This is a genomic window from Streptomyces sp. NPDC107471, assembly GCF_055582845.1.
In genome coordinates this window covers 395,223-506,651 of the sequence record NZ_JBVJPC010000002.1, presented here as the reverse complement: position 1 = coordinate 506,651, position 111,429 = coordinate 395,223, and the positions used below count along the sequence as shown (strand labels likewise).

Sequence of the window (111,429 nt, the reverse complement as noted above, 5' to 3'; positions counted from 1 at the left end):
TGAGGTCGACCATCGAGATGGCGAGGTCGATCGCGTACGCCTTCGCGGTCGTCTTGATGGAACGGGTGCCGAGGGAGGCGGCGCGCGCCTCCAGGCCGACCGCGTCGACGCCGGGCAGCCCGTGGAGGAACCGGCGCAGCGTGCTGTCGGACGCGGTCACGTCCGTGAGCGGGTGTGCGGCTGATGCAGTGGTGGGCATGGTCACCAGACGAGCATATCTACGCGCGTAGCGGCTGTACACCCCGGAGAGTGGGTTCTGAGAGCACCCACACACGGTCGCGAGCCGGGACGGCGCTTAGGATCGGCCTCATGACGACCGCACCCCCCGAGTCCAGGGACCGCATCTACCGCTCACCCATGGCACTGATCGGCGGCTTCCTCCTCCTCGTCATCATCGGCTGGCTGGGCATCGACGCGGTGCTCTCCGGCACCGGCCGCACTCCGTGGCTCGCCCTCGCCACCCTGATCCTCCTCGTGCCGTTGGTGATCGCGTTCACCCTGCGCCCGGCCGTCTTCGCCAACGACGACCGGCTGCGCATCCGCAACCCGTTCCGGGTGATCGCCGTGCCGTGGGGCGAGGTCGAGCTGTTCCGCTCCGGCTACTCGAACGAGGTGTTCGTGAAGTCCGGCGGCAAGTACCAGCTCTGGGCGATCCCGGTCTCCCTGCGCGGCCGCAAGAAGGCCGCCCGCCAGGCGGCTCAGCAGGCGGCCCGGCCGTCCGACGCCCGCCGTCCCGCCAGGGGGCTCGGCCTGTTCGGCGGCGGCATGCAGACGGACGGCTTCGGCGGCCGTACGCCCGTCCCCGAGGGGCCGACCCGCGCCGAGACCGACAAGGTCATGGACGACCTGAGGGAGCTCCTGGAGGCCCGGGGCAAGGCGAAGACCTCCCAGGGCGAGGTGTCCGTGCGGTGGGCGTACGAGATCGTGGGGCCGGCGGTGGCCGGGGCGGTGCTGCTGGTGATTCTGGTGGCGCTGGGGTAGGGGGTTCTCGGGGGCTGGTGGTGCCGTAGTCGCCGCCTCCGCGCTCGGGGGGCGACGAGGTCGTAGTACACCTGTGCCGTGCCGTGCCGTGGCCTCGGCGCGGGGTGTGGTGTGCGCTTCGGGGTGCCGAGGGGCTGGACGGTGACGTGGGCCCGTCCAGCACCTTCAGTGTCGTTCGGCTCGACGGCGTCCGCTTGTCATCCCGGGCAGGGGGAGAGAGCGGCGATTCCGCCTCTTCAGGCTCCGGAACCGCCGCCCCACTCGTCAGATGCCGGCCGCTGCCGACAGGTCGTGCTTGATCGCCGTCAGCAGGCCGGTCGCCTTGGTGCGGGCCGCCGGGAGGTCGGCGTGGGTGGCGACCGGGACGACCACCTCCAGGTAGCACTTCAGCTTGGGCTCGGTGCCGCTAGGGCGGACGATGACCCGGGCCCCGTCCAGCGTGTAGCGCAGGCCGTCGGTGGGCGGCAGCCTGTCCGTGCCGCGCGTGAGGTCCTCGGCCCTGGTGATGGCCAGGCCCGCGAGCTGCGTCGGCGGGTGCTCGCGGAGCTGCTCCATCGCCCGGGCGATGACCGACAGATCCTCCACGCGGACCGAGAGCTGGTCCGTGGCGTGCAGACCGTGTTCCACGGCGAGGTCGTCCAGGAGGTCGGGGAGCGTGCCATTCTGTTCCTTCAGCTCGGAGGCGAGCTCCGTGATGAGGAGGGCGGCCGTGATGCCGTCCTTGTCCCGTACGCCCTCGGGGTCCACGCAGTAGCCGAGGGCCTCCTCGTAGCCGTAGCGCAGGCCGTCCACGCGGGCGATCCACTTGAAGCCGGTGAGGGTCTCCTCGTAGGGCAGGCCCGCCTTCTCGGCGATCCTGCCGAGGAGGGAGGAGGAGACGATCGACTCCGCGAAGGTGCCCTGGGCCCCGCGGGCCACCAGGTGGGCGGCGAGGAGGGCGCCGACCTCGTCGCCCCGCAGCATGCGCCAGGAGCCGCCCTCCTTCACGGCCACCGCGCAGCGGTCCGCGTCCGGGTCGTTCGCGATGATCAGGTCCGGGTCCGTCTCCCCGGCCTTCGCGAAGGCCAGGTCCATCGCGCCGGGCTCCTCCGGGTTGGGGAAGGCGACGGTCGGGAAGTCCGGGTCGGGTTCGGCCTGCTCCGCGACCAGGTCCGGGGTGGGGAACCCGGCCCGGGCGAACGCGGCGAGGAGGGTGTCCTTGCCGACGCCGTGCATCGCCGTGTAGACGGTACGGGCCGTGCGGGCGGAGTTCTCGGCGAGCACGGCGTCCGTGCGGGCGAGGTAGGCGTCGAGGACGCTGTCGTCGAGGGTCTGCCAGCCGGTGTCGGGGCGGGGGACGTCGTTCAGGCTCACGATCGCGTCGATCTCCGCCGCGATCTCCGCGTCGGCGGGCGGGACGATCTGGGAGCCGTCGCCGAGGTAGACCTTGTAGCCGTTGTCGCGGGGCGGGTTGTGGCTGGCGGTGACCTCCACGCCGGCCACCGCGCCGAGATGCCTTATCGCGTACGCGAGGACGGGGGTGGGCAGGGGCCGGGGGAGCACCGCCGCCCGCAGGCCCGCGCCGGTCATCACGGCCGCGGTGTCGCGCGCGAAGTCCTCGGACTTGTGGCGGGCGTCGTAGCCGATGACCACGAGACCGTCGGTGCTGCCCTGCTTCCGCAGGTACGCGGCGAGGCCGGCGGCGGCCCGGATGACGACCGTGCGGTTCATGCGCATCGGGCCCGCGCCGATCTCGCCGCGCAGGCCCGCGGTGCCGAACTGGAGGGTGCCGCTGAAGCGGGCGGTGAGCTCGGTGACGTCGCCGGCATCGATGAGCTTGGCGAGCTCGTCGCGGGTGTCCGGGTCGGGGTCCTCGGCGAGCCAGGTCCTGGCGCGGGCGATGAGATCGTCGTGCACGGTTGCCTCCGGCGGTTGGGCTGATTCTTGTGCGGGTTGGTGGCGGCGGGCGTTTTGCGCAGTTCCCCGCGCCCCTGGATGCCTGCGGCGCAGCCGCCTGTTCGGTGGGGGTTCGTGTAGCGCGTGCGGTCCGGGAGGTGGGTCGGTGCCGGGGTGGGGGGTGTCCGTCCTCGGTCCGGCGGCTCGGTCCCTTGAGTCGTGCTCGGTAACGGACGCCGGCCGCTGCGGGCGGACACCCCCCACCCCGTCCCCTGCCCGCCGTAAGCGGCTGCACGAGCGTCCGCATGGCCCACCCAGGGGCGCGGGGAACTGCGCGACCAGCCACGACGCACCCGCGGCCGGTCTACGACACTCAGATGCGGCCGAGCACCTGCGCCAGCAGTGAGCCCATCCGCGTCGCCGAGTCGCGGCCCGCCTGGAGGACCTCCTCGTGGTTGAGGGGCTCGCCCGTCATGCCCGCGGCGAGGTTCGTCACCAGGGAGATGCCGAGGACCTCCGCACCCGCCTCGCGCGCGGCGATCGCCTCGAGGACCGTCGACATGCCCACCAGGTCCGCGCCGATTACGCGGGCCATGCGGATCTCGGCCGGGGTCTCGTAGTGCGGACCGGGGAACTGGGCGTAGACGCCCTCCTCCAGCGTGGGGTCGATCTCCTTGCACAGGGCGCGCAGGCGGGGCGAGTAGAGGTCGGTCAGGTCGACGAAGTTCGCGCCGATGATCGGGGAGGTCGCCGTGAGGTTGATGTGGTCGCTGATCAGGACCGGCTGGCCGGGGCGCATGCCCTCGCGGAGGCCGCCGCAGCCGTTGGTGAGGACGATCGTCTTGCAGCCGGCCGCGACCGCGGTGCGCACGCCGTGGGCCACGGCCGCGACGCCCCGGCCCTCGTAGTAGTGGGTGCGGCCGAGGAAGACCAGGGCCCGCTTCTCCCCGATCCTGTACGAGCGGATCTTGCCGCCGTGTCCCTCCACCACCGGCGGCGGGAAACCGGGCAGCTCGGTGACGAGGAACTCGGCCTCGGGGGCACCGAGGGCGTCCACGGCCGGTGCCCAGCCGGAGCCCATCACGAGGGCGACGTCGTGGGTCTCGGCGCCGGTCAGTTCGCGCAGGCGCGCGGCGGCGGCGTCGGCGGCGACCCTCGGCTCAGCGGGGGTGGCGCCCTGGATGTCGTCCGGAAGAAGAGATGCGTTCACGCGGATGAGGGTAGCCGGTCCGGGCCTACGCGCGTAGATGACAGAGCTGACGGGATGGCGATCGTTGTCTTGTCGTTTCCAACCAATCGTGTGACGTGGGTGACGTGTCCGGGTCAGCAGGGGCGCTTGCGGAGTTCCATCACGTAGTCGTGCGGCGCACCCGCGGACTCCGCCGCGTCCGCGATCTCGCCCAGGTAGCGGGCGGAGGGCAGGCCGCCCTCGTAGCCGTTGAGGACGTACGTCCAGGCCTGCTCCTCACCCTCCAGGGTGTGGACCCGCATACGTGTGCGGCGGTAGATGTCCAGGCCGACGCCTTCCCAGCGGTCCATGGACTCGTCGTCGGCGGGGGCGATCTCGTAGAGCGCCACGAACACCTGGGAGAGGGGGTCCTCGACGATCGTCGCGAGGGCGCCCTCCCAGCCCATGTGCTCACCCCCGAAGGTCAGCCGCCACCCGTTCAGCCACCCCGTGGCACGCATCGGCGAGTGCGGGGCACGGCGGGTCATCAGCCGCGCGTCGAGGTTGCCGGCATAGGCGGCGTAGAGCGACATGGGTCGAGGGTACGGCAGCCTTCCCCGGTGTCTCTCCCGTAACAGTGGCGTCTCGGGGCGCCCCCCAGGCCGTGGCACTCCCGCTCGTGCGGGACAATGGAGTACGTGACTCGGATCGTGATCATCGGTGGCGGACCCGGCGGATACGAGGCGGCCCTGGTGGCCGCCCAGCTCGGCGCGGAGGTGACCGTCGTCGACTCCGACGGTCTGGGCGGAGCGTCGGTGCTGACCGACTGCGTGCCGTCGAAGACTCTCATCGCCACGGCCGAGGTGATGACCACCTTCGACTCGTCGTACGAGGAGCTCGGCATCATCGTCGCCGACGACACGCCTCCGCTGGAGCAGGCCGCCCGGGTGGTGGGCGTCGACCTCGGCAAGGTCAACCGGCGTGTGAAGCGGCTCGCCCTCGCCCAGTCGCACGACATCACGGCGTCCGTGACGCGGGCCGGTGCCCGGGTGCTGCGCGGGCGCGGCCGTCTGGAGGGCATGCAGTCCCTCGACGGGTCCCGGAAGGTCGTCGTGCGGGCCGCCGACGGCACCGAGGAGACCCTCGTCGCCGACGCGGTGCTGATCGCCACCGGTGGGCATCCCCGTGAGCTGCCCGACGCCCAGCCCGACGGCGAGCGCATCCTCAACTGGACCCAGGTCTACGACCTCGACGAGCTGCCCGAGGAGCTCATCGTGGTCGGTTCCGGTGTCACCGGTGCCGAGTTCGCCGGTGCCTACCAGGCGCTCGGCTCCAAGGTCACCCTCGTGTCCTCGCGGGACCGCGTGCTGCCGGGTGAGGACCCGGATGCGGCGGCCGTGCTCGAGGACGTCTTCCGCCGCCGGGGCATGAACGTCATGGCCCGCTCCCGTGCCCAGTCCGCCAAGCGGGTCGGGGACCGGGTCGAGGTCACGCTGGCGGACGGACGGGTCATCACCGGCTCGCACTGCCTGATGGCCGTCGGCGCCATCCCGAACAGCGCCGGGATGGGGCTGGAGGAGGCCGGGGTCAAGCTGCGCGAGTCCGGGCACATCTGGACCGACAAGGTGTCCCGTACGACGGCTCCCGGTGTGTACGCCGCCGGTGACGTGACCGGGGTCTTCGCGCTCGCTTCGGTGGCGGCGATGCAGGGGCGTATCGCCATGTACCACTTCCTCGGGGACGCGGTGGCCCCGCTGAACCTCAAGACCGTCTCGTCGAACGTCTTCACCGACCCCGAGATCGCCACCGTCGGGTACTCGCAGGCCGACGTGGACGGCGGGAAGATCGACGCCCGGGTCGTGAAGCTGCCGCTGCTCAGGAATCCGCGCGCCAAGATGCAGGGCATCCGCGACGGCTTCGTCAAGATCTTCTGCCGGCCGGGCACCGGGATCGTCGTCGGCGGTGTCGTCGTCGCGCCCCGCGCCTCGGAACTGATCCACCCCATCTCGATCGCGGTCGACAACAATCTGACGGTCGAACAGATCGCGAACGCGTTCACCGTTTACCCCTCCCTTTCGGGGTCGATCGCCGAGGTGGCGCGGCAGTTGCACACACGCAAGGAGACCGGCGGGGCCTGACGGCCGAAAGCGATTCCTGCCTGGTCACAGGGAGTTGTCGACCATTCGTGCGGCATAGGCGGGGGGATTAGGCCCTATACCACCTCCCGTCCTACTGTGCGAACAACTTCTGTAATTCGGCGCAAACTGCTGAAACCAGACGGTCGTTGGGGTTACTGTCAGTTTCGTGTTCGCTGCAGAACGTCGCCAATTGATCCTCGAAATGGTGCGAGCCAATGGGGCCGTGTCGCTCCGTGAGCTCGCCCGCGTCGTCCAGACCTCCGAAGTGACCGTACGGCGGGACGTGCGCGCACTGGAGGCAGAAGGACTCCTCGACCGCCGGCACGGCGGTGCGGTATTGCCGGGCGGGTTCACGCGGGAGTCCGGCTTTCCGCAGAAATCGCATCTCGCGACCGCCGAGAAGACGGCCATCGCCGATCTCGCCGCGGGTCTCGTCGAAGAAGGCGAGGCCATTGTGGTGGGGGCGGGTACCACCACCCAGGAGCTGGCCCGCCGGCTCGCCCGGGTCCCCGGGCTGACCGTCGTGACCAATTCCCTCCTGGTGGCCCAGGCACTCGCCCATGCCAACCGGGTGGAGGTCGTGATGACCGGCGGCACCCTGCGCGGTTCCAATTACGCCCTGGTCGGCTCGGGGGCGGAACAGTCGCTCCAGGGGCTCAGAGTTTCGCGGGCCTTCCTCTCCGGGAGCGGGCTCACCGCCGAGCGGGGTCTTTCCACGTCCAACATGCTGTCGGCGTCCGTGGACCGGGCGCTGGTGCAGGCCGCCGCGGAGGTCGTGGTCCTCGCCGACCACACCAAGCTCGGCACCGACACGATGTTCCAGACCGTGCCGACCGACGTCATCACGCGGCTGGTCACCGACGAGCCCCCGGCCCACGACGACCGGGCCGCGACCGAACTCCAGGCGCTCGCCGACCAGGGGGTGCAGATCGCCGTGGCCGGCGCGTCGGGAGCGCCGGGGGGTGATCAGGTCCCGGCGCGCCGGCAAGAGCGCCGGGACGTGCCCGTGCCGGGCCCCCGCCGCGGCCAGCTCCCGTCGGCGGGCCCCTCCCTCCGCACGGCCACGGCCCTGGGCGAACCGACCCCGCAGGCGGAACGGGCCCGAGTAGCGGACCTGCGCCGCCGCTGACCCCTCCGGACCGGCCCACGGGGTGAGTGCTGTCTTCGACCGCCTCGGGGGAGTCACGGCCACGGCCCACCTCGGTACGGGGGCGCGCCGAGCGGGGTACCGGGTTGCGTGCGCTGCGGCGGGAGTGTCGTGCGGTGTGAGCGGCGGGTTCGGTTCTGCCGCATGCGTGAGACTCGTGAGGGCGGTGCGTGTGCACGGGCGCGGGGCTCCGGGAGCGTGGTCCTGCTCGCCGTGGCGCGGTCGGCCCGGCTGGGCCGTTCACCACGGCGAGTGCGTTGCCCCCGTCGGCCGTGCGCACCAGGGAGTCCTGGCTCACGCCCTTCCCGAAACCCCCGAGCATGACGATGTCGAGGTTCGGGGTGGAGTTCGATCCTCTACTTCGTCGCCGCCCATGTCCTCGGCGCGGTCCTGCTCGGCGTCGCCCTGCTGCGCGGCCGGCTGGTCCCGGCCTGGGGCGCCTGGCTGCTGATCGTGTCCATGCCGCTCAACGTCTGCGGATACGTGATCGGCGTCGCGCGACCGCGCTGTCCTTCTGCATGGGGGCCGTCACCTTAGCCAGCGCTGGCCTGGCCCTCGTCCGCCGGGGCACCGGCTGGGCGCGGGCCGTGCGAGACCACCGTCTCGGGGGACGGGGAAGCGAGACGCCCCGCGGACCGACTGCTCCGGTCCGCGGGGCGCCTCGGGATGCCGTCGCGGCATCGGGCGTACGAGGTGCGCTCAGTCCTTGATCTCGCAGATTGCCGCACCCGAGGTGATGGAGGCGCCGACGTCGGCGGACAGGCCCTTGATGGTGCCGGACTTGTGCGCGTTGAGCGGCTGCTCCATCTTCATCGCCTCCAGGACGACGACGAGGTCGCCCTCCTTGACCTCCTGGCCCTCCTCGACGGCGATCTTGACGATCGTGCCCTGCATCGGGGAGGCGAGGGTGTCGCCGGAGGCCACCGGGCCGGACTTCTTGGCCGCCCGGCGCTTGGGCTTGGCGCCCGCGGCGAGGCCGGTGCGGGCCAGCGACATGCCGAGCGAGGAGGGCAGCGAGACCTCCAGGCGCTTGCCGCCGACCTCGACGACGATCGTCTCGCGGTCCGTGTCGTCCTCGGCCTCGGTGTCGGCCGGGGCCGCGAAGGGCTTGATGTCGTTGACGAACTCGGTCTCGATCCAGCGGGTGTGGACCGTGAACGGGTCGCTGGAGCCGGTCAGTTCGGGGGCGAACGCCGGGTCCTTGACGACCACGCGGTGGAAGGGGATGGCGGTGGCCATGCCCTCGACCTGGAACTCCTCCAGGGCGCGGGCGGCGCGCTGGAGGGCCTGCTCGCGGGTGGCGCCGGTGACGACCAGCTTCGCGAGGAGGGAGTCCCAGGCGGGGCCGATGACGCTGCCGGACTCGACGCCGGCGTCCAGGCGCACGCCCGGGCCGGAGGGGGCCTCGAACCTGGTGACCGTGCCGGGGGCCGGGAGGAAGTTGCGGCCCGGGTCCTCGCCGTTGATGCGGAACTCGAAGGAGTGGCCGCGCAGCTCGGGATCGCCGTAGCCCAGTTCCTCGCCGTCGGCGATGCGGAACATCTCGCGCACCAGGTCGATGCCGGCGACCTCCTCGGTGACCGGGTGCTCGACCTGGAGGCGGGTGTTGACCTCCAGGAAGGAGATCGTGCCGTCCTGGCCGACCAGGAACTCGCAGGTGCCGGCGCCCTCGTAGGAGGCTTCCTTCAGGATCGCCTTGGAGGCGCGGTACAGCTCGGCGACCTGCTCGTCGGAGAGGAAGGGCGCGGGCGCCTCCTCGACCAGCTTCTGGTGGCGGCGCTGGAGGGAGCAGTCACGGGTGGAGACGACGACCACGTTGCCGTGCTTGTCGGCCAGGCACTGGGTCTCCACGTGCCGGGGGCGGTCCAGGTAGCGCTCGACGAAGCACTCGCCGCGACCGAAGGCGGCGACCGCCTCGCGGACCGCCGAGTCGTACAGCTCGGGGACCTCTTCGAGGGTGCGGGCGACCTTCAGACCGCGGCCGCCACCGCCGAAGGCGGCCTTGATGGCGATGGGCAGGCCGTGCTCCTCGGCGAAGGCCACGACCTCGTCGGCACCGGAGACCGGGTCGGAGGTGCCCGCCACCAGGGGGGCGCCGGCGCGCTGGGCGATGTGCCGGGCGGCGACCTTGTCACCCAGGTCGCGGATGGCCTGCGGGGGCGGGCCGATCCAGATCAGGCCCGCGTCCAGGACCGCCTGCGCGAACTCGGCGTTCTCGGAGAGGAAGCCGTAGCCCGGATGGATGGCGTCCGCGCCCGACTCACGCGCGGCGCCCAGGACCTTCTCGATGTCCAGGTAGCTGGTGGCCGGGGTGTCACCGCCCAGGGCGAACGCCTCATCCGCGGCGCGGACATGCAGAGCGTCCCGGTCCGGGTCGGCGTACACGGCCACGCTCGCGATACCGGCATCCCGGCAGGCCCGGGCAACGCGGACAGCGATTTCGCCACGGTTGGCGATGAGCACCTTGCGCACGATTGAGGCTCCCTCCTTGAAACAAGCCGAGTTTAGGGACTGCCGACACGGCTCTTCGACCCGTCCCCTGTGGTGAGCTTCCCCACACGGAGCGTGATGCGAGCTTGCACGACCCGCGAAATCCCTTGTCGCACCTCGGTACGCAGGACTCCTCCCGGAAACCCTAGCCCTCCTCTGTGGTCAAGGTCTCTGTGAGAGCGTGCTGCGGACCACTCCGATTCTTTGTGGAGTCCCTACGAATGGCCCAATGATTCTTTGCCCGCGGCCGAACCCTTGTCCCGCGGTTTACCCGTTAGTAGCGTTCGCGCTGTATCGAACGTACTTCGGGTAACAAGAGCACGGCTCGAAAGTGGGTGGGGACCGGTGATACGCAGGCCGGTGGCGTGGGTCGTGGCGGTCGTCCTGTTCGTCGAGGCGCTCGGCGTGGCGATGCTGAACTGGGTCATGGGCAATCTCGTCGACGCGCAGAACATGTCCCTGGCCGGACTGGACCCGGACGCGATGTCGATGTCCTCGAAGATCGGCGGGATCGTCTTCGGTCTCTACTTCGCGCTGTGCGCGCTGGTCGCCCTGCTGGTGGCGGTGCGCGACCGGCAGCCCGCCGGGTTCGGCCGGGTCCTGCTGATCAGCGCCGCCGTGGTGCACGGCCTGCTGGCCGCGGTCGCCTGGGCGCTGATCGGCCGCCCCCAGTTCCTCTTCATGATCGTGATGCTCGGCCTGATCGTGCTCGTGCTGGTCACCTACGACGGCCGGCGGGGCCCGGTCGCGGCGGAGCCGCACGACGCCCCGGGCCCCGGTGGTCCGGAGGGGCCGGAGGGCCCCCAGGGGGTCGGCGGCTCGCCGCTCACGCCTCCGCCGGCGCCCACAGCTCCGTGATGCCGACGCCCAGTTCGGCCAGCAGTCGGCGCAGCAGCGGCAGGCTGAGGCCGATCACATTGCCGTGGTCGCCGTCGATGCCCTCGATGAACGGGGCCGAGCGGCCGTCCAGGGTGAACGCCCCGGCGACGTAAAGGGGTTCGCCGGAGGCGACGTAGGCGGCGATCTCCTCGTCGGTCGGCTCGCCGAAGCGGACGACGGTGGAGGCGACCGCCGAGACGTACCGGCCGCTCGTGGTGTCGTAGACGCAGTGGCCGGTCTGCAGGGTGCCCGCGCGTCCGCGCATGGCCTTCCAGCGGGCCGTCGCCTCCTCGGCGTCGGCCGGCTTGCCCAGTGCCTCGCCGTCCAGGTCGAGCACCGAGTCGCAGCCGATCACCAGCGCGCCCTTGACCTCGGGCTTCGCGGACACGACGGAGGCCTTCGCCTCGGCGAGGGCGAGGGCCAGTTCGGCGGGGGTGGGGGCGGTGACGGCGTCCTCGTCGACCCCGCTCACGAGCACCTCGGGAGTGAGGCCGGCCTGTCGCAGCAGGCCCAGCCGGGCGGGGGACTGGGAGGCGAGCACGAGTCGGCGGCGCGGCTGATCGGTCATGCGGTCAGCGTAGTCCGGTCAGCGCAGCCCGATCACGATCATCGCGAGCACCATGGCGAGCGCCAGGAAGACGCTCAGCCGCCGAAGCATGTCCTGCATGTCGCGCAGTTCCTTCGGCGGTTCGTTCTCGGGGTCGGACCACAGCATGGTCTCCAGCGTGCGGCGATTTCACGGAAGGCGCCTGAGTACGCGTACTCAACTTCACTTAACGGTACTGTGGTTCCATTAACAGTCCGACAGAGGGGTACGTCCGTGTTCACCACCGCCTGGTCCACCTCGCCCCAGCTCCCCGCCGAGGGCTTCACCCCCAACTGGTCCCGCGAGGGCTTCTGGCGGCAGTCCGTGCGCCAGGTCGTCCGGCTGTCGGCGGGAGGGGGACGGGTGCGGGTCCGGCTGTCGCACGCGTACGGCACCTCACCGGTCCGGCTCGCGGGCGCGACGATCGGCCGTACGGCCACGGGCGCGGGCGTCGAGCCGGGATCCCTGCGCACCCTCACGCTCGCCGACGAGATCCCCGCCCGGGGTTCACTGGTGAGCGAGCCGGTCGAACTCGCCGTGGCGGCGGGGGAGTCGGTGACGGTCACCCTGCACTTCGACACCGCGACCGGACCCGCGACCTTCCACGCCCAGGCCTTCACGCCGAGCTACCGGGGGCAGGGCGACCTGCTGACCGACACCGGCGGGGAGGGCTTCGACGCGGTGAGCGAGTCCTGGTACTTCCTGACCGCCGTCGAGACGGACGCCGGGCGCACGGACGGGATCGCCCTCTTCGGGGACTCCCTCACCGACGGCTTCGGCTCCACGGTGGGCGCCAACCGCCGCTGGTCCGACGCGCTGGCCCGGGTGAGCGGGCGGCCGGTGCTCAACGCCGGGATCGGCGGCAACCTGCTGCTCAACGACTCCGCCTGGTACGGCGAGCGGGGCGTGCGACGGTTCCGGCGGGACGTGCTGGAACTCGCCGGGGTGGACACGGTGGCCGTGCTGCTGGGGCTCAACGACATCGGGTTCAGCGAGACCGACGAGCAGCCCACCTACAAGCCCGCACCGGTCGTGGAGGCGGCCGAACTCATCGCCGGGCACCGGGAGTTGCTACGGCAGGCGCGGGGGCTGCGGGTGATCGGGGCCACCCTGCTGCCGTTCGGGGGCTCGGACCACTGGGGCGAGCACGCGGCGAAGGTGTCGCACGAGGTGAACGAGTGGGTGCGCTGCTCCGGCGAGTACGACGCGGTGGTGGACCTCGCCCGCGTGACGGCCGATCCGGCTGACCCGGACCGGCTGCGTCCGTCGTACGACTTCGGCGATCACCTGCACCCGAACGATCTCGGATACGAGGTGATGGCCGAAGCGCTGTCGGCCGTCCTCTAGGCCGGCCAGTACGTGCGGGACCAGGCCGTCGGCCCCGGCTGGGGCAGGCGGCGGCCCGCGATGCGGGACGGGTCGGACCACGCGGCCTTCCGCTCCTCCGCGCCGGACGGCGACGAGGTCGCCGCCGCGGCGCGGGCCCGGACCACCGCCAGGGCGGCTGCGAGCTCCTCCGGGGTGGGGTTTCCCCGTACGACCTTGATGTTCATGACGGCTCCCGGCAGGGCTAGAGGGGGATGTTGCCGTGCTTCTTCGGAGGCAGGGACTCACGCTTGGTACGGAGCTGACGCAGGCCCCTGACCACATGGCGGCGGGTGTCCGACGGCATGATCACGGAGTCGATGTAACCGCGCTCGGCCGCGATGTAGGGGTTGAGGAGGGCGTCCTCGTACTCCTGGATCAGCCGGGCCCGGGTCGCCTCCGCGTCGCCGGCGGCCTCGGCCTCCGCGATCGTGCGGCGGTGCAGGATGTTGACCGCGCCCTGGGCGCCCATCACGGCGATCTGGGCGGTGGGCCAGGCGAGGTTGATGTCCGCGCCGAGGTGCTTGGAGCCCATGACGTCGTACGCGCCGCCGAAGGCCTTGCGGGTGATCACCGTGATCAGCGGGACCGTGGCCTCCGCGTAGGCGTAGATCAGCTTGGCGCCGCGGCGGATGATGCCGTCGTGCTCCTGGTCGACGCCCGGGAGGAAGCCGGGGACGTCCACGAAGGTGATCACCGGGATGTTGAAGGCGTCGCAGGTGCGGACGAAGCGGGCCGCCTTCTCCGACGCGGTGATGTCGAGACAACCGGCGAACTGCATGGGCTGGTTGGCGACGATGCCGACCGGGTGGCCCTCGACACGGCCGTAGCCGGTGAGGATGTTCGGCGCGAACAGCGGCTGCGTCTCGAAGAACTCGGCGTCGTCCAGGATGTGTTCGATCACCGTGTGCATGTCGTACGGCTGGTTCGCGCTGTCCGGGACGAGCGTGTCCAGCTCGCGGTCCTCGTCGGTGATCGAGAGGTCCGCCTCCTCCGGGTAGACCGGCGGCTCGGACAGGTTGTTGGAGGGCAGGTACGACAGCAACTGCTTGACGTACTCGACGGCGTCCTTCTCGTCCCCGGCCATGTGATGGGCCACGCCCGACACGGAGTTGTGGGTGCGGGCGCCGCCCAGCTCCTCGAAGCCGACGTCCTCGCCGGTGACCGTCTTGATGACGTCCGGGCCGGTGATGAACATGTGCGAGGTCTGGTCGACCATCACCGTGAAGTCGGTGATCGCCGGGGAGTACACGGCCCCGCCCGCGCAGGGGCCGACGACCAGGCTGATCTGCGGGATGACACCGCTGGCGTGGGTGTTGCGGCGGAAGATCTCGCCGTACGCGCCCAGCGAGGCCACGCCCTCCTGGATACGGGCGCCGCCGGAGTCGTTGATGCCGATGACCGGGCAGCCGGTCTTCAGCGCGAAGTCCATCACCTTGACGATCTTCTGGCCGTAGACCTCGCCCAGCGCACCGCCGAAGACGGTGAAGTCCTGGGAGAACACGGCGACGGGGCGGCCGTCCACCGTGCCGTACCCGGTGACGACCCCGTCGCCGTACGGCCGGTTCTGCTCGAGCCCGAAGTTGGTGGAGCGGTGCCGGGCGAACTCGTCCAACTCGACGAAAGAGCCCTCGTCGAGGAGCAGGTCGATGCGCTCACGGGCCGTCAACTTGCCCTTGGCGTGCTGCTTCTCGACGGCACGTTCGGAGCCGGCGTGCGTCGCCTCCTGGATGCGGCGCTGGAGATCCGCGAGCTTGCCCGCGGTGGTGTGGATGTCGATCTCTTCCGGCTCGGACATCGGGATGCGGCTCCCTGCCTGCTCAAAAGGGGGGACGGTTACTCATCCGTAGAGTAGTGGTGCCCCTACGAATCAGCAGTGCGGCGTTTCACACACCTAGGGTGGCTTGCATGACGCCGCGAGATGTTTCAGGAGACGACAGCCGTTGGTCGGACCTCGACCGGCCGCCCCTCAACGCCGCCGCGCTGCGCCGCGGGCTGGTGCGGGAGGGCGGGCTGTGGTCCGGGATCGAGGTGCTGGCCGGCACCGGCTCCACCAACTCCGACCTGGTCGGCCGCGCCGCCGCGGGCAAGGCGGCCGAGGGCGCGGTCCTCGTCGCCGAGGAACAGAGCGCCGGCCGCGGCCGCCTGGACCGCCGGTGGACGGCGCCGCCCCGCTCGGGCCTCTTCTTCTCCGTCCTGCTGGCGCCCCGCGAGGTGCCGGTCGCCCGCTGGGGCTGGCTGCCCCTGCTCACCGGGGTCGCGGTGGCCACGGGCCTGTCCCGGTCGGCCGGCGTGGACACGGCCCTCAAGTGGCCCAACGACCTCCTGGTCACCGTGGGCGGCGAGGAACGCAAGGCCGGCGGCATCCTCGCCGAACGGGCCGGCGAGGACGGGGTCGTCATCGGCGTCGGCATCAACGTCACCCTCAGGGAGGACGAGCTGCCCGTCCCCACCGCGGGTTCGCTGGCCCTGGCCGGAGCGGTGAGCACCGACCGGGACCCCCTGCTGCGGGCCGTCCTGCGCTCCCTGGAGGAGTGGTACGGCCGCTGGCGCGCGGCGGCCGGCGACCCGGCGGTGAGCGGTCTCCAGGAGACGTACGCGGCGGGGTGCGCGACGCTGGGAAGGACGGTACGGGCGGAGCTGCCGGGTGATCGCGCGGTGGTGGGGGAGGCGGTGGCCGTCGACGGTGACGGCCGGCTGGTGATCGCGACGGAGGAGGGCGTCCAGGAGCCGGTGGGGGCGGGGGACATCGTCCACCTGCGACCTGTGCAGGGGTGAGTGAGCTACCGCACACCTGCCGTACAGTTGAGGCCGGTCGATACCTGACCGTGACAGATCGGAAGGGCAGCAGGCGTGACCGCAGACGACACGGGCTCCGGCGCGGACGCGATCCCGCACCCGCTCGCCGTGCGTCTCGAGCAGCTCATCCTCGGCGCCGAGCGGCGCTACACCCCCTTTCAGGCGGCCCGCACCGCCGGCGTCTCCATGGAGCTGGCCACCCGCTTCTGGCGGGCGATGGGCTTCGCCGACGTCGGCCAGGCCAAGGCGTTCACCGAGGCGGACGTCCTCGCGCTGCGCCGGCTCGCCGGTCTCGTCGAGGCGGGGCTGCTGAGCGAGGCCATGGCCGTGCAGGTGGCGCGGTCCACCGGGCAGACCACCGCCCGGCTCGCCGAGTGGCAGATCGACTCCTTCCTGGAGGGCCTGACCGAGCCCCCGGAACCGGGCATGACCCGCACCGAGGTGACGTACCCGATCATCGAGCTGCTCCTGCCCGAGCTGGAGGAGTTCCTCGTCTACGTCTGGCGCCGCCAGCTCGCCGCCTCGGCCGGCCGGGTCGTGCAGGCCGCCGACGACGAGGAGATGGTCGACCGGCGGCTGTGCGTCGGCTTCGCCGACCTCGTCGGGTTCACGCGGCTGACCCGCCGGATGGAGGAGGAGGAACTCGGCGAGCTCGTCGAGGCCTTCGAGACCACCGCCGCGGACCTGGTGGCGGCCAGGGGCGGGCGGCTCATCAAGACCCTCGGTGACGAGGTGCTGTACGCGGCCGACGACGCCGCGGTGGCCGCCGAGATCGCCCTGCGGCTCATCGAGACCATGGCGAACGACGAGACCATGCCCGAGCTGCGCGTCGGCATCGCCTTCGGCACGGTGACCACCCGGATGGGTGATGTCTTCGGGACGACGGTGAACCTCGCCTCCCGGCTGACCTCGATAGCTCCCCGCGACGCCGTCCTCGTCGACAGCGCGTTCGCCGAGGAGCTGATCCGCACCGGCGAGGCGCCCGCCTCCGAGGCGGAGGCGGCCGAGGCCGCGGCCACCGCCGAGAAGGAGGGCGAGGACCCGCCGACGTACCGCTTCGCGCTCCAGCCGATGTGGCAGCGGCCGGTCCGTGGCCTCGGTGTCGTCGAGCCCTGGCTGCTGACCCGCAGGGACATGGCCCCCTCCTAGCTTCCCTGCCGCACGCACAGACCGATGACCGGCACGCACAGGCCCGGGTCGGGCCGGGTCGAGCGGGTGGGCTGAGGAGTGGGAGCCGCGGCCGGTGCGGACGTGGTCCGGGCCGGTTGCGGGGCGGCGGTCGTCGCCGGGGCGTGGGGTGCGCGGGGCGCGGTGCTGGTCGTGGGGGCCGGTGCCGGTGCCTGGGTGTTCGGTGCCTCCGGGATCGTCGTGGGAGCCGCCGCGAAGGGCAGGGGGACGGCGGTCGCGGACCCCGAGGGGGCGGGGGAGACGCCCGGTGTCGGGGTCGCGGAGACCCCGCCCATCACCGTGGTCGACGACGGGCTCGCCTCCGGGACGGCGTCCAGGGTCGCGGCGGCGTTCGTCGCCCGGTCCGTGCCGGGGCCGCTGCCGAGGTCCGTGCCCGTGCCCGGAGCGGCCTGGGGGTCGGGTTCCGCGGCGCCGAAGCCGCCCGCTCCCGTGTCGTGGGTCAGTCGTACGAGGCTCAACGCGCCCGCGGCCAGGGCGAGGCCCCCCGCGGCGAGCAGGACCTTGCGGGGGCGGGGCTTGCGATGGCGGCCGCGCGGTCCGAACAGGCGGGTGCCGCCGTCCTCCGCGATGGCTGTCGTGGTCGTCATCGTCGCCGTCATGGTTCCTCCCCTGGGTGCCCGCGCCCCCTGCACCGTGGCGGGGCGCACGTTATGCGCTGGCGTGGGCGGTCGAGGGGGAGTTGGGCGGGATGTCACTCGAACGGGGTGTCGGGTGGATCGGCGGGAACCTTTCGCGGCGGGGACGGGGCTGCGATGATCGGAGCGTTCTTGTTAACCCGCGTTAACCGGGAGGGTGTCATGGGTGAGGAGCGGTTCGGGGAGTTCGTGCTGGTGAGGCGGCACGAGGAGGGGAGCGTCGCCGAGCTGGTCCTCGACCGGCCCAAGGCGATGAACGCGGTCTCCACGGAGATGGCCCGGTCCGTCGCCGCCGCCTGTGCCGCGCTGGGGGGCGACCAGGGGGTGCGGGTGGTCGTGCTGACCTCCACGCACGAGCGGGCCTTCTGCGTGGGGGCCGACCTCAAGGAGCGGAACTCCTTCAGCGACGCGGATCTGGTACGGCAGCGGCCGGTGGCCCGGGGCGCGTACACGGGCGTGCTGGAGCTGCCCGTGCCGACGATCGCCGCGGTGCACGGGTTCGCGCTGGGCGGGGGGTTCGAGCTGGCGCTGTCGTGCGACCTGATCGTGGCCGACCGTACGGCGGTGGTGGGGCTGCCGGAGGTGTCGGTGGGAGTGATCCCCGGCGGCGGCGGGACGCAGTTGCTGCCCCGGCGGGTGGGGGCGGCCCGCGCCGCCGAGTTGATCTTCACCGCGCGCCGGGTGGAGGCGGCGGAGGCCCGTGAGCTGGGGCTCGTGGATCAGCTCGTGGACGCCGGGGAGGACCGGACGGAGGCGCTGGCGCTCGCGCGCCGGATCGCCGCGAACTCGCCCGTGGGGCTGCGGGCGGCGAAGCGTGCGCTGCGGCTCGGGCAGGGGCTGGATCTGCGGGCCGGGCTTGAGGTGGAGGACGCGGCGTGGCGGGCGGTGGCCTTCTCGGGGGACCGGGCGGAGGGGGTGGCGGCGTTCAACGAACGCCGGACACCGCGGTGGCCTCCGGCGGTTTGACGGGGGTACCTGCGGCGGCCTCTTGAGGTCCGGAGGGGGCGGGCGTTTTTCGCGCAGTTCCCCGCGCCCCTAGAGGTCTGCGGCGGTCTGCGCGTCTGTGCGAGGGTTCGCCTGGCCGACCCAGGGGCGCGGGGAACTGCGCGACCGGCCCCCACCGGACCCGCACCCTCCCGGCAACCGCACCTCTCGGCAACCGCACCCCCGGCAATCGCACCCTCCCGGCAACCGCACCCCCGGCAACCGCGCCCCCCGGCGACCGACCCCGGCATCTTCCGTGGCGTAAGTTCTCTAACGGCCCAACCGCATTCCGGCACCCGGTCAAATCATCCTTAACCTGGACTGATGGGTGAGGACATCCGGCTGGCCGCGGTCGTCGCGTTGGCGCAGGGCATGGCGGCAGCCCACGGCTCGCGGGAGGCGTGGCGGGCCGCCGCCGCCGGGGCGTGCCGTGCGCTGGGCGGGAGCTTCGCCGCGTTGTCCGTGTGGGAGCGGGAGCTGGGCCGGCTCAGGGTGCTGGTGAACGTGGGGGACCGGGCCGCCGGCGAGGAGGAGTTCCCCGAGGGCGAGGCCTACCCCGTGCACCAGTTCCCGGAGATCACCGAGTTCCTGCACGAGCGCTGGGCCGGGGGCGGCGAGCCCAATGCGTGGGTCGAGACGGCGGCGGGCCCGGCGGCCGGGGGCCGGCCCGGATACGTGCACCAGCGGGTCGCCGCGCTCCGCCGGAGGGGCCGCGGGAGCTGCGTGGTCGCCCCCATCGTGCTGAACGGACGGGCCTGGGGGGAGCTGTACGTCGCCCGGCCCACCGGTGCCCCCGTCTTCGGCCGGGAGGACGCCGACTTCGCGACCGTACTGGCGGCCGTCGTCGCCGCCGGGATCGCCCAGGCCGAGCGGCTGGAGGAGGCGAGACGGCTGGCCTTCACGGACGCGCTGACCGGGCTCGCCAACCGCCGGGCGGTGGACGCGCGGCTCGACGAGGCCGTCGACCGGCACAAGAGGGACGGGGTCGTCGTCAGTCTCGTCGTCTGTGACCTCAACGGGCTGAAGCGGGTCAACGACACCCAGGGGCACGCCGTGGGCGACCGGCTGCTGGAACGTTTCGGTTCGGTGCTGTCGCTGTGCGGGGCCATGCTGCCGGGCGCCCTGGCGGCGCGGCTGGGCGGGGACGAGTTCTGTCTGCTCGCCGTCGGACCGCCCGCCGACGACGTGGTCGGGGCCGCCGACGAGCTCTGCCGTCGGGCCGGGGAGCTGGAGCTGGGGGAGGGCGTGGCCTGCGGGGTCGCCTCCACCGCGGATCCGATCGGGCCCGTGCGGTCCGCCCGCCGGCTCTTCCGGCTCGCCGACGCGGCGCAGTACCGGGCCAAGGCCGAGCGTGCGGACCGGCCTGTCGTCGCGGGCCGCGGCGGCCCCGACGACCCCGTCGTACGGCTGGCCGACGCGGCCCCTTCCGGGCGGACGGCCGAGCGGCGGACGTTCCGCGGGCGCCCGGCCTGAGGGCCGCCGGTGGTAAGGGGCGCAACCCCGACCCAGTAGTGACATCCTGGAATTCAGTGCGTACGCTCCTGAATATGGATATGCACACTGTGGTGGTGGGGACGTCCGGGGTCACCGCGTCCGACGTCCTTGCCGTGGCGCGGGACGGTGCCCGTGTCGAGCTCTCCGAGGAGGCGGTCGCCGCCCTCGCCGCGGCCCGCGGGATCGTGGACGCCCTCGCGGCCAAGCCCGAGCCCGTCTACGGCGTCAGCACCGGCTTCGGCGCCCTCGCGACCCGGCACATCAGCCAGGAGCTCCGGGCCCAACTGCAGCGCAACATCGTCCGCTCGCACGCCGCGGGCATGGGGGCGCCGGTGGAGCGGGAGGTCGTACGGGCACTGATGTTCCTGCGGCTCAAGACCGTCTGCTCCGGACACACGGGAGTGCGGCCCGAGGTCGCGCAGACCATGGCCGACGTGCTCAACGCCGGGATCACCCCGGTCGTCCACGAGTACGGCTCCCTGGGGTGCTCCGGGGATCTCGCGCCCCTGTCGCACTGTGCTCTCACCCTGATGGGAGAAGGGGACGCCGAGGGGCCCGACGGTGTCGTACGGCCCGCCGGCGAGCTGCTCGCCGAGCACGGGATCGCGCCCGTCGAACTGCGGGAGAAGGAGGGCCTCGCCCTTCTCAACGGCACCGACGGCATGCTCGGCATGCTGGTCATGGCCCTCGCCGACCTCGACATGCTCTACAAGTCCGCCGACATCACCGCCGCCCTGTCGCTGGAGGCCCTGCTCGGCACCGACAAGGTGCTCGCTCCCGAACTGCACGCCATCCGGCCGCACCCGGGCCAGGGCGCCTCCGCCGCCAACATGCTGGCCGTGCTGAAGGGTTCGGAGCTCACCGGGCACCACCAGGACGACGCGCCCCGCGTCCAGGACGCCTACTCCGTGCGCTGCGCGCCGCAGGTCGCCGGTGCCGGGCGGGACACCCTGGCCCACGCCCGGCTGGTGGCGGAGCGGGAGTTGGCGTCCGCGGTCGACAACCCGGTGGTGCTGCCCGACGGTCGCGTCGAGTCCAACGGCAACTTCCATGGCGCGCCCGTCGCTTACGTGCTGGACTTCCTCGCCATCGCCGTCGCCGACCTCGCGTCGATCGCCGAGCGGCGCACCGACCGGCTGCTCGACAAGAACCGGTCCCACGGGCTGCCGCCGTTCCTCGCCGACGACGCCGGCGTGGACTCCGGGCTGATGATCGCCCAGTACACCCAGGCCGCGCTGGTCAGTGAGTTGAAGCGGCTGGCCGTTCCCGCGTCCGCGGACTCGATCCCCTCGTCCGCGATGCAGGAGGACCACGTATCGATGGGGTGGTCGGCCGCGCGCAAACTGCGCACCGCCGTCGACAACCTCACCCGGGTGCTCGCCGTGGAGCTCTACGCCGCCTCGCGCGCCGTCGAGCTGCGCGAGGGCCTGACTCCGGCACCGGCCACGCAGGCCGCCATCACCGCCGTACGCAAGGCGGGTGTCGAGGGGCCGGGGCCCGACCGGTTCCTGGCGCCGGACCTCGCGGCGGCCGACGTGTTCGTGCGGGAGGGGCGCCTGGTGTCGGCCGTGGAGGCCGTCACCGGCCCGCTGCGGTAGACAGGACGAAGGGCCCCTGCCGTACGACTGCGGCGGGGGCCCTCGGTGTCACCTGAGCTTGGCCACCTGAGCGTCGAGCACGGCGGTCGGCACGGTGGCCGCCTTGCCGCTGCCCAGCGAGGCGAAGTCGACCGTGTAGTACGTGGAGACGGTGCTGCCGACGCGGACCACGTCGACGCCGAAGGTGGCCGTGCCCTCGCCGTCCATGTCGGAGTTCACGGCGAAGGCCACCGACTGGTCGCCCTTGCCGGAGGCCTTGCCCGCGGCGACCTTGGTGATCTTGAGGTTCTCGCCCTCGGCCGCGATGCCGAAGCCGCCGGAGCAGGCGGCGATCCCGTCGGAGACGGCCTTGACCGCCTTCTCGGCGCCGTCGCCCTCGTAGGAGGACAGGCCCACGATGGTCATGTCGACGTCGAAGGCGTCCTCGATGTCGGCCTCGCCGGGGGACGGTGTGGAGGTCTGCGAGGTGACGGTGTTGTTCGCGCTCGCATCGGTGTCGGCCGGCGGGAGGCCGGACAGCGCGTAGGCGAGCGGCGCGCACGCGGACTTGTCGGCCTTCACGGCGTTCTTGGTCTTCGGCAGGGTGTCGTCACCCGGGTCGACGTCGTACCCGGCGACATCGCCCTTGGCGAGGAGCAGCTTCTCCAGTTCGGCCGCGCTGCGGGCCTTCGCGGCCGGGGCCGAGCTCGCGGAGGAGGAGGCGCCGGCCCCCTCGGACGTACCGGACCCCTTGGAGTCGTCGTCCGAACCTCCGCCGCATCCCGTGACGAGGGCGAGCGACAGCACGCTCACGGTCGCCGTGGCACCTATGCGCGCCCTCGATGATCTCTTCATGAGCGGACTATGAAGGTCTCGCCAAGAGATCGTCAAGCGCGTTTAAAACCCGAGGCGTTCCCGGCGTACGGAATAGACGACGAAGCCCGCACCCAGCGTGAGGAAGAGGGTGCCGCCGACGACGTACGGCGTGGTGTCGAAGCTGCCGGTGTCGGCGAGCCGGGGGGCGTCCGTGGACGTCTCCGCGCTCGTGGTCGTGGCCCGCGCCTGCGTGGTGGCCTGCACGGACGGCGCTGTTCTCGCCGGGGTGTCCTGGGACGCGTTGGCGGACGGGACGAACCACAGGGCACCCAGCAGGGTCCCCGCGGCGGTGGCGGTCAGCAACGGACGACGAACGGATGACACGGAATATCGATCCCCTTGTGGTGCTGGCGAATTGGCCGTGTGGGGCGATGTTAGTGAAAGGCGCGGGTCACGGGAAAGTCACGGGAGGCATGGGCTTTACGCTCCGGGCATGAGCACTGAAGAGACATCACGTTTTGTACGGCTTCGGGTGGAACTCGTCGTCGAGGTCGACGACCAGGACGCGGTGACCCGGGCCGCGCTGGCGCGGATCGCGGAGGATCCGGACATGCCGGACGACGAGCGGGCGCACGCCGAGGGCGCTGTGACGGAAGACACTGCGGAGGCCCTCGCGTATCTCGTGGACCCGTTCGACCTGGTCGGGGAGGTGCAGGGGGTCGAACTGGCCCAGGCTTCCTGGAGCAGCGAACGGATCGACTACGACCCGGATTCGCCGGACTGGGACCTCGACGAGGATGATGTCGAGGAGGACGAGGAAGAAGAGGTCGTCGGCTGAGCGCGCTGGGGAAAATCGTGACCCCGGGCGGCAACCGCCGCCCGGGGTTTCGTCGTCTCAGGGGTCGCACGGACCGACAGACGCACCTGCCGCAACGGCGGACGTGGTGTGCCCCACACCTCCTCGGACGGTGGAACGGGACGAACCGGTCGTAGCGTTTTGTTTTATTGGCGGGGACTCTCGGGATTTCTGGGATTCGGCAACGATGGAGAAGCGTGTGATGACGGTCAGTAAGCGGCGCAGGGGCCTGACGGTCGCGTCCGCTCTGCTCGGCGGAGTGCTGGTGCTCTCGGCCTGTTCCGGTGGAGACGACTCCGCGTCGAACGGCGGTGGCAGCGACACCTCACAGGCCAAGGCCGACGAGGCGGCGGCCAAGGAGAGCTCCAAGGCCGAGATCAGGATCACGCCCAAGGACGGCACCGACAACGCCTCCATCAACAACTCCGCCGCCGTCACCGTGAGCAAGGGCACGCTCACCGACGTGACGATGACGACCGCCGACGGCGCCAAGGTCGCCGGCGAGCTGTCCGCCGACCGGACGAGCTGGAAGCCCGAGACGCAACTCGAGCGCTCCACGACCTACAAGGTCGCCGCCGAGGCGAAGGACTCCGCGGGCCTGGTCGCCCACGAGAACGCCTCGTTCACGACGGTCTCCCCGAACAACAGCTTCATAGGCAACTTCACGCCGGAGGACGGTTCGACCGTCGGCGTGGGCATGCCGGTGTCGATCAACTTCGACAAGGCGATCACCAACAAGGCGGCCGTCCAGAAGGGCATCACCGTCTCCTCCAGCAGCGGTCAGGAGGTCGTCGGTCACTGGTTCAACGCCAACCGCATCGACTTCCGCCCCGAGGACTACTGGAAGGAGAACTCCACCGTCACGCTGAAGCTCGCGCTCGACGGTGTCGAGGGCGCCTCCGGTGTCTACGGCGTCCAGCAGAAGACGGTCACCTTCAAGATCGGCCGCAACCAGGTCTCGTACGTCGACGCGAAGACCAAGCAGATGAAGATCACGCACAACGGCGCGACGATCAAGACCATCCCGATCTCGGCCGGTTCCCCGGAGAACAAGACCTACGAGGGCATCATGGTGATGTCCGAGAAGTTCAAGGAAACCCGGATGAACGGCACGACCGTCGGCTTCACCGACAACGACGGCAAGGCCGAGTACGACATCAAGGACGTCCCGCACGCCATCCGGCTCACCAACTCCGGCACCTTCGTGCACGGCAACTACTGGGGCGCCAAGTCCATCTTCGGCAGCGTCAACACCAGCCACGGCTGCGTGGGCCTGTCCGACACCAAGGGCGCCAACGACACCGGCACGGCGGGCTACTGGTTCTACACCAACTCGATCGTCGGCGACGTGGTGGTCGTGAAGAACACCGGCGACAAGACGGTGGCGCCGGACAACGGCCTCAACGGCTGGAACCTGAGCTGGGCGGACTGGAAGGCGGGGTCGGCGGTCTGACCCCGGGCCCGTTCACAGCTTTCCGATGCCGTCCTCAGGGGCGGCATCGGTGTTTCCGGGGCTGAGCACAGCCTTCTCATGCAGCTCTTATATGGGCCTTATGGAGTCATCACGCGCCGTACCTAGCTTGCGGCCATGTTCTTCACCTACCTGAGGCGCGAACTGCGCCGCCGCAGAAAGGCGGCCCTCGTGGTCGCCTCCGGGCTCGCGCTCGGGATCGCGCTGGTCATCGTGGTCAGTTCCGTGTCGTCCGGCATGGGGAAGGCCCAGGACAAGGTGCTCCAGTCGTTGTACGGGCTGGGCACCGACATGACCGTCACCAAGGCCGCCCAGCCGCAGGCCAGTTCGTCGGACCGGCCGCGCTTCCGGTTCGACGCGCAGGACAACGACTCAGACTCGGAGCAGAGCAGCGACCGGGTGATGGTCCAGGGCTTCCAGACCCTGTCCTCCGCCACCGTCGCCAAGGTCGACCAGCAGACCGGCGTCTCGGACGCGGTCGGTGGACTGAGCCTCCAGGTCATCAAGATCAACGGCCAGTTCACCCGCGGCCAGTTCCAGCAGAACGGCAACGGGGGCGGCGAGGGCGGCTTCGGCCGGAACGGCGGCGGCACCGGCCAGCCGCAGGGTGAGGTGCAGGGCGGCGGCGCCGACTTCGACGTCGACAACTACTCCGTCTTCGGCACCGACGTCACCAAGGCGGCCCTCGGTCCGCTGACCTCCTCCAGGATCACCAGCGGCCGTACCTTCACGTCGACCGAGACCGACGCCAAGGTCGCCGTCGTCGACTCCGCGTACGCCAAGGAGAAGAAGCTCAAGGTCGGCTCCACCGTCACCATCAAGAGCGTCAAGTACAAGGTGATCGGCATCGCCACCGCGGACAGCGGCGACGCGGCCGCCAACGTCTACGTCCCGCTCAAGCAGGCGCAGACCCTCAGCGACTCGAAGAACAAGGTCACCACAATCTACGTCAAGGCGACCGACTCCCAGAAGATCGACTCCGTCAAGTCGACGATCCAGAAGAACATCTCGGGTACGACGGTGACGACCTCGGCGGATCTCGCGGACACCGTGTCGGGCTCGCTGTCGACGGCGTCGTCGCTCGCTTCGAACGTCGGCAAGTGGCTGTCAATCGCCGTGCTCGTCGCCGCGTTCCTCGTCGCCGGACTGCTCACCTCGTCCGCGGTCTCGCGCCGGGTGCGGGAGTTCGGCACGCTCAAGGCGCTGGGCTGGAAGTCGGGCCGGGTGACCCGGCAGGTCGTCGGCGAGGCCATGGTCAACGGGCTGCTGGGCGGGGCGCTGGGGATCGCGCTCGGTCTCGCGGGGGCGTACGTCGTCACGGCCATCAGCCCGACGCTTCAGGCGCAGTTGGGCGGGGGCGGCGGCGGTGGCACGGGTGGTCCCGGCGGTGGCGGTGGCGGTGGCTTCGGCGGTCCCGGCCGCCAGGTGGCCGCCAAGACGCTGGACGTGGCCCTGACCGCCCCGGTCAGTCTCACGACGGTGGCGATCGCGGTCGGCCTGGCGGTGGCCGGCGGTCTCATCGCCGGGGCGTTCGGCGGCTGGCGTGCGTCGCGGCTGCGGCCGGCGGACGCGTTGCGCCGAGTCGAGTAGCGGGCGTCCGCCACGGCGCCGGTGCGCCCACGGATGTGCCTCGCGCTGTGGCCTCGCGGGTGCGGACGCGCCGTGGCTGGTCGCGCAGTTCCCCGCGCCCCCAGGCGGGCGCAGCCGGGCATGCCTTGCCCGCACCCACTCAGGGGCGCGGGGAACTGCGCGACCAGCCCCCACCGGGCCGCAGCCGACAGCACACCGCACCACCCCCGATCCCCACCACCCCAGGAGCTCACCATGTACGAACTCAGAGGCGTCACCAAGCGCTACTCCCGAGGCAAGGACACCGTCGACGCGCTCGCCGGTGTCGACCTGACCATCGCCGACGGCGACCGTCTCGTCATCCAGGGCCCCACCGGCGGCGGCAAGTCCACCCTCCTCCAGATGCTCGGCGGACTGGACAAGCCCACCGAGGGCGAAATCGTCCTGGACGGCACCGACCTGGCGAAGTTGTCGGAGGCCAGGCTGACCAAGGTCCGCAGCGAGAACATCGGCTTCGTCTTCCAGTCCTTCAACCTCATCCCCACCCTCACCGCCCAGGAGAACGTCGAGACCGCCCTCGTACCCCTCGGCGTCAAGGTGAAGGAGCGGCGGGAGCGGGCGGCCGAGGCCCTCGGCTCCGTGGGACTGGGGGAGCGACTGCGGCACCTGCCCTCGGAGTTGTCCGGTGGACAGCAGCAGCGCGTCGCCATCGCCCGCGCCCTCGTCAAGCAGCCGAAGGTGCTCCTCGCCGACGAACCCACCGGCAACCTCGACGAGTCGATGCGCGACGAGATCATGGACGTACTCGAACGCATGTGGAAGGAGCTGGGGCTGACCTTCATCATGGTCACCCACGACTCCGCCATCGCGAGGAAGGCGCCGCGCCTCGCCACCATCCGCAAGGGCCGGATCTCGGTGAAGGAGAACGCCGCCTCCTGAACGGGTGAGGAACCCCAACTCCCGCTGAACCCGGCGGTCTTGTAACAGACCTTGCGGTCGGGGAGTTGTCCCTTGAGGTCGTGATCACCCCTCGGCATACTGCGAGAACCGGGGGGTGCACGCATACGTGTGTGCGAGTCTGCCCCCGGCCGGGTGAACGGGGAATTCACCCGGTCCTTCTGCAAGGGGGAAACTTGCGCAGACAAGTGAAAAAGGCATGCGCGGCCACGATCGCCACAGCGGCCGCGGTAGCGCTCGCGGCGGGCATGACCAGCCCGGCGTCGGCGGACGCGCAGCAGACCGCGAGCGTCTCGCAGTCGAACAAGGCGCAGCTCACGCCCAAGCACCGCATCACCCTGATCACCGGTGACCGCGTCGTCGTCGACGCCAAGGGCCGCGTCGTGGGCCTGGAGCCCGCGAAGGGCCGCGAACACATACCGGTGCAGCTCCGCAAGGCCGACGGCCACACCTACGTGCTGCCGTCCGACGTCGTCCGCCTGGTGTCCAGCGGCAAGCTCGACCAGCGGCTGTTCGACGTCACCGAGCTCAACAAGGCCGCCACCCGCAAGTCCCAGAGCAAGGGACTGAAGGTGATCGTCGGCTACCGGGGCGCGGCGAGCGCGGCCAAGGACGACGTCCGGGACGCGGGCACCCTCCGCCACTCCCTGACCTCCCTGAACGCCGACGCGGTGCAGACGCCGAAGGAGGACGCGCCCGAGCTGTGGGACGCGGTCACCAACGGCGACAGGACCGCCTCCGGCATCGCGCACGTTTGGCTCGACGGCGTCCGCAAGGCCAGCCTCGACAAGTCCGTGCCGCAGATCGGCGCGCCGACCGCCTGGGCCAAGGGCTACGACGGCAAGGGCGTCAAGATCGCCGTCCTGGACACCGGTGTCGACGCGACCCACCCGGACCTCAAGGACCAGGTGGTCGCGGCGAAGAACTTCTCCACCTCCGCCGACGCGACCGACAAGTTCGGCCACGGCACCCACGTCGCCTCCATCGCGGCCGGTACTGGCGCGAAGTCCGGCGGCAAGTACAAGGGTGTGGCGCCGGGCGCCAAGCTGCTCAACGGCAAGGTGCTCAGCGACGACGGCTACGGCGAGGACTCCCAGATCCTCGCCGGCATGGAGTGGGCGGCCGAGCAGGGCGCCGACGTCGTCAACCTCAGCCTCGGCGGCGGCGACACCCCGGCGATCGACCCGCTGGAAGCCGAGGTCAACAAGCTCTCGGAGACCAAGGGCATCCTGTTCGCCATCGCCGCCGGCAACGAGGGCGACTTCGGCGACCAGACCATCGGCTCCCCGGGCAGCGCCGCCTCCGCCCTGACCGTCGGCGCGGTCGACGACAAGGACCTGCTGGCGTCCTTCTCCAGCACCGGACCCGGCCTCGACGGGCAGATCAAGCCCGACGTGACCGCGCCCGGCGTGGACATCACCGCGGCCGCCGCCCCCGGCAGCCTCATCGCCAAGGAGGTCGGCGAGAAGCCCGCCGGCTACCTCACCATCTCCGGTACGTCGATGGCGACCCCGCATGTCGCGGGCGCCGCGGCGATCCTCAAGCAGGAGCACCCGGACTGGGGTTGGGCCGAGCTGAAGGGCGCCCTGACGGGCTCCACCAAGGGCGGCAAGTACACCCCGTTCCAGCAGGGTTCGGGCCGTATCCAGGTCGACAGGGCCATCAAGCAGACCGTCATCGCCGACCCGGTGTCGGTGAGCTTCGGCACGCAGCAGTGGCCGCACACCGACGACAAGCCGGTCACCAAGCAGGTGACGTACCGCAACCTCGGTACCAAGGACGTCACGCTGAAGCTGTCGTCGACGGCCACCAACCCCAAGGGGCAGGCCGCTCCGGCCGGCTTCTTCAAGCTGGGCGCCACCACGGTGACGGTCCCGGCGGGCGGCAAGGCCTCCGTCGACGTCACCGTCGACACCAAGCTGGGCGGCACACTCGACGGCGCCTACTCGGCGTACGTCACCGCGACGGGCGACGGCCAGACCGTGCGCACGGCGGCGGCCGTACAGCGGGAGGTGGAGTCGTACGACGTCACGCTGACCGTCCTCGACCGTGACGGCAAGCCGGCCAAGAACTACAGCGCGGACCTGACCGGCATCTCCGGCCTCGCCAACGGCAAGGGGTTCTCGCCGTACGAGGAGGACGGCTCGGTCACCGTCCGCGTGCCCAAGGGCGGTTACATCCTCAACTCCGCGTACTTCGTGGACCCGGAGGACGCCACCAAGGGCGCCGACTGGCTGGTCCAGCCGAAGCTGAGCGTCACGAAGAACACGACGGTCACGCTGGACGCGCGCAAGGCCAAGCCGGTCGACATCACCGTGCCGGACGCGGCCGCCAAGTCGGAGTTCGCCTCGCCCGGCTTCCAGGTCGACACGCCCGACGGCGGTTACGGCTACGGCTGGTTCCTGGACTCGTACACGGGCTTCCGCACCGCGCACTTCGGTCCGCAGGTGACCGACGGCTCGCTCACCGAGCAGTTCGACGGCCACTGGAGCAAGGGCGCCACCGAGCAGTACGACACCGTCGCCGGCGGCAAGGTCAAGCAGTTCGCCACCGGCTACACCAAGCACTACAAGGCGAGCGAGCTGGCCGAGGTCAAGGTCGGCATGGGCGCGGCGGCGAGCGGCAAGAAGGGCTCGGTCAACGCCGTGGGCTGGCTGCCCGGCTCCTTCTCCGCCTCCTCGATCGGCATCCAGCAGACCCTGCCCGGCACCCGCACCCTGCACCTTTCCACCCTCAGCGGCGTCAAGTGGGGCATGGACTTCGAGCAGTACAGCGGTGTCGACCCGGACGGCTTCCCGATCGCCGACGCGTACTACACGCTCGGTGCCGAGCAGTCCTTCCAGGGCGGCAAGTCCTACAGCAAGACCTTCAACACCGCGGTCTTCGGCCCGCACCTCAACGCCGTCTTCGGTCTCTACCGCGACGGCAACGAGATCTCCGGCTCCCTGCCGCTGTTCGCGGACGGTATGGGCCACGCCGGCTCCTCGGTCTTCACCTCGGTGAACACCACCCTGTACCGGAACGGAGTCAAGGTCGGCTCGAACGACGACCCGCTGTTCGGCGAGAAGACGTTCAAGGTCCCGGCCGGCCAGGCCTCGTACAAGCTGACGACCTCGGTCAAGCGCAGTGTCAAGGTCGCGGCGGCCTCCACCCGGATCGACGCGAGCTGGACGTTCTCGTCCAAGAAGTCGGCCGACCTGACCAAGCTGCCCGCCTCCATGGTCCGCTTCAACGCGGCCACGGGTCTGGACAGCAGGGTCGAGGCCGGCAAGACGGTCAAGATCCCGCTGACCGTCGAGGGCTCCGCCAAGGGCGCCAACCTGAAGTCCCTCGCGGTGTACGTGTCGTACGACTACGGCCAGACCTGGAAGAAGGTCACCGTCTCGGGCGGCAAGATCACCGTGAAGAACCCGGCGAAGGGGAAGGCCATCTCCTTCCACGCCAAGATCGCCGACAAGAAGGGCAACAAGTCGACGATCTCGATCTACAACGCGTACTACGCGAAGTGATCTGAGCGAAAAGCCAGTCGGGGCCCGTCGGAAGCACTGTTTCCGGCGGGCCCTTCGCGCTGTGCTTCCGCCCGCCGCCCGTGTTTGAGTGGCCGTATGACCACAGAGACCGTCGAGTACATCCGCTACCGCATCCCGGAAGACCGCTCGGCGGAGTTCCTGTCCGCCTACACCCACGCCTCCGTCCAGCTCGCGGCCGCCCCGCAGTGCGTCGACTACGAACTGGCGCGCTGCGAGGAGGACTTCGAGCACTACGTCCTGCGCATCACCTGGACCTCCACCGAGGACCACCTGGAGGGCTTCCGCACCTCGGAGCTGTTCCCGGACTTCCTCGCCGAGATCCGGCCGTACATCGAGCACATCGAGGAGATGCGCCACTACAAGCCGACCACGGTCCGCGGCCGGGGCGCGGCCGTCCCCACCCTGTTCGCGTGGGCGGGCGGCGCGGAGGCCTTCGGCCGGCTCACCACGGCGTTCTACGAGAAGGTCCTGGCCGACGGCCTGCTGGCCCCGGTGTTCGAGGGACTGGCCCCCGACCACGCCGAGCACGTCGCCCTGTGGCTCGCGGAGGTCTTCGGCGGCCCGACCGCCTACTCGGAGACCCAGGGCGGCCACGGCCACATGGTCGCCAAGCACCTCGGCCGCGACATCACCGAGCCGCAGCGCCGCCGTTGGGTGAACCTCATCCAGGACGCCGCCGACGAGGCCGGGCTGCCCACCGACGCTGAGTTCCGCTCGGCCTTCCTCGCCTACGTGGAGTGGGGCACCCGGCTCGCGGTCCACTTCTCGGGACCCGACGCCAAGCCGCCCGCGGAGCAGCCGGTGCCTAAGTGGAACTGGGGAGCGGCACCGCCGTACCAGGGCTGAGCCGGGTCAGGAGTGCGCGGACTCGCCCGCCCGGGTGGCGTCCGCGCCCCAGCTCGCCAGCAGCCGCAGCGCGTCGGCCGACGGGGTGCCCGGTTCCGCGTGGTAGGTGATCAGGGCCTGCTCGGTGCCGTCGGACAGGGGGAACGACTCGAAGTGCAGGGTCAGGTCGCCGACCAGCGGGTGGCGGAGCTGCTTGACGCCGAAGTTCTTCTCCTTGACGTCGTGCGTGGCCCACAGCCGCCTGAACTCCTCGCTCTTGACGGACAGTTCACCCACCAGCGCGGACAGCCGCGGGTCGTCCGGGTGGCAGCCCGCGTCCATGCGCAGATAGCTGACCATGTCGGTCGCCTTCTGCTCCCACGGCACGAACAGCTCGCGGTACTCCGGCCGCAGGAACACCAGCCGGGCCCAGTTGCGCTCCTGCACCGGCAGCTCCGACCAGTCGCCGAAGACCGCCGCCGCCATCCGGTTCCAGGCCAGGATGTCCGAGCGCCGCCCCGACACGTACGCCGGCACGTCCATCGAGTCCAGCAGGTGCCGGATCGACGCGCGCACCTGCTCGGTCCGCGCGGCGGCCTTCTTCTTGTGCTGCTTGGGCTTGGCCAGATGCGTGAGGTGCGCGTGCTCGGCGTCGGTCAGCCGCAGCGCGCGGGCGATCGAGCCGAGGACCTCCGCCGAGACGTTCCGGCCGTTGCCCTGCTCCAGGCGCGTGTAGTACGCCACCGAGACGCCCGCGAGCTGGGCCAGCTCCTCGCGCCGCAGTCCCGGCACCCTGCGGTGCCGCCCGAAGTCCGGCAGCCCCACGTCCTCCGGCTTCAGCCGGGCCCGCCGGGTGCGCAGGAACTCGCTGAGCTCGGCACGCCGGTCCAGTGAGCCTCTTCCGGGCAGTTCCTCGGCCATCTCGTCCATACGTCGAGTATTCACCGTCGTACGTCCACCATCCTGTCCCCGCCAGTAGTAGGACCAGTGGACGTACGCAAAGCTGTGGCCTGGGTGGATCGCCGTCCCGGGAGCAGGGTGGGGAGCGTGCCCGGACGGATGGACAGAAGGCAGCCGGGCACGCCCCCCTCGCTAGGAGAACCCCGGCATGACCACTGTCGCCGCATACGCCGCCCCCGCCGCGAAGGCTCCCCTGGAGCGCACCACCATCGAGCGCCGGGCGGTCCGTGAGCATGACGTCCTGATCGACATCAAGTTCGCCGGCATCTGCCACTCCGACATCCACCAGGCCCGTGAGGGCTGGGGCGAGGCCATCTTCCCGATGGTCCCGGGCCACGAGATCGCGGGCATCGTCTCCGAGGTCGGCCCCGGCGTCACCAAGTACAAGGTCGGCGACCGGGTGGGCGTCGGCTGTCTCGTCGACTCCTGCCGTGAGTGCGACAACTGCAAGGCCGGTCTGGAGCAGCACTGCACCGGCGGCAGCGTCGGCACGTACAACGCCGTCGGCAAGGACGGCGAGCCCACCTACGGCGGCTACTCCGAGAAGGTCGTCGTCGACGAGAACTTCGTCGTCCGCATCCCCGAGGGCCTGTCCCTCGACGAGGCCGCGCCGCTGCTGTGCGCCGGCATCACCACCTACTCCCCGCTCAAGAAGTGGGGCGCCGGGACCGGCAAGAAGGTCGCCGTGATCGGCCTCGGCGGCCTCGGCCACATGGGCGTCAAGATCGCGCACGCGCTGGGTGCCGAGGTCACTGTCCTCTCCCAGTCCCTGCGCAAGAAGGACGACGGCCTCAAGCTGGGCGCCGACCACTACTACGCCACCAGCGACGAGAACACCTTCAAGGAGCTGGCGGGCACCTTCGACCTGATCCTCTCCACGGTCTCGGCCCCGCTCGACTTCGGCGCCTACCTCGGTCTGCTCAGGGCCGGCGGTGCCCTGGTGAACGTGGGCGCCCCCGAGGAGCCGATCTCCCTGAACCTCTTCTCCCTCATCGGCGGCAGCAAGACCCTCGCCGGTTCGGCGATCGGCGGCATCGCCGAGACCCAGGAGATGCTGGACTTCTGCGCGGGGCACGGCATCGGCGCCGAGATCGAACTGATCGCCGCGTCGGAGATCAACGAGGCGTACGAGCGCGTCATCAACAGCGACGTCCGCTACCGCTTCGTGATCGACACGGCAACGATCTGAGTCCGCTCGGCATGGCCGAAGGGCCCCGGTTCCGCACCGGGGCCCTTCGGCGTGGGGGCCGTACGGTTCGGTCGCGTGCGGGGGTCTTTGCTCGTACGGCTCGCTCTTGCGCGGGGCCTTTGCTCGTACGGATCGGTGTCGTGGGGGAGCGTTTTGCCGTACGGCTCGATCCCGTGCGGGAGCGTTTCGCCGTCCGGCTCCGTCTCGTGCCCGGCGGTCATCGCGACGTAACGCGGCGCCGGGATGCTTCGGCGTACGACTGTCCCGCGAAGCCCGTGAGCATCGGGTCGTTTCCACGCGGCCTCGGTCTCGCACCGGGCCCCTTGCAGCAGAGCCGGCCGCCGGGTCACCCCTCGGCCATGTCCGGGCGCCAGGACGCTCGGCGTACGACCGTCCGGCGCGGCCCGTAGCCGTACGCGCGCCCCTTCGCAGACCCTCGCCACACCTCCGCCCCCGCGCTTTCCGTCCCCGCACCGACGGAGATCTGCTCGCGGAGTACGGTCGGTACGGTCGGCTGTCCGAACGAGGAGGTAGCGATGACCGTTCGGCTGAACCACACCATCGTCACCGCGCGCGACAAGCACACCTCGGCCCGCTTCCTGGCCGACATCCTGGGGCTGACGGTGAGCCCCCGGTACGGCCCCTTCGTCCCGGTCGAGATCCCCAACGGCGTGACCCTCGACTACATGGACACGTCCGACAGGATCACGCCGCAGCACTACGCGTTCCTCGTCTCCGAGGACGACTTCGACACGATCTTCGCCCGCGTGCGGGAGGCCGGACTGACGTACTGGGCGGACCCCTTCCACCACCGCCCCGGCGAGATCAACCACAACGACGGCGGCCGCGGCGTGTACTTCGACGACCCGGACGGCCACCGCCTGGAGATCCTCACGCGCCCGTACGGCAGCGGGGGCTGAACCTGCGCCGGACCTACCCGCGTGTGCCGAAGCGGGGCCCCTTGTCGGGGCCCCACTGTGTGTCGATGCCGCCCGCTTACCGGGTGCCCCCGCCTACCGGGTGCCGTTGCCGCCGTAGGCGCTGGTGGCGCTGCTGGCGCTGTTGGCCGCGAACGTCCACACGGCCCGGCTGCCGGGGCCGACCGTCAGGGTCGAGTGGCCGATCTGCTCCACGTGCCGGTCCTTCACGGGCCTGTTGAGCGACATCTCCACCCGCTGCAGCCCCGCCTGCTCACGCGGGACGGCGTCGAACCGGATCGTGGTGCCGCCGCCCTCCGCGACGACGCCCCCGCCGATCACGTTCCGGACGGTGAACCCGCCGGCCCGCAGCAGCGGCACGGTGTCGGCGAGGTCGCCCTCGGTGACCGCGATGCGGACGGAGGTCACGTCACGCATCAGGTGGGTGCGGTAGTCGTCGGACAGCACCCGCTCCCGGCCCACGTCGCCCGGGAAGCTCGCCGGCTCGGTGTTGCTGCGGGGGTCGGCGAAGTACTCGGGCCGGTACTCCATGGCCCACGCCCCGAAGGCGTCGTACTCGGAGGCGGTGAGGATGGCGTCGAACCACGGCACGGGCACCCCGTCGCCGAAGTCCCGGGTCTGCAGGAACTCGATGGGGTCGGCGACGCCCTCGCTCTTCAGCCGTTCGGGGACCGTCGCGAGATCCCCGTCCCGTTCGGTGGACAGGCCCAGCCCGGCGGAGCCGAGGGTGCCGTCCGGACCGGCGATGTCACCGACCCCGAACAGTTCGAGATAGGTCTCGCGGCCCATCAGGTAGCGGCCGGTCCAGGTCTGTCCGCCGGTCCCGGTCGTGGTGCGGACCAGGAAGTTGGCGAAGTCCTTCAGGTAGTCGGAGTGTTCGATCGCGTCGGCGGTCTCCCGGTCGAGAACCCCGTAGGAGTGGTTGTAGAACAGCAACTGCTGCTCGGACGAGGCCCGGCTTCCGTCTGCCTGTGCCGTCCCCACGGCACCTCCGAGCGCCGCGGCGACAGCCAGGGCGAACACGACGATCGTCCGTAATATCCGTTGAATCCGCATGCGGGCGATCGTAGGGCGGGGGTGCTGCGGTCGCGGTTCCTTTTCAACGGGGTCGAAATGATTGACACCCGGGGCCCGACGGCGTGCCGCCCATCAGGACGGGGCGGCGACGCCGGTCTCCGGCTCGTCGGTGCCGGGATCCTGAGGCGGCTCCTGGAGCTGCTCGCGTACGTAACCCCAGATCACCGCGATCAGAGCGGCGACCGGTACCGCGAGCAGACTGCCCACGATTCCGGCGAGACTGCCGCCCAATGTCACCGCGAGCAGGATCACCGCCGCGTGGAGGCCGAGCCCTCGGCTCTGGATCATGGGCTGGAACACGTTTCCCTCGAGTTGCTGCACCACGACGATGATGGCCAGCACGATCAGCGCGTCCATCAGGCCGTTGGAGACCAGTGCGATGAGCACCGCGACGAAACCGGCGAAGAAGGCGCCGATGATCGGCACGAACGCGGAGACGAAGGTCAGCACCGCCAGCGGGAGTACCAGCGGCACCCCCAGGATCCACAGACCGAGGCCGATCAGAACGGCGTCGATCAGGCCGACGGCCGCCTGGGACCGCACGAAGGAGCCCAGTGTGTCCCAGCCGCGCGCGGCGACGATCGGGACGTCGGTGGCGAGCCGGCCGGGTAGCTGACGAGCGAGCCATGGCAGGAAACGCGGGCCGTCCTTCAGGAAGAAGAACATCAGGAACACGGCCAGGACGGCGGTGACCAAGCCGTTCACCACGGTGCTCACTCCGGTGACGACCGCGCCGACCATGCTGCCGAGGCCGTCCTGCGCGCGGGAGACCGCGGTGTCGAAGGCCTTGTCGATCTGGGCGTCACCGATGTTCAAGGGCGGTCCGGCGGCCCACTCGCGCACCTTCTGGACGCCGTCGACCACCCCGTCGGTCAGGTCGCCGGACTGGGACGCCACCGGCACCGCGATCAGTGCCACGACACCCGCGGCGACCAGCAGGGACAGCACGGTCACCGTCGACGCGGCGAGAGCGGGACCCCACCCGCGGCGCAGCAGGAAGCGGGTCGGCGGCCAGGTCAGCGTGGTCAGCAACAGACCTATCGCCAGCGGCCAGACCACTGACCACGTGCGACCCAGGAGCCACAGGGTCACCGCGAGCAGCAGCAATATGAGCAGCAATTCCGCGGAGACCCGCGCCGACGTCCGCAGCGCAGCGCGGGCTCTCGTGGAACTCAGGTTGGCAGTCACGGGTGCACCTTACGAGTACCCGCGTCACACAGGCACCATGGCTGCGTCATCGGTCGGCCGTGGAATCGCCCGGCGTCCTCGCGCGTTGAGGGGGAGGCGGGTCGAAGGACGCCGGCGGTGTGCCGGCCGACAGGCCCGCGTGAGCAGATATGGGAGGACGGCGATGGCTGCGCAGACACAGAGGGCTGTGCTGGCGGGCGGATGCTTCTGGGGAATGGAGGAGCTGATCCGCCGGCTTCCGGGCGTGACGGCGACCCGGGTCGGATACACCGGGGGTGACGTGCCGAACGCGACGTACCGCAACCACGGCACGCACGCGGAGGCCATCGAGATCCTCTTCGACCCCGAGCAGACCGACTACCGCGCGCTCCTGGAGTTCTTCTTCCAGATCCACGATCCGAGCACCAAGAACCGCCAGGGCAACGACATCGGCCTCAGCTACCGTTCGGCGATCTACTACGTCGACGACGAGCAGAAGCGGATCGCCGAGGACACGATCGCGGACGTGGACGCCTCCGGGCTGTGGCCGGGCAAGGTCGTCACCGAGGTGGAGCCGGTCGGTCCCTTCTGGGAGGCCGAGCCGGAGCACCAGGACTACCTCCAGCGTTACCCCGACGGCTACACCTGCCACTTCCCCCGCCCCGGCTGGCGGCTGCCGGCCCGCGCGGACGGCTGACGGGCTACCGTCTGGCACCCTCCGGCCGCGTCCACAGGGTCACATCGCTGCTCGTCGCGACGGCGAGGGTGCGGCCGGAGGGGGAGAATCCGACGGCCCGCAGCTCGGAGTAGTCGGAGTGGAAGACGTGCCACCACCGCTCGCCGTGCGGGTCCCGGTGGGGCATGCCGCCGCCTCGGGAGAGCAGGACGCGGTCGCGCGGCCAGACCGGCGAGACGACCTGGACGTACCAGCCGTCGCCGGTGGTCGAGTGCAGCCCGCCGCCGAACAGCCCGGCGATGTGCACCCTGCTACCGACGATCGGTCCCAGTCCCGGGCAGGTGAGGTCCGCGGTCGCGTCCGGGGTACTGGTCTCCGGATCGGGATCGGGCTCCCGTGCGATCCTCTCGCCGGTGACGGCGTCGAAGAGACCGTGACCGGCGGACGAAACGACCATCACCAGGTCATGGCCACTGTCCGGGTGCGTCGCGAACCCGATCCCGAGCAGCCCACCGACCGCGGCACAGGACTCGAACACCGACCGCCAGGGAGCGGGAGCGGGCACCACGGGCACCGAGGCGAGCCGGTCACGGAGATCCCGTTGGTAGGGGGAGAGTTCAGTCACGCTGCCATGATCCATCCCCCCGGATCATCCGCCTCATGATTTCTTCCCTCGTGAACTTTCCGAGGGACGGTCAGCTCTGCGCGGTGGGCCGTACGACGTGTCGCATCAGGTGCGCCTCTGCGGCTACTGGCCGTTGGCCTCAGGCGACGGCGCGATGCCGGCCGGGCACGACGCCCCCCAGTTCGTCTCGAACGGGGTGTTCAGCTTGACCCCCGTCCCGCCGATCCCGCAGTACCCCGCCGGGTTCTTGTCGAGGTACTGCTGGTGGTAGCTCTCCGCCGGGTAGAAGGGGCGGGCCTCCGCCGGGAGGATCTCGGTGGTGATCGTGCGGTGGCCCGACGCCGTCAGGACCCGCTGGTAGGCGACGCGGGACGCCTCGGCCGCCGCTGCCTGCTCGGGGGTGTGGGTGTGGATCGCCGACCGGTACTGGGTGCCCACGTCGTTGCCCTGGCGGAAGCCCTGGGTGGGGTTGTGGGACTCCCAGAAGGTCTTCAGGAGGCGTTCGTACGAGATGAGGGCGGGGTCGAAGACCACGCGGACCGCCTCGGTGTGGCCGGTGAGGCCCGAGCAGACCTCCTCGTACATCGGGTTCTCGGTGTGGCCGCCCTGGTAGCCGACCAGGGTCGTCCAGATTCCCGACCGGAGCTGCCAGAACTTGCGCTCGGCGCCCCAGAAGCAGCCCAGGCCGAAGTCCGCGATCTGGTGGCCCTCAGGGTAGGGGCCGAGCAGCGGGGTGCCGAGCACGGTGTGCCGGTCCGGGAGTGTGAACGCCGGTTCGGAGCGGCCCTTCAGCGCCTGCTCGGGGGTGGGCAGGACGGGCGTACGGCCGAACAGCATGAGGCGGGCTCCTTCGTTCGTGCGTGCGTGCCGGGCGGGGGTGCGGGGCGGCACCGGTAGAAACCGGTTCGTGTCGGCCCGCATTCCGGGAGACCGGCGGGGCGTGGATCGGGGCCGGCGGCGACCGTTCCGTGCCGTCGCGCAGGCTGATCGGCAGATCCGGCGTCGGCCGATGCGGGCCGTGCCGTTCACAACAGCCCGGGCCCGCGTCCGGCCGGGGGCGTCACTGCGGGAGCGTCGCCGGGCTGCCGCCGTTCGCCTCGTAGCCCGCCACCGCCAGCGCCCGGTATATCGCGAACTCCGCGGCCGGGTCGGCGGACAGGGTCCAGGGCAGGGCGCCGACATGGCCGTCGATGTGCACGAGCTGGTTCATGGCCTCGGACCAGCGTTCGCCGCGCACCAGGAAGAAGACCAGCAGGTGGCGGACATGGGCCAGCATCGGGTCGTCGGCGCGGGCCGAGTGGACCGCGTGCAGCGCGCCGTGGATCGCCTTGGTGACGACCTCGCTCCGGTAGAAACCGCTGACCAGGTTGACCTCGGGCAGGTGCTCGAACACCGCGAACAACGGCATCGCGGCGAGCAGCGAGCCGTGCGGGGCCCGGGCTGCCGCCGCCTCCGCGAAGCTGTACGCCAGCTCTCGCGAGCCGTGCCACTTCTCGCACCAGTAGTGCAGTGCGGCCAGGTGCGCCCCCATGTGGTTCGGCGCGCGGTCCAGGATCTTCAGCCACAGTTGCTCGAACTCCGCCTGCGAATAGGCCAGTCCGCGTGCCACGGAGAGCTCGACGATGTACGGGACCGGATCGCCGGGCGCCAGCAGCGCCGCCTCGCCGGAGGCCGCCTTCGCCTCCTCCATGATGATCCGGAACTCGTCCGTGCCCGGCGTCGAGGTCCGCCACGCCTGCTGGACCAGGAACTCCGCGTGCACGGCCGCGCCGCCCGCGTCCTTGGGCTGCTCGGCCCGCCACACCCGCAGCCACTGCCCGCCCGGCGCCTCGCTGACCCCGCCCGGCCGCTGCTGCAACTCCAGCGAGGCGGCCCCGGCGAAGGCCTGCACGCGCTGCCAGCGCCGCTCGCCCTCCCGCTCGGTGCCCGCCAGGAGCTGGGCGGCGGCCTTGTAGTCCTGCGTGCGTTGCACCAGGTCCAGGACGTCCAGCAGGTCGTGGTCGGGGCCGGGCATGCGGATGTCCAGCTCCTCCTGCCGTACGAAGCCGTAGTCCGCCGGGTCCGCGGCGTCCGGGTGGCCCGCCGGGACCTGCTCGATCCCGCCCCGCCCGCGCCGCAGGAACGGAAGCAGCACGAAGCCCAGCAGGACCGCCGCCATCAGGACCCAGAGAATTTCCATGCCTCAAGAGTTCCAGACGCCGCCGACAATTGCCCAACCCGGTCCGCGCCCTGTGGAAAACCCCTCGGACCGCCCCGAACACCTGGGGAAAACCCTGCGGTACGGCCGCCAGGAGCCCGGCGTCCGCCATCGGACCTCCGGGCGGACTACCCTCGGAGCCCATGAGCGACAGGCACATCAGTCAGCACTTCGAGACCCTCGCGATCCATGCGGGGAACACCGCGGACCCCCTCACCGGCGCGGTGGTCCCGCCGATCTACCAGGTCTCGACCTACAAGCAGGACGGCGTGGGCGGTCTGCGCGGCGGCTACGAGTACAGCCGCAGCGCCAACCCGACCCGTACCGCCCTGGAGGAGAACCTCGCCGCCCTCGAAGGCGGCCGCCGGGGCCTCGCGTTCGCGTCCGGACTGGCGGCCGAGGACTGCCTGCTGCGTACGCTGCTCAGCCCCGGCGACCACGTGGTCATCCCCAACGACGCGTACGGCGGCACCTTCCGCCTCTTCGCGAAGGTCGTCGCCCGCTGGGGCGTCGAGTGGTCGGTCGCCGACACCAGCGACCCGGCCGCCGTACGGGCCGCGATCACCCCGAAGACCAAGGCCGTGTGGGTGGAGACCCCCTCCAACCCACTGCTCGGCATCACCGACATCGCCGCCGTCGCCCAGGTCGCCCGGGACGCGGGCGCCAGGCTCGTCGTCGACAACACCTTCGCGACGCCCTACCTCCAGCAGCCGCTGTCGCTCGGCGCCGATGTCGTGGTGCACTCCCTGACCAAGTACATGGGCGGCCACTCCGACGTCGTGGGCGGGGCCCTCGTCACCGCCGACGAGACGCTCGGCGAGGAACTGGCGTACCACCAGAACGCGATGGGCGCGGTCGCCGGGCCCTTCGACTCCTGGCTGGTGCTGCGCGGCGCCAAGACGCTGTCGGTGCGCATGGACCGGCACAGCGAGAACGCCACCAAGGTCGCCGACATGCTCACCCGGCACGCGCGCGTGACGCACGTCCTCTACCCGGGCCTTGAGGACCACCCCGGCCACGAGGTCGCGGCCAAGCAGATGCGGTCCTTCGGCGGCATGGTCTCCTTCCGCGTGGAAGGCGGCGAGGAGGCGGCCGTCGAGGTCTGCAACCGCGCCAGGATCTTCACGCTGGGCGAGTCCCTGGGCGGCGTCGAGTCGCTGATCGAGCACCCCGGCCGGATGACGCACGCGTCCGTGGCGGGTTCGGCCCTGGAGGTCCCCGCCGACCTCGTACGCCTGTCCGTGGGCATCGAGAACGTCGACGACCTGCTGGAGGACCTCCAGCAGGCGCTGGCCAAGTAGGCAGGTACGGCCGGGCTCACCAGCCCGTCATCGGTGGAGTCGTCGTGGACGGCGGCTCCACCCAGGGGCGCGCGGTCAGCGCCCACACCACGAACGCCACACTCGCCGCCAACAGCAGCAGCCACATGGCCCGGCGCGCCACGGACCTGCGGCGCAGCATGCGCGATCCCCGGCGTACGACGTCCCCGTAGAGGTCCGCCGGCACCTGGGGCGTCCCCCGCTCCATGAGCTGCCGCACGGCGGCCTCGCGCTGTGTCCGGTTCACGCGCACCTCCCGGGACGAGTCGGCCGTGTCATGACGCCGCCACCTTCGCCCCGACCACGGCCGGTGCGGGCTCGCGCGGGGGGTGCAGCAGGGTCGCCGTCGCCCGGTCGCAGATCGTGCGGACGCGTTCCGTCGGCAGGCCCAGCAGGGCCGCCGCCTGCTCCTCGGCCACGCCCTCGTAGAGCCGCAGCACCAGGACCAGCCGCTCCTGGGGGGCGAGCCGGGCCAACGGGCTCGCGGGGTGCGTACGGCCGCCCAGGAGGATGCCGTGGCGGCGCCACGCCCCGTGGGCGAAGCGCAGGGCGAGGTACTGGCGGGCCCGGTCGTAGGGGTCCTCGCCGCGCAGGCGGTCCCAGCACGCGTACGTGTGGGCGAGCGCCAGGGTCAGCAGACGCCGCGCACGTGGGTTGTCGTCCGGCGACTCCGCCGTCAGCAGGGTCGCGGCGTGCAGGAGTCGCCCCGCCGCGCCGGCGACGAACGCCTCGAACTCCCGGGCCCGACGCGTGCCCTGGGACGCCTGCCGTTGCCGCACCGCACCTCCCCGCCCGGAGTGGCCGTACGACGGCTTCGTACGACCCACGAGGACCCAGAGGACCCGGTCTCATATGAGGCCCGGTCCGCCCGTCCGGTCAAGAGGTGGGGCAGTACGCGCGCGTGCTCAGGAGGTCTGCGCCTCCGGCCCGGGAACGCCCTGGGCCGACATCCGGGAGGAGAGCGCGGTGTTGAAGCGCGTGAGGAGCGTGCAGAACGCCTCGCGCTCCTCCGGCGCCCAGTCTTGTGTCAGCTCGGCCATCAACTGACGCCGGGAGGAGCGCACTTCCTCCAGCCGCGACTGTCCGCGCGGGGAGAGCTGGAGGACCACCGCGCGACCGTCCTCGGGGTGCGAGGTGCGCTTGACCAGGCCCGTGTCGACGAGCGGCGCCACCTGCCGGGTGACCGTCGAGGAGTCGATGCCCATGCTCGCCGCGAGCGCCTTGACGCCCATGGGGCCTTCCTTGTCGAGCCGGTTGAGCAGCAGGTACGCGGCACGGTCCATGGAGTTGCGCACCTGCCCCACCCCGCCGAGCCGGGTCTGTTCGGCACGACGGGCGAAGACCGCCACCTCGTGCTGCAGGGTGTCGAGGAGACCGGTGTCACCGACGGTCGTCATGTCCATCGACATTTCAGGTGTTGTGGGCATGGCCGGGGGCTCACTTCATGAAGGCTGCTGGGTTGGGGGACAGGTTACGCGGCCGGGGGGCGGGTCGTACCGGCGCTGCGCAAACCCGTCTCGGACGTTGGTCACAGCGCGAACACGCACGTGTGAACTGCGAGACTTGAGTCATGAACTACCGCAAGGCCCACCCCGTGCCGCCGGTGACGCTCGACGACGTGCGCGGCGCGCAGAAGATGCTGTCGGGCGTGGCGCGGGCGACCGCGATGGAGGGCAGCCGCCATCTGAGCCGGCTGGTGGGCGCGCCGGTGCACTTCAAGTGCGAGAACCTCCAGCGGACGGGGTCGTTCAAGCTCCGCGGCGCCTACGTGCGGATCGCCGGACTGCTGCCCGAGGAGCGGGCCGCGGGGGTCGTGGCCGCGAGCGCCGGAAACCACGCGCAGGGTGTCGCGCTGGCGTCCACGCTGCTCGGCGTGCGCTCCACGGTGTTCATGCCCAAGGGCGCCCCGCTGCCGAAGATCAGCGCGACCCGGCACTACGGCGCCGAGGTGCGGCTGCACGGCCAGGTGGTCGACGAGACGCTGGCCGCCGCACAGGAGTACGCGGCCGAGACGGGCGCGGTGTTCATCCACCCCTTCGACCACCCCGACGTCATCGCGGGCCAGGGCACGGTCGGCCTGGAGATCCTGGAGCAGTGCCCGGAGGTGCGCACGATCGTGCTCGGGATCGGCGGCGGCGGACTCGCGGCCGGGGTCGCGATCGCCGTGAAGTCGCTGCGGCCCGACGTGCGGATCGTGGGCGTGCAGGCGGCGGGCGCGGCCGCGTACCCGCCCTCGCTGGCGGCCGGGCGTCCGGTGGCGATCGAGAACCCGGTGACGATGGCCGACGGCATGAAGGTGGGGCGGCCCGGGGACGTGCCGTTCGGGATCGTGGGCGAATTCGTGGACGAGGTCCGCACGGTGACCGAGGACGAGCTGTCCGCCGCCCTGCTGCTGTGCCTGGAGCGGGCCAAGCTGGTCGTCGAGCCCGCCGGGGCGAGCCCGGTGGCCGCCCTGCTGAGCGACCCGGGCTCCTTCGAGGGGCCGGTCGTCGCGGTGCTGTCCGGCGGCAACGTCGACCCCGTGCTGCTCCAGCGGGTCCTGCGGCACGGCATGTCCGCACAGGGCCGCTACCTGGCCGTCCGGCTGCGGCTGACGGACCGTCCCGGTGCCCTCGCGACGCTTCTCGGAGTGTTGTCAGTGGCCGACGCTAATGTCCTGGACGTGAGCCACATCCGGACCGATCCACGGCTCGGGCTCGCGGAGGCGGAGGTCGAGCTGCACCTGGAGACGAAGGGCCCCGAGCACTGCGCCGAGGTCGGGCGCGCCCTGCGTGAGGCGGGTTACACGGTCATCGACTGAGGTCAGACGCCTTCGACGCACCCTCAGGACCCAGGAGTCACTCTTTCGGGTAAGTCCATTGAGAGACGCGATACATCGCGTTATGGTGTGTCTCGTGTCACGGCTCGTTCCGCTCTTCGTTCCACCGCTCACGCCGTCCCCGAAGAAAAGGACGGGCGGGAGAAACCGCATAAACCTAGGCTTTCCCAAGAATCCCCGACGACGTGGAGACTCATATGCCAGGCGCCATCTATGCCGAAGGGCTGGTCAAGGCCTTCGGCGACGTAAAGGCACTGGACGGCGTCGACCTGGACGTCCCCGAAGGCACCGTCCTGGGCCTCCTCGGACCGAACGGCGCGGGCAAGACGACGACCGTCCGCTGTCTGACCACCCTGCTCAAACCGGACCGCGGCTCGGCGGTCGTCGCCGGCATCGACGTCCTCAAGCACCCCGACGCGGTCCGCCGCTCCATCGGCCTCTCCGGCCAGTTCGCAGCGGTCGACGAATACCTCACCGGCCGCGAGAACCTCCAGATGGTCGGCCAGCTCTACCAGATGAAGGCCAAGCACGCGAAGGTCCGCGCGACCGAGCTGCTGGAGCAGTTCGACCTCGCCGACGCGGCCGACCGCCCCACCAAGACCTACTCCGGCGGTATGCGCCGCCGCCTCGACCTCGCTGCCGCCCTGGTCGTCTCGCCACCCGTGATGTTCATGGACGAGCCGACGACCGGCCTCGACCCGCGCAACCGCCAACTGCTGTGGGAGGTCATCAAGGGGCTCGTCTCCGGGGGCACCACCCTGCTGCTGACCACGCAGTACCTGGAAGAGGCCGACCACCTCGCCCATGACATCGCCGTCGTCGACCACGGCCATGTCATCGCCACGGGCACCTCCGACCAGCTCAAGGCCCGCACCGGCGGCGAGCGCGTCGAGGTCGTCGTGCACGAGCGCGAGCACATCCAGACCGCCTCGGAGATCCTGCGCGGTTTCGGCAAGGGCGAGACCACGGTCGAGGACCACATGCGCAAGCTCACCGTGCCCGTCACCGGCGGCGCCAAGCTGCTCGCCGAGGTCATCCGCGAGCTCGACACCCGGGGCATCGAGATCGACGACATCGGTCTGCGCCGCCCCACCCTCGACGACGTCTTCCTGTCCCTGACGGGTCATGTGGCCGAGACGAAGGACGAGGACGCGGACGAGAACACGGACAAGAAAGCCGACAAGAAGTCGGACCGGAAGAGCGGCCAGAAGGCCGACCAGAAGACGGACCAGACGACCGACGAGAAGACGGACCAGAAGGAGGACGCCCAGTGAGCGCCGTCACCGACACCGCGCGCGTCGCGGCTCCCGGCAACCCCCTCAGCCAGTCCGTCCGGGACTCGCTGGTCGTCGCCAAGCGCAACCTGATCCGGATGTCCAGGATCCCCGAGATGGTCATCTTCGGCCTCATCCAGCCGATCATGTTCGTGGTGCTGTTCAGCTATGTCTTCGGCGGCTCCATGAACATCGGCGGCACCACGGACTCCTCCGTCTACCGCGAGTTCCTGATGGCCGGCATCTTCGCGCAGACCGTCACCTTCGCCACCGCGGGCGCCGGGGCGGGGATCGCCGACGACATGCACAAGGGGCTCATCGACCGCTTCCGCTCACTGCCCATGGCCCGCGGCGCGGTCCTCACCGGACGGACGCTCGCCGACCTGGTGCAGACGGCGCTGACCCTGTTCGTGCTGGCCATGGTCGCCCTGCTGGTCGGCTGGCGCACCCACACCAGCATCGGCGAGGTCCTCGGCGCCTTCGGCCTGCTGCTCCTGCTCGGATACGCGTTCACCTGGGTCGGCGCACTGATCGGCCTGTCCGTGCGCACTCCGGAGGCGGCCACCTCGGGCGGGCTGATCTGGCTCTTCCCGGTGACGTTCATCTCGAACGCGTTCGTGGACTCCAGCCGTATGACGCCCTGGCTGCGGCACGTCGCCGACTGGAACCCCTTCAGCGCCACGGTCCAGGCCTGCCGCAAGCTGTTCGGCAACCCCGGGGTGTCCCCCTCGGAGGCCTGGCCCATGCAGCACCCGGTCTGGGCCTCGCTGATCTACTCGGTCCTGATCGTCGTGCTGTTCAGAACCCTGGCGGTCCGCAAGTACCGCTCGGCCACCGCATGACGAAGCCTCCCGCGTGACGAAGTCTCCCGTGTGAGGGAGCCGCCGTGTGACGGAGCCCCACGCACGACGGCGCCCCACGCATCATGGCGCCCCCGGCATGACGGAGCCCCGCACATGACGGAGCCCCCGGTGCCGCAAGGGCGCCGGGGGCCCGTCGAGGACCGATGGTCGGCCGGGGTCAGCCGTTGTAGGGCTCGGCCTTGAGGATGGTCACGGAGGCCTTCTTGCCGTTCGGCAGCTCGTACTCCGCGTCCTCGCCGACCTTGTGGCCGATCACGCCGGAGCCCAGCGGAGACTGCGGCGAGTAGGTCTCGACGTCCGCGCTCGCGTACTCGCGCGAGGCGAGCAGGAAGGTCATCGTGTCGTCCTCGTCGCCGTCGAACGCGATCGTCACGACCATGCCGGGCGCCACGGCACCGTCCGCGGACGCCGGCGCCTCGCCGACCTTGGCCTTCTCCAGGAGCTGGGTGAGCTGGCGGATGCGGAGCTCCTGCTTGCCCTGCTCTTCCTTGGCCGCGTGGTACCCGCCGTTCTCGCGCAGGTCGCCCTCCTCGCGCGCAGCCGCGATCTTCGCGGTGACTTCCTCGCGCGCGGGACCAGACAGGTACGCCAGCTCTTCCTTGAGCTTGGTGTACGCCTCCTGCGTAAGCCAGGTGACGTCTTCGCTGGTCTGGGTCACAGGTGCTCCTCGTAGGTACTGGGAATACAAAGCATCGCCCTACCCAGAAGAATGTTCCTTCACGGAAGGGCGAAACCACGAGCCTAACAATTCACAAGCCGAAGGGGGAGGACATAAGCCATCAGAAATACGTCGGCGCAGGTCAGGGCCGAGTATCGGGGGTGACGTCAGTCGGCGTGACAGCCCAGCAGCTCGGCCGTGGTGCCCGGAGCCGTCGTACGGAGCGTGACGACCTTGTCGATGCGGGTGGAGTCCCCGCCGAAGCGGAAGTCGGCCCGGCCCACCTCGGAGCCGTCCGCCGCCTGGGAGCGGACCGTGCAGTAGCCGGACGTGCCGGAGTCCTTGCGGACCTCCAGATGCACCTCGACCGCGGAGTCCTTCGCGTCGAAGGCGATCACCTCGCCGCTGATCTTGCTCTGGCCGACGTAGTGGTAGGCGAAGTAACCGATCAACGCGAGCAGGAGGGCCCCGAACACGGCACCGGCGATCTTGAGCCGGTGGTCGGAGCGCTCGTCCGAGGAGCGGCCGTAGCGGCCCTCGGGCAGCCGTGTGCTCGCCGTGCTCATGATCGTCTCCCTGGAAACCAGGCCGCGGAATTAATCGCCCCCCGATTCGGTCACTATAGAAGCCGCCGTTCGCGCCCGAAGACACCGGGGGCACCGACTTACGAGGATTGAGTCTTGACTGACCAGCTACGACTGATGGCCGTGCACGCCCACCCCGACGACGAGTCGAGCAAGGGCGCGGCCACCATGGCGAAGTACGTGTCCGAGGGGGTGGACGTGCTGGTCGTGACCTGCACGGGCGGGGAGCGCGGCTCCATCCTCAACCCCAAGCTCCAGGGCGACAAGTACATCGAGGAGCACATCCACGAGGTACGCAAGAAGGAGATGGACGAGGCCCGGGAGATCCTCGGCGTCCGGCAGGAGTGGCTCGGCTTCGTCGACTCCGGCCTGCCCGAGGGCGACCCGCTGCCGCCGCTGCCGGAGGGCTGCTTCGCCCTGGAGGACGTCGACAAGGCGGCCGGCGAGCTGGTGAAGCAGATCCGCTCCTTCCGTCCCCAGGTGATCACCACCTACGACGAGAACGGCGGCTACCCGCACCCCGACCACATCATGACCCACAAGATCTCGATGGTGGCGTTCGAGGGCGCGGCGGACACCGAGAAGTACCCCGAGGCCGAGTACGGCCCCGCCTACCAGCCGCAGAAGCTCTACTACAACCAGGGCTTCAACCGCCCCCGCACCCTGGCGCTGCACAACGCTCTGATCGAGCGCGGTCTGGAGTCGCCGTACGGGGACTGGCTCAAGCGCTGGGACGACTCGCCGATGCGGGACCGCACGCTGACCACCCACATCCCGTGCGCCGAGTTCTACGAGATCCGCGACAAGGCCCTGATCGCGCACGCCACCCAGATCGACCCCGACGGCGGCTGGTTCCGGGTGCCGCTGGAGCTCCAGAAGGAGGTCTGGCCCACGGAGGAGTACGAGCTCGCGAAGTCCCTCGTCGATACCTCCCTCCCCGAGGACGACCTCTTTGCGGGCATCCGCGACAATGCCTGACATGAGCGCAAGCGCAAGCCTGGCAATGACGCACCTCGTGACCTTCGCCAAGGAGGTCGACGAGGACAAGGTCACCCCCGGCGTCCTCGGCTTCATCGTCTTCGCGGCGATGGCCCTGGCGGTGTGGGCCCTGATGAAGTCCATGAGCAAGCACATGAAGAAGGTCGACTTCAAGGAGTCCCCGGACGAGGCCCCCGGCCAGGGCCCCGCCGAAACCCCGTCCGGCAAGACGTCACCGGCCAAGGGCTGACCCACCGGCCCATGACGGGAGGGGCGACCCTCCCGTCATCGGCCGTGCCCGCTCGCTGCGGACGGGGCTGTTACGGCCGTCGCATGTGAGGGCGTGCCTCAGCCCGCGTGGAGGCCGTTGCCGTCGTCCGGTGGCGACGGCGACCGGGACGACTCCGCTCACGGCGGGCGAGGCCCCGCCCCTGATCTGCGTCCGACCCTCCGCTCCACCAGGCTTACCGCCCCGCGGATACCGGAGCCGCTGGAGTCGCCCCGGACGGTGACCAGCACACGCAACCCGCGCACGCCATGGCGCCCCACGAGACCCGCCCCCGGCCAGTGCCACAACCCCACCCAGGTACGCGGACCACGCGCCTTTCACTCCCCGGCACCGCCTCACCCCCGAGCCGAAGCCACCCCCACCCCCATCACCTCTCGGGCGTGGCGGTTGGGGACCATTCCCAGGCGCCAGGCCTGCCAGCCGGTGTCCAGGTTGACGCCGCGCTCCAGGAGCAGCGCGTACGCGCTCACGTAGTCGTCCAGCTTCTCGTCGCGGGTGTCGTGCTCGTGGCGGGACAGTTCCGCCAGTTCCTCCTGGGCGACCGCCGCGCCGATCTCCACGCCGCCCGGGGCCGCGTACGGCAGCAGGGTGCAGCGCAGGAAGCGGGTCCAGTCCTCGCCCCGCCGGTCGCCGTAGGAGGCGAACAGGGCCGCCGCCTCGTCGCACAGGGCGAGGGCCTGCGGGGTGCGGCCGTTGCCCGCGTCGACCACCGCCAGTTCCAGGCAGGTCCACGCCTCGCCGTGGGCGACGCCGATGCGCTGGAAGTCGGCGCGGGCGTCGACCAGGAGCTGGCGGGCGAAGCCGGAGTTGCGCAACGAGCCGGTCTGCGCGGCCCGTTGGTCGCGGGTGACACGGGCCGAGTGGTGCCGGGCGCAGGCGAGGCCGTAGACGTCCCGCATGCGGGAGAACATCGTGCGGGAGCGTTCCAGTTCGCGGACCGCGAGGTCCAGGTTGCCCGTCTCCTCCAGGGCCTGGCCCAGGTAGTACACCGTCCACGCCTGACCGCGCGCGTCCTCGTTGTCGCGGTGCCGGGAGGCCGCCTGCCGCAGACCGTCCACCGCGGCCGACGGGTCCCCGGCCACCAGACGGGCCCGCGCGAGCTGCGTCATCGCCCACGCCTCGCCGCGGGCGTCGCGGGTACGGCCGTACAGGTCGAGGGCCGTCCTCAGCTCCGACTCCGCCCGCGGCACGTCCCCCATGCGCAGGGCGAGCTGGCCGAGCTGGAAGTGGGCCCAGGCCTCGCCGTGCACCGACTCGCCGGCGCGGTGCAGGACCAGGGAGCGGGTCAGCAGGTCCAGGGACTCTGCCACCCGGCCCCGGTCGCGCTCGACGGCCGCCAGGGCGTGCATGGTCCAGGCACGGTCCGTGTCCAGCTCGGGCGGCGACTGCAGGGCCAGCGCCTCCTGGAGCTTCGCCGCCGCCTCCGTCAGATGCCCCTGGTGATGCAGGGTGATGCCCAGGGAGCACAGGGCACGCGCGGCCCCCGCGTCGTGATGCGCCTCCATGTAGAGGTCCACCACCGAGGTCAGCGTCGTGCGCGCCTTGTCCAGCTCGCCGAGCTGGCGCGCGGCGATACCGGTGCGCCACTGCACCGAGCGGACCAGCAGCCCCTGGTCCACCGCCTGCGCCAACTCGCTGATCTCACCCAGGCGGTAGAGGTCGCCGCGCAGCAGGCAGTAGTCGCACAGCGCGCCCAGCAGATTGAGGACCGCCCCCTGGTTGACGCCGTCCGCGTGCCGCAGCGCCGCCGTGATGAAGCTCGACTCGTCGTCCAGCCAGCGCAGCGCCTCGTCCAGGGAGGTGAAACCGTGCGGGCTGAAACGGTCCGAGCGGGTCGACATGTTGCCGTCGACCAGACGCAGCACCGAGTCGGCGAGATCGGCGTAGTTGACGATGAGGCGTTCCTGCGCGGCCGTGCGCTCGGCCGGCTCCTCCTCGTCCAGCAGCCTGGCCTGGGCGAAGGCGCGGACCACGTCGTGGACGCGGTAACGGCTGCCGCGGACGTGGTCGATCAGCCCCGTGCGGGCCAGCGCCGTCAGATGCCGGACCGCCTCCGTCTCGTCGGTGCCCAGCAGCGCGGCGGCCGCGGCGGCGCCCAGCGAGGCCCGCCCGGCCAGCGCGAGCCGACGCAGCAGCCGGCGGGCCGGCTCCGACTGGTCGGTGTAGCGCAGCCACAGGGCGCGCTCCACGGGCTCGACCGGACCGTACGCGCCCAGATCCGCGGCGAGCTGCCGCGGCGAGCGGGGCCCCAGCGCCGAACCCGCGATGCGCAGGGCCAGCGGCAGACCTCCGCACAACTCCCTGATCCGGTCGGCGGACTGGGCGTCGTAGGGGCCGGTGGCGGACTGCGCGGCCGCGTCCAGCAGCTCCTCGGCGCCCGCCGCGTCCAGGGCCTCGACCGGGAGCTGGTGCACATGGGCGGCGAGGTCGGCAGGCAGGCCGAGCGGCTCGCGCGCGGTGACCAGGATCAGGCTGTCGGAACGCTCCGGGACCAGCGTGCGGACCTGCTCGGGGTCCGAGGCGTCGTCCAGCACGATCGTCACCGGCAGGCCGGTCAGATGCTGGTGGTACAACTCGCTCAGCCGCTTGACCTGCTGGTCCGGGGAGGAACGCTCACGGAACAGGAGCTGCTCGCGCGGGGCGCCGAGCCGGTTCAGCAGATGCAGCAGCGCGTCCCGGGTGGAGAGCGGGGACTCCTCCGGGTTGTCGCCGCGCAGGTCCACCACACAGGCGCCGCGGAAGTAGTCCCTGAGGTCGTGCGCCGCCCGTACGGCCAGAGCGGTACGGCCGCTGCCCGGCGGACCGTGCAGGACGACCACCGTGGGCCGGGTCTCGGTGGTCGCCCGGGCAGCCTGCACCCACTGCCGGACACGGCCCATCTCCGCCCGACGGTCCGCGAACTCGCCTACCTGCTCGGGAAGTTGACCGAACGACTGCTCCAGGACGCTTCTGCCGCGGGCCGCCGCGCTCTTGTCCGTGCCGCGCAGCCGCGGACCCGCCTTCTTCGGGCCGGTCGACGCGCTCAGCACCCGCTGCTGGTCGAGGATGGGCCGTATCCCCCGCACCTCCAAAGCCGTCAGCCACTGGAGCCGGAGCTGTTCCGGGCCGCCGGGCTGACCCATGGCACCCGCCCGGTGGTGCGCGGCCGGCAGATGCGAGCCGGCCACCTTCACGACGGTCGCCGCGGCGCCCACGACCCCCACGACCACGCCCGCGCCCAGCGCGGTGCCCGCGCCGGTACCGAGCGCCAGGTCGGCGACGGCGGCGGCCAGGGCGGCGACCGCGGCCACCAGCAGGGGCGTGCCGGACGCCTCCTTCGCGTACCGCTGCCCGAACGTGAGCTGACCGGCCTGCGCCTCGTCCAGCGCGCGCGTGTACGCCTCGTACTCCTCGGCGGCCGTCTGCGCCATCGCGTCCAGTGATCCACGGGCCCGCGCGAGCAGTACGGTGCCGTCGACCCGCCCGCCCGACCGCCGCACCTCCTCCTCCACGGCCCGCCCCAACAGCCGTTCGGCTTCCGCCCGATGGCTGTCCCGCATGTCACGTCCCCCTCCGGCGGCAACGGCTTTCTTGGTCAAGTGTGCTGCGGACGGGGCATCGGGGCGAGAGGGCGAACGCTCCGGCCTCATCGGCGAGGCCGCGCACGCAGAACCGTCTGCGCCCCGCCGCCGTCCCGTCCCCGCGTCGCCCCCGTCCCCTCCGCGTCACCGTCCGGGGCACGTCTGACGCCCCGGCCGAGGGGTACTGCGGCAGGATGGACCCCATGCCGAACCGACTGGCCCACGAGACGTCCCCCTACCTCCTCCAGCACGCGGACAACCCGGTCGACTGGTGGCCCTGGTCGGCCGAGGCCTTCGAGGAGGCGCGGAAGACGAACAAACCCGTCCTGCTGAGCGTCGGGTATTCGAGCTGCCACTGGTGTCATGTCATGGCCCACGAATCGTTCGAGGACCGGGCGACCGCGGACTTCCTCAACGAGCACTTCGTGAGCGTCAAGGTCGACCGCGAGGAGCGGCCCGACGTCGATGCCGTCTACATGGAGGCCGTGCAGGCTGCCACCGGGCAGGGTGGGTGGCCCATGACCGTGTTTCTGACGCCGGACGCCGAGCCCTTCTACTTCGGGACCTACTTCCCGCCCTCGCCCCGCCAGGGCATGCCCTCCTTCCGGCAGGTGCTGGAGGGGGTGCGGGCCGCCTGGAGCGACCGGCGGGACGAGGTCGCCGAGGTCGCCGGGAAGATCGTGCGGGACCTCGCCGGGCGGGAGATCTCCTACGGCGACTCGCAGGCCCCCGGTGAGGAGCAGCTCGCGGCGGCGCTGCTCGGGCTGACGCGGGAGTACGACGCGCAGCGCGGCGGGTTCGGCGGGGCGCCGAAGTTCCCGCCGTCCATGGTGGTGGAGTTCCTGCTGCGGCACCACGCCCGCACCGGCGCCGAGGGCGCTCTCCAGATGGCCCGGGACACCTGTGAGCGGATGGCCCGCGGCGGTGTCCACGACCAGCTCGGCGGCGGTTTCGCCCGGTACTCGGTGGACCGCGACTGGGTCGTGCCGCACTTCGAGAAGATGCTCTACGACAACGCCCTGCTGTGCCGGGTCTACGCGCACCTGTGGCGTGCGACGGGTTCCGAGCTGGCTCGGCAGGTCGCGCTCGACACGGCCGACTTCATGGTGCGTGAACTGCGGACCGCGGAGGGCGGGTTCGCGTCCGCGCTGGACGCCGACAGCGACGACGGGACCGGGAAGCACGTCGAGGGCGCGTACTACGTGTGGACGCCGGAGCAGTTGCGTGAGGTGCTCGGGGAGCAGGACGCCGAGCTCGCGGCGCGGTACTTCGGTGTCACCGAGGAGGGCACCTTCGAGCACGGGCAGTCCGTGCTGCAACTGCCGCAGCAGGACACGGTGTTCGACGCCGCGAAGGTGGCGTCGATCAGGCGGCGGCTGTTCGAGGCGCGGGCGCGGCGGCCCGCGCCCGGCCGGGACGACAAGGTCGTCGCCGCGTGGAACGGTCTCGCGATCGCCGCGCTCGCCGAGACGGGGGCGTACTTCGACCGTCCCGACCTGGTCGACGCCGCTCTCGGGGCGGCCGACCTTCTCGTACGGCTGCATCTGGACGAGCAGGTCCGGCTGTCCCGTACCAGCAAGGACGGGCAGGTGGGGACGAACGCCGGGGTGCTGGAGGACTACGCCGATGTGGCCGAGGGCTTCCTGGCGCTGGCGTCGGTGACCGGGGAGGGCGTCTGGCTCGACTTCGCGGGGTTCCTGCTCGACCATGTGCTGGCGCGGTTCACCGGGCCCGAGGGGGCGTTGTTCGACACGGCGGCGGATGCCGAGCGGCTGATCCGCCGGCCGCAGGACCCGACCGACAACGCGGTGCCGTCCGGGTGGACGGCGGCGGCGGGGGCGTTGTTGTCGTACGCGGCGCAGACCGGGTCGGAGCCGCATCGGGAGGCCGCGGAGAAGGCGCTCGGCGTGGTGAAGGCGCTCGGGCCGCGGGTGCCGCGGTTCGTCGGGTGGGGGCTGGCGGTGGCGGAGGCGAACCTCGACGGGCCGAGGGAGGTCGCGGTGGCGGGGCCTTCCCTGACCGATCCGGCGACAAAAGCCCTGCACCGTACGGCACTTCTGGGTACCGCGCCGGGTGCCGTGGTCGCCGTGGGGACTCCGGACGGCGGTGAACTCCCGCTGCTCGCCGACCGGGTCCTCGTGCATGGCGAAGCCACGGCGTACGTCTGCCGGCACTTCACGTGTGACGCGCCGACGACGGACGCGGATGCGTTGCGGGTGGCGTTGGGCGGTTAGGCGTCCGCGGCGCAGTCGGTGCCGCTGGGGGGCGCGAACCGGGCCAGGGCGTTCGCCACGATCGCCTCCAGCTTCTCGTGGTGGGCGCCCCTCCAGTACGCCCGGCCGCACTCCTGGCATTGCGCGAAGACGTCGTACGACCGCTCCGTGCCGCCCTCCAAGCGGTCCGCCACCTCCTCCTTGGTGGCGTCCTTCAGCAGGCCGTTGCAGGCCGTGCAGCGGGACCACGGCCGCAACCGGGGGCGGAAGCGGTCCAGGGTGTCGCGGAGCTGGGCTTCCGGGTCGGTGCTGTACACGAACGCGCCCGCCCACAGTTCCCGGCGGTGCAGCAGGCCGCGGTCGCGGCTGAGCAGGACGCGTTTCTCGGTGGCCGAGCGGGTGGCGAGGGCCGGGTCGCCGATGTCGGTCGACTCGTAGGCCGTGTCCACGCCGAGCAGGCGGAGCCGGCGGGCGAGGGTGCCGAGGTGGACGTCGAGGAGGAAGCGGAGCGGGGCGCCGGGGACCTGCTGGGGGCGGGCGACGGGGAGGACGTGCACGGTGTCGCCCGCGGCGGGGACGTACGACCTCGGCATCTCGTGGCCGTCGACCCGCAGTGCGCCGACCTCGGTGAGCGGGACGCCGAGGGACTCCACGACGTGGCCGAGGGAGGAGGTGCCGTCGGTGGTGACCGGGGTGGCGCCGCGGCGGCGTCCGTGCGGGACGAACAGGGCCAGCTCGGGGGCGAATTCGACGTGGATCTCGGGTGCGCTCACCGGGTCAGGATGGCATGCGGGCGGGCGGTGGTCTCAGGGCTTTTTCGCGGGGAGCCCGTGTTCCAGGACGCGCAGGGCGCGCTCGGTGAGGCCGTGCAGGTCGTCCTGCATGCCGTTCTCCGCCCAGTACTGGTAGACCTCGGTGAGACCGCCGATGAGGGACATCGTCTGGACCCGTACCTCCAGGTCGTCGGCGTCCCGGCCGGTGCGTTCCGCGATGGCGGTGGCGAGGAGCCGGCCGGTGACGGACATGCTCTCCATCATGCGGGCGCGGACCGCGGGCACCTGGATCATCAGGTGGGCGCGCAGCCGGGTGACCTCGTGGTCCACGGCGGAGACGTCGAGGGCGCGGTGCAGGATGTGCCGTACGGACTCCATCCACGGCTCGTCCAGCGGCCGTGAGCGGAGTTCTTCCAGCATGACGGGGTCGTACTCGTCCGTGAGGACGATGTCCTCCTTGGTGGGGAAGTAGCGGAAGACCGTGGACGGCGACACCTCGGCGCGCTCGGCGATCTGCTCGACGGTGGTGGCGTCGTAGCCCTGTTCCTCGATCAGCGCGTAGGTGGCGTCGCGGATCGCCGTCCGGGTCTTGATCTTCTTCCGTTCGCGAAGTCCCAGTTGGGGGACGTCAGCGGAGGGAGAGGAGTGTACGGGCGTCATGGGTGCCATTCTCAGGCATGCGCCTCCTCGGCAGCCATGTCCGGGTCCGTGGAGGTGTCCGTGGGGCGGGGTGCGGCGGGCAGGAAGGCGGCCGCGAGGAGTGCGGCGACGAGGGCGGCGATGCCGCAGACCAGCAGGACGACGCCCATGCCGTGGACGTACGCGTCGTTCGCGGAGGCCAGCAGGTCGGTGGAGCCGGTGCGCTGGGCGACCGCGTGCGCCGCGACCACGGACTCCCCGGCGGTGTCGGCGGCTTCGGCGGGCAGCCCGGTGACGTCGAGGCGGTCCCGGAAGGCGCCGGCGAGGAGGCTGCCCAGCAGGGCGATGCCGATCGCGCCACCGACCTGGCGCATGGTCATCAGGAGTCCGGAGCCGCTGCCGGCGCGGTCGCGGGGCAGGGCGCTCAGGCCGCCGTTCATGGCGGGGATGAGGGAGAGGCCGAAGCCGAAGCCGGTGAGGGAGAGCCACAGGGCGACGAATCCGTAGCCGGAGTCCACGGTCGTGCGGCTGCCGAGGAGGCCGGCGAAGGCCAGGACGACCAGGCCGGCGCTGACCGTGGCGCGGGCGCCGAAGCGGGCGACGACCTTGGGGGCGAGGCGGGAGGCGACGAGCAGTCCGCCCATCATCGGCAGCAGCCGGACTCCGGTGCCGAGGGCGTCGTGGCCGAGGACGGCCTGGAGGAAGGGCGGCAGGACGAAGAGCAGGCCGGTCAGGATGAAGTTGACGAGGGTCGCGGCGATCGTGTTGAAGAGGAAGCCGCGGTGGGTGAGCAGGGTCATGTCGAGCATGGGGCGCCGGACCCGGCGTTCGCGCAGGACCAGGGCGGCGATGAGGACGACGGCCGCCGCGAGCGTGCCGAGCACCAGTGGGTCGCCCCAGCCGCGGGTGGGGGCCTCGATGATCGCGTAGACCAGGGCGCCGAGGCCGGTGACGGTGAGCGCGGTGGAGAGGGCCTCGACCTTGGGGGAGGCGGGGTCGCGGGTCTCGGGGAGCAGGAAGACGCAGGCGGCGATGCCGATGGCGGCCATCGGGACGTTGACCAGGAAGACCGAGCCCCACCAGAAGTGGTTGAGCAGCCAGCCGCCGATGATCGGGCCGAGCGGGAGGCCCAGCGCGGAGGCGGCGGAGACGATGCCGACGGCCTTGGTGCGCTCGTCGGGGGCGAAGAGCGTGGGCAGCACGGAGAGCGCGAGCGGGGTGACGAGGGCGCCGCCGACGCCCATCACCGCGCGGGCGGCGATCACGGCGTCGACGTCGCCGGCCAGGGCGCCGACCAGGGAGCCGGCGAGGAAGACGGCGAGTCCGGCGATCAGCATGCGGCGGCGTCCGAAGCGGTCGCCGAGCAGGCCGGCGGGGAGCATCAGGGCCGCGAAGACGACGACGTAGGCGTCCGCCATCCACTGCTGTGCGCCGGTTCCGGCGTCGAGGTCGGCGGCCATGGTCGGCAGCGCCACGTTGAGGATCGTCAGGTCGAAGCCGAGCGTGAGCATGCTCGCGACGAGGGCGGCCAGGGCCCACCAGCGACGGGGGTCCGGAGTGATGGTTTCCATGAAATGAGAGTAGCTCTCAAAAGGTAGAGACTGTCAATCAATTCCGGCATGCAAAAAGGGCCACGGCTCGGAAGCTGTGGCCCTGGATGCGGGGGACCGGTCTAGGGGTGCTGGTAGGCCACCAGCGAGATGCCGATGTAGTGGACGGCGAAGGCGGCCACGGTGAGGGAGTGGAAGACCTCGTGGAAGCCGAACCAGCGCGGTGACGGGTTCGGCCGCTTGAGGCCGTAGATCACACCGCCCGCGCTGTAGAGCAGGCCGCCGACGATGACCAGGACCAGGACCGCAACCCCGCCGGCGCGCATGAAGTCGGGCAGGAAGAAGACGGCGGCCCAGCCCATCGCGATGTAGCAGGGGGTGTAGAGCCAGCGCGGGGCGCCGACCCAGAAGACCCGGAAGAGGATGCCGGCCAGGGCAGCGCCCCAGATCCCCCACAGCAGCCACCGCCCCTTGCTGCCGGGCAGGAGCAGGATGGTCAGCGGTGTGTAGGTGCCCGCGATGATCAGGAAGATGTTGGCGTGGTCCAGGCGGCGCAGGACGCCGTCCATGCGGGGGCTCCAGGTGCCCCGGTGGTACAGCGCGCTGACACCGAAGAGCAGGCAGGCGGTCAGGGCGTAGATGCCGCAGGCGATCCGGCCTCTGGTGGAGTCCGCGAGGGCGGTGAGCACCAGCCCCGCGACCAGGGCGGCCGGGAACATGCCGAGGTGCAGCCAGCCGCGCAGTTTCGGCTTGACGGGCTCGGCCAGTTGTTGGGCGTGCTGCTTGATCTGGTGGGACAGCGAGGGTGTGTCGGCGTCGGGGGCGGGCGGCGTCATGCCCGGCATCGTACCTACGGAGCCGTAAGTTACGCGTCAGTACGACGGCGGAACGGTCCGGAGTGGCCATCCTCTCACGGCAGTTGACCAGTAAAGAAACGGTGTGCTGAACGCTACGTGCACGCAAATAAACGCGCTGTGCACAGAGAAAGCGTGGCGATCCTCACTCCGCTCACCTGTGATGCCCTCTGGACAGATGGGCGCTTCAGTCGGATGATCAAATGAGTGCGGTCGGCACCGGATGAGCGCCAAGGTCACCACCGAAAAGGTGCGAGCAGCATCCGGGTCGCAGCCCCCACGGGGCCTCCAAACAAAAAATCCCTCATCTAGGAGCAATCGTGGCGCGCGACATCGCGGCTCCCCCCGTCATCCCCACCCAGCACAAGGAACTGATCTCGTGGGTGAACGAGATCGCCGAACTGACCCAGCCGGACAGCGTGGTCTGGTGTGACGGATCCGAAGCGGAGTACGAGCGCCTGTGCGAGGAGCTCGTCGCGAAGGGCACCTTCAGGAAGCTCGACCCGATCAAGCGTCCCAACTCCTACTACGCGGCCTCCGACCCGACCGACGTCGCGCGCGTCGAGGACCGCACCTTCATCTGCTCGGAGAAGGAGGAGGACGCGGGGCCGACCAACCACTGGAAGGCACCGGGCGAGATGCGGGACATCTTCGCCGGGGAGAAGGGCGTCTTCCGCGGTTCGATGAAGGGCCGGACGATGTACGTCGTCCCCTTCTGCATGGGCCCGCTCGGCTCGGACCTCTCCGCGATCGGCGTCGAGATCACCGACTCCGCCTACGTCGCGGTCTCCATGCGCACCATGACCCGCATGGGACAGCCCGTCCTCGACGAGCTCGGCGACGACGGCTTCTTCGTCAAGGCCGTCCACACCCTGGGCGCCCCCCTCGCGGAGGGCGAGGCGGACGTCCCGTGGCCGTGCAACTCCACCAAGTACATCTCGCACTTCCCGGAGTCCCGCGAGATCTGGTCCTACGGCTCCGGCTACGGCGGCAACGCCCTGCTCGGCAAGAAGTGCTACGCCCTGCGCATCGCGTCGGTGATGGCCCGCGACGAGGGCTGGCTCGCCGAGCACATGCTCATCCTCAAACTCACCCCGCCGCAGGGCGAGTCCAAGTACGTCGCCGCCGCCTTCCCGTCCGCGTGCGGCAAGACCAACCTCGCCATGCTGGAGCCCACGATCTCCGGCTGGACCGTGGAGACCATCGGCGACGACATCGCCTGGATGCGCTTCGGCGAGGACGGCCGCCTCTACGCGATCAACCCCGAGGCCGGCTTCTTCGGCGTCGCGCCCGGCACCGGTGAGCACACCAACGCCAACGCGATGAAGACGCTGTGGGGCAACTCCGTCTTCACCAACGTCGCCCTCACCGACGACAACGACATCTGGTGGGAGGGCATGACGGAGGAGACCCCGGCCCACCTCACCGACTGGAAGGGCAACGACTGGACGCCGGAGTCCGGCACCCCGGCCGCCCACCCCAACGCCCGCTTCACCACCCCGGCCGCCCAGTGCCCGATCATCGCGCCCGAGTGGGAGGACCCCAAGGGCGTGCCGATCTCGGCGATCCTCTTCGGCGGCCGGCGCGCCTCCGCGGTGCCGCTGGTGACGGAGTCCTTCGACTGGAACCACGGCGTCTTCCTCGGCGCGAACGTCGCCTCCGAGAAGACCGCCGCCGCCGAGGGCAAGGTCGGCGAGCTGCGCCGCGACCCCTTCGCCATGCTGCCGTTCTGCGGCTACAACATGGGCGACTACATGGGGCACTGGGTCGACGTGGCCAAGGACAAGGACCAGTCCAAGCTGCCGAAGATCTACTACGTCAACTGGTTCCGCAAGAACGACGAGGGCACGTTCGTCTGGCCCGGCTTCGGTGAGAACAGCCGCGTCCTGAAGTGGATCGTGGAGCGCCTGGAGGGCAAGGCCGAGGGCGTCGAGACGCCGATCGGCGTCCTGCCGACCAAGGACGCCCTCGACACCAAGGGCCTCGAACTGGCCGACTCCGACCTGGAGTTCCTGCTCACCGTCGACAAGGAGGTGTGGCGGGAGGAGGCGTCCCTGATCCCCGAGCACCTCAACACCTTCGGCGACCACACCCCGAAGGAGCTGTGGGACGAGTACCGCGCGCTGGTCGAGCGCCTGGGCTGACGTCCCCCCGAAGACGCCGCGGCCGGCTCCGATCGTGCCCTGACCAGCAGTATCGTCACGGCCGGCCGCGGTTTCAGTACGGCGAGGCCGCACACAATGGGGTGTGCGGCTGTGGGCCCGTCCTCACCTGTCCCGTCCGCCCCGACGGGAAGCGCGGTGAGGGTGGGCCCTCGCCGGTTCCGGCGTCCCTAACGGTCCGACCGTTCCTCCAGATAGCGGGTGTGGGTCTGCTGCCGGCCGGCCTCCACGTCCCGCAGGGCCGCAGCCCATCGCTCCGCCTCCCGCTTCAGCAGGCCGAGCTGCTGCTCCAGATGCAGCTCGGGCGACTCCGTGCCCGGGGTCATCCTCGTCCACCAGCGGGTCCGGGCGAAGGCGTCCACGGCCTCCGGCAGGTCCCGGCGCACGATCCGGGACACCGCGTGCACGCCCTCCGGATCGTGCGCCAGGAGTTCCGTGGACCGGTCGCGGTCCAGCAGCGCCGACAGCAGCTCCGTCAGTTCCCGCAGCCGGGCCGCCGCCGTCACCGACAGGTCGATGTCCGCCAGATAGGCCCGCAACTTCTCGAAGTCGGCCCGCACCTCGGCCAGTTGGGCCGAAGGGTCCGGGAAGTCCGGCGGCGCCGGGCGCTCCGGCGGGGCGATCAGCGCGCCCGCGCCGTAGAGGCCGGCCACCACCACGGGCCAGTACGGGCCCGCCACCCCCGCGAAGGTCAGCACCAGGCCGGCCAGTCCGCACACGCTGCCCGCGAGGTTCTTGCGGGACTCCAGGTACCTACTGATAGCCACGGATCTCCTCGAAGGCGCCGTCCAGCGAACCCTGTCGGGCGTCGAAGAGGCGGCCGCCGGTCAGGTCGGCGATGTGGGCCAGCTCGGAGCGGTCGGAGTCGCCGAAGAGGATGGGGAAGACGGGGATCCGCCGGCGGTCGGCCCCGAGTCCGGCGTAGAAGGAGTCGAAGTCCGCCGCCTCGGCGCCCGCCGTGTTCTCGCCGTCCGTCATCAGCACGATCGAGGTGAAGGTGTCCCGGCCGGTGCCGAGATGGGCGTACGCCTTCTCCAGCGAGGTGTAGATCGCGGTGTCGCCGTCGGCGGAGAGCTGCGCGGTGTCCTCCCGGATGGCGTCCAGACCGGTGCGCGGGGACGAGGGGTCGACCACATGGGTCCGTACGTCCTTCACCTGCGAGCCGAACGGCATCAGCGTGACCTCCTCGCGTTCGCGGAAGTCCCCGGTGAGGTCGGCCAGGGCTGCCTTCAGTCGGTTCAGGCGCTCGCCCGCCATCGAGCCCGAGGTGTCCAGGACGTAGACCGTCCGCGACGGCCGGCGCAGTTCGTTCTCGTAGGAGTCGAGCAGCCCGTCGGCGACGGAACGCGTGCCCGGGAAGGGGAGTTCGCGACGGCGGGTGGTGTCCAGGCCGCTCGCGGGCGCGACCGCGGCCACGACGGGACGGCGGTGGGTGCGCTCGGTGATCAGCCGCTGGATCCTCTCGGTGCGCAGGTCCTCGGTCACCCGGCGGACGTCCTCGCGGGTGCGTGCGTTCGTCGACCTGAGGGAGGTGAGCGGGTAGTCGGCGGTGATCACGCCGTCGCGGGGGCGGATCACGGTCAGGCCCGGGACGCCCTGGAGGACGGACTCGTAGTTGAGCAGGGCGTCGACGTCCCCGCGCCGGGCGTAGGCCGCGGCCAGCCAGCCCGAGGAACCCGAGGTCAGTTGCTGGCCCTTGAAGAACTCCTTCAGCCGGGGTGTCGCCTTGGTGACGTCCGCGTCGGTGAGCGCCGCCTGGGCGCCGGAGAGGGCGGAGGCGACCGACACCAGCGTGGCGAAACCGGAGTTGGAGCGGGCCGGGTCGGTCATGCCGTACGTCAGTCTCCCGTCCCGGACGGCGCGCTCGACCTGGGACCAGGTGACGTCGGCGGGCTTCCAGCCGAGCGCCTTCACGGTCGCGGGCCGCACGCCGATCGCGACCGGGCTCGACATGACGGGCGTCTCGGAGACCACCTTCCCCGCCGCGTCGGGGCGCAGCCGGAGGTAGTCGTTCGAGGACAGCCACAGGGCGTCGTACCGGCCGGCGGTGCGGCCCTGGGCCAGCATCTCCACGGCGTCCAGCGTGCCGATGGGGTTCAGCTTCACCGTGACACCGGTGTCCTTCTCGACCTGGGCGAGGACCGGGGCCATGTCGGCCAGCTCGCTGGAGGCGAGGACACGGAGGGTGCCGGGCTCGGCGGGGCCGGGGACGCCGGGCGTCGAGACCCCGCGGATCCCGTCGTCGTGGGCCGTGCAGGCGGTGAGCAGACCGAGCGCCGCGAGGCAGGCCAGTGCGCGTCGTCTCATCCGAGGCCCCCCTCCAGGGCACTCTGCGACCGGCTGCGCTCCAAGTGCCCGCTCGCGTCCTGGAGTTCGGCGGTCAGCGACTCCACGGTCGCGGCCATCACCTCGGTCGCCCGGGCCTTGTACGTGTCGATCGCGTCCAGGGTCCGGTAGATCTGCTGGAACGCCGAGCGCAGGGTCTCGGCGCCGACCGCCGGGTCCGCCGCGATGCGCTGGATCTCCCCGCTCTGGGCCGCGAGCATCTCGGCGTTGCCCCGGATGAGGTCCTCGGTCGTCCCGCGCAGGGCGTTGACCTGGTCGACGACCTTCTTCTGGTGGTCGAGCGCGGAGGCCAGCATCACGGAGATCCGGAGCGCCGAGACGGTGGTCGTGGCCGCCCGGTCGACGCCCTTGATCAGCTCCTCGTTGTTGCGCCGGACGACGTCCATGGCGAGGTAGCCCTGCGCGCAGACGGCGAGCTGGGTGAGCAGGTCCTGGTGCTTCTGCCGGACGGGGAAGAGCACGTCGGCGCGGAGCGAGTCGGCCGCCGCGGGGTCGGCCACCGCGGCGATGTGCTGCTCGACGGCCGTGTCGAGGGCCTCGGTCAGCACGACGTACTCCTGGAGCTTGCCCATGGTCTCCCACAGCCGGACCCGCTCGGTCTGCAACGCGGCGTTGTCCCGGCGCAGTTCGTCCTGACCGCCGCGCAGCGAGCCCACGATCCGGTTCAGCGTCCCCTGGGCGGAGGCGTACTTGGCGACGTGGTCGCGCAGCCTGTTGCCGCCGGGGAGCCGGGACAGGAACCTGCGGCCCTTGGCGGCGGACAGGTCCCGCGGGTCCAGGTCCTCGACCACGCGCCGCAGTTCGACGAGCGATCCGGCCACCTGCGACTGGGCGTCCCCGCCCTTGTCCGGCAGGCTGCGCAGGGTCCGCTCCAGCATCCGGTTGGACTGCGCGGCGGCACCGCGCAGCTCCCCGGCGCCGAGCGCGGTGATCTCGCCGACCTTGCCGGCGAACTCCGGCGAGCGGGCGTCGAGGGCCGCGAGCCCCTTGACGTACGCTGCGGCCTTCTCGGCCATGCCGGCCCGCACCGAGTCGTCGACCGGGACGAGTCCGCCGGCCCTGTCGCGCGGCACGGCGGCCACCGGCTCGGGCGGGGTGAGCGTGAAGGTGTCGTTGTCGTTCATGGCTGTCATCGGTGGTGTCCCCCGTTATCCGCGCGCCCGTCGCGCCAGCTCGTGCAGCACCGCGGAGGTGGGCACGGGCGCCTGGCGGACGCCGGTCAGTTGCTGCTTGAGATAGGTGGCGGCCGAGGCGAACCCGGTGGCCTCGCCCTGCGGCCGGAACCCGTGCCGGACCTCCAGCTCGCGCAACCGCGGGTCGCTGGACAGGAGTTCGGCGACGGCCCGGCCGTCGTCGGTCAGCGGTACGACCGTGTGGTCGCTGTTGACCGTCGTGTCCGGGTAGAGGACGACCAGGTCGTCGGGGTGCTGCCCGCCCGCGAGGAGCGAGGCGACCTGGGACTCGTAGACGAGGACCAGCGGGTTGCCGGCGCCGCTGACGAAGTCCCGGAAGGCCGCGTCCGTGCTGGACTGCTGGGCGCCCTGCACGCTGACGAGCTTGTGCAGCAGGGGAGTTGTCCTGGTGACCTCGGTGCCGCTCGCGACGACCTTGCCGCCGTTCGCCACGTAGGAGGCGGCGGCGAGGTAGAGGGCGCCGGAGTTCGAGGTCTCCGGGTCGGTGCTGGAGAGGTAGAGGGTGCCGGTCAACTCCCCGTACCTACCGGCGCCCTTGAGCTGCTGCCAGGTGCGGTCCGCGCGGGCCGCGTCGAGGTAGGCGGCCATCTTGAGCGTGCCGCGGTGCTCGGCGTCCAGCGTGGCAAGGCCGTTGCCCGCGAGAACCCCGGCGGCGCTCCTGTGCGCCACGACGACCAGGGGCGAGTAGAAGGGGCGGGGGAGGGTCCCCCGTACCTGGTGCCTGGCGGCGAGTTCGGCGGCCGGCGCCTGGCTGGACGGGAAGGCGAAGTCGTATCCGCCCAGGTCCAGCCCCTCCATGGCCCAGGACCCGGAGGTCTCGGCCCGTACGGTCCAGCCCTTGGCGGCGAGGGCCTTCACCACGTCGGGATCCGCGAAGAACTCCGCCTTCTCGGATCCGATCACTGCCTGCACGGTCTTCGTTGCCGTGCCCTTGTCGTCCGCTTCCCGGCCCGCCACGACGGCTGCCACCACGCCGCCGATCAGCACAACCGCGAGGACGATCCCTACGATGCGTCTCACACCGTGCAGACTGCTCCCGGAACCCAACATTCCCCGCCGACCAGGATGAACAACAGGTGTAGCACCGGTCCCGGATCAAAACGCCCTTCAGGGGCGCGGAGAACTGCGCGCCAAGCCACGACGACCAGGCGCCCGGCAGGCAGGCGCAGTACCGGTCCCCTCTCAACGGAGCCGGCTGAGGCGCACCTTCAGGGGCGCGGGGAACTGCGCGACCAGCCACATCGCACCCGCACCGCTACGACGACCAGGCGCCCGGCAGGCAGGCGCAGTACCGGTCCCCTCTCAACGGAGCCGGCTGAGGCGCACCTTCAGGGGCGCGGGGAACTGCGCGCCAAGCCACACCGCACCCGCACCCGCCGAACGACACGCCCCCCACGACGATCAGGCGCCCCGGCCCAAGCCAACGCAGTGCATGGCACCCGGTCCGCACGTCGCTGCGGATGCGCGCGGACCGGGGCCGTCCAGGAGAGCCGTACGGCTCAGTGCGCGGCGAGTTCGCGAGGGTCGGCCACCGCCAGGGCGGCGCTGTGCGCATCCATCCGCTCCGCCGCCAGGATCGCCGCCGCCGTGTCCGCCCGGGACGCCGCCACGAGCAGCGCGCGGCCGGCCACCGCGTGGGCACGCCGGTGCAGGTCAGCGACGCGGGGGTCCGGACCGACCGGGGTCAGGGACGCACGGGCGGGTACGCCGCCGCCCCGCAGCCGGGCCACCTGCGCGGCGAGCCGCTCGGCCGCGGTGTCGAGGTCGGCGGAGGGTGCCAGCGCACGCAGCTCGTCCGTGACGGCGAGCAGAGCCGCGAGATGGCCCGCGAGCTGGATGTCCAGCTCCTCCTCACGGGAACGGTGAGGGAAGTCGGTGGTGGGGGCGTCGGCCATCGTGGAGTGGACCGACTTGGTGCGGATCGGTTCGTACATGGGATGGCCTCCTGTGCAGTCAGGAAACCATCCTAGCTTAGATTCCGTCTAAAGTTGAGCCGACCAAAAAGATCGGTGCCGGCGAGGTTTACGGCTGCCCGTACCCGTCCAGGAAGTTCCCGATCCGCCCGACCGCGTCCCGCAGGTCGCCGACGGTCGGCAGGGTCACCACCCGGAAGTGGTCGGGCTCGGGCCAGTTGAAGCCGGAACCCTGGACGACCATGATCTTCTCCTGGCGCAGCAGGTCGAGGACCATCCGCCGGTCGTCCTTGATCTTGAAGACCTTGGGGTCGAGCCGGGGGAAGAGGTACAGCGCCCCCTTCGGCTTCACGCAGCTCACGCCTGGGATCTGGGTCAGCAGCTCGTACGCCACGTCCCGCTGCTCGACGAGCCGCCCGCCCGGCAGCACCAGGTCGTTGATCGACTGGCGTCCGCTGAGCGCGGCGACCACACCGTGCTGGCCCGGCATGTTCGCGCACAGCCGCATGTTGGCCAGGACGGTCAGGCCCTCGATGTAGGAGTCGGCGTGCGCGCGCGGGCCGGAGATCGACATCCAGCCCACCCGGTAGCCCGCCACCCGGTACGCCTTGGACATGCCGTTGAAGGTGAGGGTCAGCAGGTCGGGGGCGATCGCGGCGGTCGGGGTGTGCGTGGCGCCGTCGTAGAGGATCTTGTCGTAGATCTCGTCCGAGCAGACCAGCAGGTTGTGCCGGCGGGCGATGTCGGTCAGCCCCTTGAGCACGGTCTCGTCGTAGACCGCGCCCGTGGGGTTGTTGGGGTTGATGATGACGATCGCCTTGGTGCGGTCGGTGACCTTCCGCTCCACGTCCGCGAGGTCGGGCATCCAGTCGGCCTGCTCGTCGCAGCGGTAGTGCACGGCCGTACCGCCGGACAGCGACACGGCGGCCGTCCACAGCGGGTAGTCGGGGGCCGGCACGAGGACCTCGTCGCCGTCGTCGAGCAGGCCCTGCATGGCCATCACGATCAGCTCGGAGACGCCGTTGCCGATGAAGACGTGCTCGACGTCCGTCTCTATGCCGATGGTCTGGTTGTGCATGACCACGGCCCGGCGCGCCGCGAGCAGTCCCTTGGCGTCGCCGTAGCCGTGGGCCGTGGAGACGTTGCGGAGGACGTCCTCCAGGATCTCGGGCGGAGCCTCGAACCCGAAGGCGGCGGGGTTGCCCGTGTTCAGCTTGAGGATGCGGTGCCCGGCCGCCTCCAGGCGCATCGCCTCCTCGAGAACCGGGCCCCGGATCTCGTAACAGACATTGGCGAGCTTGGTCGACTGGATCACCTGCATGCCTGGAGCTTACGGCCCGGTAACGCCTGAGGGCTCGTGTTTTCCGCCACGTGAGACACGGCGGTTTGGGCTGTTATCGCCGGTAGCTGTCCCAGCGGCCCCATCCGTCCCTACAATCCCTCGCCATGTCGAGGCCAGTCGAATACGAGTCCGGGGCGCCCCACGTCTATCAGCCACAGCCCACGGCGGCCCCGGCATACGAGGAGTACACGGACCCGGCGGCCGCGCACGGGTGGCAGAACGCCTACGACGCGACGGCCGAACTCCCCCAGGTCGGACCCGTCGCCGCGGCGGCGGGCGAGCGTGAGCCGGACGGGCCGGATTCCGTCGGCCGGGCCGCCCGGCGGCGGGCCGCCCGCGGGGGCGGCCGGCGCACACGTCGCGTGGTCGTGGCCGTCGGTGCCGCCGGCGTCGTCGGGGCGGCGGCGCTGATCGCGGGGCTGTCCCTGTCGGGCTCCTCCTCGGAGCCGGACAGCGCCCCGGGGGGCAGTGTCACCTCGTCCGCGACCGAGACCGGTGCCGCCACCGGCCCGGCCTCCTCCAGCGCCCCGGCGGCCCCGGGGGCGACGGCCTCCGGTGAGCCGGCGACCGGCACCGGCGCGGCGGGCGCGAGCGCCTCCGCGGAGGCTTCCGACGGCCCGCGGTCGAGCGGGAGTCCGTCGTCCGAGACCTCCTCCGGCGCCCCGGCCACCGCCTCGGCGAGCGCCGCCACGGCCGGCACCGACGGTCCCGGGAACTCCGACGGCAAGGGGCGTGGACAGGGCGGCGCGAAGAAGCCCAAGTAACCCTACGGCTGGGTAGGTTGAACCCGGCGACCGGCAGTGGGGGTGTGCGTGCCGTCCCGGTTGTGGAGGTGTCGCCCGTCGAGAGGCGCGGGCTCGGCACAACTTCTTGCCCCGGCGACCACCCTTCTTCACAATGTCCATGACAAACTCACGGGCGGCCGGAAGATTTCCGGCCGCCCACGTCGCAAGAGGGGACCCCCACATGAGAAAGCCTCTCGTCGCCGCACTCAGCGCCCTGGCCCTGGCCGGGATGGGCGCGGCACCCGCGGTCGCCGCCGAACCCGCCGCGTCCGGTGTCGGCAAGAGCGTCGACACGGACACCCCCGTCTCCGTGGTCCACGACCTGCTCACGTCCGCCGGCTCGGCCCTGTCGCAGGTCACGTCACCGTCGCCGTCGCTCAAGGCCGTGACCCTCGCCGGGACCGTCTCGCTCAGCAACTGCTCCGGCTCGGTCATCCGGTTCCCGAACTCCCTGGACACCGACCCGGCGCTGGTGCTCAGCAACGGGCACTGCCTCACCACCGGCTTCCCCGCGCCGGGCGAGGTGCTCACCAACCAGGCGTCCAGCCGGTCCTTCGGGCTGCTCAACTCCTCCGGCACCCGGGTCGCCACGCTGCGCGCCAGCAAGCTGGCCTACGGGACGATGACCGACACGGACGTGTCGATCTACCAGCTCACCAGCACATACGCGTCGATCAGGAACTCGTACGGCATCTCCGCGCTCACCGTGCAGGACACGCACCCCACCGCCGGGACCGCCATCACGGTGGCCTCCGGCTACTGGAAGCGGCTGTATAGCTGCAACATCGACGGGTTCGTGTACCGCCTGAAGGAGGGCGACTGGACCTGGAAGGACTCGGTCCGCTACACCTCCGCCTGCCAGACCATCGGCGGCACCTCGGGCTCGCCCGTCGTCGACCAGGCCACCGGCAAGGTCGTCGCCGTCAACAACACCGGCAACGAGGACGGCGAGCGCTGCACGGAGAACAACCCGTGCGAGGTCGACGCGAACGGCAACGTCACCGTCCGCGAGGGCATCAACTACGCCCAGGAGATCTACAACATCCCGGCCTGCTTCACGACGGGCAACCAGCTCAACCTGAACGCGAGCGCGTGCACCCTGCCCAAGCCGTAGCGCGTTCGGGGGTGCCGCGACCGGTTGTCCGGCGGCCGCTCGGCCGTCGTGGCCGGTCGCGTGGTTCCCCGCGCCCCTGAGGGCGCCGGGCGTTCCGTCACACGGGACTGCGACGGACCGCCCGCCCCGCCAGTACGTCCGTGCGCCGGCCGTCCTCGATCACGAAGCGGCCGTCGATCAGGACGTGCGGGATGCCCGTCGGGAGTCGGCGCGGGTCGTCGAAGGTCGAACCCGGGGCCACCGTCCCCGCGTCGAACAGGACCAGGTCCGCCCGGTAGCCCTCCTTGACCAGGCCCCGGTCCGGCAGCCGCAGCCGGGACGCCGGGCGCGAGGTGAGGTGGGCCACGCACTCCTCCAGGGACAGCACGCCCAACTCCCGCACATAGGTGCCGAGATACCTCGGGAACGTGCCGTACGCCCGCGGATGCGGCTTGGCGCCCTGCAGGATGCCGTCGGAGCCGCCGGTGTGCACGGGGTGCCGCATGATCGCGCGGACGTTCTCCTCGTGGCCGACGTGCTGGAGGATCGAGGGAGCCAGACGGTCGGCGAGCAGGAGGGCGCGGGCCGTCGTCCAGGGACTCTCGCCCCGCAGCCGGGCCGACTCCGCGACCGTACGGCCGACGAGGTCCGCGAAGGCCGGGTCGCCGACGCCGGAGATCTCGATGGTGTCCCACTCGACGGGCACGCCGTGGCAGCCGTCCGCCCCGAGGACCTCCATGTGGTGCCGGATCCGCTCGGCCGTGCCGTCGTCCGCCAGCCGCTCCAGGACCGCCTCCGGGCCGCCCTCGCCCGCCCAGCTCGGCAGCAGGGCCGCGAGGGTCGTGGCGCCTGGCGTGTAGGGGTAGGTGTCCAGGCTGATGTCGGCGCCCGACGCGAGCGCCTCGTCCAGCAGGGCGAGCAGTTCCGGCGCCCGGCCCTTGTTCACGCCGAAGTTCATGGTGGCGTGGGCGAGATGGAGCGGGCAGCCGGCCTCCCGGGTCAGGGCGACCATCTCCTCGTACGCCTCCAGCGCGCCCGCCCCGTACGAGCGGTGGTGCGGGCAGTAGTAGCCGCCGTGCTCCGCCACCACCCGGCACAGCGCGGTCAGTTCGGCGTCCTCGGCGTACATGCCGGGTGTGTAGGTCAGGCCCGACGACATGCCGAGCGCGCCCTGCTCCAGACCTTCGGCCACCAGCGCCCGCATGCGGTCGAGCTCCTGGGCGGTGGCCTCGCGGTCCTCCCAGCCCACGACGAGCGCGCGGACCGTGCCCTGGGGGATCAGATAGGCCGCGTTGACGGCGATCCCGCGGTCGAGGCGGTCCAGGTACTCGCCCACCGACCGCCAGTCGAAGTCGATGTCGTCGCCGTGGCCGTTCCACCCGGCGATCGCGCGGCGGACCTCCGCCAGCGTGCGGTCGTCGACCGGGGCGTACGACAGCCCGTCCTGGCCCAGGACCTCGAGCGTGACGCCCTGCGCGGCCTTGGCGCTGTGGTCGGGGTCGCGCAGCAGGGCCAGGTCGCTGTGGGCGTGCATGTCGATGAAGCCGGGGGAGAGGGTGAGCCCCTCGGCGTCCAGCTCCCGTCGCGCCGTGGGGCGTTGGCAGCCGGCGTCGGCCGCCTCCTTGACGATCGAGACGATCCGGCCGCGGTCGACCACCACGTCGGCGCGGTAGGAGGGGGCGCCGCTGCCGTCGACGACGTCCGCGTCCCTGATGACGAGCTCTTCCATCACCGGACTCCTTCGCGTCTCAGAAGAACGTGCGGATGTACTCGACGACCGTGCCGTCGGCCTCCGCCACGGGGATGAGCTGCCACTTGTCGAAGGACGTGCACGGGTGCGAGAGGCCGAGGCCCAGCCAGTCGCCGACCTCCAGACCGGTGTCCGGGGCGGTGGCCAGCCAGGCGTGCTGGTCGGAGAGCGCGGTGACCTCGATGCCGGTGGCCGGGCGCTCGGTGCCGTCCCGGCGGACCACCTGGGCGAAGGGGAGGTCGAGGTCGTGGGCCGCGTCCCGCTTGCCTCCGTTGGCGAAGGCCTGGCCGGGGGAGGGCCGGGAGACGATCTGCGTCCACAGCCGGAAGGCCGGCTCCAGGGCGCCCTCCTCGGGGATCCGGTTGAAGGGGGTCACCTTGCGGTAGTGGCCGTCGTCGTGCGAGACGTAGGCGCCGGAGCGCAGCAGCTTCAGGACCGGGCGGGAGAGTTCGGGGATCTCGGCGAAGACGTCCGCGACCGCGTCGAACCAGGCGCTGCCGCCGGCGCTGACCACGATCTCGTCGAGCCCCTCCGCCGCGAACCGTCCCGCCTTGTCGAAGTCGGCCGCCAGGGCCACCAGTCGGCGCAGCCAGGCGTGCACGCGCTCCGGGTCCGCCCCGGGGACCTCGCCCTCGTACCCGGCGACCCCGACGAGCCGCAGCGTCCCGGTGGCCGCGACCGCGTCGGCGACGGCCGCGCACTCCGCCTCCGTGCGGACACCGGTGCGGGCGCCCTCACCGGCGGCGAGTTCGACGACGACGTCCACGGGGCGGGAGGTGCCCCGCAGGGCCGCGTCCATCAGCTCGACCCCGCGGACGGAGTCGACGTAGCAGACGAAGCGGAAGCTCTCGTCGCTCGCGAGCTCGCCGGCGATCCACTTGAGGGCCGCCGGGTCCACCAGTTCGTTGGCGAGGAAGACCCGCTGGACGCCGTACGCCCGCGCCACCCGCACCTGGTGGGGGACGGCCAGGGTGATGCCCCAGGCGCCGCGTTCGATCTGCCGGTGGAAGAGCTGGGGGGCCATGGTCGTCTTGCCGTGCGGGGCGAAGGCGAGGCCGTGCCGGGCGGCGTACCCCTCCATGAGCGCGAGGTTGTGCTCCAGGCGCTCGGCGGACAGGGCGAGCACGGGGGTGGTGAAGCCGTCGGTGAAGAGGTTGCGGCGCTGGGCGGTCAGCTCGGCGACGGTCAGGCCGTCCGCGTCCGGGGGCAGGCCCTTGAAGCGGTGGTCGACGCGGTCCTCCGCGAGGCGGGCGAGCGCTTCGGTACCGGACACGGGGCCTCCCTGAAGGGTTCGTTGCAAGGTGTGCAACGTTCATTGCGTATATCGCTGAGTGCTGTCTAACATCCACGCCAACGCCGGGTCAATGAAGGAGCCAGGACCATCGTGAATGCCCCCGACGCCGTGGACGTCGTCGCGCTCGGCGAGTCCATGGTCACGTTCCTGCCCGGTCGCCCCGGGCGGCTCGCCGACGTGCCCTCGTTCGACCGGGCCATCGGCGGGGCGGAGTCGAACGTGGCCTGCGGGCTGGCCGCCGCCGGCTTCGCGGTCCGGTGGGTCAGCCGGGTCGGGGCGGACGGCTTCGGGGACCACCTCGTCGAGACGATCGGGGCGCACGGCGTCGATGTCTCCTCGGTGGGGCGTGATCCTTCCCGGCCCACCGGGGTGTACTTCCGTACGGCGGGGGACCGGGCCACCGACGCGCACGAGGTGGTGTACTACCGGGCCGGGTCCGCGGCTTCGGCGATGTCGGTCGAGAACGTGGACCTCTCGGTGGCCCGGGCGGGGCGGGTGCTGCACCTCTCCGGGATCACGGCCGCCCTGTCGGACACGTGTCTGTCGCTGGTGCGTGAGCTGACGGCTCCCGGCGCGGACCGGCCGCTGGTGTCCTTCGACGTCAACCACCGGGCCGGGCTGTGGCGTGACGCGGAGGGCCCGCGGGTGCTGCTGGAACTGGCCCGGCAGGCCGACATCGTGTTCGTGGGGGAGGACGAGGCCGAGGAGGCGTGGGGGGTCACGGGAGGTCGGGCCGCGATCCGGGCCGTGCTGCCCGAGCCTTCGGTGCTGGTGGTGAAGCAAGGGGGTAAGGGGGCTACCGCATTCGTCTCGGACGAGGCCGAGCGAGGGCCGGTCGCCACCCGCGGCGGAGCCGCACATCGAAGCAGCCCCGCGCCCCGTGAGTCGGTCACCTGGGCCGCCGCTCTGGACGTGGACGTCGTGGCCACCACCGGCGCCGGTGACGCCTTCGCCGCCGGGTTCCTCTCCGCGACCCTGCGCGAACTCCCCCTCCGGGACCGCCTGCGGCACGGCCACCTCTGGGCCGCCGCCGCCCTCACCGTCCCCGGCGACCTCGCGGCCCCTCCCGCCCGCGCACACGCCGACCGCCTCGCGGCCCTGGCGGACGACGCGTGGGGGACACTTCGACTCGGCCCCGGCTGGACGCAAGCCGACCCGGCCCCGGAGGAGGTACGCACCCCATGAGCCAGACCGTCGACCGAGCACTGAGCATCCTGCCGCTGCTCGCCGAGGGCCCCGCCGACCTCGGGCAGGTCGCCGACCGCCTCGGCGTCCACAAGTCCACCGCGCTGCGACTCCTCCGCACGCTCCACGAACACGGCATGGTCTACCGGCAGTCCGACCAGCGCTACCGACTCGGCGCCCGCCTCATCGCGCTGGCCCAGGAGGCGATGGAGAACCTCGACATCCGCGAGATCGCCCACCCCCACCTGGTACGGCTGAACGAGCAGTGCGGACACACCGTCCACCTCGCCGTGTACGAGGAGGACGAGGTGCTGTACATCGACAAGGTCGAGAGCCGCTACCCGGTGCGGATGTACTCGCGGATCGGCAAGCCCGTCGCCATCACCGTCGCCGCCGTCGCGAAGCTGCTGCTCGCCGACCTTCCCGAGGCCGAGCGCCGTGCCCTCGCGGACAAGCTCGACTACCCCCTGTACACGGCCCGTTCGACCCCCAACGCCCCCGCCTTCCTCAAGGAGTTGGAGCGGGTGCGCGAACAGGGCTGGGCCACCGACCTCGGTGGCCACGAGGAGTCCATCAACTGCGTCGCGGCCCCCGTCCGCGGCGCCGACGGCAGGGTCGTCGCCGCGATGTCGGTGTCCGCGCCCAACGTCGTCGTCACCGCCGAGGAACTCCTCACCCTCCTCCCCCAGGTCCGCCGTACGGCCGATGCCATCAGCGGCGAGTACTCCGGCAGAACCACAACGAAGGACCCCGTATGACGGACAAGACCGCGCTCACCCCGAGCACCCACACCACCCCGCCCGCGAAGTTCTCCCACGGAGTGCGCAAGGGCAACATCCTCCAGGTCGCCGGCCAGGTCGGCTTCCTTCCGGCCGAGGAGGGCAAGCCGCCCACGCCCGCCGGACCCACCCTGCGCGAGCAGACCCTCCAGACCCTCGCCAACGTCAAGGCGATCCTGGAGGAGGGCGGCGCCACCTGGGACGACGTGATGATGATCCGCGTCTACCTGACGGACGTGGACCACTTCGCCGAGATGAACTCGCTCTACAACACCTACTTCGAGGAGCAGGGCCTCACCGCGCCCCCGGCCGCCCGTACGACGGTCTACGTCGGCCTGCCCGCCGGGCTGCTCATCGAGATCGACGCGCTCGCCGTCCTCGGCTGACGCCTCCGCACCACCCGCTCCTCCCGCACGTCCTGCACGGCACGGCACCCCACGGGGCGCCGTGCCGCGATCCCCCCTGCCCGAAAGCTGCATGTTCTCAAGCAGAGGACCCCCTCATGTCCCTACCGCTCGCCGCGACCACCGAGGCACCCCCGCACACCGGTGGCCTGCTCCTCCTCATCGACGGCACCGCGGGCCTCCTCACGGTCGCCGCCCTCGGTATCGCCCTGCTGCTCTTCCTGATCATCAAGGTCAGACTCCAGCCCTTCGTCGCCCTGCTGGGCGTCTCCATAACCGTCGGCCTGCTCGCGGGGCTCTCGGTGACCGAACTCTTCGGCACGGTCCAGCGGTCGGACGCCGTGTCCACCATCGAGTCCGGGATGGGCGGCATCCTCGGCCATGTCGCCATCATCATCGGCCTCGGCACCATGCTCGGGGCCATCCTCGAAGTCAGCGGCGGCGCCGAGGTGTTGGCGTCCCGGCTGCTGAACCTCTTCGGGGAGCGGCGGGCGCCCCTCGCGATGGGCCTCACCGGCCTCATCTTCGGCATCCCGGTCTTCTTCGACGTCGGCATCTTCGTGCTCGCGCCGATCGTGTACGCGGCCGCCAAGCGCAGCGGCAAGTCGATCCTGCTGTACTGCCTGCCGCTGCTGGCGGGCCTGTCCATGACCCACGCCTTCCTGCCGCCGCACCCCGGCCCGGTCGCGGCCGCCGGACTGCTCCACGTGGACCTCGGCTGGGTCATCCTGATGGGCATCGTCTGCGGCATCCCGGCGGTGCTGGCCGCGTGGGCGTTCTCCGCGTGGGTCGGCCGCCGCATCTTCGTCGCCGTGCCGCAGGACATGGTGGAGGCGGCCGCCGAGGCCAAGCAGGCCGTGATCGAGGAACAGCGCGCGCAGGGCGTCGTACCGCGCGAGGACCCGGTGCCGCTCGGCACGGTCCTCGGCATCATCGGCACGCCCCTGGTCCTGATCCTCGCCGCCACGTTCTCCTCGATCGCGTTCGACCCCTCCACGGGCCGCTCGGTCATCGAGTTCTTCGGCAGCCCCTTCGTGGCGCTGACGATCGCCCTGCTCCTCGCCTACTACCTGCTCGGCATCCGCCGCGGCTGGTCCCGCAAGTCACTGGAGACGGTGTCGACGGCGTCCCTCAAGCCGGTCGGCAACATCCTGCTGGTCGTCGGCGCGGGCGGTGTCTTCGGCGCGGTCCTGAAGGCCAGCGGGGTCGCCCAGGCGCTCTCCGACACCTTCAACGACGTCGGCCTGCCGGTGCTCGTGCTGTCGTACCTGATCTCGGTGGTCCTGCGGGTCGCCCAGGGCTCGGCGACGGTCGCCATCGTCACCACGGCCGGCATCGTGGCCCCCCTCCTCTCCGAGGGCCACCACTCCCAGGCCTTCGTCGCCCTCGTCATCATGGCGATCTCGGCCGGCTCCATCTTCGCCTCCCACGTCAACGACGGCGGCTTCTGGATGGTGGCCAAGTACTTCGGCATCAGCGAGCGGGACACGCTGCGGACTTGGACCGTGCTGGAGACGGTGCTGTCGGTGGCCGGATTCGCGGTGGCCGCGGTACTGAGTGTGTTCGTGTAGGCGGTACAGCCCCATGTAGGCGTCCGATAACGATGTAGGGGCCGGCTGTGCCGGGCACAGGATCGTCGACCATACTGCCCGCTGTGGAGCAGCGCATAGGTTCGAGCAGCCAGCCCCTGGAAGGTGCCGGGTTCGACCCGGCCTTCGTCCCCGGGCTCACCTCGCCCGTGTCCGGCGAGGCGGAGCCCGTCCCGGACAAGGCGGAGGTGGGCGCGGAGGAGGTCGACGAGCGGACCGCCGAGGAGGCCACCGAGGAGGAGGCCGTCGACGGTCCCGTCTTCGAGGCCGCCGACCGCCGCGCGCGGATCGTCGCCGACCACCGGGGCGTACGCCTCTCCCTCGACGACCAGTCCTGCGAGTTCCGCTGGGACGAGATCGGCGCGATCGAGACGGAGACGCCCCGGTTCGGCAAGCGCTACACCGTCACGGTCCACACCCCGGACCGCCGCTGGTACCCGATCGAGATCGAGGCGAAGTCGCGGTCGAGCTTCGAGGAGTGGGACGGACAGATCGACGCCGTGCTCGACGCGTATTTCGAGGACGAGACCGCGCAGGCGGAGGACGAAGAGTCCGACGAGACTCCTTAGGGACGCGGGGCTGCATTGACATGCGGCTCCGCCACGTGGGCGCGACCAGCCCCCACCGGCCCGCAGCTCCCCACCATCCCCTAGCAGTACTGCGCCTGCTTCCCGATGGACCGGTACATGCAGTCCGAGTTCTCCAGCAGTTGCAGCACCGCGTCCCGGTTGCGTGACGTCTCCCGCTCGATCACCTCGTCGGGCGGGTAGAAACCGCCCCCGGAACTCGACGACGGATACATCTCGAAGGTGTACGAGAAGATCTTGTGGGTGCCCCACAGGTAGTCGTCGATCGACCCGTCGGTGATGTACAGGTCGCTCGCCTGCTCCGCCGTGTACCCGTTGCTCGCGGCCATCTTCTGCCCGACCGCCTTGAACACCGCGTTGTCGTCCGCGGTCATCCCGGTCGCCGTGTCGGAGTACGTGTACCCGTAGGGCCACAGCACCAGTTCGCTGTACGTGTGGAAGTCGATGTTCGTCTTGATCTGCTGGACCCCGCCGACGACCCGGCTGCGCACGAAGTTCGCGACCACCTTGACCTCGGGCGCCGACTCGGCGGACGGACCCCGGTAGGTCTCGGAGGACGTCGACCCGGACGAGCCGCCGCAGCAGCCCCAGCGGTAGGCCCAGTTGCGGTTGAGGTCGGTGCCGACCGCCGACGAGCCGGAGTTGGGCTGGCGGTTCTTGCGCCAGGAGCGGTAGGAGCCGGAGGCGATGTCGTACTCGCCGCCGTCCGGGTTGAGGTCGGGGATGATCCAGATCTCCCGGTTGTTCACCATGTTCGTCACCCGTGAGTCGCTCCCGTAGCCCGCGCCGAGTTCGCGCAGCAGGTACAGGGCCATCTCGACCGTGAGGTGCTCGCGGGCGTGCTGGTGGTGGGTGAACAGCACCTCGGGCTCGGCCTCGTCGGTCGCCACGTTGTCGCTGATCTTGATGGCGACGATGTTCCGGCCCTGGTACGACGTGCCGATGACCCGCTTGCTCATGATGTTCGGGTAGGCCGCGAGGCGCTGGTCGATCTCGGTGTTCATCTCGGCGTAGTTGTGGTAACGCGAGTCGGCCGAGGGGAAGTCGAAGAGCCGGGTCCCGTCCTCCGCCGCCCGTGCCGGTGCTGATCCCAGTGCGGAGACCTCGTAGCCGAGTTGCCGCAGTCTGCGGATCTGGTCGGCGCGTCCGGAGACCACCACGGTCTCCTCGTCGGCCTCGTCGACGGTCACCCCGGTCTGCTGGATGGCCGTACGGGTCACGGGTGTCGAGTGCTGGTGGATCTCGTACTGACGGACGTCCTCGGCGCTCGGTGCCGCCTTCGGGGCGCTGTCGGCGTTGGCGGAGAGCGGGGCCGCGAGGGCGAAGGTCATGAGGGAGGCGACGGCGGCGAGGGCGGCGTAACGAGGGCCGCCGCGGGCGCCGGGACCGCGTGTGCGAAGTCGCATGAAGTCTCCTGTGGTCTCCAGGGATTCCGGGATCTCCGGAAGTGGGGAGTGGAGCGGGGGGTGGTTCAGCGAGCTCTGCGACGTGCTGCCGGTGCGGGTGTGCCGCTCATGGTGAACTTATGGCATGAGCAGGTCAAGAGCTGTCAAAGGCCGGGTTGGCGTGAACTGTGCGTTCCCTGTGGGTTCTTGACGCCCCGGAAAGGCCGCGCAGTGTACGCGGATCGATGCGCCCCGGAGTGATCCCGTGCGAAGTGCACCCGCGGGTGTGAGCCGTACGTGCATATATGTGAGGTCCGCGAGCACAGTGGGATCTCCGACCACACCCCGGAGGGCTGGCTGATCATGGGCGGATCAGCGCCGCGGCGGGCCGGACACCTGCCGGTCGAGACGACCAGTTTCGTCGACCGGCGCCGTGAACAGGCCGCGGGCCGCGAACTGCTCACCCGCGCCCGCCTGGTCACGCTGACCGGCCCCGGCGGCGTCGGCAAGACCCGCCTCGCCGCCCGCATCGCGACCCGCGCGGAACGCACCTTCCCCGACGGCGTCCGCTTCGTCCACCTCGCGGGGCTGCGCGACCCCGAACTGGTCCCGCTCGCCGTGGCCGACGCGCTCGGCCTGCACGACCACTCCGCCGGGCCGCCGACCGACGCGCTCGTCGCCCATGTACGGGACCGCAGGGTGCTGCTGGTCCTCGACAACTGCGAACACCTGCTCGGCGCCTGCGCCCACCTCGCGGCGGCCCTGCTGCGCGGCACGCCGGGGGTTCGGATCCTCGCGACCAGCCGGCACCGGCTCGGTCTCACCGAGGAGAACCTCCTCGACGTACGACCGCTGCCGGTCCCCGACCCGGACGGCGACCTGTCCGCGGCGGACGGCTATCCGGCGCTGGCCCTGTTCGCCGACCGGGCGGCCGCGGTCGTCCCCGGGTTCGCGCTCACCGCCGACAACCGGGCCGCCGTGGCCCGGCTGTGCCGGCGGCTCGACGGACTGCCGCTCGCCATCGAACTCGCCGCCGTGCGCATGCGCGTGCTCGGCGTGGACCAGCTCCTGCAACGCCTCGACGACCGCTACCGGCTGCTCACCTCCGGCAGCCCCGCGGCCCTGCCCCGCCACCGGACCCTGCGGGCCGCCGTCGACTGGAGCCACGAACTGTGCACCCCGCGCGAGCAGTTGGTCTGGGCCCGGCTCTCGGTCCCGGCCGGCGGCTTCGACCTGGAGACGGCCGAGGCGGTGTGCGCGGACGGGGACCTCGTCCACGACGACGACGTCCTCGAAGCGGTCGCCGGCCTCGTGGACAAGTCCGTGCTGTCCCACGAGCCCGGACCGGACGGGGTGCGCTACCGGCTCCTGGACACCCTGCGCCACTACGGCCTGGAACGCCTGCGGAACATGCCCGGCGAGGAGCTCGCCACCCGGCGCCGGCACCGGGACTGGATGCTGAGCCGGGCCACCGCCTGCGAACGGGCCTGGTTCGGTCCCGGCCAACGCGAGATCGTCGCCCGCCTGCGCGCGGACCAGGACAACCTCCGGTCGGCCCTGCACTTCAGTCTGTCCGAGCCCCGCGAGGGCCCCGCGCCGGCCCCCGCCGACGCCCTCGCCGGGCTGCGGCTGGTCGGGGCCCTGTGGTTCTTCTGGCACGCCTGCGGGGCTCCCCGGGAGGGGCGGTACTGGGCCGAGCGCGCCCTGGAGGCGAACCCCGCGGCGACCTCCGAGCGGGCCCGGGGGCTGTGGGTGGCCGGACTGCTCGCCGGGTGCCCCGAGGACCTCACGCGGGGGCTGCGCCGGGCCGAGGACGCCCGGGAACTGGCCCGCGGCCTCGGGGACGCCGCCGAGGCCGCCCACGCCGAGTACGTCATCGGGGTCATCCGGCTCTTCGCCGACGACCTGCCCGCGGCGCTCGCCCACTTCGAGGCCGGGGTCGCCCGCGGCCCCGTGCCCGGCCAGCACCTCAGCCTCGTCGGCCTCGACCAGGTCGAACTCGCCTGCGCCCTCGGCTTCCTGGGCCACGCCGACCGGGCCGTGGAGGTCTGCGAGAAGACCCTGCGGCTCTGCGAGGAGCACGGCGAGGAATGGGTGCGCTCCTACGTCCTGCGCATGCTCGCCCTCGCCCACACCGTGAAACAGGACTGGCCCCGCGCCGAGGAGTACGCCCGCGAGGCCCTGCGCCTCAAGCTCGCCGTCAACGACGTCATCGGCCTCGCCCTCACGCTGGACCTCACGGCCCGGATCGCCACCGAGCTCTCCGGGCACGAGCGGGCGGCTGTGCTCCTCGGCGGGGCCGACCGGGCCTGGGCCGCCGTCGACCAGGGCAGATGGGGTTCCGAGGCGCTCAACTCCGTGCGCCGGGACACGGAGAGCCGGGCGGGGCGGGTCCTGGGGGCCGCGTTCGCCGCCGCCTACGACCGGGGCGCGGGCCTCACCCTCACCGAACTCGTCGGGTACGCGCTCCAGGAACCCGGGCTCCCCGACGCCACGCCCCCGCCCGCCGCGGACCGGCCGCAGGTCCGCCTCACCCCCCGGGAGGCCCAGGTCGCCGAACTCGTCGCCGAAGGGCTCGCCAACCAGCAGATCGCCGACCGCCTGGTCATCGCCCGCCGCACCGCCGAGGGCCACGTCGAGCGGATCCTCCACAAGCTCGGCTTCAACACGAGAACCCAGATCGCGACCTGGGTGACGGCCCAGCGCTGAGGACAGCGCGCCGCCCGCCCCCACCGAAGGCCCATCCACCCCACTAAGGACCCTCCATGACCACCGCCTTCGACCACCGCATGGCCGCCTACGGCACCGACGAGGAGTTCCTCGCCACCGCCCTGCCCTTCCTCACCGAGGCCCTCGGCGCCCCCGGGGAACCCCCGCCCGCGGCCGTCGCGGCCCCGCACAACCTCGCCCTCCTGCGGGACACCCTGGGCAGGGACGCCGAGCAGGTCACCCTCATCGACCACACCGACTGGTACACCGGCTCCGCCGCGAACGCGGTCGCCCAGGGCGCCGGCTACCTCGCGGCCCACGCCGGCCCCGGCGGCCGCATCCACCTCCTCATGGAGCCCGTGTGGAACGGCAGGGCCGGCAGCTCCCCGCGCGAGACCACCGAGTGGATCCGCTACGAGGCCCTCGCCAACCTCCTCTTCGCGCCGCTCGCCACCACCGCCCTGTGCGCCTACGACCTGCGCACCGCGGGCCCCGCGATCGTCGACGCCGCCCGCCGGGCCCACCCCGGCACCGGCGTGTACGAGGACCCCGTACGCCTCGCCGCCGAGCTGGACGCCGTACCCCTCGCACCGCCCCCGGCGGACGCCGAGCTCCTCACCGACCTGGCCGCCGACGCCGTACGGGCGAGGGCGCAGGCGCGTGGTCTCGCGGCCGCCGACGCGGAGCTGTTCGCGACGGCCGTTGCCGAGGCGGCGGAGGCCGTGGGGCAGCGGTCCGGTACCGCGCTGCTGTGGGGCCGGGACGCGCACTGCGTCTGCGAACTGCGCTCGGAGCGCCGGGTGGACGACCCCCTCGCCGGGTTCGTCCCGCCGGACACCACCGACCTGGCGCCCGGCCAGGGACTCTGGTACGCGCGCCAGGTGTGTGCGTACGTCGACGTGCGCGACGACCGGGACGGGGCGACCGTACGCCTGCGGTACGCGTAGCCGTACGGGTGTGGTGCAGGTATGGAATCAGGTAGTACTCCCCGTGTGCCCGGCCCGCGCGGGGGACACCCTGAGACCATGCTGCAACTCTCCGGGGACCGCCTCCCGGACCCCGACCCTCGATATGCCGCCTATCCCCAACCTCCCCTGGGAGCAGGTCACTTGAGTGTCGAGTACGACCCCCGCCCGTCCGCCGTGCGCGAGGCCCGCGCCGAGGTGCGCAAGCAGTTGGAGGGGTGGGGGCTCGCGGAGCGGGACGACCTGGTGGACACCGCCGAACTCCTCGTGAGCGAGCTGGCCACCAACGCCCTGCTGCACTCGGCGAGCCGCTTCACGCTCACCCTGTCCGCCGCGCACGGCGTGCTGCGCTGCGAGGTCGCCGACTCCGGCCGCCGCACCCCGCAGGTGCTGGACGCCGGGATCTCGGAGAGCGGCCGCGGGATGTTCCTGGTGGAGGCGCTCGCGCTGCGCTGGGGCTGTCACCAGGACGGCGCCGGGAAGACCGTCTGGTTCGAGCTGGGCACCTGCGGGGCGGACGGCTGCGGAGGGCGCCTCCCCGGTGACCCCTGACTTCCTTCACCGCACGCCCTCTTGCCGGGCCGCTGCCTTTGAGGTTTCTTGACCTTCATGGCGGACACCACGGACAACACAGTGACCGGTGAGGCGCAATCGGCACCCCGCAAGTCCAGTTGGCGGTACATCGGCCCGGGGATCGTCGTCGCCGCGACCGGCGTCGGCGCCGGTGACCTGGTCGCCACGCTCATCGCGGGCAGCAACTTCGGCTACACGCTGCTGTGGGCCGCGGTGATCGGCTGTCTCGTCAAGATCTCCCTCGCGGAGGCCGCGGGCCGCTGGCACCTGTCCACCGGCAGCACCCTGTTCGACGGCTGGGCGAGCCTGGGCCGCTGGACCACCTGGTTCTTCGCCGCCTACGTGGTGATCTGGGGCTTCGTGTACGGCGCGGCGGCGATGTCGTCGAGCGCGCTCCCGCTCCAGGCCCTGTTCCCGGACGTGATGGACCTCGAATGGTGGGCCATCGCCTGCGGACTCGTCGGCCTGGTCTTCGTCTGGTTCAACAAGTACGCGGTCTTCGAGAAGGTCATGACGCTCCTGGTGGGCGTCATGTTCGTGGTGACGGTGTACCTGGCGATCCGGGTCACCCCCCACCTGGGCGACGCCTTCGCGGGCCTGCTGCCCGTGCTGCCCGACGAGAAGGACTCCGTCCTCAACACCCTCGGCCTGATCGGCGGCGTCGGCGGCACGATCACCCTCGCCGCGTACGGCTACTGGGTCAACGCCAAGGGCTGGACCGACACCGGCTGGATGAAGGTGATGCGGCTCGACAACCGGGTCGCCTACATCACCACCGGCATCTTCGTCGTCGCCATGCTCTTCGTCGGCGCGGAACTGCTGCACAGCGCCAACGTGGCCATCGCGAGCGGCGACAAGGGGCTCGTCCAGCTCAGCGACATCCTGGAGGACCAGTACGGCTCGGCGACCGCCAAGTTCTTCCTGATCGGGTTCTTCGCCACCTCCTTCACCTCGCTGATCGGCGTCTGGCACGGGGTGAGCCTGATGTTCGCGGACTTCGTGGCGCGCTACCGCGGCGACGAGGTCGCGGCGGGCTCCGGTCAGAAGGTCGCGTCCGGCTCGCGCGAGCGCTCCTGGCCCTTCCGCGTCTACCTGCTCTGGCTGACCTTCCCGCCGATGGTCCTGCTCTTCCAGGGCCAGCCCTTCCGCCTGGTCATCATCTACGGCGTCCTCGGCGCGGCCTTCCTGCCCTTCCTCGCCGGCACCCTGATGTGGCTGCTGAACACCTCCCGCACGCCCAGGGAGTGGCGCAACGGCCCGCTGAGCAACGCGATGCTGGCGATCGCGGGCCTGCTGTTCCTGGTGCTGTGCGTCAAGCAGATCTGGGACCAGCCGTGGTCGGAGTTCTTCTAACTTCCGCTCCACCAGGAGGCGTCGAGCGCCATCTTCCGCATCTGGGCGATGGTGAGCGCGGGTGTGGCACGGGTCGCGGACTCGTTCTGGGTGCCGGCGTTGAAGGCGCTGATCACCACACGCCTGCCGTCGGCGCGCATGGTGTCGACGGTCCACATGACCTGGTCGCCCTTGTCCCCGGGGCCCTGCTTGATGGCGACCCGGGTGCCGTCGGGCAGGGTCTCGGAGTTCGAGCCGAAGAGGTCACCGGCCGAGTCCAGCATGTCGGGCTGCACATTGACCTGGACCAGGCTCCTGCCCTTGCCGTCGTCGACCACGGCGTAGGCGAAGTCGCCGTCGTCCCCGCTCCTGTCGGTCACCTTCAGCCCCTTGGGCAGCAGGGCCAGCAGGTGGGTGCGGGCGTGCAGGTCGGAGCCGGGGAGCTCCGGGTCGGGGAGGGGCGCGGGGAGGGCGTTCGCCACCGGGCGCCACTCCTTCGCCGCCGCCAGCCGCGTCAACTGCGCCGGGCTCAGCGGGGGATCGGTCCGGGTGACGGGCATGTCCTTCTCGGCGGCCGCGTTCCACTCGCTCACGGTGATGTGCTGCCCGGTCAGGGTGACCAGCTCGGCGGTCCAGAGCTTGGTGTCCACCCGGCGGTCGGGATACTCGTACCTCTGGAGCACGGTGACCACGGAGCCGTCGGCGAGCCGACTCGTCTTGCAGGCGTCGTACGGGAGGAACGCCCGGTCGGGGCACTGGGCCGCCTGCCGGGCCTCCGTACCGCCCGGCTGCACCCGGCCCACGCTGACCTCGACGGCCGCTGCGCCCTTGCCGTCGTCGAGGACGAGCCCGGCGTACGGCGCCGGCACCTTCAGGTGGTCGGTCGGCGCGGTGCCCCGACCGCGCTCCTCGCTGAAGTCGCCCTTGGGCAGGAGGCTCTTGAGGGTCGCGATCATCTGCGCGCCGGTCGCGGGCGTTGCCGGGGCGCTCGGCTTCGGCCGGGCGGAGGCCGTCACGGACGCCGGCACCGCCTCGGCCGCCGTACCGCCCGGTCGAAGGACCAGCGCCCCGCCCACACAGGCGAGCACGACGCTCGCGGCGCCCCCGGCGACGGCGGACCGCCGCACGAGCCGCTTGCGCCGGCCCCGCACCGCGCCGCGCGCGGCGAGGGCCGTGCGATCGGTGTCGAACCCGCCGCCGGTCTCGTGCAGGGCGGCGGCGAGCCGCTCCTCGAAGGGGTCGTTGTGCTGGTCTGCGGGCATGGTGCAACCACCGTTCCGGGTCGGACGAATCGGTCGGACGAAAGGGAAGTCAGGAGGCCGGTCGGTCAGGGCCGGGCGTAGGCGCCGACGTCCTCGCCGAGGAGCCCGCGCAACTGCTTCAGTGCTCGGGTGCAGCGCGTGCGGACGGCTGCCGCGCTGGCGTTCAGGACCTCCGCGGTCTCCTCGATGGAGCGGTCCTCCCAGTAGCGCAGGACGACCACGGCCCGGTCCTTGGCGGGCAGCCGGGCGAGCGCGGCGAGCAGCGTCAGCCGCAGGGGCGTGTCGACACCGGCGGCGGCCACCTCCGGCAGCACGTCGGTCGCGCGCTCACTGCTGCTGCGGCGGCGCCGATGCGTCAGGAACACCCGGACCAGGACGGTCTGCGCGTACGCCGCGGGGTTGCCGACGAGACAGACCCGGCCCCAGCGGACGTAGATCCGTCCGAGCGCCTCCTGCACCAGGTCCTCCGCGAGATGAGTGTCACCCGCGGTCAGCAGACACGCCGACCGGTACAGATGACCGGCCCGGGCAGCGGCGAACTCGGCGTACTCGTCCGCACGGGCCTGTCTCATGTATGTCCCCCTGATGCTGTGCGCCCGGCTGTGAAGAGGTCCTCACTTCACTGACGCGGTGAGGCGGGGAGAATGTTTCACATGATCTGGAAGCAGTCCGCGACGCGAGGGGACGTACGCCGATGACCACCCCGCCACCGCCCGGTCCGCCCTACGGTGACCAGCCCCCGCCTCCGCCCATGGCTCCGCCGACCGCACCCCCGCCGGGCTTCGGCCCGCCGCCCCCGCAGTACGGCTACGGCTACCCGCCCCCACCTCCGCCCCCCGAGGGACCGGAGTTCATGGCCGTCGACCGCTACAACTCCGTCGTCGTCGACTCCGCGGGCGTCGCCTTCGAGGACCACGGCCACTCCGCCGAGTTCCCCTGGCACGAGATCCGCAGCGTCCACTACAAGGCGGGCCCGAACGGCAAGACCCTGATGATGGCCGTCATCCACCTCGACGGCCGCTTCTACGAGTGCGTGGTCGACGCGAAGACCCGGGACACCCTGAGCCGCTGGTTCGCGGGGCTGGCACCGGTACTGGGGTACTACCGGCCCCTGGTGTGAGCGTGGACGCCGAACTCCAGATCCACGAGGTGCGCGGCGCCGGGGCGACGGAGGTGACCGTGTCGTGCGCTGCATCCGTGGCCCCGTACGCCTCGGCGCCCGCTTCTCGCTGGTTCGCGACACACGGGCGCCGATCGACCTGACCGTGACGAGCATCGTGCGCCACAACCGACCGGACCACGCGATCGATCCCGTGCACTCCGGCCTCGTGACGCTCCAGGGCACGGGCGCGCACGAGCTGAGCCCGACGGTCGGGGAGGCGGGCCGGGAGGTCATGCCGGTCATCCAGGGCGACAACCCGGCCGCGCCGTGACCCACGGCTACGGCAGGGCGTGCACGTGCGGTCCCACCGCGTTGGACCAGGCGTTGCCCGCCGACGCGTCCCAGTTCGTCGACCAGGTCATGGCGCCCCGCAGGTCGGGGTAGGTCCTGGCCGGCTTGAAGGAACCGCAGTTCGTCCCGCGCGTCAGGCAGTCCAGGGCGTTGTTCACCACGGTGGGGGAGACGTAGCCGCTGCCCGCCCCGCTGGTCGACGCCGGCAGGCCGAGGCCCACCTGGGACGGCGCCAGTCCGCCCTCCAACTGGATGCAGGCCAGAGCGGTCAGGAAGTCCACCGAGCCCTGCGAGTAGACCTTGCCGTCGCAGCCCAGCATCGAACCGCTGTTGTAGTACTGCATGTTGACGACGGTGAGGATGTCCTTCACGTTCAGCGCGGTCTGGAAGTACGCGTTGGACGTCGACTGCATGTCGATCGTCTGCGGTGCCATCGTGAGCACCAGCGAACTGCCGGCCTTCGCCGCGAGCGACCGCAACGCCTGGGACATGTAGGTCGCGTTGAGCCCGTTCTCCAGGTCGATGTCGACGCCGTCGAAGCCGTACGTCTGCATCAGCGCGTACACCGAGTTCGCGAAGTTCGCCGCCGAGGTCGGGTCGTTCACCGCGACCGTGCCGTTCTGGCCGCCCACGGAGACGATGACCTTCTTGCCCGCGGCCTGCTTCGCCCTGATGTCCGCCTTGAACTGGTCGACCGTGTACCCGCCGAGCCCGGCCGAGTCCAGGTTGAAGGTCACGGCACCCGGAGTCGTCGTCGCGTCCGCGAACGCCACCGCGATGATGTCGTACTGCGACTGCACGGCCGACAGCTTCTGGACCGTGGCGCCGTTGTTGAAGTTCTGCCAGTACCCGGTCACGGCGTGCCGGGGCACCGTGCCCCCGCCGCCGCCCGTGGCGGCCGTCCGCGCCGTCACGGTCGCGGACCGGCCCGACTCACCCGCCGCGTTCGTCGCCGTGACCTGGAAGGAGTACGACGTCGACGCGGCGAGCCCGGTCACCGTCGCCGAGGTCCCCGTCACCGCGGTGACCTTCGTGCCGTCCCGGTAGACGTTGTAGCCCGTCGCCCCGGACACCGCGTTCCAGGCCAGCGAGACCGACGAGGACGACGTGCCCGAGACCGTCAGACCGCCCGGCGCCCCCGGAACCGTCGGTGCCGGGTCGCCGCCACCGCCGCCGTCCGGGCCGAAGACCGACACGTCGTCCGCGAAGTACGCGGCCTGTCCGTACCAGCCGTGCGTGTACACCGTCACCGAGGTCGTCGAGGACCCCGTCGTGAAGGTGGTCGTGAGCTGCTTCCAGGAGGCGGAGTCCGGGGTCCAGGTCGACACGTCCGTCGTGCCGGTACCGGTGGCGCCCAGATAGGCGTAGCCGCCCTGCACCCACGCGCTCAGCGTGTACGTCGAGCCGGGCTTCACGGCCACCGTCTGGGAGCAGCGCGCGTTGTCCTGCCCGGCCGGTGTCGCCTTCAGCGCGGCCGAGCCGCCGTGCACGGGGGAGGAGACCGTCGTGCCGCTGCTCGCGGAACAGGTCCATCCCGACAGGCCGGACTCGAATCCGGCGTTCTTCGCGTTGTTGACGTCGGCGGCGGAGGCGGGCCCCGCGAACCCCAGGGCGAGGGCCGCGAGCACGGCTGTCGTCCCGAGCCGTCTTCTGCTGAGTATGGGCATGACAAGAGAGTTGGTCCAGACCAATCTTCTGTCAAGGGAGGCGGGCGCAACTCGCCTTTCTGCGGCCCGCGCACGTGGCAAGTGCGCCCCATCTAGGAGGGAATCGCCCACTTTTGATCCCGCAGACAGGCCAGGAAGTCACAGAATCGCTGTTCTCCGGTCACAGAGCCGTGGTTACAGTGCTCAGGTAGTCACGCAGTGAAGTCGACCGGGTGCGCCGGAGTGATCCGTCGGGCCCACGGGCATGGGATACGGGGAGCTGCGCGTGCCAACTGCCATCGCAGTGACCGGCGCCGACATGGCGCTGCCGGCGCAGGACGAGCGGACCCTGCCCGCCGTCGTGCTCGACGGCCTCGACCGGCAACCGCTGGACCACTCGCTCGCCCTCCTCCAGGCGCTGATCGACCAGCACGGCCATGTGGTCGTGGTGTACTCCCGTGCCGTGCCCCCGGCGGTGGACCAGCGGCTGCGCACCGTGCGGAACCTCCTGGAGAGCGACCGGATCGCCCTGTTCCGCCCCGAACTGCCGCCCCTCGGACTCGCCGTCCTCGCCCGCCAGTTGAGACAGCTCGCCTCCTGCGACCTCAGCCCCGGCGTCCTCGCCTCGGCGGGCCGGCTGCTCACCCACTACCTCCACGCGGGCGCGCTCCTCGGCTCCGTGGCCAAGCTCGACCGGGTCCCCGTCGGGCTCAAGTCGCACGCCAAGTCCTGGGTACCCGGCAGCCAGTTCGCCGTGCTCGCCCACCCGCAGCCGCAACTCGTCAGGATCACCCCCGACGCCGTGCTCGCCGGCCCGGAGTTCGCCACCTCGATGCTCGTCGCCCGCGGCCAGCTCCAGTCCGACTGGGTCTCCGGCAGCCTCGCCAAGTCCTGGCGGATCCAGGGGCTGCGGGAGACCCCGCTGCCCGCCGAGTCCGCCGAGTGGTGGGGCACCGGCAAGCTGATCGAGTTCTGCACCTTCCTGCCCGACCTGTCCGTCCTTTACCAACTGGTCACCTCGGTACGGCAGAACATCTGTCACTGGTGCGGTATCGACGTCATCGGAGACCGCTGCGTCTTCTGCTCGGCCACCGCGCCGGTGACGCCGGCCCTCCAGCACGAACAGCGACAGCAGCACCTGCCCGCCGGGTGAGCCGTACCGGATCGCCCCCGTCCCCGATTCCGCTCGACCGAGCCCCCCAACGAGGTTGTACGGTTCATGAACTCCCGTCAGCGCCGCGGCGTGATACTCCTGCTCCTGTCGGTCCTGGGCGCCCTCGCGGCCTTCGCCGGCGTGCTCTCCGTCATCGACGACGTGAAGTCCAAGGTCGGCCCCGAGGTCACGGCGTACGAGGTCAAGAAGGACATCGAGCCCTACACCCGGCTCACCGCGGCGCAGTTCGAGAAGACCGAGATGCCCGAGCGCTGGCTGTCGGCCAACGCGATCACCGACCTCGCCGCCGTCCGCGACAAGATCGCCGTGACGACCCTGAAGAAGGGCTCCCTGCTCCAGAGCGACATGATCGTCGACCAGCCCGCCCTGCAACCCGGGCAGCAGGAGGTCGCCATCATGATCGACGCGGCGACCGGTGTCGCCGGCAAGATCACGCCGGGTTCCGCGGTCAACGTGTACGCGACCTTCGAGGGACAGCGGGAGGGTGATCCCGACCAGTCCAAGATCATCGTGACGAACGCGCGGGTCCTGGACGTCGGTGACCTCACCTCGCTCCAGCCCGACGCCGACGAACGGACCCGCGCCGCCACCGAGGCCCGCCCCATCACCTTCGCGCTCTCCGCCCTCGACGCCCAGCGCATCACGTACGCCGAGTCGTTCGCCAAGCGCGTCCGGCTCGCCCTGGTCGCCCCGGGCGAGACCGGGACCGTGCCCGAGCAGGAGCGCACGTACGAACTCGCGAAGGACAAGTGAGAGGCCGCCATGCCCACGAGGATCCTCCCGGCAGTCGGCGACGCGGACGCGGTCCGCTCCCTCACCACGCTGCTCAGCCAGCTCCCGGACGCCGAGCCGGTCGCCCCGGTCACCGACTCCACCCAGCTCATCGACACCCTCGCGCGCCTGGCGTCCGAGTCGATCGACGAGCTGCCCGAGGTCGTGATCGTCCATGAGCGCATCGGCCCCGTCCCGGCCCTGGAGCTCATCCGCGAGGTCGCCCTGCGCTTCCCGGCCGTCGGAGTCATCCTCGTCACCTCCGACGTCAGCCCCGGCCTCTTCCAGGCCGCCATGGACTACGGCGCCCGCGGCCTCATCGCCCTCCCGCTCGGCTACGAGGAACTCGCCAACCGGGTGCACGCGGTCGCCCAGTGGTCCACGGGCGTACGGCGGCACCTCGGCGCCGCCACCGACGTGTTCACCGGCGTCGGCGGCACCGTCGTCACCGTCAGCGGCGCGAAGGGCGGCGTCGGCGCCACCACCACCGCCATCCAGCTCGCCCTCGCCGCCCAGGCCTCGGGCCGCACCACCGCCCTGCTCGACCTGGACCTCCAGACCGGCGACATCGCCTCCTACCTGGACGTCCAGTTCCGCCGCTCGGTCGTCGACCTCGCCACCATCACCGACATCTCCCCGCGCGTCCTCGCCGACGCCGTCTTCGCCCACGAGACCGGCCTCGCGCTGCTGCTCGCCCCCGGCGAGGGCGAACGCGGCGAAGAGGTCTCCGAACGCGCCGCCCGCCAGATCACCGGCGCCCTGCGCTCCCGCTACGAGGTCGTCGTCGTCGACTGCGGGGCGCAGCTCAGCGGGGCCGGCGCGGCGGTCGTGGAGATGGCCGACACGGCCCTGCTCGTCACCACCCCGGACGTCGTCGCCGTCCGCGGCGCCAAGCGTGCCGTGCGCATGTGGGACCGCCTCCAGGTCCGCAAGGCCGAGGAGACCACCGTCGTCGTCAACCGCCACAGCCGCGGTACGGAGATCCAGCCCGCGCTCATCCAGAAGATCACCGGCACGGGGGTCGCGGCGACCGTGATCCCGGCGAACTTCAAGGAGCTCCAGGGCGCGGTGGACGCCGGCCGGGTCCACGAACTGGACGCCAAGGGCACGGTCAAGCAGGCCCTGTGGACGCTCGCCGGTGAACTGGGCCTGGTCAAGGGCACGGAGACCAACTCGCACCGCAACGGCGGCCGGGAGCGCGGCTCGCTGACCTTCCGGCGGCGCAGGGAGCTGGGGAGATGAGCGCCCGGGCGCTCCGGCGGCTGCGAGGCGACGAGGGCCAGGTCACCGTCGAGTTCCTCGGGATGACCCCTACGATCCTGATCACCCTGGTGCTGCTGTGGCAGTTCGTGCTGCTGGGGTACACCTTCACGCTCGCGGGGAATGCTGCCGACGAGGCGGTACGGGCGGGGACGGCGGTTCCGGCCGGGCAGCGGGCGGCGGCATGCCAGGAGGCGGGCACGGACAAACTGCCGGGCGCGTGGAGCGGCACGGTGAGCTGCACGACCGGGGGCGGCTACGTCAGGGCCACCGTCACCCTCCAGGTCCCCGTCCTGTTCCCGGGGGCGATCGGCTTCCCCTTCGACGTGAAGGGCCACGCGGGCGCGGTGGAGGAGGACAGGGACTGAGATGGCGTACTCCCGGACGGAGCGTGAGCGGTCGTACTCCCGCAAGGGACTGCGCGACCGCGGTCAGGTGGCCCTGGAATACCTGGGGTTCGTCCCGATCCTGATCCTCGTCGCCATGGCCGGGGTCCAGATCGGGCTCATCGCCTACACCGCCCAGCAGGCCGGCACGGCGGCCCGGGCCGGGGCACGGGCCGCCTCGCTGGACCGGAGCGCCCAGGAAGGCTGTGTGAACGCGATCAGCGACTGGCTGTCCGTCGACTGTGCCGAGGGCGGGGGCGGCGACTCGGTCACCGTCACCGCCACCGTCCAGATCCCGTCGATCGTGCCCGGCTGGGACTTCGACCCCGCCGTCAAGACCGCCACCATGCCGCTCGACCACTGAACGAGGTACCCCATGAGTCTGCGGTCCCGCATCAACACCCCCGAGGAGAACGGCAGCCGGGGCGAGGACGGCCACCTGGTCTCCTCCTACCGGGCCAAGCTGCTTGAGGAGATCGACCTCGCGGAGATGAGCTCGCTGGCGGCGGCCGAGCGCCGGGCCCGCCTCGAGCGGGTCCTCGGGCACATCATCAGCCGCGAGGGACCGGTCCTGTCGACCGTCGAACGCTCCCAGCTCATCCGGCGGGTGGTCGACGAGGCGCTCGGCCTCGGCATCCTGGAGCCGCTGCTCGAAGACGCCTCCATCACCGAGATCATGGTCAACGGCCCGGACTCGATCTTCGTCGAACGCGCCGGCCGCGTCGAGCAGTTGCCGCTGCGCTTCCCCTCCCACGACCAGCTCATGCAGACCATCGAACGCATCGTCTCCACCGTGAACCGGCGGGTCGACGAGACCAACCCGATGGTCGACGCGCGCCTCCCGTCCGGCGAGCGCGTGAACGTCATCATCCCGCCGCTCTCCCTGACCGGCGCGATCCTCACCATCCGCCGCTTCCCCCGCTCCTACACGCTCCAGGAACTCGTCGGCTTCGGCTCGCTCGACGAGAACATGCTGTACCTGCTCGCGGGACTCGTGCAGGCACGCTTCAACATCATCGTCTCCGGCGCCACGGGCACCGGGAAGACGACCCTGCTCAACGCCCTGTCCGGGCTCATCCCCGAGGGCGACCGGATCATCACCATCGAGGACTCGGCCGAACTCCAGCTCCAGCAACGGCACGTGGTCCGGCTGGAGTCCCGGCCCCCGAACGTCGAGGGCCAGGGCCGGGTCACCATCCGCGACCTGGTCCGCAACTCGCTGCGCATGCGCCCCGACCGGATCGTGGTCGGCGAGGTCCGCGGCGGCGAGTCCCTCGACATGCTCCAGGCGATGTCCACGGGCCACGACGGCTCCCTCGCCACGGTCCACGCCAACAGCGCGGAGGACGCGCTGATGCGGCTGAAGACCCTGGCCTCCATGTCGGAGGTGGAGATCCCCTTCGAGGCCCTGCACGACCAGATCAACAGCGCGGTCGACGTGATCATCCAGCTCACCCGGTTCGCCGACGGCGCCCGCCGGATCACCGAGATCGCCCTGCTCGACAGCCACGGCAGCGAGCCGTACCGCCTGGCGACGGTGGCCCGCTTCGACGCCCAGCCCATGGCGGCGGACGGCCGGATCTACGGCCGGTTCGCGTACTTCCCGCTTCCGCGCCGCACCGTCGACCGCCTCTACATGGCGAGCCAGCCCACCCCCCAGGCCTTCGGGGTGGCCCAGTCCGCGGCCCAGTTGGCCCTCCGAGAAGCCAGGTAGGACCCACCCCCATGGACCTCCAGACCCTAGTCAGCCTCACTGTCGGCGTCACCCTGCTGACCTGCGCCCTCGCCGTCGTGGGCGTCCACGTCTACGCCAGGGGACGCGCCCAGCGGGCGGAACTGGTCGACCGGCTGACGGCCGTGGGCCAGGTGCCGTACACCGGCCGCCGCCGGCACTTCCGCGACCTGGACCGACGGCTGCGCCGCACCCGGCTCGGCCGGGAGCTGGAACTGCGGCTCGCGGCGACGGGACTGGACGTGACACCGGGCGAGTTCTTCGCCGCGATGATCGGGCTCGTCGGCGGACTGTGGCTGATCGGCCAGGCGACCCTGGCACCCTTCTTCGGCCCGCTGGCCGGGCTCGCGGGCGTCTGGGCGGCCGTGCAGTTCCTCAACTGGCAGCGGCAGAAGCGCATCGAGAAGTTCATCAACCAACTCCCCGAACTGGCCCGCATCCTGGCCAACGCCACCCACGCCGGCCTCGCCCTGCGCACCGCGATCGGCATGGCGGCCGAGGAGCTGGAGGCGCCGGCCGGAGAGGAACTGGCCAACGTGGCGAACCAGTTGGCGGTCGGTGTGGCCATGGAGGACGCGCTCGACGAAATGGCCAAGCGGCTGCCGTCCCGGGAACTGGTGGTCCTGGTCACGACCCTGGTGCTGTCGAACCGGGCGGGCGGCCAGGTGGTCAGCGCCCTGCGGAACCTGACCGAGACGCTGGAGGAACGCAAGGAGACCCGGCGCGAGGTCCGCACCCAGCTCTCCCAGGTGAACATGACGTCGTACGCGGTCCCGGTCCTCGGCATCGGCTCGCTGTTCCTGATGAACGGCGTCAAGGACGGCGCGCTGGAGCGGATGACGGGTTCACCGCTCGGGCAGGGCGCGGTGATCATCGCTTTCGCCCTCTACGCGGTGGGCTTCATCCTGATCCGCCGCCTGTCCCGGATCGACGTCTGAGGAGGGGGCGGCTGTGATCGCTGTCGGACTGGCCCTGCTGATGGCCCTGAGCGTGTGGGGCTTCTTCGCCGGCATCCGCATGTACCGGGCGGAGGCGAAACTGCCCAGCGACCTGGTGCTGGCACTGGAGGTCGGATCGACCCGCACCGGCGCGGTCGACTCCCTCGTCGACCGCATGGGCATGCGCTACGCCCCCGCCGTACTGCGCCTGATGGGCCCCAAGCAGGTCGCCAAGTACCGCCGCAGGATCGACCTCGCGGGCAACCCCGGCGGCCTCACCATCAACCGCTACGCGGCCCGCAGAGCGGTGTACGGCTTCCTGGGCGCTCTGGGTTTCCTGGTCTTCCTGCTCCGCGGCCAGATCCTGGTGGCCCTGCTCCTGCTGGCCTTCGGGGCGTTCTGGACGGAGGTCGGCATCTGGTCGGCGATCCGGGTCCGGAAGGACGTCATCGAGCGCACCCTGCCCGACTTCCTGGACGTGCTCGCGGTCGTGGTGAGCGCGGGCCTGGGCTTCCGCCAGGCGCTGGACCGGGTGGCCTCCAAGTACGAGGGCCCCTGGGCCGACGAACTGCGCATCACCCTGCGCCAGATGGACCTGGGCATGAGCCGCCGCCAGGCCTTCGCGGAACTGCGCCGACGCAACGACTCCGAACAGGTGGCGATGTTCGTGACAGCGCTCCAGCAGGGCGAGGAACTGGGCGCCCCCATCGTGGACACCCTGGTCTCCCTCGCCAAGGACATGCGCCGCACGGACGCCCAGAACGCCCGCCGCAAGGCCGCCCGCGCGGTCCCGAAGGCCACCATGATGATCACCACCTTCATGGTCCCGGCCACGATGCTCCTGCTGGCGGCCGGACTGCTGCTCGGCTCGGGCACCGACTTCGGCTCGATCACGGGGAAGTAGGGGGTCGGGGGATGTCGATGACGGGTGCACGCAGGCGCCGGCCCGCGAGGCCGAAGGCGCGGGCCAGGCCCGCGGATCCGCAACGGCCGAACCGGCTCGGCCGCGGGGCCGCGGACGGCGAACGGAGTCCACAGGGGGCAGCCGCAGGCGAGGACGGCGGCTGTACGGCTGGTGCGGGCGGGGAGGACGGCCGCGTGCACGCGCGCGCCTTTGGTGGTGCGGGTGGGACCGACAGCCACGCGCACTCCGACGCACTTGGCGTTACGTGTGGGGACGACCGCCTCGCGCACCCCCACGCTGCCGCCCACGAACCGGCCCTCGACATCCAGGTCAACGCCCTCCAGGCCATGTGCCGCCAGGTCTTCGGCTTCCGCCTCGCGATGATCGCCCTGGCCGCCCCCGCCGCCCTCCTCAACGCCAACCCCGGCCTCGGCACCCGCCTGGTCGGCGCCGCGGTGGTCGTCACCTTCATGGTCTCGTACGCCCTCTTCAGGGACTGGGAACGCTTCGGCCCCCTCCTCCTGCGCCACCCCACCCTGCTGGCCGCGGACACCCTCTTCGCGAGCCTCCTCCTGATCTCCGCGGGCCCCGACACCACGCTCGCCTACGTCAGCGTCTGCACCCCCCTCCTCGCCGGCATCGCCTATAGCTGGCGGGGCGCCGCGGTCTTCGCGTCGCTCCAGTCCCTGATCCTGCTGCTGGCCCAGACGGCCCTCCCGCACTCGAACACCACGCCCGCCGACGTCCTCCTGCTCCCCGGCTTCTGCGTGATCACGGGCGCGGTCGGCTCCACCCTGCGCAACCTCCTGCTCCGTTTCGGCACCGCGACCCAGGCGCTCACCGCGATGAGGGCCCGTCTTGCGGTGACGGAGGCGATCGGCGAGGAACGGGCGCGCCTGGCCCGGGAGATGCACGACTCGGTGGCGAAGACCCTGCACGGCGTGGCCCTGGCGGCGGAGGGCCTCGCGACATCGGCGGCGGCCCCGGCCCCGGACCCGGCCCTGCTCAGACAGCAGGCCGACCTCGTGGCCCGGGCGGCCCGCCGGGCGGCGACGGAGTCCCGCGAACTCCTCACGGACCTGCGCACGGACCCGGCCGCGGCGACGGACGTATTCGACGAACTGGCCGCCCGCACAAGGCATTTCAGCACCCGCACAACGCTCTCCACGACGTACCGGCCCCCCATCCCCTCGCCCTCCCCCCTCCCTGTCCCGCACCCCGTGGCCCGCCAACTCCTCACCATCACCGAGGAGGCGATGGAGAACGCCCACCGGCACGCCGAGGCCACGCGCATCGACGTCACGGCGGACATCGACCCCGACCGGCGACTGCTCAGCATCAGCGTCCGGGACGACGGCCGCGGACTCCCGCCGGACACCACGCTCGACGCACTGCGCCGCTCCGGCCACTTCGGCCTGGTCGGCATGGTGGAACGCGCCGAGTCGGTGGGCGCCCGCCTCCGCATCGGCGCGGGCACGGACGCCAAGGGCACGGAGGTACGCCTCGAACTCCCCCTGTCAGCAACGGAGTCGGACCGATGACCCCCCACCCCCCGAGAGGAGGCCGCGACATGCCGGACGACCCCCAGCACCCCACCCCACCGATCGCGCTGTTCCCGACGGCCCCGGCCACCCCCCTCCGGATCGTCGTCGCCGACGACAACCCGGTGGTCCGGGCCGGCCTCACCGCCCTGCTCTCCGGCCGCCCGGACATCACGGTCGTGGCGGAGGCGGCGGACGGCCGGGAGGCGTACGAGGCCGCGAGCCGGCACCGCCCGGACGTGGTCCTCCTCGACGTCCGGATGCCGGGCGTGGACGGCATCTCGGCGCTCCCGTACCTCGTGCCGATCGCCCCGGTGCTGATGCTGACGTACAGCGGGGAACCGGAGACCGTCCAGGAGGCGCTGCGCAGGGGAGCCGAGGGCTACCTCGTCCACGGCGAGTTCACGGCCGACCAACTCGCCGCGGCCGTACGGGACACCGCGCGGGGCCGCACCCATCTCACCCCGACGGCGGCGAGCGCACTGCTCACCCAGCTACGCGATGCGAATGCACACGTAAACCCCCATGTACCGTCCCCGGCAAAGCCAATTCCCCTCAAAGGGCTTTCGCAACTGCAATCGTCTGTGGGACAGTCGTCATCGGACAGGTCGCGTTTCCAACTCAGCGCGAGGGAGGCGGAGATCATGGACCTCATCGCGTCCGGCATGACCAACCAGCAGATCGCCGCAGCCTGCTTCATCAGCGAGAAGACGGTCAAGAACCACATCAACCGCATCTTCGCCAAGCTCCACAGCACGAGCCGCTCCGAGGCCGCCGCGAAGTGGCTGGGCACGGCGCCGAGTTCGGGCCGGGGGGTGGGGTGAGCCGTGACGACACGAGCTTGGGCCCGGATTTGGGCCCAGGGACCCTGCGCGGAACGGGATCCACGGGTCTACGTTCCGGTTGTCGATGGCGGCGACACCGAAGGGTCTCACGATGAACAACCGGTTCAACGACGACAAGGGTCAGACCGCGGTCGAGTACCTGGGCATCATCGCGGTGGTGGTGGCGATCGTGCTGGCGATCACGGGGACGGACATCGGCAACACGATCTACACCGCGATCGTGGACAAGGTCAACGAAGTCATCAGCGGCTGACCAGGCCTGGCAACCACGACGACGTAGGGCAGGCTTTCCCCATCTACATCATGGTGGTGGCGGGCCTGCTCTTTCTCGCGTTCGCCTACCTCGCCGTCGGCCAGGCCGCGGCGAACCGGAACGGCGCCCAGACGGCGGCCGACGCGGCGGCACTGGCAGCGGCCCTGGACACCCGGGACAAGCTCACCGACAAGTGGGTGGAGAACGTCCTCGATCCCAACAAGTGGCGGGACATCTTCGACGGCGTGGGAGTGAACTTCGACGGCTGCGCTCGGGCGGACGCTCTGGCTGCGCAGAACGATGCCGTCACGATGAGCTGCCGATCGCTGACGGGGCTGCCCCCGGGCTACAGCGTCGAAGTCAGGACGAACAAGACCGTCGGTGATTCCATTGTCCCCGGAGTCGAGGGCGAGCAGTCGACGGAGACTGCCAGCGCGGTCATCGAGCCCGTCTGCGATTTCCAACTGCCCGGCGCAGACACGGACGTACTGCCGAAGCTCACCTGCGAGGACGGTGGCGAGTGGACCCTGGACCCGGACGACCTCACGGATCTGCCGGGCCCTGAGGATCTCTTCGACGTCCACCTGGCACGAGCGAACGACGAGTGACGAAGGAAGCGGAGTGATGAGCATTCGGTTCACGGCGAAGGCCCGCAGGGGGATGGTCGCGTTGACGATCGCGGCCGGACTGGCCGTCGGTGTGGCCGGTTGCAGCGGTGGAGGCGACGACAAGAACCCGGAGTCGTCGCCGTCGGCCTCTCGCACGGGCGGGTCCGACCCCAGCACTCAGGAGGGTGAGTCCGACGAGCCGATGGCGGAGCTGAAGGGCACGAGCGGGCTGCTCCTCCAGATCACCTCGGCCACCCGGGACGCGGGCGGCTTCGTCACGGTGAACGGCCAACTGAAGAACGACGGCTCCAAGCGCATCACCGTTCCCCCGGCGGTGCGTGGGGACGAGACGGAGATCCTCCGGCACGGTATGTCGCTCGGGGGCGCGACCCTGGTGGATGCCGCCTCGAAGAAGCGCTACTACGTGCTGCGCGACACAGACGGTCGACCACTGACCACGACAGGCTTCTCGTCCCTGCAACCCGGCGAGTCACTGGCGGTCTTCGTCCAGTTCCCGGCGCCCCCGACGAGCACCACCGACGTCACCTTCCAACTCCCCACCTTCGCCTCCGCCACCATCCAGATCTCCGGATGACGCCCACCATGACCGCCACCCGAACCCCACCCCGCCTGGCCCTGGCCTTCACGGTCACCTCGCTCATGGTGGCCCTGACCCTCACGCCCGCCCAGGCCGACGACGGCGGCCCCAGCGTCCCCCCGGGCACCGAACCCTCCGCCACCGCACCCGTCGAGGTGGACCCCAACGACCCGGACCTGAAGCTCCCGGAGGGCGCCACCCTCGCCGAGGCGAAGGTCCTGGACATCAAGCAGGTCGTGGAGGACCAGAGCGGGGACGAACGCCGGGAGGACACCAACGCGGACGTGAAGTTCGCCCTCCAGGCAGAGGTCCTGTTCGGCAAGGACAGCGCGAAGCTCAACAGCGAGGCGAGGGCCCGTATCTCCGCGATCGCGGCGGAGATCAAGAACCAGAACGCCACCCGGATCCGTGTCTTCGGCTTCACCGACGACCTGGGCAGCTACGCCCACGGCCGCACCCTCTCCCGCCAGCGCGCCAACGCCGTACAGGACGTCCTGGACCAGGAGTTGAAGGACTCGGGCATCACCTACGAGGTCCGCGGCTACTCCGAGGACTACCCCATCGCCTCCAACGCAACGGAAGCGGGCCGCAAGAAGAACCGCCGGGTGGAGGTGTCGTTCCCGCGGGGGGAGAGCTGACCAAGTGCCCGTCGGCCGGGAGACTTCGAGGCCTGGTCAGCCCAAGGGAGGCAGTGCGCTGCAGTGATACTTTTTGCTCGCTCACCACGGGCACATCGCGTGACAGATCGAGAGTTCCGGCCGACAGGGTACGGAACCGAACATGGGGGTACCGCGTGTCGACCGGCACGGACATCGAGGATCCGGCAGCGCTGAACCGTGCGGGCACCGGGGCGCAGGACATGGCGGGCCGGACGCGGACGGCCGGTGCCCACCCGGTGGACGAGACCCGTTCGGCGTCCAAGGACTTCGGCAGTGGCAACTGGGACGGGGGTCTCGGAGGCGCTCTCGGCGGTCTGGCGGAGACCTGGTCGAGTCAGGTCGCGGCACTCGCGTCCAAGTGCGACAGCCTCTCCCGGCAGTGCGGCGGTTCCGGCCTGCTCTACCAGAGCACCGAGACGGTGAACACGCAGACGATGCGCTCCCTCTCGGGTGAGCCGTCGCCCTTCGGCTGAACCCAGGCCGCACGACTTCACTGCCCACCGCGACCACAACACCACGGGGATTCACCGCAGCAATGCCGACGTACGAGCAGCTCTATCACCTCAATCTGAGCAACCTCCAAGCAGCGGCCGACCGTTGGCGGGAGACGGCCACCAAGTTCAAGGGCTTGCACACCGCGTACGGCGACGAGGTCGCGGCGCCTTTCAAGCAAGCCGGTTGGCACCAGCCCGCGCTGACGGCGGCCAAGGCCGGCAACGACGTACGGGACGCACAGCAGGAGTTCGCGGACGCACAGAAGGAAGCGGACGGCATCGCCGGTGTCCTCACGACCCTGCACGCTGAGCTGAAGAAGTCCAAGGACGACCTCCACCACCTCGCCACGGTGGAAGCTCCGAAACAGCAGTTGCACGTCAGTGCCGTCGGCGTGGTCACCCCGCGCAACGACCTGTCCCAGGACGCCGGCGCCCGCCACGATCCCGACGGTCAGGCGCTCATCCGAGAACAGCAACAGGCCTGCGACGCCTTCGCACGCCGTATCGAAGCCGTCCTCCGGCAGGCCGCCGACGCCGACGAGACCGCCTGCTGGGCCCTGCGCCGCGACCTCGGCGGCTACACCGACAACTTCAAATTCCAAGGTCGTCACCTCCCTTGACGCAGCCGACGCCTCTCGCGCCCTGGAACTGGCGAAAAAAGGCTCGGACATGTCGGACAAGGAGCTCAGGCAGCTCAACGAACTGCTGCGGGCCAACAAGGGCGACAAGGAGTTCGCCGAAAAGTTCGCCACCGGCCTGGGCGGCCGGGGCACCCTGGAGTTCTGGGCCGACATGGCCGACCCGGCCGGGCAGTACGGCGCCGCACGGCCGGAACGTGAAGCGCTGCTGAAGGAACTCCAGAAGGACCTCGGCGACACCCTGGGGACCGCCACCCAGTCCGACAGCAAGGAAATGCAGGACTGGAAGAAGGACGTCATCAGACTCGGCCCCCAGCCGCTCGGTGTCGACGACGCGAGCAACCCGGCCGGATTCCAGGTGATGAGCAGCCTGATGAGGAACGGCAAGTACGAGCCTCAGTTCATGGAGGACTACGGCAAGGCCCTCATCGCCACCGACAAGTCGTTCGGCAAGGACGTCGAAGCCGACTGGTTCGGTGACAACGGCGTCGGCAAGCTGAACCACCTCGGCACCAACGAGGGCAGCACCGACCCCATGACCGGCTACATGGAGGGTCTCGGGCGCTGTCCCGAAGCCGCGACGAACATCTTCGGGAACGAGGAGTACTTCGACTACCTCACCGACGACCGGAAGTGGTTCCAGGACCAGGAATGGCCGGCCTTCGATCCGGAGACCGGCGAACGGATCCCGGCTCCGATCAGCGGCTACAACCAGTTGGGTCATGCGCTGGAAGCGGCCACCACCGGCCATCCCTACGACGAAGCGCCCCCGAACGACCTCCCTGCGCACACGGACAAGCAGGCCGAGATCATGCAGAAGATCGTCCATGGTGTCTCCAAGGACCCGGAGATGGCCCGCGAAGGGATGTCCGACAGCCTCGGCCGGATGAGCGGCGAGTACATGCCGGACTTCAGCAGGGCCATGGCAAGCGACAAGTCGGCGGAAGGAATGGCTCTCTTCCCGCTGGAGGGGACGCAGGCGAACTTCGGCGAACAGGACGCGGCACGGTTCCTCATGACGGTCGGCAAGGACCCCGAGGGATACGCGGCGGTCAACCTCGGACAGACGGCCTATGCGGCCAACCTGTACGACTACCACCTCAAGCATCCCGACGCCTACGCGCCGGACACCGACGAAGCGCTCAAGAACATCGCTCACTCGTCGGGGGAGATCCAGGGAGCCATCGCCGTCGGCCGTCAGGAGACGGAGATCGGGGATGCCGTGGAGGCCGACAAGAAGTACAACGACGCCTTGGAACGCAACGGCGCCTGGGCATCCGGCATCGTGGGCACCGGTATCGGAGTCGGTACGTCCTTCATCGCCACGCCGGCCACAGGAGCCGTCGTGGGCGGGGTGGCCACGACCATCAGCGGCGACATCATCAACCAGATCGTCGACGGCAAGGAGCAGGACAGCACCGGCAAGGTCGTCTACAGCACCGGCCAGGACTGGCAGCACGTCAAGGACTCCACTGCGCAGGTGAACCAGGACGCCGTACAGGCGGCGGTCGAGGCCCACGGGACGTCGCACACCCAGAACTTCAACAGCATCATCGCCGCCGAGACAACGGCGGGAATCGTCGAAGCACAGGCCAACCTGCCCGGGTACGGTCGGGACCTGGGCGCGGAAAGCAGAGACTGATGAAATCCGTAGCGGTAGTGGCAACAGGCGCTGTTGTCCTGGTCGGTTGCCTGGTCGGTGGATTCGCGGCCGGGAGGGCCTTCCCGGAGGACGAAAAGGACCACCTCGACAGCCGGAACATCTGCGCGGGCGACGACTTCCAGAAGCAGGTGGCCGCGTTCGAGCGCATCCTGCCGCAGGGGAAAAGCGTCGCCTCCTCCGCCAGTTCACGCAGCAGCGACATCGCCGACGAACTGAACTCGACCTGTCGCATCTCTGTCGATGGCCGGCAGGCCTTCTATCTCGAGAGCCAGACCGTCACCATGTCCGCCGACACATGGGAGAAGGGCCTTCTGGCGGACGGGGTCGTCACCAAGGACGGACTCAAGACGTTCAAGGCCGGAACCCGAGCGCTGTCGTCGCCGAACGCGGCGGCGATCTACCTCTCCTGCACCCGCCGGGACGCTCAGGGCCGGAACATGGCCTTGAGCATCGACGTCTCGGCTCAGGGACCGGCGATCTCCAAGACAGGCGTACACCGCAGGGATCTGGCCGAGATCGCGGTACAAGCGGCCCGGGTGGTCACGTTGCCGACGCAGTGCAAGTCCGGGGACCCGCTACCCGAAGGCGCGCTCCCCGCGCTGAACTGACGGTTCAGGGGCGGCTGCCGATTCTGCCTCCCGCGGCATGCGGATCCGCCCCTCACCCCACAACAACCTGAACCCGCCCCCCCACCCGCACCCCCCACCCCTCCATCACCCCCGCCTCCGCCTCCAGTACGTGGCGGGAGCGGAGGCGGGGGAGGCCCAGGCGGCCGGGGGGCATCGTGCGGACGGCGATGACGCGGAGGTTGCGGTCGAGGTAGGCGACGTCGATGGGGAAGCGCATGCGGAAGGTGTGGACACTGCCCGCGGGGGAGAGGAGCAGCGCCCCCTCGACGGAGTCCCGCCCCAGCAGTCCCTTCGTGCGGGCCCGGTAGGAGGTCGCGATCTCCAGCGGTACGGCGAACCCGTCCCGCTCCCCGTGCACGACCAGCCTGCCCCGCCCGTCCAGCCAGCGCCCCATCCCGGAGCCACCTCCCGTCATGGCGTTCCCACGCCGTCCCCGTCGATCCCGGTAGCTTGGGAGTCGATCCTCTCTCTACTGCCCAGGACAGGTGTCCGATGCGGAAAATCGTCCTGATGATGTCCGTGTCCCTCGACGGCTACATCGAGGGCCCCGACGGCGACATCGGCTGGCACCGGGTCGACGACGAGCTCCTCGCGCACATGAACGCCACGGTCGGCAGGATGGGCGGGCTGATCCACGGCCGGGGCGTCTACGAGCTCATGGCCGCCTACTGGCCCACCGCCGACGCCGACCCCGACGCCCCCGTGTCCGACAAGGAGTTCGCCCCGATCTGGCGCGAGCTCCCCAAGTTCGTCTACTCCCGCACCCTCACCCAGGTCGACTGGAACTCCACCCTCGTCCGTGAGGTCGTACCCGAGGAGGTCCGGGCGCTGAAGGAGCAGCCCGGCGGTGATCTCGGCCTGGGCGGCGCCGACTTGGCGGAGACCTTCCTGCGGTACGGCCTCGTCGACGAGCTGCGGATCTACGTCCACCCCGTGCTCGTCGGCCGGGGCAAGCCCCTCTTCCCGCACTCCGACACGCTGACCTCCCTCCGGCTCGTCGAGTCCCACACCTTCGGCAACGGCGTCGTACTGCTGCGGTACGAGCCGACGCCGTAGGGAGCTTGTCCCGTGACCCGGCCCCTCTGCGGGACCACGGCGTCGTAATTGAGCGGCGCCCACCCCCACCCCCCTGTCACGATCACCTCATGACCTCCCGACACTCCCGCACCTTCGAGGACCTCGTCGCCGAGGGCGCCGCCGTGCCCACCGCGGGGTGGGACTTCTCGTGGTTCGAGGGGCGGGCCACCGAGGCGCGGCCCTCGTGGGGTTACGCGCGCTCACTGGCCGGGCGGCTGGCCGGGGCCGCCGCCTCGCTCGACATCCAGACCGGCGGCGGCGAGGTCATGGACTTCGCTCTCGGACACGGGGTCAGGACCCCCGTGCTCGCCGCGGCGACCGAGGGCTGGCCCCCGAACGTCGCGAAGGCCACCGCCCTGCTGCGCCCGCGCGGCATCGTGGTGGTCGCCGCCCCGGAGGACGCGCCGCTGCCGTTCGCCGACGGCACCTTCGACCTGGTCAGCAGCCGGCACCCGGTCAGCCCCCAGTGGGCCGAGATCGCGCGCGTCCTGCAGCCCGGCGGCACCTACTTCGCCCAGCACGTCGGCCCGCGCAGCGTCTTCGAGCTCGTCGAGCACTTCCTCGGTCCGCAGCCCGCGGCACAGAGCTCGGACCGTCACCCCGACCGTGAACGCGCCGCCGCCGAGGCCGCCGGACTGGAGATCGTCGACCTGCGTGCCGAGAAGCTGCGGATCGAGTTCCACGACATCGCCGCCGTCGTCCACTTCCTGCGCAAAGTTGTCTGGATGGTGCCGGGATTCACGCCGGCGGAGTACGAGCACCAGTTGCGGTCCCTGCACGAGCGGATCGAGGCCGAGGGTGCCTTCGTCGCCCACAGCACCCGTCATCTCCTTGAGGCCCGCAAGCCGCTCGCCTGAGGTTCGCGTCCGCGGATGATGCCTACATGTCTGCAAAGCGGACAAGGGGGGCATCGTGGGTCGATCTACCCCGTATATCCATGGTCTTCACGAGGTTTCCACATCGTTATCCCAGGTGGCTCGCATCCGGACCCCGGCTGACGTAAATTCAAGGCGAGGCAATTCGCGCCAGCAAAGCTGCGCGGTGGCACCGCGCAGAGGAGGGGGCTGCGCGGTGCCGCGCCCACTTCCCGGCGTCAAAGAAACGTTCCGACCCGGAGTCACCCACGCGGGCGATGCCCCACGACCCCATGATTCCGCCGCAATTCGGCCATGAAACCCCCATGAACTGGGCTTCGACCGCCCACCGCGCCGTCGCCGCCCGACTCCGGAGAGTAGTTGTGGCACGCCGATGCACGCACCATCCCTCACGAAGGGTTATGGTGGAAACCCCCCCTCGGGCCGGTCCGTATCCCCCCCACGGACCGGCCCGTTTTTTTGTGCCCCGACGTACGCGTCCGACGTGCAGCGGAGGCGCGGGGGACCCGTGGAGCGGATGCGCGCCGGACGCGCATGAGTGCGTCCGGCGGGGTACCCACCACGGCGCGGAGCCCGAAGCGGCAGGCGCTCCGCCGTGTGGCCCGACCGGTGCCCGACGACCCGCGGTCGCCCATGCGCCAGAAGGCCCCGCGCAGTTGGCGCCCGGAAGCCCCCGGTACGCTCTAGCCGCGGGGACCGCCATCTCAGAGGGGCTGACTTTCACGTGAACCTGCGCGACAAGCTGCGCGGCCTGCTGGTCAGGCTCTACGCACGCCGGGTGGAGGGCCACCTGGACCACGCCCAGGTGCCCAAGCACATCGGTGTCATCGTGGACGGCAGCCGGCGCTGGGCGAAGGCCGCCGGTTCCTCACCCGTCGACGGCCACCGCGCCGGCGCGGAGAAGATCGAGGAGTTCCTCGGCTGGTGCACCGAGACGGACGTCGAGGTCGTCACCCTCTGGCTCTTGTCGACGGACAACTTCAACCGCCCGCCGGAGGAGCTCGGCCCCCTCCTCGGCATCATCGAGGACGTCGTCCGCACCCTCGCCGCCGACGGACGCTGGCGCGTCCACCACGTCGGCACCCCCGACCTGCTGCCCTCCCCGATGCAGACGGCGCTGAAGGAGGCGGAGGAGTCCACCGCCCACGTCGACGGAATACTCGTCAACGTCGCCATCGGCTACGGCGGCCGCCAGGAGATCGCCGACGCCGTACGGTCCATGCTGCTCGACGCGCACGAGAAGGGCACCTCGATGGAGGAGCTCGCCGAGGCCGTCGACATCGACATGATCGGCCGCCACCTCTACACCGGCGACCAGCCCGACCCCGACCTCGTGATCCGTACCAGCGGTGAACAGCGGCTGTCCGGATTCATGCTGTGGCAGACCGCCCACTCGGAGTACTACTTCTGCGAGGTCTTCTGGCCGGCCTTCCGGAAGGTCGACTTCCTGCGCGCCCTGCGCGACTACGCGGCCCGTCACCGGCGCTACGGCGGCTGACAGCCCCCCGCGGAAGCAGCTCGACTACCCCGTTCTGGGACTGAAGTAACCAGGAGTTCACCAGCGCGCCGTCATATGCGCTGGCATGGCGGCGCGTGTTCGAGGGCATAAGCCAGTCAGGTCGATGCCCGAACCACGGGTGTCGGATCTCAGCGGGCGGCACGGGGCCGTCCGCCCGGGAGGCCCTTTGCACCAGCCTTACCGTGCGGTCTCGGCACGGAAGAAGCAGTGGAGGGCCGGTTCCCGGCCCGTGCAAACGGGCCGTCGACCGGTCCAGCTCCACTCCGTCGCTCCCCGACCTCATCCGAGGGGGTACGTCCTTCCGTGGTGACCAGCACAAAGCGCCGTATGCCTGACCGGCGCACCTATGTTCTCGACACCAGCGTCCTGCTGGCCGACCCGAACGCCCTGAGCCGCTTCGACGAGCACGAGGTCGTGCTCCCCATCGTCGTGGTCACGGAGCTGGAGGCGAAGCGGCACCATCCCGAACTCGGCTACTTCGCCCGGCAGGCCCTGCGGCTGCTCGACGAGTTCCGGGTGCGGTACGGCCGTCTCGACGCCCCCATCCCGATCGGGGAGCTGGGCGGGACCGTCCGTGTCGAGCTCAATCACTCGGACCCCAGCGTGCTGCCGAGCGGCTACCGCCTGGGGGACAACGACTCCCGCATCCTCGCGGTCGCCCGCAACCTGCAGGCCGAGGGATTCGACGTCACCGTCGTGTCGAAGGACCTCCCGCTCAGGATCAAGGCGTCCTCGGTCGGGCTCCTCGCCGAGGAGTACCGCGCCGAGCTCGCCATCACGGACTCCTCCGGCTGGACCGGAATGTCCGAACTGACCCTGCCCGGCGAGCAGGTGGACATCCTCTTCGAGGAAGGCCACGTCCACGTCCCGGAAGCCTCCGACCTGCCCGTGCACACGGGGCTGACGATCCACTCCGAGCGCGGCAAGGCGCTCGGCCGGGTCTCGCCCGACGGCAACATCCGTCTGGTGCGCGGCGACCGGGAGGCGTTCGGCATCAAGGGCCGCAGCGCGGAGCAGCGCATCGCGCTGGACATCCTGCTCGACCCGGACATCGGGATCGTGTCCATGGGCGGCCGGGCCGGCACCGGCAAGTCGGCGCTCGCGCTGTGCGCGGGCCTGGAGGCGGTCCTGGAGCGCCGCCAGCACCAGAAGGTCATGGTCTTCCGCCCGCTGTACGCGGTGGGCGGGCAGGAACTCGGCTATCTGCCGGGCTCCGAGTCCGAGAAGATGAGCCCCTGGGCGCAGGCGGTGTTCGACACGCTGTCCGCGGTCACCAGCCGCGAGGTCATCGAGGAGGTCACCGCGCGCGGGATGCTCGAGGTCCTGCCGCTCACCCACATCCGCGGCCGCTCGCTGCACGACGCCTTCGTGATCGTGGACGAGGCGCAGTCGCTGGAAAGGAATGTGCTTCTCACCGTTCTGTCCCGAATCGGCGCGAATTCACGGGTCGTTCTGACCCATGACGTGGCCCAGCGGGACAATCTGCGGGTCGGACGCTACGACGGTGTGGTCGCCGTGGTGGAGAAGCTGAAGGGACACCCCCTCTTCGCCCACGTCACGCTGACGAGGTCCGAGAGGTCCCAGATCGCGGCCCTTGTGACCGAAATGCTCGAAGACGGGCAGATCTGACACAACCCGGGAAAACCCGGGGCCAGTTGGCGCCGTTCGGAAAGGCCAAGAGCCTAGCCGGGCGGCGCCTTCGTGTGTCGCCGTTTCATGAAATCCCTGGGGGCAAACGGGATGTGAGCTTTCACACGCAACTCAGAATTGCCACCCGGCGTCCGGTTACGGCAGAGTCTCGGTTCTGTCAGGCCCCGCATACGGCACACCTGTACCCCCAGTTACAGCAGCGCAAGAGCACCACGTTCAACTCCATACCGCCCGTCGTATGCCGCCCGCGCACCATGCGGCGCTCCTCGCAAGGGAGTTGCCCACCGGGCCCGCGCCTCCCGTGACCCCGTTAGTTGGGAGGCCAGTGTCCAGGGGCACGATTGCGTCCGCCAGGGTCACCGAAGCGGGCGATGCTGGAAGGAAACCGTGTGAGCCCGATTTCGGTCCGGGGATTCGCAGTGGCCTCCGCCACCGCGGTCACCGCTGTCGGAAGCGTTGTCGGAGTTGCCTCCGGCAGTGTCGCGCAGCCGAACGACGCCGAGGCGACGGCAGCCGGCACGACGCTCCTGGCGGACATCCCCGCGGGTGAGCAGGCTCAGGTGCAGACCGCGTCCCTCACGCAGCAGGCCGACACACAGGCCATCGCCGCGGACGCGAGCGCCAAGAAGGTCGCGGAGGAGTCGGCCCGCAAGGCCGCCGCCAAGTCCGCGATCGAGAAGAAGGAGGCCGCCGAGCAGGCGGCCAAGGAAGCCAAGGAACGCGCCGAGGCCAAGGAGAAGGCCAGCAGGAGCGCTTCCAGCTTCCCGGTGCAGAGCTCGTACACCGTGGCGCAGATCCAGGCGATGGCTGCCTCGATGGTGCCGAGCGGGCAGTTCCAGTGCTTCAGCAACATCGTGGACCACGAGTCGAGCTGGAACTACCGGGCCGTCAACGCGTCCTCCGGCGCCTACGGTCTCTTCCAGGCCCTGCCGGGCTCCAAGATGTCGTCGGTCGGTGCCGACTGGCAGACCAACCCGGCCACCCAGATCAAGTGGGGCCTCAACTACATGGACAGCCGGTACGGCAGCCCTTGCGAGGCCTGGTCGTTCTGGCAGGCCAACCACTGGTACTGAGTCCGGTATGAGCCGGAACTCCGCGCGTGGGTTCGCCGTGGTCTCGGCCACGGCGGTCACCACCGTGGGCGCCGTCATGGGAGTCGCCCAGGCGGGCACCGCGCCGTCCACCGACGACACGGCCGCGCCCGCCGGTGACGGCACGCTCCTGGCGGACATACCCGCGGGCGAGCAGGCCCAGGTGCAGACCCTCTCCCTCACCCGGCAGGCCGACACGCAGGCCGTGGCCGCCGACGCCGTAGCCAGGAAGACGGCGGCGGAAGCGGCCCGCAGGCAGGCGGCCGAGGCCGCGGAGGCGAAGCGGGAGGCCGCCGAGGAGAAGGCGAGGAAGGAACGGGAGGCCAAGGCCGCCTCCGGTGACTTCCCGGTGCAGAGCTCCTACACGGCCGCGCAGGTCCAGGCGATCGCGCGCCAGATCGTGCCGAGCGGACAGTTCCAGTGCTTCAGCAACATCGTGGACCACGAATCCACCTGGAACTACCTGGCCGTCAACCCCTCGTCCGGTGCCTACGGCCTCGTCCAGGCGCTGCCGGGCTCCAAGATGGCCTCGGCCGGCGCCGACTGGCAGACCAACCCGGCGACCCAGATCAAATGGGGCCTGAACTACATGAACGTCCGGTACGGCAGCCCCTGCGACGCCTGGGCCTACTGGCAGGCCCACGGAAACTACTGATCGTCCGTCGCCCCGGACGCTCAACCTCGCGCAGCCCCTCCCCGTCCTAGGGGGAGGGGCTTTTGCCATGTACGGTCGGACCGGACGACTCCAGGGGGGAGTGGTGAGGAGAGACGGGGGAAGAGGACGGATCATGTCGCGAGTGCCAGGGTGGATCGGTCGGCTCGGTGCCCGGCTGACCGATGTCGGAGAGCGGTTGGACGAGCGCCGCGCCGAGGTGGCCCGCGAGGAGGCCGAGGCCGACGCGGCCGAACAGCCCGCGCGCACGCCCAGGAAGCCGGCGAAGGCGGCCTCGCGCCAACCCGTCGTGCTGGTGCCCCGCCCCGACCCGGCGCAGGCCGTGCCGTGGGGCGTACGGGTCGCCGCCGAGGCCGGCTGGCGGCTCCTGGTCCTCGCGGGCACCGTCTGGGTGCTGATGCGGATCATCAGTTCCGTCCAGCTCGTCGTCTTCGCCTTCGTCGTCGCCCTGCTCATCACCGCGCTGCTCCAGCCGACGGTGGCCCGCCTCATGCGGCACGGCGTCCCCCGCGGCCCCGCCACGGCTCTCACCGCGATCCTCGGCTTCGTCGTCATAGGGCTGATGGGCTGGTTCGTGACCTGGCAGGTCATGGAGAACATCGACGACCTCTCCGACCAGATCCAGAGCGGCATCGACGATCTGCGCAACTGGCTGCTGAAGAGCCCCTTCCACGTCACCGACAAGCAGATCAACCAGATCGCCAAGAACCTCCGGGAGGCGGTCGGCGCCAACACCGACCAGATCACCTCGGCGGGCCTCGAAGGCGTCCAGGTGGTCGTGGAGGCCCTCACCGGCATCCTGCTGACCTTCTTCTCCACCCTGTTCCTGCTCTACGACGGCCGCCGCATCTGGGGCTGGACGCTGAAGCTGGTCCCCGCGGCCGCCCGTCCCGCCGTCGCCGGCGCCGGCCCGCGCGCCTGGCGCACCCTGACCGCCTACGTCCGCGGCACGGTCCTGGTGGCCCTCATCGACGCCGTCTTCATCGGCATCGGCATCTACTTCCTCGACGTCCCCATGGCCGTCCCGCTGGCCGTGTTCATCTTCCTGTTCTCGTTCATCCCGCTGGTGGGCGCGGTCGCCTCCGGCGCGCTCGCGGTGCTCGTCGCCCTCGTCACGCAGGGCGTGTTCACGGCGGTGATGACCCTCGTGGTGGTCCTCGCCGTGCAGCAGAT

Annotated in this window: 106 protein-coding genes (2 of these 106 running past the window's edge); 65 read left to right on the top strand and 41 right to left on the bottom strand. The window is 71.0% G+C overall.

Translation table 11 applies throughout. The features are described 5' to 3' along the window. Positions 1–199: the 5' portion of a deoxyribose-phosphate aldolase gene (deoC, locus tag ACZ66S_RS07200; protein WP_469900880.1), read on the bottom strand. Its footprint begins 761 nt before the window's first position; only the first 199 of its 960 coding nucleotides appear in the window; the start codon lies at positions 197–199; its stop codon lies beyond the left edge, outside the window. Positions 200–309: 110 nt separating this feature from the next. Here deoC and ACZ66S_RS07195 point away from each other — a divergent pair, with 110 nt between their 5' ends. Further along, positions 310–981 carry a PH domain-containing protein gene (locus tag ACZ66S_RS07195; protein ID WP_469900282.1) on the top strand — a complete coding sequence of 224 codons (672 nt, stop codon included), beginning with the start codon at positions 310–312 and terminating at the stop codon, positions 979–981. Positions 982–1,245: 264 nt separating this feature from the next. On the opposite strand, the gene ACZ66S_RS07190 is transcribed toward ACZ66S_RS07195, so the two are convergent. From ACZ66S_RS07190 to ACZ66S_RS07180, 3 genes are all read right to left on the bottom strand, one after another. Next, entirely contained in the window at positions 1,246–2,877 is a 1,632-nt protein-coding gene (locus ACZ66S_RS07190) for a phospho-sugar mutase (protein ID WP_469900280.1), read from the bottom strand. A gap of 352 nt (positions 2,878–3,229) precedes the next feature. After that, entirely contained in the window at positions 3,230–4,066 is an 837-nt protein-coding gene (locus tag ACZ66S_RS07185; RefSeq protein ID WP_469900278.1) for a purine-nucleoside phosphorylase, read from the bottom strand. Positions 4,067–4,179: 113 nt separating this feature from the next. After that, positions 4,180–4,617 carry a gamma-glutamylcyclotransferase family protein gene (locus ACZ66S_RS07180; RefSeq protein WP_053850908.1) on the bottom strand — a complete coding sequence of 146 codons (438 nt, stop codon included), beginning with the start codon at positions 4,615–4,617 and terminating at the stop codon, positions 4,180–4,182. Between the two features lie 96 nt (positions 4,618–4,713). Here ACZ66S_RS07180 and ACZ66S_RS07175 point away from each other — a divergent pair, with 96 nt between their 5' ends. Both ACZ66S_RS07175 and ACZ66S_RS07170 read left to right on the top strand, forming a co-directional pair. Next, positions 4,714–6,162, top strand: a complete 1,449-nt coding sequence (locus tag ACZ66S_RS07175; RefSeq protein WP_469900276.1) for an NAD(P)H-quinone dehydrogenase — start codon at positions 4,714–4,716, stop codon at positions 6,160–6,162. A gap of 166 nt (positions 6,163–6,328) precedes the next feature. Then, positions 6,329–7,291 (top strand): DeoR/GlpR family DNA-binding transcription regulator, encoded by a 963-nt coding sequence (locus ACZ66S_RS07170; protein WP_469900274.1) that lies wholly within the window; start codon positions 6,329–6,331, stop codon positions 7,289–7,291. 717 nt (positions 7,292–8,008) lie between these two features. Here the strand turns inward: ACZ66S_RS07170 and ACZ66S_RS07165 are convergent. Further along, positions 8,009–9,781 (bottom strand): acetyl/propionyl/methylcrotonyl-CoA carboxylase subunit alpha, encoded by a 1,773-nt coding sequence (locus tag ACZ66S_RS07165; RefSeq protein ID WP_469900272.1) that lies wholly within the window; start codon positions 9,779–9,781, stop codon positions 8,009–8,011. A 363-nt stretch (positions 9,782–10,144) separates the two neighbouring features. On the opposite strand from ACZ66S_RS07165, the gene ACZ66S_RS07160 reads away from it, so the two are divergent. Continuing rightward, complete coding sequence (locus ACZ66S_RS07160) at positions 10,145–10,657, top strand: hypothetical protein (RefSeq protein WP_469900270.1); 513 nt, start codon at positions 10,145–10,147, stop codon at positions 10,655–10,657. On the opposite strand, the gene ACZ66S_RS07155 is transcribed toward ACZ66S_RS07160, so the two are convergent. Further along, a complete protein-coding gene (locus ACZ66S_RS07155) occupies positions 10,626–11,246 on the bottom strand; it encodes a nucleoside triphosphate pyrophosphatase (RefSeq protein ID WP_469900268.1) in 621 nt (206 codons plus the stop codon). The genes ACZ66S_RS07160 and ACZ66S_RS07155 overlap by 32 nt on opposite strands. A gap of 18 nt (positions 11,247–11,264) precedes the next feature. Continuing rightward, on the bottom strand, positions 11,265–11,393 hold the full coding sequence (gene mmpB / locus ACZ66S_RS07150) for a morphogenic membrane protein MmpB (RefSeq protein ID WP_086724589.1): 129 nt from the start codon (positions 11,391–11,393) through the stop codon (positions 11,265–11,267). 105 nt (positions 11,394–11,498) lie between these two features. Between mmpB and ACZ66S_RS07145 the strand changes: the two genes are divergently transcribed. Next, complete coding sequence (locus ACZ66S_RS07145; RefSeq protein ID WP_469900266.1) at positions 11,499–12,611, top strand: SGNH/GDSL hydrolase family protein; 1,113 nt, start codon at positions 11,499–11,501, stop codon at positions 12,609–12,611. On the opposite strand, the gene ACZ66S_RS07140 is transcribed toward ACZ66S_RS07145, so the two are convergent. Both ACZ66S_RS07140 and ACZ66S_RS07135 read right to left on the bottom strand, forming a co-directional pair. Next, a complete protein-coding gene (locus ACZ66S_RS07140; protein ID WP_365455552.1) occupies positions 12,608–12,817 on the bottom strand; it encodes an acyl-CoA carboxylase epsilon subunit in 210 nt (69 codons plus the stop codon). The two genes, ACZ66S_RS07145 and ACZ66S_RS07140, sit on opposite strands and share 4 nt — an antisense overlap. Before the next feature lie 17 nt (positions 12,818–12,834). After that, the gene (locus ACZ66S_RS07135; RefSeq protein WP_469900263.1) at positions 12,835–14,427 is read right to left on the bottom strand and encodes an acyl-CoA carboxylase subunit beta; all 1,593 of its coding nucleotides are present in this window, start codon (positions 14,425–14,427) and stop codon (positions 12,835–12,837) included. A gap of 110 nt (positions 14,428–14,537) precedes the next feature. On the opposite strand from ACZ66S_RS07135, the gene ACZ66S_RS07130 reads away from it, so the two are divergent. Then, positions 14,538–15,407 carry a biotin--[acetyl-CoA-carboxylase] ligase gene (locus tag ACZ66S_RS07130; protein ID WP_469900261.1) on the top strand — a complete coding sequence of 290 codons (870 nt, stop codon included), beginning with the start codon at positions 14,538–14,540 and terminating at the stop codon, positions 15,405–15,407. Between the two features lie 75 nt (positions 15,408–15,482). Beyond that, positions 15,483–16,577 carry an adenylate/guanylate cyclase domain-containing protein gene (locus ACZ66S_RS07125; protein WP_469900259.1) on the top strand — a complete coding sequence of 365 codons (1,095 nt, stop codon included), beginning with the start codon at positions 15,483–15,485 and terminating at the stop codon, positions 16,575–16,577. Here ACZ66S_RS07125 and ACZ66S_RS07120 read toward each other — a convergent pair. Beyond that, complete coding sequence (locus tag ACZ66S_RS07120; protein ID WP_469900257.1) at positions 16,574–17,215, bottom strand: hypothetical protein; 642 nt, start codon at positions 17,213–17,215, stop codon at positions 16,574–16,576. The two genes, ACZ66S_RS07125 and ACZ66S_RS07120, sit on opposite strands and share 4 nt — an antisense overlap. A 198-nt stretch (positions 17,216–17,413) precedes the next feature. Between ACZ66S_RS07120 and ACZ66S_RS07115 the strand changes: the two genes are divergently transcribed. The 3 genes from ACZ66S_RS07115 to hutH all read left to right on the top strand — a co-directional run bounded on the left by ACZ66S_RS07115 (position 17,414) and on the right by hutH (position 21,327). Continuing rightward, on the top strand, positions 17,414–18,217 hold the full coding sequence (locus ACZ66S_RS07115; RefSeq protein ID WP_469900255.1) for an enoyl-CoA hydratase/isomerase family protein: 804 nt from the start codon (positions 17,414–17,416) through the stop codon (positions 18,215–18,217). A gap of 342 nt (positions 18,218–18,559) precedes the next feature. Next, positions 18,560–19,708, top strand: coding sequence for a GGDEF domain-containing protein (locus tag ACZ66S_RS07110; RefSeq protein WP_469900253.1), 1,149 nt, complete (start codon positions 18,560–18,562; stop codon positions 19,706–19,708). Between the two features lie 80 nt (positions 19,709–19,788). After that, complete coding sequence (gene hutH / locus ACZ66S_RS07105) at positions 19,789–21,327, top strand: histidine ammonia-lyase (protein WP_469900878.1); 1,539 nt, start codon at positions 19,789–19,791, stop codon at positions 21,325–21,327. Between the two features lie 48 nt (positions 21,328–21,375). Here the strand turns inward: hutH and ACZ66S_RS07100 are convergent, their stop codons facing one another. Together ACZ66S_RS07100 and ACZ66S_RS07095 are read right to left on the bottom strand one after the other, a co-directional pair. Next, complete coding sequence (locus tag ACZ66S_RS07100; protein WP_469900251.1) at positions 21,376–22,161, bottom strand: hypothetical protein; 786 nt, start codon at positions 22,159–22,161, stop codon at positions 21,376–21,378. 42 nt (positions 22,162–22,203) lie between these two features. Then, a complete protein-coding gene (locus ACZ66S_RS07095) occupies positions 22,204–22,506 on the bottom strand; it encodes a hypothetical protein (RefSeq protein ID WP_469900249.1) in 303 nt (100 codons plus the stop codon). Positions 22,507–22,615: 109 nt separating this feature from the next. Here ACZ66S_RS07095 and ACZ66S_RS07090 point away from each other — a divergent pair, with 109 nt between their 5' ends. The 6 genes from ACZ66S_RS07090 (at position 22,616) to ACZ66S_RS07065 (ending at position 31,351) form a co-directional block, all read left to right on the top strand. Next, the gene (locus ACZ66S_RS07090; protein WP_469900248.1) at positions 22,616–22,960 is read left to right on the top strand and encodes a hypothetical protein; all 345 of its coding nucleotides are present in this window, start codon (positions 22,616–22,618) and stop codon (positions 22,958–22,960) included. A 205-nt stretch (positions 22,961–23,165) separates the two neighbouring features. Continuing rightward, a complete protein-coding gene (locus tag ACZ66S_RS07085) occupies positions 23,166–24,431 on the top strand; it encodes a L,D-transpeptidase (protein ID WP_469900246.1) in 1,266 nt (421 codons plus the stop codon). Positions 24,432–24,566: 135 nt separating this feature from the next. Next, a complete protein-coding gene (locus tag ACZ66S_RS07080; protein WP_469900245.1) occupies positions 24,567–26,039 on the top strand; it encodes an ABC transporter permease in 1,473 nt (490 codons plus the stop codon). A 234-nt stretch (positions 26,040–26,273) separates the two neighbouring features. Then, positions 26,274–26,957: an ABC transporter ATP-binding protein gene (locus tag ACZ66S_RS07075; protein ID WP_469900243.1), complete on the top strand. Its 684-nt coding sequence runs from the start codon at positions 26,274–26,276 to the stop codon at positions 26,955–26,957. A gap of 206 nt (positions 26,958–27,163) precedes the next feature. Continuing rightward, the gene (locus ACZ66S_RS07070; protein ID WP_469900877.1) at positions 27,164–30,484 is read left to right on the top strand and encodes a S8 family serine peptidase; all 3,321 of its coding nucleotides are present in this window, start codon (positions 27,164–27,166) and stop codon (positions 30,482–30,484) included. 96 nt (positions 30,485–30,580) lie between these two features. Then, entirely contained in the window at positions 30,581–31,351 is a 771-nt protein-coding gene (locus tag ACZ66S_RS07065) for a globin domain-containing protein (protein ID WP_469900242.1), read from the top strand. Positions 31,352–31,357: 6 nt separating this feature from the next. Here ACZ66S_RS07065 and ACZ66S_RS07060 read toward each other — a convergent pair whose 3' ends face one another. After that, positions 31,358–32,260 carry a helix-turn-helix domain-containing protein gene (locus ACZ66S_RS07060; protein WP_469900241.1) on the bottom strand — a complete coding sequence of 301 codons (903 nt, stop codon included), beginning with the start codon at positions 32,258–32,260 and terminating at the stop codon, positions 31,358–31,360. Positions 32,261–32,438: 178 nt separating this feature from the next. On the opposite strand from ACZ66S_RS07060, the gene ACZ66S_RS07055 reads away from it, so the two are divergent. Both ACZ66S_RS07055 and ACZ66S_RS07050 read left to right on the top strand, forming a co-directional pair. Continuing rightward, the gene (locus ACZ66S_RS07055) at positions 32,439–33,479 is read left to right on the top strand and encodes an NAD(P)-dependent alcohol dehydrogenase (RefSeq protein WP_469900239.1); all 1,041 of its coding nucleotides are present in this window, start codon (positions 32,439–32,441) and stop codon (positions 33,477–33,479) included. A 536-nt stretch (positions 33,480–34,015) separates the two neighbouring features. Then, positions 34,016–34,399 carry a VOC family protein gene (locus ACZ66S_RS07050; RefSeq protein WP_469900238.1) on the top strand — a complete coding sequence of 128 codons (384 nt, stop codon included), beginning with the start codon at positions 34,016–34,018 and terminating at the stop codon, positions 34,397–34,399. Positions 34,400–34,492: 93 nt separating this feature from the next. On the opposite strand, the gene ACZ66S_RS07045 is transcribed toward ACZ66S_RS07050, so the two are convergent. Both ACZ66S_RS07045 and ACZ66S_RS07040 read right to left on the bottom strand, forming a co-directional pair. Beyond that, positions 34,493–35,473, bottom strand: coding sequence for a DUF5829 family protein (locus ACZ66S_RS07045; RefSeq protein ID WP_469900236.1), 981 nt, complete (start codon positions 35,471–35,473; stop codon positions 34,493–34,495). Between the two features lie 93 nt (positions 35,474–35,566). Next, positions 35,567–36,682, bottom strand: a complete 1,116-nt coding sequence (locus ACZ66S_RS07040; RefSeq protein WP_469900234.1) for an AI-2E family transporter — start codon at positions 36,680–36,682, stop codon at positions 35,567–35,569. A gap of 163 nt (positions 36,683–36,845) precedes the next feature. Here ACZ66S_RS07040 and msrA (ACZ66S_RS07035) point away from each other — a divergent pair, with 163 nt between their 5' ends. Beyond that, on the top strand, positions 36,846–37,358 hold the full coding sequence (msrA, locus tag ACZ66S_RS07035; protein ID WP_053851073.1) for a peptide-methionine (S)-S-oxide reductase MsrA: 513 nt from the start codon (positions 36,846–36,848) through the stop codon (positions 37,356–37,358). A gap of 4 nt (positions 37,359–37,362) precedes the next feature. On the opposite strand, the gene ACZ66S_RS07030 is transcribed toward msrA (ACZ66S_RS07035), so the two are convergent. From ACZ66S_RS07030 to ACZ66S_RS07020, 3 genes are all read right to left on the bottom strand, one after another. Continuing rightward, the gene (locus ACZ66S_RS07030; protein WP_469900232.1) at positions 37,363–37,977 is read right to left on the bottom strand and encodes a hypothetical protein; all 615 of its coding nucleotides are present in this window, start codon (positions 37,975–37,977) and stop codon (positions 37,363–37,365) included. A 108-nt stretch (positions 37,978–38,085) separates the two neighbouring features. Further along, entirely contained in the window at positions 38,086–38,799 is a 714-nt protein-coding gene (msrA, locus tag ACZ66S_RS07025) for a peptide-methionine (S)-S-oxide reductase MsrA (protein WP_469900230.1), read from the bottom strand. A 223-nt stretch (positions 38,800–39,022) separates the two neighbouring features. After that, positions 39,023–40,141, bottom strand: coding sequence for a hypothetical protein (locus ACZ66S_RS07020; RefSeq protein ID WP_469900228.1), 1,119 nt, complete (start codon positions 40,139–40,141; stop codon positions 39,023–39,025). Positions 40,142–40,302: 161 nt separating this feature from the next. On the opposite strand from ACZ66S_RS07020, the gene ACZ66S_RS07015 reads away from it, so the two are divergent. Beyond that, on the top strand, positions 40,303–41,460 hold the full coding sequence (locus tag ACZ66S_RS07015) for a cystathionine gamma-synthase (RefSeq protein WP_469900227.1): 1,158 nt from the start codon (positions 40,303–40,305) through the stop codon (positions 41,458–41,460). Between the two features lie 16 nt (positions 41,461–41,476). Here the strand turns inward: ACZ66S_RS07015 and ACZ66S_RS07010 are convergent, their stop codons facing one another. The 3 genes from ACZ66S_RS07010 to ACZ66S_RS07000 all read right to left on the bottom strand — a co-directional run bounded on the left by ACZ66S_RS07010 (position 41,477) and on the right by ACZ66S_RS07000 (position 42,887). Further along, entirely contained in the window at positions 41,477–41,725 is a 249-nt protein-coding gene (locus tag ACZ66S_RS07010; protein ID WP_469900225.1) for a hypothetical protein, read from the bottom strand. 28 nt (positions 41,726–41,753) lie between these two features. Then, a complete protein-coding gene (locus tag ACZ66S_RS07005; RefSeq protein ID WP_469900224.1) occupies positions 41,754–42,257 on the bottom strand; it encodes a sigma factor-like helix-turn-helix DNA-binding protein in 504 nt (167 codons plus the stop codon). Positions 42,258–42,383: 126 nt separating this feature from the next. After that, entirely contained in the window at positions 42,384–42,887 is a 504-nt protein-coding gene (locus ACZ66S_RS07000; RefSeq protein WP_469900223.1) for a MarR family winged helix-turn-helix transcriptional regulator, read from the bottom strand. Positions 42,888–43,048: 161 nt separating this feature from the next. On the opposite strand from ACZ66S_RS07000, the gene ilvA reads away from it, so the two are divergent. The 3 genes from ilvA (at position 43,049) to ACZ66S_RS06985 (ending at position 46,412) form a co-directional block, all read left to right on the top strand. Continuing rightward, positions 43,049–44,278 (top strand): threonine ammonia-lyase, encoded by a 1,230-nt coding sequence (ilvA, locus tag ACZ66S_RS06995; RefSeq protein ID WP_469900221.1) that lies wholly within the window; start codon positions 43,049–43,051, stop codon positions 44,276–44,278. Between the two features lie 215 nt (positions 44,279–44,493). Further along, positions 44,494–45,570, top strand: a complete 1,077-nt coding sequence (locus tag ACZ66S_RS06990; RefSeq protein ID WP_469900219.1) for an ATP-binding cassette domain-containing protein — start codon at positions 44,494–44,496, stop codon at positions 45,568–45,570. Continuing rightward, positions 45,567–46,412, top strand: a complete 846-nt coding sequence (locus tag ACZ66S_RS06985; RefSeq protein ID WP_469900218.1) for an ABC transporter permease — start codon at positions 45,567–45,569, stop codon at positions 46,410–46,412. Before ACZ66S_RS06990 ends, ACZ66S_RS06985 begins: the two co-directional genes overlap by 4 nt. Positions 46,413–46,590: 178 nt before the next feature. Here the strand turns inward: ACZ66S_RS06985 and greA are convergent, their stop codons facing one another. Both greA and ACZ66S_RS06975 read right to left on the bottom strand, forming a co-directional pair. After that, complete coding sequence (gene greA, locus ACZ66S_RS06980) at positions 46,591–47,091, bottom strand: transcription elongation factor GreA (protein WP_123991357.1); 501 nt, start codon at positions 47,089–47,091, stop codon at positions 46,591–46,593. Between the two features lie 167 nt (positions 47,092–47,258). Beyond that, positions 47,259–47,657, bottom strand: a complete 399-nt coding sequence (locus tag ACZ66S_RS06975) for a DUF4307 domain-containing protein (protein ID WP_469900216.1) — start codon at positions 47,655–47,657, stop codon at positions 47,259–47,261. A 135-nt stretch (positions 47,658–47,792) separates the two neighbouring features. Here ACZ66S_RS06975 and mca point away from each other — a divergent pair, with 135 nt between their 5' ends. Both mca and ACZ66S_RS06965 read left to right on the top strand, forming a co-directional pair. Next, a complete protein-coding gene (mca, locus tag ACZ66S_RS06970) occupies positions 47,793–48,653 on the top strand; it encodes a mycothiol conjugate amidase Mca (protein WP_469900875.1) in 861 nt (286 codons plus the stop codon). Further along, positions 48,646–48,903, top strand: a complete 258-nt coding sequence (locus ACZ66S_RS06965; RefSeq protein ID WP_469900215.1) for a hypothetical protein — start codon at positions 48,646–48,648, stop codon at positions 48,901–48,903. The genes mca and ACZ66S_RS06965 overlap by 8 nt, the downstream gene beginning before the upstream one ends. A 374-nt stretch (positions 48,904–49,277) precedes the next feature. Here ACZ66S_RS06965 and ACZ66S_RS06960 read toward each other — a convergent pair whose 3' ends face one another. Then, positions 49,278–52,481, bottom strand: a complete 3,204-nt coding sequence (locus ACZ66S_RS06960; RefSeq protein WP_469900214.1) for a tetratricopeptide repeat protein — start codon at positions 52,479–52,481, stop codon at positions 49,278–49,280. A gap of 224 nt (positions 52,482–52,705) precedes the next feature. On the opposite strand from ACZ66S_RS06960, the gene ACZ66S_RS06955 reads away from it, so the two are divergent. Then, positions 52,706–54,736 carry a thioredoxin domain-containing protein gene (locus tag ACZ66S_RS06955; RefSeq protein ID WP_469900212.1) on the top strand — a complete coding sequence of 677 codons (2,031 nt, stop codon included), beginning with the start codon at positions 52,706–52,708 and terminating at the stop codon, positions 54,734–54,736. Here ACZ66S_RS06955 and ACZ66S_RS06950 read toward each other — a convergent pair. The 4 genes from ACZ66S_RS06950 to trhA all read right to left on the bottom strand — a co-directional run bounded on the left by ACZ66S_RS06950 (position 54,733) and on the right by trhA (position 58,513). Continuing rightward, positions 54,733–55,488, bottom strand: coding sequence for a Mut7-C RNAse domain-containing protein (locus ACZ66S_RS06950; protein WP_469900211.1), 756 nt, complete (start codon positions 55,486–55,488; stop codon positions 54,733–54,735). The genes ACZ66S_RS06955 and ACZ66S_RS06950 overlap by 4 nt on opposite strands. 33 nt (positions 55,489–55,521) lie before the next feature. Next, a complete protein-coding gene (locus ACZ66S_RS06945) occupies positions 55,522–56,148 on the bottom strand; it encodes a TetR/AcrR family transcriptional regulator (protein ID WP_469900209.1) in 627 nt (208 codons plus the stop codon). An 11-nt stretch (positions 56,149–56,159) separates the two neighbouring features. Beyond that, on the bottom strand, positions 56,160–57,698 hold the full coding sequence (locus tag ACZ66S_RS06940) for an MFS transporter (protein WP_469900208.1): 1,539 nt from the start codon (positions 57,696–57,698) through the stop codon (positions 56,160–56,162). A 101-nt stretch (positions 57,699–57,799) separates the two neighbouring features. Continuing rightward, entirely contained in the window at positions 57,800–58,513 is a 714-nt protein-coding gene (trhA, locus tag ACZ66S_RS06935; protein WP_469900206.1) for a PAQR family membrane homeostasis protein TrhA, read from the bottom strand. 338 nt (positions 58,514–58,851) lie between these two features. Here trhA and ACZ66S_RS06930 point away from each other — a divergent pair, with 338 nt between their 5' ends. Beyond that, positions 58,852–60,675 carry a phosphoenolpyruvate carboxykinase (GTP) gene (locus ACZ66S_RS06930; RefSeq protein WP_469900204.1) on the top strand — a complete coding sequence of 608 codons (1,824 nt, stop codon included), beginning with the start codon at positions 58,852–58,854 and terminating at the stop codon, positions 60,673–60,675. 188 nt (positions 60,676–60,863) lie between these two features. On the opposite strand, the gene ACZ66S_RS06925 is transcribed toward ACZ66S_RS06930, so the two are convergent. The 6 genes from ACZ66S_RS06925 to ACZ66S_RS06900 form a co-directional block, all read right to left on the bottom strand. Then, positions 60,864–61,460, bottom strand: coding sequence for a hypothetical protein (locus tag ACZ66S_RS06925; RefSeq protein WP_469900202.1), 597 nt, complete (start codon positions 61,458–61,460; stop codon positions 60,864–60,866). Further along, positions 61,447–63,000, bottom strand: a complete 1,554-nt coding sequence (locus tag ACZ66S_RS06920; RefSeq protein WP_469900200.1) for a substrate-binding and vWA domain-containing protein — start codon at positions 62,998–63,000, stop codon at positions 61,447–61,449. Before ACZ66S_RS06920 ends, ACZ66S_RS06925 begins: the two co-directional genes overlap by 14 nt. Beyond that, entirely contained in the window at positions 62,997–64,172 is a 1,176-nt protein-coding gene (locus ACZ66S_RS06915) for a toxic anion resistance protein (RefSeq protein WP_469900198.1), read from the bottom strand. The genes ACZ66S_RS06920 and ACZ66S_RS06915 overlap by 4 nt, the downstream gene beginning before the upstream one ends. A gap of 15 nt (positions 64,173–64,187) precedes the next feature. Then, entirely contained in the window at positions 64,188–65,252 is a 1,065-nt protein-coding gene (locus tag ACZ66S_RS06910; protein ID WP_469900197.1) for a hypothetical protein, read from the bottom strand. 479 nt (positions 65,253–65,731) lie between these two features. Next, positions 65,732–66,166 (bottom strand): SCO4983 family protein, encoded by a 435-nt coding sequence (locus ACZ66S_RS06905; protein ID WP_469900195.1) that lies wholly within the window; start codon positions 66,164–66,166, stop codon positions 65,732–65,734. An 88-nt stretch (positions 66,167–66,254) separates the two neighbouring features. Beyond that, the gene (locus ACZ66S_RS06900; RefSeq protein WP_469900193.1) at positions 66,255–67,466 is read right to left on the bottom strand and encodes a pyridoxal phosphate-dependent aminotransferase; all 1,212 of its coding nucleotides are present in this window, start codon (positions 67,464–67,466) and stop codon (positions 66,255–66,257) included. Between the two features lie 125 nt (positions 67,467–67,591). On the opposite strand from ACZ66S_RS06900, the gene ACZ66S_RS06895 reads away from it, so the two are divergent. Both ACZ66S_RS06895 and ACZ66S_RS06890 read left to right on the top strand, forming a co-directional pair. After that, positions 67,592–68,251, top strand: coding sequence for a hypothetical protein (locus tag ACZ66S_RS06895; protein WP_469900187.1), 660 nt, complete (start codon positions 67,592–67,594; stop codon positions 68,249–68,251). A 202-nt stretch (positions 68,252–68,453) separates the two neighbouring features. Then, positions 68,454–69,386, top strand: coding sequence for a S1 family peptidase (locus tag ACZ66S_RS06890; RefSeq protein WP_469900185.1), 933 nt, complete (start codon positions 68,454–68,456; stop codon positions 69,384–69,386). 97 nt (positions 69,387–69,483) lie between these two features. Here the strand turns inward: ACZ66S_RS06890 and ACZ66S_RS06885 are convergent, their stop codons facing one another. Together ACZ66S_RS06885 and ACZ66S_RS06880 are read right to left on the bottom strand one after the other, a co-directional pair. After that, complete coding sequence (locus ACZ66S_RS06885) at positions 69,484–71,094, bottom strand: N-acyl-D-amino-acid deacylase family protein (RefSeq protein WP_469900183.1); 1,611 nt, start codon at positions 71,092–71,094, stop codon at positions 69,484–69,486. Positions 71,095–71,113: 19 nt separating this feature from the next. Continuing rightward, positions 71,114–72,388 (bottom strand): amino acid deaminase, encoded by a 1,275-nt coding sequence (locus ACZ66S_RS06880; protein ID WP_469900181.1) that lies wholly within the window; start codon positions 72,386–72,388, stop codon positions 71,114–71,116. Between the two features lie 156 nt (positions 72,389–72,544). Between ACZ66S_RS06880 and ACZ66S_RS06875 the strand changes: the two genes are divergently transcribed. From ACZ66S_RS06875 to ACZ66S_RS06855, 5 genes are all read left to right on the top strand, one after another. Beyond that, on the top strand, positions 72,545–73,594 hold the full coding sequence (locus ACZ66S_RS06875; RefSeq protein WP_469900874.1) for a sugar kinase: 1,050 nt from the start codon (positions 72,545–72,547) through the stop codon (positions 73,592–73,594). After that, complete coding sequence (locus ACZ66S_RS06870; RefSeq protein ID WP_469900179.1) at positions 73,591–74,352, top strand: IclR family transcriptional regulator; 762 nt, start codon at positions 73,591–73,593, stop codon at positions 74,350–74,352. The genes ACZ66S_RS06875 and ACZ66S_RS06870 overlap by 4 nt, the downstream gene beginning before the upstream one ends. Then, complete coding sequence (locus ACZ66S_RS06865; RefSeq protein WP_469900177.1) at positions 74,349–74,759, top strand: RidA family protein; 411 nt, start codon at positions 74,349–74,351, stop codon at positions 74,757–74,759. The genes ACZ66S_RS06870 and ACZ66S_RS06865 overlap by 4 nt, the downstream gene beginning before the upstream one ends. A 116-nt stretch (positions 74,760–74,875) precedes the next feature. After that, positions 74,876–76,348, top strand: a complete 1,473-nt coding sequence (locus ACZ66S_RS06860; RefSeq protein ID WP_469900176.1) for a GntP family permease — start codon at positions 74,876–74,878, stop codon at positions 76,346–76,348. An 83-nt stretch (positions 76,349–76,431) separates the two neighbouring features. Beyond that, positions 76,432–76,935 carry a hypothetical protein gene (locus ACZ66S_RS06855; RefSeq protein WP_469900174.1) on the top strand — a complete coding sequence of 168 codons (504 nt, stop codon included), beginning with the start codon at positions 76,432–76,434 and terminating at the stop codon, positions 76,933–76,935. An 80-nt stretch (positions 76,936–77,015) separates the two neighbouring features. Here the strand turns inward: ACZ66S_RS06855 and ACZ66S_RS06850 are convergent, their stop codons facing one another. Beyond that, on the bottom strand, positions 77,016–78,359 hold the full coding sequence (locus ACZ66S_RS06850; protein ID WP_469900172.1) for a M14 family metallopeptidase: 1,344 nt from the start codon (positions 78,357–78,359) through the stop codon (positions 77,016–77,018). Positions 78,360–78,701: 342 nt separating this feature from the next. Here ACZ66S_RS06850 and ACZ66S_RS06845 point away from each other — a divergent pair, with 342 nt between their 5' ends. The 4 genes from ACZ66S_RS06845 (at position 78,702) to ACZ66S_RS06830 (ending at position 83,938) form a co-directional block, all read left to right on the top strand. Next, a complete protein-coding gene (locus tag ACZ66S_RS06845; protein ID WP_469900872.1) occupies positions 78,702–81,047 on the top strand; it encodes an ATP-binding protein in 2,346 nt (781 codons plus the stop codon). A 56-nt stretch (positions 81,048–81,103) separates the two neighbouring features. Further along, the gene (locus ACZ66S_RS06840; protein ID WP_469900170.1) at positions 81,104–81,994 is read left to right on the top strand and encodes an anti-sigma factor RsbA family regulatory protein; all 891 of its coding nucleotides are present in this window, start codon (positions 81,104–81,106) and stop codon (positions 81,992–81,994) included. A 162-nt stretch (positions 81,995–82,156) separates the two neighbouring features. Continuing rightward, positions 82,157–82,564: an ATP-binding protein gene (locus ACZ66S_RS06835; RefSeq protein ID WP_469900168.1), complete on the top strand. Its 408-nt coding sequence runs from the start codon at positions 82,157–82,159 to the stop codon at positions 82,562–82,564. A 57-nt stretch (positions 82,565–82,621) separates the two neighbouring features. Further along, a complete protein-coding gene (locus ACZ66S_RS06830) occupies positions 82,622–83,938 on the top strand; it encodes an Nramp family divalent metal transporter (RefSeq protein ID WP_469900166.1) in 1,317 nt (438 codons plus the stop codon). On the opposite strand, the gene ACZ66S_RS06825 is transcribed toward ACZ66S_RS06830, so the two are convergent. Both ACZ66S_RS06825 and ACZ66S_RS06820 read right to left on the bottom strand, forming a co-directional pair. Next, positions 83,935–85,179, bottom strand: a complete 1,245-nt coding sequence (locus ACZ66S_RS06825) for a hypothetical protein (RefSeq protein WP_469900165.1) — start codon at positions 85,177–85,179, stop codon at positions 83,935–83,937. The genes ACZ66S_RS06830 and ACZ66S_RS06825 overlap by 4 nt on opposite strands. A 65-nt stretch (positions 85,180–85,244) precedes the next feature. Continuing rightward, positions 85,245–85,751: a SigE family RNA polymerase sigma factor gene (locus ACZ66S_RS06820; RefSeq protein WP_469900163.1), complete on the bottom strand. Its 507-nt coding sequence runs from the start codon at positions 85,749–85,751 to the stop codon at positions 85,245–85,247. Positions 85,752–85,873: 122 nt separating this feature from the next. Here ACZ66S_RS06820 and ACZ66S_RS06815 point away from each other — a divergent pair, with 122 nt between their 5' ends. Both ACZ66S_RS06815 and ACZ66S_RS06810 read left to right on the top strand, forming a co-directional pair. After that, the gene (locus tag ACZ66S_RS06815; RefSeq protein ID WP_469900162.1) at positions 85,874–86,299 is read left to right on the top strand and encodes a hypothetical protein; all 426 of its coding nucleotides are present in this window, start codon (positions 85,874–85,876) and stop codon (positions 86,297–86,299) included. A gap of 64 nt (positions 86,300–86,363) precedes the next feature. After that, positions 86,364–86,612 (top strand): hypothetical protein, encoded by a 249-nt coding sequence (locus ACZ66S_RS06810; RefSeq protein WP_469900161.1) that lies wholly within the window; start codon positions 86,364–86,366, stop codon positions 86,610–86,612. 7 nt (positions 86,613–86,619) lie between these two features. Here the strand turns inward: ACZ66S_RS06810 and ACZ66S_RS06805 are convergent, their stop codons facing one another. Further along, on the bottom strand, positions 86,620–88,299 hold the full coding sequence (locus ACZ66S_RS06805) for a chitinase (RefSeq protein ID WP_469900159.1): 1,680 nt from the start codon (positions 88,297–88,299) through the stop codon (positions 86,620–86,622). 244 nt (positions 88,300–88,543) lie between these two features. Here ACZ66S_RS06805 and ACZ66S_RS06800 point away from each other — a divergent pair, with 244 nt between their 5' ends. The 18 genes from ACZ66S_RS06800 to ACZ66S_RS06715 all read left to right on the top strand — a co-directional run bounded on the left by ACZ66S_RS06800 (position 88,544) and on the right by ACZ66S_RS06715 (position 103,350). Then, entirely contained in the window at positions 88,544–89,431 is an 888-nt protein-coding gene (locus tag ACZ66S_RS06800) for a hypothetical protein (protein WP_469900158.1), read from the top strand. Positions 89,432–89,497: 66 nt separating this feature from the next. Continuing rightward, positions 89,498–90,205: a Flp pilus assembly protein CpaB gene (cpaB, locus tag ACZ66S_RS06795; RefSeq protein WP_469900157.1), complete on the top strand. Its 708-nt coding sequence runs from the start codon at positions 89,498–89,500 to the stop codon at positions 90,203–90,205. A 9-nt stretch (positions 90,206–90,214) separates the two neighbouring features. Next, positions 90,215–91,465, top strand: a complete 1,251-nt coding sequence (locus tag ACZ66S_RS06790; protein WP_469900155.1) for an AAA family ATPase — start codon at positions 90,215–90,217, stop codon at positions 91,463–91,465. Further along, complete coding sequence (locus ACZ66S_RS06785) at positions 91,462–91,851, top strand: TadE/TadG family type IV pilus assembly protein (RefSeq protein ID WP_469900154.1); 390 nt, start codon at positions 91,462–91,464, stop codon at positions 91,849–91,851. Before ACZ66S_RS06790 ends, ACZ66S_RS06785 begins: the two co-directional genes overlap by 4 nt. Before the next feature lies 1 nt (position 91,852). Beyond that, a complete protein-coding gene (locus tag ACZ66S_RS06780; protein WP_469900153.1) occupies positions 91,853–92,233 on the top strand; it encodes a TadE/TadG family type IV pilus assembly protein in 381 nt (126 codons plus the stop codon). 12 nt (positions 92,234–92,245) lie between these two features. Then, positions 92,246–93,583, top strand: coding sequence for a CpaF family protein (locus ACZ66S_RS06775; RefSeq protein WP_053852757.1), 1,338 nt, complete (start codon positions 92,246–92,248; stop codon positions 93,581–93,583). Positions 93,584–93,594: 11 nt separating this feature from the next. Next, positions 93,595–94,539 carry a type II secretion system F family protein gene (locus tag ACZ66S_RS06770; protein WP_469900151.1) on the top strand — a complete coding sequence of 315 codons (945 nt, stop codon included), beginning with the start codon at positions 93,595–93,597 and terminating at the stop codon, positions 94,537–94,539. A gap of 16 nt (positions 94,540–94,555) precedes the next feature. Then, positions 94,556–95,443 carry a DUF5936 domain-containing protein gene (locus tag ACZ66S_RS06765; RefSeq protein WP_469900870.1) on the top strand — a complete coding sequence of 296 codons (888 nt, stop codon included), beginning with the start codon at positions 94,556–94,558 and terminating at the stop codon, positions 95,441–95,443. 11 nt (positions 95,444–95,454) lie between these two features. Further along, positions 95,455–96,984, top strand: a complete 1,530-nt coding sequence (locus ACZ66S_RS06760) for a sensor histidine kinase (protein ID WP_469900149.1) — start codon at positions 95,455–95,457, stop codon at positions 96,982–96,984. A gap of 29 nt (positions 96,985–97,013) precedes the next feature. Then, on the top strand, positions 97,014–97,808 hold the full coding sequence (locus ACZ66S_RS06755) for a response regulator (RefSeq protein ID WP_469900147.1): 795 nt from the start codon (positions 97,014–97,016) through the stop codon (positions 97,806–97,808). A gap of 85 nt (positions 97,809–97,893) precedes the next feature. Beyond that, positions 97,894–98,082 carry a Flp family type IVb pilin gene (locus ACZ66S_RS06750; protein WP_053849185.1) on the top strand — a complete coding sequence of 63 codons (189 nt, stop codon included), beginning with the start codon at positions 97,894–97,896 and terminating at the stop codon, positions 98,080–98,082. Then, on the top strand, positions 98,079–98,690 hold the full coding sequence (locus ACZ66S_RS06745; protein ID WP_469900868.1) for a pilus assembly protein TadG-related protein: 612 nt from the start codon (positions 98,079–98,081) through the stop codon (positions 98,688–98,690). The genes ACZ66S_RS06750 and ACZ66S_RS06745 overlap by 4 nt, the downstream gene beginning before the upstream one ends. 16 nt (positions 98,691–98,706) lie before the next feature. Then, on the top strand, positions 98,707–99,285 hold the full coding sequence (locus ACZ66S_RS06740; protein ID WP_469900145.1) for a hypothetical protein: 579 nt from the start codon (positions 98,707–98,709) through the stop codon (positions 99,283–99,285). A gap of 8 nt (positions 99,286–99,293) precedes the next feature. Further along, entirely contained in the window at positions 99,294–99,926 is a 633-nt protein-coding gene (locus ACZ66S_RS06735) for an OmpA family protein (RefSeq protein WP_469900144.1), read from the top strand. A 155-nt stretch (positions 99,927–100,081) separates the two neighbouring features. Further along, complete coding sequence (locus ACZ66S_RS06730) at positions 100,082–100,420, top strand: hypothetical protein (RefSeq protein WP_469900143.1); 339 nt, start codon at positions 100,082–100,084, stop codon at positions 100,418–100,420. Positions 100,421–100,482: 62 nt separating this feature from the next. After that, entirely contained in the window at positions 100,483–101,061 is a 579-nt protein-coding gene (locus ACZ66S_RS06725) for a hypothetical protein (protein ID WP_469900141.1), read from the top strand. Positions 101,062–101,110: 49 nt separating this feature from the next. After that, the gene (locus ACZ66S_RS06720) at positions 101,111–102,721 is read left to right on the top strand and encodes a hypothetical protein (RefSeq protein ID WP_469900140.1); all 1,611 of its coding nucleotides are present in this window, start codon (positions 101,111–101,113) and stop codon (positions 102,719–102,721) included. Beyond that, complete coding sequence (locus ACZ66S_RS06715) at positions 102,721–103,350, top strand: hypothetical protein (protein ID WP_469900138.1); 630 nt, start codon at positions 102,721–102,723, stop codon at positions 103,348–103,350. Before ACZ66S_RS06720 ends, ACZ66S_RS06715 begins: the two co-directional genes overlap by 1 nt. Before the next feature lie 52 nt (positions 103,351–103,402). Here ACZ66S_RS06715 and ACZ66S_RS06710 read toward each other — a convergent pair whose 3' ends face one another. Then, a complete protein-coding gene (locus ACZ66S_RS06710) occupies positions 103,403–103,765 on the bottom strand; it encodes a DUF192 domain-containing protein (RefSeq protein WP_469900136.1) in 363 nt (120 codons plus the stop codon). A gap of 98 nt (positions 103,766–103,863) precedes the next feature. On the opposite strand from ACZ66S_RS06710, the gene ACZ66S_RS06705 reads away from it, so the two are divergent. From ACZ66S_RS06705 to ACZ66S_RS06675, 7 genes are all read left to right on the top strand, one after another. Further along, entirely contained in the window at positions 103,864–104,427 is a 564-nt protein-coding gene (locus tag ACZ66S_RS06705) for a dihydrofolate reductase family protein (protein ID WP_469900135.1), read from the top strand. A gap of 89 nt (positions 104,428–104,516) precedes the next feature. Then, a complete protein-coding gene (locus tag ACZ66S_RS06700; RefSeq protein WP_469900133.1) occupies positions 104,517–105,305 on the top strand; it encodes a methyltransferase domain-containing protein in 789 nt (262 codons plus the stop codon). A 742-nt stretch (positions 105,306–106,047) separates the two neighbouring features. Continuing rightward, the gene (locus ACZ66S_RS06695) at positions 106,048–106,821 is read left to right on the top strand and encodes an isoprenyl transferase (RefSeq protein ID WP_280849564.1); all 774 of its coding nucleotides are present in this window, start codon (positions 106,048–106,050) and stop codon (positions 106,819–106,821) included. Positions 106,822–107,145: 324 nt separating this feature from the next. Then, complete coding sequence (locus tag ACZ66S_RS06690; RefSeq protein ID WP_469900132.1) at positions 107,146–108,471, top strand: PhoH family protein; 1,326 nt, start codon at positions 107,146–107,148, stop codon at positions 108,469–108,471. Positions 108,472–108,881: 410 nt separating this feature from the next. Beyond that, entirely contained in the window at positions 108,882–109,565 is a 684-nt protein-coding gene (locus ACZ66S_RS06685; RefSeq protein ID WP_469900131.1) for an aggregation-promoting factor C-terminal-like domain-containing protein, read from the top strand. 7 nt (positions 109,566–109,572) lie between these two features. Further along, the gene (locus tag ACZ66S_RS06680) at positions 109,573–110,238 is read left to right on the top strand and encodes an aggregation-promoting factor C-terminal-like domain-containing protein (protein WP_469900130.1); all 666 of its coding nucleotides are present in this window, start codon (positions 109,573–109,575) and stop codon (positions 110,236–110,238) included. 133 nt (positions 110,239–110,371) lie between these two features. After that, on the top strand, positions 110,372–111,429 hold the 5' portion of the coding sequence (locus ACZ66S_RS06675; protein WP_469900129.1) for an AI-2E family transporter. It continues 283 nt past the right edge of the window; 1,058 of the gene's 1,341 nt are visible here — the first part of the coding sequence; it begins with the start codon at positions 110,372–110,374; the stop codon falls past the right edge of the window.

Excerpts from the sequence above, each read along its gene's own strand:
- ACZ66S_RS07060 (WP_469900241.1), bottom strand. The coding sequence starts at position 32,260 with ATGGACGAGATGGCCGAGGAACTGCCCGGAAGAGGCTCACTGGACCGG.
- ACZ66S_RS06860 (WP_469900176.1), top strand. The coding sequence starts at position 74,876 with ATGTCCCTACCGCTCGCCGCGACCACCGAGGCACCCCCGCACACCGGT.
- ACZ66S_RS06815 (WP_469900162.1), top strand. The coding sequence starts at position 85,874 with ATGACCACCCCGCCACCGCCCGGTCCGCCCTACGGTGACCAGCCCCCG.
- ACZ66S_RS06780 (WP_469900153.1), top strand. The coding sequence starts at position 91,853 with ATGGCGTACTCCCGGACGGAGCGTGAGCGGTCGTACTCCCGCAAGGGA.
- ACZ66S_RS07045 (WP_469900236.1), bottom strand. The coding sequence starts at position 35,473 with ATGCGGATTCAACGGATATTACGGACGATCGTCGTGTTCGCCCTGGCT.
- ACZ66S_RS06725 (WP_469900141.1), top strand. The coding sequence starts at position 100,483 with ATGCCGACGTACGAGCAGCTCTATCACCTCAATCTGAGCAACCTCCAA.
- ACZ66S_RS06955 (WP_469900212.1), top strand. The coding sequence starts at position 52,706 with ATGCCGAACCGACTGGCCCACGAGACGTCCCCCTACCTCCTCCAGCAC.
- ACZ66S_RS06870 (WP_469900179.1), top strand. The coding sequence starts at position 73,591 with ATGAGCCAGACCGTCGACCGAGCACTGAGCATCCTGCCGCTGCTCGCC.
- ACZ66S_RS06760 (WP_469900149.1), top strand. The coding sequence starts at position 95,455 with ATGTCGATGACGGGTGCACGCAGGCGCCGGCCCGCGAGGCCGAAGGCG.
- ACZ66S_RS06845 (WP_469900872.1), top strand. The coding sequence starts at position 78,702 with ATGGGCGGATCAGCGCCGCGGCGGGCCGGACACCTGCCGGTCGAGACG.
- ACZ66S_RS07065 (WP_469900242.1), top strand. The coding sequence starts at position 30,581 with ATGACCACAGAGACCGTCGAGTACATCCGCTACCGCATCCCGGAAGAC.
- ACZ66S_RS06770 (WP_469900151.1), top strand. The coding sequence starts at position 93,595 with ATGGACCTCCAGACCCTAGTCAGCCTCACTGTCGGCGTCACCCTGCTG.
- ACZ66S_RS07155 (WP_469900268.1), bottom strand. The coding sequence starts at position 11,246 with ATGACCGATCAGCCGCGCCGCCGACTCGTGCTCGCCTCCCAGTCCCCC.
- ACZ66S_RS06990 (WP_469900219.1), top strand. The coding sequence starts at position 44,494 with ATGCCAGGCGCCATCTATGCCGAAGGGCTGGTCAAGGCCTTCGGCGAC.
- ACZ66S_RS07015 (WP_469900227.1), top strand. The coding sequence starts at position 40,303 with ATGAGCGACAGGCACATCAGTCAGCACTTCGAGACCCTCGCGATCCAT.
- ilvA (WP_469900221.1), top strand. The coding sequence starts at position 43,049 with ATGAACTACCGCAAGGCCCACCCCGTGCCGCCGGTGACGCTCGACGAC.
- ACZ66S_RS07020 (WP_469900228.1), bottom strand. The coding sequence starts at position 40,141 with ATGGAAATTCTCTGGGTCCTGATGGCGGCGGTCCTGCTGGGCTTCGTG.
- ACZ66S_RS06800 (WP_469900158.1), top strand. The coding sequence starts at position 88,544 with ATGGGATACGGGGAGCTGCGCGTGCCAACTGCCATCGCAGTGACCGGC.
- ACZ66S_RS07140 (WP_365455552.1), bottom strand. The coding sequence starts at position 12,817 with ATGAACATCAAGGTCGTACGGGGAAACCCCACCCCGGAGGAGCTCGCA.
- ACZ66S_RS06940 (WP_469900208.1), bottom strand. The coding sequence starts at position 57,698 with ATGGAAACCATCACTCCGGACCCCCGTCGCTGGTGGGCCCTGGCCGCC.
- ACZ66S_RS06915 (WP_469900198.1), bottom strand. The coding sequence starts at position 64,172 with ATGACAGCCATGAACGACAACGACACCTTCACGCTCACCCCGCCCGAG.
- ACZ66S_RS06735 (WP_469900144.1), top strand. The coding sequence starts at position 99,294 with ATGACCGCCACCCGAACCCCACCCCGCCTGGCCCTGGCCTTCACGGTC.
- ACZ66S_RS06700 (WP_469900133.1), top strand. The coding sequence starts at position 104,517 with ATGACCTCCCGACACTCCCGCACCTTCGAGGACCTCGTCGCCGAGGGC.
- ACZ66S_RS06715 (WP_469900138.1), top strand. The coding sequence starts at position 102,721 with ATGAAATCCGTAGCGGTAGTGGCAACAGGCGCTGTTGTCCTGGTCGGT.
- ACZ66S_RS06820 (WP_469900163.1), bottom strand. The coding sequence starts at position 85,751 with ATGAGACAGGCCCGTGCGGACGAGTACGCCGAGTTCGCCGCTGCCCGG.
- ACZ66S_RS06740 (WP_469900145.1), top strand. The coding sequence starts at position 98,707 with ATGAGCATTCGGTTCACGGCGAAGGCCCGCAGGGGGATGGTCGCGTTG.
- ACZ66S_RS06960 (WP_469900214.1), bottom strand. The coding sequence starts at position 52,481 with ATGCGGGACAGCCATCGGGCGGAAGCCGAACGGCTGTTGGGGCGGGCC.
- ACZ66S_RS06850 (WP_469900172.1), bottom strand. The coding sequence starts at position 78,359 with ATGCGACTTCGCACACGCGGTCCCGGCGCCCGCGGCGGCCCTCGTTAC.
- mmpB (WP_086724589.1), bottom strand. The coding sequence starts at position 11,393 with ATGCTGTGGTCCGACCCCGAGAACGAACCGCCGAAGGAACTGCGCGAC.
- ACZ66S_RS06945 (WP_469900209.1), bottom strand. The coding sequence starts at position 56,148 with ATGACGCCCGTACACTCCTCTCCCTCCGCTGACGTCCCCCAACTGGGA.
- ACZ66S_RS07075 (WP_469900243.1), top strand. The coding sequence starts at position 26,274 with ATGTACGAACTCAGAGGCGTCACCAAGCGCTACTCCCGAGGCAAGGAC.
- ACZ66S_RS06905 (WP_469900195.1), bottom strand. The coding sequence starts at position 66,166 with ATGTACGAACCGATCCGCACCAAGTCGGTCCACTCCACGATGGCCGAC.
- msrA (WP_053851073.1), top strand. The coding sequence starts at position 36,846 with ATGGCTGCGCAGACACAGAGGGCTGTGCTGGCGGGCGGATGCTTCTGG.
- ACZ66S_RS06790 (WP_469900155.1), top strand. The coding sequence starts at position 90,215 with ATGCCCACGAGGATCCTCCCGGCAGTCGGCGACGCGGACGCGGTCCGC.
- ACZ66S_RS06975 (WP_469900216.1), bottom strand. The coding sequence starts at position 47,657 with ATGAGCACGGCGAGCACACGGCTGCCCGAGGGCCGCTACGGCCGCTCC.
- ACZ66S_RS06875 (WP_469900874.1), top strand. The coding sequence starts at position 72,545 with ATGGTCACGTTCCTGCCCGGTCGCCCCGGGCGGCTCGCCGACGTGCCC.
- ACZ66S_RS07115 (WP_469900255.1), top strand. The coding sequence starts at position 17,414 with ATGGGTGAGGAGCGGTTCGGGGAGTTCGTGCTGGTGAGGCGGCACGAG.
- trhA (WP_469900206.1), bottom strand. The coding sequence starts at position 58,513 with ATGACGCCGCCCGCCCCCGACGCCGACACACCCTCGCTGTCCCACCAG.
- ACZ66S_RS06805 (WP_469900159.1), bottom strand. The coding sequence starts at position 88,299 with ATGCCCATACTCAGCAGAAGACGGCTCGGGACGACAGCCGTGCTCGCG.
- ACZ66S_RS07130 (WP_469900261.1), top strand. The coding sequence starts at position 14,538 with ATGACGCCGCGAGATGTTTCAGGAGACGACAGCCGTTGGTCGGACCTC.
- ACZ66S_RS07100 (WP_469900251.1), bottom strand. The coding sequence starts at position 22,161 with ATGAAGAGATCATCGAGGGCGCGCATAGGTGCCACGGCGACCGTGAGC.
- ACZ66S_RS06890 (WP_469900185.1), top strand. The coding sequence starts at position 68,454 with ATGAGAAAGCCTCTCGTCGCCGCACTCAGCGCCCTGGCCCTGGCCGGG.
- ACZ66S_RS07085 (WP_469900246.1), top strand. The coding sequence starts at position 23,166 with ATGGAGAAGCGTGTGATGACGGTCAGTAAGCGGCGCAGGGGCCTGACG.
- ACZ66S_RS07055 (WP_469900239.1), top strand. The coding sequence starts at position 32,439 with ATGACCACTGTCGCCGCATACGCCGCCCCCGCCGCGAAGGCTCCCCTG.
- ACZ66S_RS06750 (WP_053849185.1), top strand. The coding sequence starts at position 97,894 with ATGGCGGCGACACCGAAGGGTCTCACGATGAACAACCGGTTCAACGAC.
- msrA (WP_469900230.1), bottom strand. The coding sequence starts at position 38,799 with ATGCTGTTCGGCCGTACGCCCGTCCTGCCCACCCCCGAGCAGGCGCTG.
- ACZ66S_RS07000 (WP_469900223.1), bottom strand. The coding sequence starts at position 42,887 with ATGTCGATGGACATGACGACCGTCGGTGACACCGGTCTCCTCGACACC.
- ACZ66S_RS06710 (WP_469900136.1), bottom strand. The coding sequence starts at position 103,765 with ATGGGGCGCTGGCTGGACGGGCGGGGCAGGCTGGTCGTGCACGGGGAG.
- hutH (WP_469900878.1), top strand. The coding sequence starts at position 19,789 with ATGCACACTGTGGTGGTGGGGACGTCCGGGGTCACCGCGTCCGACGTC.
- mca (WP_469900875.1), top strand. The coding sequence starts at position 47,793 with ATGGCCGTGCACGCCCACCCCGACGACGAGTCGAGCAAGGGCGCGGCC.
- ACZ66S_RS06775 (WP_053852757.1), top strand. The coding sequence starts at position 92,246 with ATGAGTCTGCGGTCCCGCATCAACACCCCCGAGGAGAACGGCAGCCGG.
- ACZ66S_RS07135 (WP_469900263.1), bottom strand. The coding sequence starts at position 14,427 with ATGTCCGAGCCGGAAGAGATCGACATCCACACCACCGCGGGCAAGCTC.
- cpaB (WP_469900157.1), top strand. The coding sequence starts at position 89,498 with ATGAACTCCCGTCAGCGCCGCGGCGTGATACTCCTGCTCCTGTCGGTC.
- ACZ66S_RS06830 (WP_469900166.1), top strand. The coding sequence starts at position 82,622 with ATGGCGGACACCACGGACAACACAGTGACCGGTGAGGCGCAATCGGCA.
- ACZ66S_RS07120 (WP_469900257.1), bottom strand. The coding sequence starts at position 17,215 with ATGACGGCGACGATGACGACCACGACAGCCATCGCGGAGGACGGCGGC.
- ACZ66S_RS06825 (WP_469900165.1), bottom strand. The coding sequence starts at position 85,179 with ATGCCCGCAGACCAGCACAACGACCCCTTCGAGGAGCGGCTCGCCGCC.
- ACZ66S_RS06755 (WP_469900147.1), top strand. The coding sequence starts at position 97,014 with ATGCCGGACGACCCCCAGCACCCCACCCCACCGATCGCGCTGTTCCCG.
- ACZ66S_RS06900 (WP_469900193.1), bottom strand. The coding sequence starts at position 67,466 with ATGCAGGTGATCCAGTCGACCAAGCTCGCCAATGTCTGTTACGAGATC.
- ACZ66S_RS07080 (WP_469900245.1), top strand. The coding sequence starts at position 24,567 with ATGTTCTTCACCTACCTGAGGCGCGAACTGCGCCGCCGCAGAAAGGCG.
- ACZ66S_RS06680 (WP_469900130.1), top strand. The coding sequence starts at position 109,573 with ATGAGCCGGAACTCCGCGCGTGGGTTCGCCGTGGTCTCGGCCACGGCG.
- ACZ66S_RS07110 (WP_469900253.1), top strand. The coding sequence starts at position 18,560 with ATGGGTGAGGACATCCGGCTGGCCGCGGTCGTCGCGTTGGCGCAGGGC.
- ACZ66S_RS06785 (WP_469900154.1), top strand. The coding sequence starts at position 91,462 with ATGAGCGCCCGGGCGCTCCGGCGGCTGCGAGGCGACGAGGGCCAGGTC.
- ACZ66S_RS06895 (WP_469900187.1), top strand. The coding sequence starts at position 67,592 with ATGTCGAGGCCAGTCGAATACGAGTCCGGGGCGCCCCACGTCTATCAG.
- ACZ66S_RS07180 (WP_053850908.1), bottom strand. The coding sequence starts at position 4,617 with ATGTCGCTCTACGCCGCCTATGCCGGCAACCTCGACGCGCGGCTGATG.
- ACZ66S_RS07050 (WP_469900238.1), top strand. The coding sequence starts at position 34,016 with ATGACCGTTCGGCTGAACCACACCATCGTCACCGCGCGCGACAAGCAC.
- ACZ66S_RS06865 (WP_469900177.1), top strand. The coding sequence starts at position 74,349 with ATGACGGACAAGACCGCGCTCACCCCGAGCACCCACACCACCCCGCCC.
- ACZ66S_RS07030 (WP_469900232.1), bottom strand. The coding sequence starts at position 37,977 with ATGGATCATGGCAGCGTGACTGAACTCTCCCCCTACCAACGGGATCTC.
- ACZ66S_RS06965 (WP_469900215.1), top strand. The coding sequence starts at position 48,646 with ATGCCTGACATGAGCGCAAGCGCAAGCCTGGCAATGACGCACCTCGTG.
- ACZ66S_RS07195 (WP_469900282.1), top strand. The coding sequence starts at position 310 with ATGACGACCGCACCCCCCGAGTCCAGGGACCGCATCTACCGCTCACCC.
- ACZ66S_RS06705 (WP_469900135.1), top strand. The coding sequence starts at position 103,864 with ATGCGGAAAATCGTCCTGATGATGTCCGTGTCCCTCGACGGCTACATC.
- ACZ66S_RS06840 (WP_469900170.1), top strand. The coding sequence starts at position 81,104 with ATGACCACCGCCTTCGACCACCGCATGGCCGCCTACGGCACCGACGAG.
- ACZ66S_RS06720 (WP_469900140.1), top strand. The coding sequence starts at position 101,111 with ATGTCGGACAAGGAGCTCAGGCAGCTCAACGAACTGCTGCGGGCCAAC.
- ACZ66S_RS06920 (WP_469900200.1), bottom strand. The coding sequence starts at position 63,000 with ATGAGACGACGCGCACTGGCCTGCCTCGCGGCGCTCGGTCTGCTCACC.
- ACZ66S_RS07175 (WP_469900276.1), top strand. The coding sequence starts at position 4,714 with ATGGAGTACGTGACTCGGATCGTGATCATCGGTGGCGGACCCGGCGGA.
- ACZ66S_RS06885 (WP_469900183.1), bottom strand. The coding sequence starts at position 71,094 with ATGGAAGAGCTCGTCATCAGGGACGCGGACGTCGTCGACGGCAGCGGC.
- ACZ66S_RS07090 (WP_469900248.1), top strand. The coding sequence starts at position 22,616 with ATGAGCACTGAAGAGACATCACGTTTTGTACGGCTTCGGGTGGAACTC.